This is a genomic window from Ferdinandcohnia sp. SAFN-114 (genome assembly GCF_059415045.1).
The window spans coordinates 1-115,343 of record NZ_JBPFDQ010000001.1 but is presented as its reverse complement, the minus strand read 5'-3'; the positions used below and the strand labels follow the sequence as shown (position 1 = coordinate 115,343).

Below are 115,343 nucleotides of genomic sequence, written 5' to 3'. Positions count from 1 at the left end.
TTGTAGAGGGTGTGAAAACAGGACGTTTTGATGCTGCAGTTGCAAGTCATACGATTACAGATGAACGTGCAGAGCATGTTAATTTTTCAACACCATATTACTATTCAGGACCTCAGATATTCGTAAGACCTGACAGTGAAGTAGCAAGCCTAGATGATCTGAAAGGGTTGGAAATTGCTGTTTCAAAAGGTTCTACTTATGCAAAAACAGCTCAAGAAGTAACTGACAATGTCGTTCAATACGACAGTGATGTTACGGCATTGGAAGCTTTAGCAATCGGCAAGCATGATGCTGTTATTACTGACTTCTTAACGGGAAAAGAAGCTATCGGGAACGGTATAGAAATTGAGGGGAAAGATATTCTTGGTTTAAGCGAGCAGGCCGTAGCAGTGGCGAAGGACAATGAAGAACTATTGAAGAAAATAAATGAAGCACTAGATACATTAAGGGAAGACGGGACCCTAAAGAAAATTAGTGAAAAATACTTTAAAGAAGATATCACAACGAATCCAGAAGAATAGGTATCATCATAGAAACGAATGTGATTTTTTTCGCATTCGTTTCTTTTTCTAATAAGTACTTTGGAAAAAGGAGTTGAAGGTAATTGCCTGAATTTAGTCATATCATAGAACAGTTGATTGATTCGTATCCAGTATTTTTAAAAGGGATGCTACTTACATTACAAGTAACAATTGTTGCTATTTTCATCGCGGTTTTTATTGGTTTGTTTTTTGCATTCTTAAAAATCTCCGGGAAAACCATCCTCGTCAAGATTGCTGATTTGTATATTTATTTGGTAAGAGGAACCCCGTTGATCGTTCAAATCTTTGTCTTTTATTTTGGCTTATCAGCTTTAGATATATCAATGTTTTGGTCCGTAACACTAGGATTGGCATTCCATAATGGTGCATATATTGCTGAAATTTTTAGGGGTGCCATTCAATCCATTGATAATGGCCAAATGGAAGCGGGACAATCATTAGGAATGAGCAGGATTTTAACGATGCGAAGAATTATCCTACCTCAAGCGTTTCGTAGAGCAATACCACCCCTAGGAAATCAATTTATTATTGGATTAAAGGACTCATCACTAGCCGCATTTATTGGTTTAAACGAGCTCTTTAATGTATCAACAACATTGGGCTCAAACAATTTTGATTATATGACATATTTACTTATCGTTGCGATTTATTATTTAATTCTTGTCTTGATTTTTACTATTTTAGTTGGAATGCTCGAGAAAAAATTGGCGGCAAGCGATAAATAGGGGAAGGTGAAGTGAGTTGCAAAAGAAGGATATGATAAAAGTTGTCGATTTAAATAAATCATTCGGGGATTTACACGTGTTAAAAGATATTAACATGATTGTGAAAGAAAGTGAGGTTGTTTGTTTAATCGGAGCAAGTGGGTCTGGCAAAAGCACCTTGTTACGTTGTTTGAATTTCTTAGAATTAAAAGATAGTGGAGAAATCATAATTAATGATGAAAATATCGAGTCTAATAGCCATAACCTAAATGAAATACGGCAACGAGTTGGTATGGTGTTTCAACATTTTAATCTATTTCCCCATATGACGGTTCTTCAGAATGTGATTGAAGCGCCCACTCAGGTTAAAAGAATTCCGAAACAAGAGGCCATTGAGCAGGCAAAGGAGCTTCTTGCAAAAGTGGGATTGGCAGATAAAATGAATGTGTATCCGTCAAAATTGTCAGGTGGACAAAAGCAACGTGTTGCTATTGCTCGGGCATTAGCAATGAAACCCGAAATTATGTTATTCGATGAACCAACATCAGCCCTTGACCCAGAATTAGTCGGTGAGGTTCTAAATACAATGAAACAATTAGCAAATGAAGGAATGACCATGATTGTAGTTACGCATGAAATGGGATTTGCTAGAGAGGTTGCAGATCGAGTTATCTATATGCATGATGGGAAAATTGTGGAGGTCGGAAAGCCTAGGGACATATTTGAAAATCCGAAAGAACAGCGAACGAAGGACTTTTTGAACTCTATTCTTTAACAGAAAGATACGTATCTCAAAGACAAACTTTGAGATGCTATTTTTTTTTTATAAAAATAACCCACGGGACAAGTTCTTCGTGGGCAAATTGCATTTTGGTATAATTTACTTTTTCTTAATGAATAATAAATAAAAGCCGATTCCAATCACAAGGACGGGCCAATAGTTCAAAATAAATGAAAACCCACCTTCAAAAAAGCTTAACCATCCCATAAATCGGCTGTAGTTGAGAAACAATAATGAAATAAATAATAGAACAATACTAGGGAATAGCCCATTTTTTGTTTTAAAATATGTAAATAGCATTCCAAGACCAACAATAAGAAGCAAGGTACCCGGCTGTTTTGGCCAAAAGCTGAGTTGGTTGAGACTGTGAAAATGAAATCCAAATCCAACCAGAATTACTCCAGGTAAAACACTGCCTGGATTGTTTTCAAGATAAGCTTGAACGAGAAAGGCAATCCCGACAATGATGATGAGTGTTTGCCAAGAATAGAAGTTAGTAAATACTGGTATACCCAGTTGTTGTAGTAAGAGATAGCAACCAATCCCTAAAAGGATGATGCCAGAAAAGATATTATTTTTTTTCATATGATCCCCCGTGCTATTAACTTGATTTGACCCTATTTTTTTGTTAATGTAACGATTGAAGTCAAGATGATTAAATCATTTATATAACTGCCTTTATCATTATTATCTATTATAAATTTATCTTAGCATAGGTTGTCAAAAACTGTTCACACATTTTTCGACAATCCCTAACGTATTACATGGTATAATAGTAGTAGTTTTTTGGACGAATGATCCATTATGATTATTTAAAAGGTTGGGGTGAGAGATATTATGCATACACTAATGGTCGGACTTAATTATAGAACAGCCCCTGTTGAAATACGTGAAAAATTAACTTTTGATCCGGATAGCATTGCACAAGCTATGAAGGAATTGAAAGGGAAAAAAAGTATTCTTGAAAATATTATCGTTTCAACTTGTAATCGGACAGAAATATATGCTGTAGTCGACCAATTGCATACAGGACGCTACTATATTAAAGATTTTCTTTCACAATGGTTTGGTATTGAGAAAGAGGAATTTACTCCATATTTAAGTATCTTTGAAGATGAGGGAGCAGTTGAACACTTATTTCATGTTACTTGTGGATTAAATTCTATGGTTGTTGGTGAAACACAAATTCTTGGACAAGTACGTTCAAGCTTTTTATCAGCACAGGAAAAAGGAACATCAGGAACTGTTTTCAATCATTTATTTAAACAGTCTATTACATTAGCTAAACGTGCACATTCAGAAACTGAAATCGGCTCAAACGCTGTTTCAGTAAGTTATGCTGCTGTTGAGCTTGCTAAAAAAATCTTTGGGGACCTTACAAATAAAAATGTTCTCATCTTAGGTGCCGGAAAAATGGGTGAGTTAGCTGTTCAAAACCTACACGGTTCAGGCGTAGGTAAAGTAACGGTAATGAATCGAACTTTTGAAAAAGCACAAAACCTAGCTGAGAAATTCCAGGGTGAAGCCAAGACTATAGAGGAACTTCAATGTGCCCTAGTTGAAGCTGATATCATGATTAGTTCAACTGGAGCTAAGGGATATGTGGTTACAAAAGAGATTATGCAGGATGTCGAACGCATGAGAAAGGGTCGTCCTTTATTTATGGTCGATATTGCTGTACCAAGGGACTTAGATCCAGGACTTGCAGATTTAGAAAGTGTCTTTTTATATGATATTGACGATTTAGAAGGAATCGTGGAAGCCAATCTTCAGGAACGTAAGGTAGCGGCTGAAGAAATAGAGCTTATGATTGAATCAGAGATCGTTGAATTTAAGAACTGGTTGAATACCTTAGGCGTAGTTCCAGTGATATCAGCTCTTCGCAAAAAGGCATTAACCATTCAAGCTGAAACAATGGAAAGTATTGAACGAAAGATGCCTAATCTTTCCGAACGTGAGAGAAAAGTATTAAATAAGCACACGAAAAGTATCATAAATCAGCTATTAAAAGACCCTATTTTACAAGCAAAGGAACTTGCTGCACAACCAAATGCAGAGGAATCACTTTCATTATTTATGAAAATCTTCGATATTGAGGAAGCAGTTGTTTCTGAGCAGGGGATGCAAACGGCTAAGAGTAATTTGAACAAGGTAGCAAATAGACAGCAGCCTTCTCTACAGTCATAATGAGGAGAAAATCGATATGGTAGAGATGAATGTAATGAGATTACATGAGTTCACAGTAATTCTCTATGCCTTAAGTGCCCTACTTTATTTTATAGACTTTCTTCATAATAACCGGAGGGTGAATAAGTTTGCCTTCTGGTTACTTGCATTTGTATGGGTAATTCAATCGATTTTTCTATTAACGAGACTGCTAAGTACAGGTAGATTACCGATTTTATCTATGGTGGAGGGGCTTTATTTTTATGCCTGGGTGCTGATAACCCTCTCTTTAATTTTAAACAAATATTTGAGAGTAGATTTCATTGTATTTTTTACAAATTTATTAGGTTTTTTCATAATGGCATTGCACACATTTGCTCCAGGTCAGCACGGTTCAAGTGCAGTGGAAAGTCAGTTAATCTCAGAATTACTTATGATTCATATCTCGATGGCGATTCTTTCATATGGCGCATTTTCGTTATCTTTTGTTTTTTCGATTCTGTATTTGATTCAATATAACTTATTGAAACAGAAAAAATGGGGAAAACGACTCCTTCGTTTAGATGATTTATCAAAACTAGACCATATGTCATATGTATTGAATCTCATTGGAGTGCCCATGCTTTTACTATCACTTATTTTAGGTTTGTTATGGGCCTTTATTAAGGTTGATAATTTTAATTTTTACGATGCAAAGGTGGTAGGATCGTTTTTTGTTCTAGTTATCTATGCATGGTATTTATATAAAAGGGTGGTCCAAAAGCTTCAGGGAAAGGCCATCGCTAATTGGAATATTGGAGCATTTTTACTTTTGCTTGTTAATTTCTTTTTATTTGGAAGCTTATCAAGTTTTCATTTTTGGTATACATAGACAGGAGGTACATTCATGAGAAAAATAATTGTTGGGTCTAGAAGAAGTAAATTAGCTATTACACAAACAAACTGGGTTATTCAACAGCTTAAGGATCTTGGTGTTCCATATGAGTTCGAGGTAAAGGAAATCGTCACTAAAGGGGATAAAATCCTTGATGTAACTTTATCTAAGGTCGGAGGTAAAGGCCTTTTTGTTAAGGAAATTGAACAAGCTTTATTCGATAAGGAAATTGACATGGCGGTTCATAGTATGAAAGATATGCCCGCAGTGCTACCTGAAGGCCTAATTATTGGTTGTGTGCCAAAACGTGAAGATCATCGTGATGTAATCATTTCCAAGGGGAATGTTTCCTTTGAAAAGCTTCAAAGTGGGGCTATCGTGGGTACAAGTAGCTTAAGAAGAAGTGCACAGCTTCTAGCAAAAAGAAACGATATCGAAATTAAATGGATTCGTGGAAATATTGATACGAGACTTGCAAAGCTTGAGAACGAAGATTACGATGCAATCGTATTAGCAGCAGCCGGCTTAAAGCGTATGGGGTGGTCTGACGATGTAGTATCCGAATTCGTAGACCCTGAGGTTTGCTTGCCAGCAGTAGGTCAAGGTGCGTTAGCAATAGAATGTCGTGAAGATGATGCAGAACTTTTAGTAGCATTGTCAAAATTTAATGATGAATATACGGAAAAAACGGTTGCAGCTGAACGTGCATTCCTTGATAAAATGGAAGGCGGCTGTCAAATTCCAATCGCAGCATATGCAACTATGTCCGATGATAATGAGATTGCTTTGACAGCTTTAGTGGGCTCTCCTGATGGAAATACGATTTACAAGGAACAGGTCTACGGTCATAATCCAATCGAGGTTGGTCATGAAGCAGCAAATAAATTGACAAATCTGGGTGCAAAAGAACTCATCGACAAAGTGAAAGAGGAGCTAAATCAGTAATGGAAGGCGAACAACCTCTTTTAGGGAAAAGAATCTTAAATACGAGAGGTAAAAAGCAAGCTGCTGAATTTTCAATGAAAATTACAGCGGCTGGCGGAACGCCAATTGAAATTCCGTTATTAACATTTGAAAAACCGAAAAATACAACGATTATTAAGAATACAATAAGCAATTTAAAGTCATATGATTGGTTGATTTTTACGAGTAAGAATGGTGTAGATTCCTTTTTCGATTTTTATAATCAGGTAGTGGAAGAAGCGGGAATGAACCTTCCACTGCCCAAAATTGCTGTAGTTGGCACAAAGACAGAAAAGGCTCTATTAACAAAGGGATATAAACCGGAGTTGGTTCCGGAAGAGTTTATCGCGGAAGGCTTGTTTAAGAGTTTAACACCTTTTGTGAAAAAAGGTGCTCGCTTTTTACTTGCTCGTGGAAATCTAGCACGTTCTTATTTAGTTGATGAATTGATTAGGCATGGGGCAGAAGCTACCGATTTAGTTGTCTATGAGACGGTTGGAGATTCTCGTGAAAAAGAGCGCTTAGTAACGCTTTTAAAAGACAAACAAATTGATATTATAACCTTTACAAGTCCTTCAACTGTGAAGCAATTTTATAAAATGGTTGAACAATTAGAGTGGCAACTTTGGACAAAAAATGTGATATTTGCTTGTATTGGACCGGAAACAGAAAAGTGTGCAAAGCAATTACATATACCAATTCACATATGTCCAGCTAATTACACCATTGATCATTTATTAACGGAAATTGTCGATTATTTAAAAGCGCAAGAAGGAGAAAAATAAATGGAAAAATTACAATTTGCAAGACATAGAAGACTACGTCAAACGGCAAATATTCGAGCATTAGTACGTGAAACTCATCTTCATACAGATGACCTAATTTACCCATTGTTTATCGCTGAGGGCGAAAATAAGAAAGTAGAAGTTCCTTCTATGCCTGGTGTATATAATATTTCATTGGATTTACTTGAGCAAGAGCTTGATGAAATCGTAGAATTAGGAATTAGATCTGTTATATTATTTGGTGTACCAAATGAAAATGAAAAAGATGAAACGGGTACTGGTGCATTTCATGACCACGGAATTGTCCAAAAGGCAACTCAATTAACAAAAGAAAAGCATCCAGACTTGGTGGTAATCGCTGATACATGTCTTTGTGAATATACATCACATGGGCATTGTGGTGTAATAGAAAATGGACAAGTTTTAAATGATCCTTCCCTTGAACTATTAGCAAAAACGGCTGTAAGCCAGGCAAAAGCTGGTGCGGATATAATTGCCCCATCTAATATGATGGATGGCTTTGTGACAGCGATTAGACACGGCTTAGATGAAGCTGGATTTGAAAATGTTCCAATTATGTCTTACGCGGTTAAATATTCATCAGCATTCTATGGTCCATTCCGTGATGCTGCAGGGAGTGCTCCTTCCTTCGGTGATCGTAAAACGTATCAAATGGACTATGCGAATCGTCTAGAGGCATTAAGAGAAGCTGAATCAGATATTGAAGAGGGTGCTGATTTCTTAATTGTAAAACCAGCATTGTCTTACTTAGATATCGTGCGTGATGTTAAAAATAATTTTAATGCACCAGTGGTAGCTTATAATGTGAGTGGCGAATACTCCATGATTAAAGCGGCTGCTCAAAACGGATGGATAAATGAAAAAGAAATTGTTATGGAAATGCTAACAGGAATGAAACGTGCAGGTGCAGATTTAATCATTACGTATCATTCAAAAGATGTTGCTCGCTGGTTACAAGATAAATAATAGCCTTATTAAGGGGCCTGCCCCCCACCGTGTTAACGCATTAACGCATCGGGGGTCAGGCCCCCAAAAAAGAAAGGGGTTACGAAGATGAGAAGTTATGAAAAGTCAAAAGCGGCATTTGCAGAAGCAGTACACCTCATGCCAGGTGGTGTAAACAGCCCAGTTCGTGCTTTTAAATCGGTAGCTATGGATCCAATCTTCATGGAACGTGGGAAAGGTTCTAAAATATATGATATCGATGGAAATGAATACATAGATTACGTTTTATCATGGGGCCCTCTTATTCATGGTCATGCGAATGATCAAGTTGTGGAAGCACTTAAAAGAGCAACCGAAATGGGAACTAGCTTTGGTGCCCCAACTTTAGCAGAAAACGAACTTGCAAAGCTTATCATTGAAAGAGTCCCATCAATTGAAATCGTTCGGATGGTTAACTCCGGTACAGAGGCAACGATGAGTGCGTTACGATTAGCTAGAGGATATACAGGTCGCAGTAAAATCTTAAAATTTGAAGGTTGTTACCATGGACACGGCGATTCTTTATTGATTAAAGCTGGTTCAGGTGTAGCTACACTCGGTTTACCGGACAGCCCGGGAGTACCCGAAGGAATTGCAAAAAATACGATTACCGTTCCTTATAATGATTTAGAGGCTGTGAAATACGCGTTTGAACAATTTGGAGAAGACATAGCAGGTGTTATTGTCGAGCCAGTGGCAGGAAATATGGGGGTTGTTCCTCCACAGCCAGGATTCCTTGAAGCACTTCGTGAGATTACAACACAAAATGGAACATTGCTCATTTTTGATGAGGTAATGACTGGATTCCGGGTCGACTATAATTGTGCACAAGGATATTTTGGTGTCACTCCTGACCTTACATGTCTTGGTAAAGTAATAGGTGGTGGACTCCCTGTAGGCGCATATGGTGGCCGGGCAGAAATTATGGAGAATATTGCACCAGCTGGACCAATCTATCAAGCAGGAACCCTTTCTGGTAATCCATTAGCAATGGCTGCAGGTTATGAGACTTTATCACAGCTGAAACCAGAAGACTATACTGAATTTAAAAAGAAAGCTGATCGACTAGAAGAAGGGCTTACACAAGCAGCTGAAAAATACGAGATCCCACACTGCATCAATCGTGCGGGTTCAATGATTGGATTCTTCTTCACCAATGAAAAAGTGATAAACTATGAAGTTGCAAAAACATCTAACTTAGAGTACTTTGCATCCTATTATCGTGAAATGGCAAATGAAGGAGTATTCCTTCCACCATCACAATTTGAAGGACTGTTTTTATCAACAGCACACACTGATGAAGATATTGAAAAAACAATTCAAGCAGCTGAAAAAGCATTTTCTAAACTAAAAGGATAACGAGAATAGTAGGACAGACTCAGTAAACGACTGAGTCTGTCTTTTTATTTACGGAAATTATCATAAATGCTTATGATTTATCATAAAAATTGTAATGTCATAGTAAATCTGTATAGAAGAGGACTGAAAGGAGGAGTAGCTATGTCTGAAAACTTACGATTTTCAGTAGAGGAATCAGTCTGGTTTCAAAAGGGACAGGAAGTCTCAGAGCTCATCTCAATATCTCTTGACCCAGATATTGTGATTCAAGAGCATGACCAATATGTGTCCATACGCGGTGCATTACAACTAACAGGTGAATATCGTATAGATGAAAACCATTCCGAGGAGGAGGAACGCGATTTTACGTCGGTTCGCCTTGTGAATGAAGTGATCACAAGAGAAGATGGGGTTAGTGAACTAAACCATCGATTCCCAGTCGATATTACAATTCCACAAGATCGTGTACAAAGCCTCGATGATGTATATGTTTCAATTGAGACGTTTGACTATGAAATTCCGAAGCGTGGATGTTTACAAATTATTGCCGATTTAGCAATTAGCGGTATCCAGGGTGTTACTCAGGCGCCTAAGGAGGATGCTGTGCAGGAGACAATAAAACAAGAGGTGCAAGCTCCTGTTGTAGCAGAACAAGAAGCAGAAGAGGAACTGGAGCTTGTAAGAAGCATTCCTCCTGAAGAAGAAACCGAAGTGGAAGTTCAAGCGGTTTCAGAACAGGTGGAAGAGGAAAAAACACAGGAGCAAGTAGAGGTAGTGCTACAAGAAAAAGACGAAGTGGTGCTACATAGAGAGGCACAAGAAAAAGTTCAGGTAGAGGCTCAAGATGATATTAAGTCAGAGGCTAAAGATGATGTTCAGGTAGAGGCTCGAGAAGAAGCTCAGGTGGAGAAACAACCAGAGGTTATTGCTGTAAATGAACAGCAGAATGAGGAAGAAGATACTGATCTATTTGTTCCATTTGAAGTGGAGGCTAGAAAAGAGGCATACCAAGAACACGAGGTACATGAGGAAGAAGAGGTTGTTGATGTTGTCGAAGCGATTGAAGAAGAAGAGGTTCATGCAGTGTTAACCCCTTCAATTGAAGTGAAAGCAAGACATGATAATCAATTATCCTTTGGGTCTGATAATCCAAATAAGAAAAACTCGACTGCCGTCCAGGAAAAAGATGCAGTGAAAGAACAAAGAGAAGAAAAGATTGATGAGCCTTCAAAACGTAGCGAAAATGATTTATTATTAACTAAAATTTTTGGTAGAGATGAAGTAGATGACCATACAACCATGAAAATTTGTATCGTTCAACACGGAGATACGTTAGAAAAGATTTCAGAGCGTTATGATATCTCAGTACAACAATTAGTACGTGTAAATTCACTAAACACAGATTCCGTCTCTGAAGGACAGCTTTTATATATCCCTGTTCAAGCAAATAGTTAGAAACATAGATAGGGTGAGGAAAACCTCACCCTGTTTTCTTTATGAAACGAATTACCAAAACTGTTAGGAAAGAGAGTGATTGGCCCAATGGATAATAACGATGCTAGAGAATTAGGGCCCATCTTAAAAAAATATAATCTAAAGCCCTTATCATTTGAACAACTCGGTAAAGTTACCAAGGTTGTGACAAACAAAGGAATTTTTGCATTAAAATCTGTTTCAAATAAAATAAATCCTTCCTTCCCTACTTTCCTTCAACAATTATTGCAACAGGGCTATACAAGGGCAGTTCCCATTTACTCAACCATCGAGGGGAAATACCTTGTCTATCATAACCATAAATTCCACTACCTAATGCCTTGGTTAAAAACTGCGACCATCGAACATCGTGGAGAACATTATCATTCCTTTTTTAAAGAAATTGCTAGAATTCACTTAACAACTGCAAGAAAAATACAAATGAACGATGAAACTGAGATTACAAGGCATTATGAATCAATCGTTAAGAAATGGGATGAGCGGAATCAATTACTAGAAGGTTTTGTAGAAAGTGCCGAACAAAAATGGTATATGTCTCCATTTGAACTTCAATTCTGTACGTATTTTTATGAAGTAAGTCTAGCAGCCTCATTTGCAAGATCACAACTCGATAAATGGCATGAGTTAATGAAAGGAGAAAAAGCATACCGTACCGCATTAACACTTAATCATTTTTCAGATACACATTTTTTATATGATGACAGTGGAAGGGGCTATCTATCAAATTTTGAAAGGGCAGGGTATGCCAGCCCTACCAATGATTTAGTAAGCCTCTATTTTCGAATATTAAAGACTTATCCGACTTTGTGTACAGATTGTCTTGAATGGTTTGAAACCTATCAAAGCCGTTTTCCATTACGTGAAGAAGAGTTCTATCTCTTTCTAAGCCATTTGACTTTCCCTGAGCCAATCTATAAATGTCTTCGAAATTACATGGATAATAAACGGAAGAAATCAGAGCTAGAACATGTCCAAGTTTTACAACGAGCCTATTGGTTGACTAAAAATATTGAATTTGTTTCAGTGAAACTGTTGGAAGCTGAACAAAAAAGAAAAGAACAAGAGGAAGAAGAATCCCATACGGAATAAAGTATGGGATTTTTTAGATCATGTCGAGGTAAAATGCAACTGCGAGTAAAATTAATATGGCCAAAAAGAGCACATCAAATGAGGTGGGTATAAATATAGTTCGAACCGCTTGAACAATGGTGATGGGGATGATAAATTGGTGACAAACATCTCTACATTGTCGTAGCCAATGAGGATAAGAGTATTTTCTAAATCGTCGTCTTCTCATGCTTTATCTCTCCCTTCAAAGAAATCCTATAACTAAACTATGCTTGGAAAAGCAGAAAAGTTCCTGTCAATTCAGATTGAAAATTTTGTAACAAATTAACTTAAAGAGAATAAAGTATAAAAAACTTGGCTACCCTTATTGACAATACCTATTGAAATTCAACAAAATAAGTAGTAAAATTCTTTAAAGAACTTAACTTACATCCCCATAATGAGTACATACGATGACAGGGAAGAGTACATTGTGAACACCTTCAGAGAGAGAAATCATTAGCTGTGAGATTTCTTAGGAACGTAACGATGGAAGGTCACCCTTAAGTAGCTTTTATGAAATGAAGTAGTAAAAGCCGGTGAAAAGCCGTTATCTTTTTTTGAGAGCATAGATACGTTTTTTATCTATGAAAAAAGGTGGTACCGCGAATAGACTCCATTCGTCCTTTTATTAGGATGAATGGAGTTTTTTTATTTATTCAGCCGAAGCTGAAAAATAAGCCTCCGGCGGATGTCACAGATTTTCAAAAGAAACTTTTCGAGCAAGCTCGAAAAAATCTGGACGGCAAATACGCCAAGGCGCATTTGATTTTGTTTATTAGTTTAAGGAGGAACTCAAATGGAAGGTAATGAAAAGACTTTATCAACTAAGTATGATCCGCAAGCCATTGAAGCGGGGCGCTATCAATATTGGTTAGAGGGTAAATTTTTTGAAGCAAAAGATGATGCTGAGAAAAAACCTTATACGATTGTCATTCCACCACCAAACGTAACTGGTAAGTTACATCTAGGTCATGCGTGGGATACAACCTTACAGGATATACTTACTCGTATTAAAAGAATGCAAGGCTATGATGTGTTATGGTTACCGGGAATGGACCATGCTGGTATTGCAACCCAAGCAAAGGTCGAGGCTAAGCTACGTGAAGAAGGAAAATCTCGCTATGACCTAGGGCGAGAAAAGTTTGTAGAAGAGACATGGAAGTGGAAGGAAGAGTATGCGAGCCATATTCGTGAACAATGGTCTAAACTAGGTCTTGGACTTGATTATTCCAGAGAACGTTTCACTCTTGATGAAGGACTTTCTAAGGCGGTACGTGAAGTATTCGTTACCTTATATAAAAAAGGTCTAATTTACCGCGGTGAATATATCATCAACTGGGACCCAGCTACAAAAACAGCTCTATCTGACATTGAAGTAATTTATAAGGATGTTCAGGGTGCATTTTATCATCTGCGTTATCCGTTAGCAGATGGAAGCGGATCTATTGAGATTGCTACGACTCGACCAGAAACAATGCTAGGTGACACAGCAATTGCTGTTCATCCAGAAGATGAGCGTTTCAAGCATTTAATCGGTAAAACGGTTATTCTCCCAATCGTTGGTAGAGAAATTCCGATTGTGGCAGATGATTATGTTGATATGGAATTTGGATCAGGTGCAGTTAAGATTACACCGGCACATGACCCGAATGACTTTGAAGTAGGAAATCGTCACAATCTTGAGCGTGTTTTAGTTATGAATGAAGATGGAACCATGAATGTAAACGCTGGTAAATACCAAGGAATGGATCGCTTTGAATGCCGAAAACAAATTGTTAAAGATCTTCAAGAAGAAGGCGTGCTATTTAATATTGAAGAGCATCTCCATTCAGTAGGTCACAGTGAGCGAAGCGGTGCTGTAGTTGAGCCATACCTATCCACACAATGGTTTGTAAAAATGCAACCATTAGCAGATGAGGCAATTAAGCTTCAATCACAAGAGGAGAAAGTAAATTTTGTTCCGGAACGATTTGAAAAAACATACTTGCGCTGGATGGAAAACATCCGTGACTGGTGTATTTCACGACAATTATGGTGGGGGCATCGAATTCCAGCATGGTACCATAAAGAAACAGGTGAGGTTTATGTTGACCATGAGCCACCAAGTGATATCGAAAACTGGGAGCAGGACAATGATGTTTTAGATACTTGGTTCAGTTCTGCCTTATGGCCATTCTCCACAATGGGCTGGCCAGATAAGGAAGCAGCCGATTTTAAACGCTATTACCCTACAGATGCTCTTGTAACTGGCTATGATATCATCTTCTTCTGGGTTTCAAGAATGATTTTCCAAGGACTAGAATTTACAGGAAAACGGCCATTTAAAGATGTTCTGATTCACGGTCTGGTACGTGATGCGGAAGGCCGTAAAATGAGTAAGTCACTCGGAAATGGTGTGGACCCAATGGATGTTATCGCCCAATATGGCGCCGATTCATTACGTTACTTCTTATCTACTGGAAGTTCACCTGGTCAAGATTTACGCTTTAGTATGGAAAAAGTTGAAGCAACTTGGAACTTTGCCAATAAGATCTGGAATGCGTCACGTTTCGCATTAATGAATATGGGTGACATGAAGTTCGAAGATATTGACTTTAGTGGTGAAAAATCTGTTGCAGACAAATGGATTTTAACTCGCCTAAATGAAACAATTGAATCAGTAACAAAGCTTGCAGATAAATATGAATTCGGTGAAGTGGGTCGAGTTTTATATAACTTCATTTGGGATGAATTCTGTGATTGGTATATAGAAATGGCGAAGCTTCCTTTATACGGTGAAGATGAGCAAGCAAAGAAAACAACCAGATCGATTCTTGCATATGTCTTAGACAACACGATGAGATTACTACACCCATTCATGCCGTTTATTACCGAGGAAATATGGCAAAACTTGCCACATAATGGCGAATCCATTACTGTTGCAAAATGGCCAGAGGTGAATCGTGAATTATCTGATGATCAAGCAGCCGGTGAAATGCGACTATTAGTCGATATTATTCGCTCTGTTCGAAATATCAGGGCAGAAGTAAATACACCAATGAGCAAACAAATCAAGCTTCATATCAAAGCAAAAGATGAAGCCGTTCTTTCACAATTGGAGAAGAATCGTTCTTATTTAGAAAGATTCTGTAATCCTAGTGAACTTGTACTTGCAACTGAAATTACTTCTCCTGAAAAGGCTATGACTTCAGTAGTAACAGGAGCAGAATTATTCCTTCCACTTGAAGGATTGATCAACATTGATGAAGAAATTAAACGTTTAGAAAAAGAACTAGATAAACTAGATAAAGAAGTTGAACGCGTTCAGAAGAAACTTAGCAATGAAGGTTTTGTGAAGAAAGCACCTCAAAAGGTAATTGAAGAAGAACAGGCAAAAGAAAAAGATTATCTTGAAAAACGCGAAACAGTTCGTGAACGCATTTCAGAATTAAGAGGCTAAAGGAATGAGAGGCGGATCTACTATAGATTCGTCTTTCCTTCATTTTTTAAGTTGAATGATTATATATGGAGGAACCCATATGATACATACGTACGAAGACGCTTTGTCTTGGATTCATGGAAGATTAAGACTTGGTATGAAACCAGGACTTGCGCGAATGGAATGGATGATGGAACGGCTCGGTCAACCGCAAAAAAAAATTAAAGCAATCCATGTAGCAGGAACAAATGGGAAAGGCTCAACTGTTAGCTACATTCGCAATATGTTACAAGAAGCTGGATACAGAGTTGGAACATTTACTTCTCCCTATATTGAGACCTTTAATGAACGAATTAGTGTAAATGGAAAACCTATATCAAACGACGAAATAGTCACCCTTTTAAAGGTGATCAAACCATTAGCAGATGAACTAGAAGGAACCGAACTCGGGGGTCCAACTGAATTTGAAGTAATCACAGCAATGGCTCTCTATTATTTCGGGGAAAATCCCAATATCGACTTTGTGATAATGGAGGTTGGATTAGGGGGTAAGTTAGACTCTACAAATGTGATAACTCCTCTTGTATCCATAATTACGAGCATTGGATTTGATCATATGAACATACTAGGGGACACCATTGAAAAAATTACCGGAGAAAAAGCGGGTATCATTAAGCAGAATGTCCCGGTCGTGTCAGCTGTTGAACAACAGGAAGCTATTGAAGTTATTAATGCCAAGGCAAAAGAAACAAATAGCCCAATTTATCAGTTGGGACAGGATTTTTTTATTTCAGATCACCAACACAAAAATGGAGAATCATTTACTCTAAAAGCACATCAAAAAACATTTCATAATCTAACCATTGCCATGAAGGGTACACATCAGGTAAGAAACGCGAGTCTTGCAGTAATGACGATAAATATTTTGAAAAATAGCGGGATTGTACAAATAGGAGATCAAGAGCTTGCAGCTGGATTGGAAAAAACAAAATGGATCGGTCGCTTTGAAGAAATTTCGAAAAAGCCTCTCGTCATTCTAGACGGAGCTCATAATCCAGAAGGAATTAAAAGCCTTGTTGATACAATCCAGGCTCACTTAAAAGGTAAGGAAATCCACATTATTTTTAGCGCATTACATGATAAAAAACTTGATACAATGATTGGCCAACTAGAAGCAGTCGCTCATAACCTAACATTTACAACCTTTGACTTTCCAAGAGCAGCAAGCTCCAAGGAACTATATGAAAATTCCTCTAAAGGTGAAACGATTGCAACGATTGATAACTGGATGGAAGCTGTGAAATCGGAATTAGACAAGGTGACAGCGGAACAAAATTCAGTCCTAGTAATAACTGGTTCACTTTATTTTATATCAGAGGTTAGGGGATATTTATTATCAAAATAACTGAATAGAGGCAAGATAGAAGTGAAATAGATAAGAAAAGAATTTTTCTTGTCTATTTTTTTACATGAAAATACAAATTCTGACACGACTTTATGTTTTTTTCTTTCCAATATTATTTAATAACAATATAATGGTGCTAAAGAACTATTTATGAAGGGGGAATGGAGGTTGAAGTTAAAGAATCAAAATGGAATCACCTTACTTGAAATACTCGCCTCCATCGTCATTCTGTCAATTATCATTGTTTCAATCACACCAATGTTCATACAATCATCTAGGGCTAATCATCTATCAAAAAATATAACAGAGTCAACTTATCTTGCAGAATCCGAGATGGAAGAAATCATAAATTTAAATACAAATTCTACTACACGTTCATTAACTGATCTATCAAATAAGTTACAAAATAAAGGATACAGAAATGATCCTTCATGCACGAATTGTTATGGAAATTCTAAAGAAGGACGGTATGTATTTGTACAGATCAAAGATCATTCAACTGACCTAGGAAAAGTTGTTCTAAAAGTCTATAGAGATACATCTAAAAAAGAGCTTGAATCCCAAATGGAGATGATTATATCTTGGAAAAAATAGTGGGTGTTAATAAATGATAAAGTCCGAAAGAGGTGTTAGCTTAATTGAACTTTTGGCCGCCATTGCACTTCTTTCAGTCGTTCTACTCCTAGCTAGTTCTGTTCATTTATTTGGACAAAAACAAATGAATTCCCAATCAGATGAGGTACAAATACAATCACAAGAAAGACTAGCGGCAAATATAATCACAAAGGAAATTAGAAAAGCAAAAACTGTCGAGGTGAAAAACCCTAATCAGTTAACCCTTAATGATACAGATACTTACAAACTTGAAGGAACGACAATTAAGAAAAACAATGAAGAGTTCATGACAAAAATAAATGGTTTTTCTGTTTCAAAGAATGAAAATAAAGTTAGTTTAAAAATTGGGAACCTGCCAGAAACCACTATTTATATACGAGAATAGGCGTGATATTTTGAAAAAACGGACTTCATTCTTAAATAATGAAAAAGGCGTTGCCTTAGTTATGGTGCTGTTAATCTTAACGGTCGTTACTATTTTAGGCCTAGCTCTAATGGGACTTACATTGAATAATATGAAAATGAGCTCCAGTGATAGAACCTATCAATCTACTTATTATATTGCTGAATCAGGCGTAACATATACGTTGGATAAAATGAATAAGAACATAGTAAATATTTATAACGACTCTACAAATAAAACTACGTTTTTCTCAAAAATTGATAGTATGTTCACGGATATTAACAATGAACTACCCTATACAAATTTTGAAGAAGCTTTTGGACATAAACCAGAAGCAAAAATTTTGATCGAAAAGATTGGAAATCAAAATAAGAATTCAAGTCATCAAGATTATAAAATCACATCAATCGGAACAATCGATAATCGGTCACGAACGGTGGAGAAACAAATCCGCATCAAATGGGTAGCTAAAAATAATGTGGAAATCCCTGATACAGCTGTTTTTGTTAAAGAAGTTATTGATTTATCAGGTGGGGCCGATATTTTTGGTAATGTAGGGACAAACTCATCTGCCCCTAAATCGGTCAGACTTAGCGGTGGTGCTGATATTTCAGGTACGGTATATGTAGGCCCCAGTGCTGGAAATGATGTTATTGAGAAACCTCAAAATATGGCCGTTGACTTTGAAATAGTTAAATTACCGTATATAAAAGTATTTAACTTACCGCAGTTTCCTGCATTTCCTACCAATCCAATACCAAAGAACGAAAGTATTTATAACAATAACAATAGTCATGATGTCATTTATAACGGATCATTACGTATTAATGATTGGGTAGCTAACAATTACACATTATATATGACAGAGGATTTGCAATTCGATGAGATTTATATTACTTCGAATAATACATTAAATATAGATATAGGTAGTGCTGATCGAAACATCGTACTAAATCATTTAAATGTTCCAAACGGAAAAATAAATATCATTGGAACAGGAAAACTTACCCTTTATGTTAATAACAATATAACAATGGGTGCAGGCAGTGTTATTAATGCCACTGATGAGATTGAAAATATTAAAAAGAATAATGAAGCAACAAGTTCGGAGCTAATCAGAGAACAAATTAAAATGCTTGATATTTTTTATAATGGCCTTAGCCTGGATATGTCAGGAAGTCAAAAAATATATGGTTCGTTATATGCACGAAATGCAAACATTTCTCTGACTGGGGGATCGGGTTTTCAAGGTCATATTATTACTGGTGGTGGAAAGATAGACATTAGTGGAGGAGCTAATGCTATAACTCAAATTTTTTATGCACCAAATTCAAATGTAAATATATCAGGTGGAGGCACCATTGTAGGTAATATTATTTCTAAGAACTTAACCATTTCTGGGGGAGGATCAATAACATATAATAATGCCCTTGATGATGATTTACCCCCAATCTTTGGTGGGGCAACGGGTGCCGTATCATCAAAAGATATTCTCTCATTAGAACCAACTAGAGAAAAATAACGATAGTAAATGGGGCGAACGGCCCTATTTTTTTATGCTTTAGAATCGAGTTTGAAAAAATGACAAAATGTATGAATTTATTACAAATATCGTCTAAATCTTCTTTAGTATTTTCCTATTTTCATATAAAATGATAGGTAATGAATAGGTATTTTTTACTATAAAAACATGCGTTTGAATCTGGGGACACTACGAACTAAAGTTACAATTTAGTTTCGTCTAATAAAAGCTACCGCTATAAGCAGTTGAAGGGGGGGACAACTTTGCAAAAAATAGTTTCAGTTAAAATATTTAGTCTGCTAATTATTTGTGTTTTACTGCTATCACTTTTTTCGACTGTTGGAGCAAGAACGTATCATGCATTCTTTGCCGAAGAAATCTTCAAGGAAAGGACTATGATTGGACCCGTGGATGTTTCGGGCTTAACTAAGGAAGATGCAAAAGGCATTTTATTATCAGAGATTGAAAACTGGTATGGGACAGGTGAACTTTCAGTTGTATCTGGTGATGAAAAAATGAAATTGAGCAAACGTGAAGTATATAGCTTTCATATTCTTGAGAGTATTAATTCAGCAGCTAATGGCATCCAAAACCCCCTTCTTACAGATTTAAAGGATGATCAATTTGAAACAGTACTTACTGAATTAACTTTGATGGAAATAGAGGATTTTGAATCTAAAGAACTTAAATCTGGGATATTATCACCAGCCTCAAATTTACTTCCTGGTGAAATAGAAATTAACCTTGTACAATTTGTTATTGTAGATGATTCCAATGTACTATCACAGTCGGTTGTTAGTAATATAGACGATGAGAGTGAAATAGAAAAATGGGTTAACGAATATGGAGTTGTACATGTACCTGCAAATAAGCCATTTTCACTACTTACCTTATTATCTGAAAGTGGCACAACAAATCACTATTCAGACAAAGCATTAAGTGTAATCGCTACAGGAATATATTCTACTGTACTACCGTCTAATTTTGAAATCATTGAACGACATATTAGTGATGTGCTGCCTTCTTATGCTGATTTTGGATATGAGGCAAAAATTGAAAACAAGAAAAAGGATTTAATTATCTACAATGAAAATCCTTACGATTATAAACTAGTCTTTTCATTAACTGGCAAAAGGTTAGAAGTCCAACTTGTAGGTGCGGAGCTTCCACAAACAATCAAAGTCTCCATAGAGGATGAAGAAAACTTTAAGCCAAAGATAATTAAGCAATATGATAGTACCCTTCCCAAGGGAAAAATGGTTGTCAAACAACAAGGTAGTCCTGGTCAAGTTGCAAAAGTATATCGAATAATGAGTGAGAGTGGCCAAGTAGATCAAAGGGTGAAGATAGCTGAGGATTATTATCCACCAATCCATACGATTGAAGCCCATAGTATTATCGTACCGGAACGATCGCCAAACTTAAATGATTCTGATCCTGAAGACAATGAAGCTAATTTCGAATCAACCACTCCTGGCAATAATAATGGAACAGAAGGAAAAAAAAATAACAAAGAATCGGGAAATGAATCTAAGGAAGAGAACGAACAAGAAAATATAGATTTATGGGAAGATCCTGACCCAATGCATTTAATAAAATCTTAGGAAGGGGAAATTCATGCGAAAACTTCGTAAGCGATTAGGGGACTTACTACTTGAGTCAGGTCTGATAACAGAGAATCAATTAAAACAAGCGCTTGAGGACAAAACAGAGTCTCAAAAACTTGGGGATATTCTTCTTCAAAAAGGGTTTATAACCGAACAACAATTAATTGAAGTACTAGAATTTCAATTGGGGATACCACATGTTAGTTTATTCCGTTATCCAGTTGATACTACATTAACAAACCTGATTCCTAAAGAAATGGCGAGACGTCATTCTTTAATTGCCCTTCGAAAAGAAGGGGACAAGCTTTTTGTGGCAATGGCGGACCCAATGGACTTTTATGCAATTGATGATCTACGTCTATTGACCGGATTTCATATTGAACCTGTCATTGCTTCAAAGGATGAAATCTTACGTGCAATTAATAAGTTCTATGATCTGGATGAAGGAGTAAAGGAACTTTTTAATGAAACACCAACTGAAATCCAAGAAGAGAAAATTACAAATGAGGATTCACCGGTTGTTAAGTTAGTCAATCAGATATTGCAAAATGCAGTCCAACAGCGTGCAAGTGATATTCATGTGGATCCACATGAAACGAAGGTTATGCTTCGTTACCGAGTGGATGGAGTGCTCCGTACAGAACGTGCTTTACCGAAAAGCATGCAAGGAGTCTTAACTGCAAGAATCAAAATTATGGCAAATCTTGACATTACAGAAAGTAGAATCCCACAGGATGGCCGCATAAAAGTTAATCTTGAAGCACACCATATTGATTTACGTGTTTCAACATTGCCAACCGTTTATGGCGAAAAAATCGTAATGAGGGTCTTAGATTTAGGAAGCTCCCTTAATAATCTTTCACAATTAGGATTTAATCAAATTAACTTTAATAAATTTAAGAACTTAATTAAAAAACCTACGGGTATTGTATTGATCACAGGCCCAACGGGATCTGGTAAGTCTTCAACCCTTTATGCTGCTTTAAACCATCTTAATTCAGAGCATGTAAATATAATTACAATTGAAGACCCTGTTGAATATCAACTCGAAGGTATTAATCAAATTCAAGTAAATGCTAATGTAGGGATGACGTTTGCGAAAGGCCTAAGAGCGATATTAAGACAAGACCCTAATATCATCATGGTAGGGGAAATACGTGATCGAGAAACAGCAGATGTAGCAGTAAGAGCTTCCTTAACGGGTCACTTAGTATTAAGTACTCTACATACAAATGATTCTCTGGGAACAATAACTCGTCTGATTGATATGGGTGTTGAACCTTTTCTTGTTGCTTCTTCACTATCTGGTGTAGTGGCCCAACGATTAGTTCGCCGGGTATGCCGGGATTGTGGTCAACTGCAGGAACCTACCGTTCGTGAGCTCGAAATCTTCGTAAAACGTGGTATTTCAGTTGATAAGGTGAACAGAGGAAAAGGCTGCGGGACGTGTAATATGACGGGTTATAAAGGCAGAGTTGCTATTCATGAATTATTGGTAATTAATGATGATTTGAAAAGGGCAATTATGAATCGAGAATCCTACACGACACTTCGTGAGTTGGCCATTAAAAATGAAACCATCTTTCTAATTGATGATGGACTATTAAAGGTTCAGCAAGGATTAACAACGACTGAAGAAATATTAAGAGTAACAATTGCTGAATAGGTGGGAACTAAATGAGAGAAGAAATAAATCGAATTTTATATTCAGCAAATGAACATAAGGCTTCGGATATTCATATTACCGCTGGTGTACCACCAATATTCCGTATCAATGGAGAATTAAAAAGATACGGAAAAGAAATCTTAAAGCAGCCTGTAATTGAGGAAATATCCAAAGCGATTGTCCCAGAAGAAATGTGGGACCAATTCAAAGCAAAAGGAGAACTTGATTTTTCCTATGGAATCGCTGGCGTATCACGTTTCCGCGTTAACATTTATATGCAAAGAAGCTGTCCTGCAATTGCATTTCGAGTAATTCCTACGTCTATTCCAACAATCGAAGATCTTGCATTGCCCCAGGTGCTTAAAAAGATTTGTCAAAAACCTCAGGGCTTGATACTAGTAACAGGCCCGACAGGTAGTGGGAAGTCAACCACACTAGCTGCAATGATTCAATATATTAACCAAACAATGAGTAAACATGTTGTGACGTTAGAAGACCCGATAGAATACTTGCATAAACATGGTATGAGTATTATTGAGCAACGCGAGGTTGGAAGTGACACTCATAATTTTGCAAATGGTCTTCGCGCAGCACTAAGGCAAGATCCTGATGTTATTCTTGTAGGTGAAATGCGGGATTTAGAAACAACACAAACGGCTATTACAGCTGCGGAAACTGGCCACCTTGTGCTGGGCACCTTACATACAGTAAGTGCTCCTTCAACAATAGACCGAATCATTGACATGTTTCCCTATGCCCAGCAGCCTCAAATCAAGATTCAACTAGCAAACGTTCTAGTAAGTGTTATCTCACAGAGATTATTTCCAACCATTGATAGAAAAGGTAGGAAAGCTGCAACAGAAATCTTGCTTAATAATTCAGCAGTTGCAAATTTAATTCGAAACGATAAAAATCATCAAATTAAAAATGTGATGCAAACAAGCCGTGCCGAAGGAATGCATACGCTGGAAAGCAATATTCGGGACTTAATCCGTGCCGGGGTTATTTCTAGGGAAATTGCAGAACCATTTATACAGGAGTTAAATTCAAATGGCTAGATATAAATATGAGGGAAGAGATAAATTTGGAAAAAAGTCCGGCACAATTTCAGGCACTTCTAAAACTGATGCGGTCGCAACTCTGCGTGATAAAGGAATTAGGGTAATTAGCATTAATGAAGTACCTGAGACCTTTTTAACGAAGGATTTAGCCATTGGCAATCCTGTTAAACTAAGGGACTTTGTCATCTTTTTAAGACAGTTTTCAACCCTGATTAAAGCTGGGGTAACCATTGTCGATTCAATGAATATTTTGGCGCACCAAACAGATAGTAAACCACTTAAAAATGCTCTGTTAGAAGTAGAGCTGGACCTTAGAGAAGGTATTGCCTTATCAACTGCTACTGCAAAGCATAAACGAATTTTTACTAACTTATTTACGAATATGGTACGTGTAGGTGAGGTTGGCGGAAGTTTGGATGAAACGCTTGAAAACCTTGCAGTGTATTATGAGAAACAAAATAAAACAAGACAAAAGGTAAAATCAGCGATGGCATATCCAATCGTAATTGGAATCGTTGCAATTGCTGTTGTCATCTTTTTATTAGTTTCTGTTGTCCCAACCTTTGTTGATATGTTTGCTGACTTTGGCGCAGAACTACCTGCTATCACAAAATTTGTGTTAAACGCAAGTGTGTTTATGCAAAAGTTTTGGTGGCTTGTAATACTTTTCGGCATTGTAATTTATATAATGTTTGTTCTTCTTAAACAAAGACAAGAAACAAGATTTTACTTAGATTATGCCAAAATAAAAATGCCCATTTTTGGGAAGCTAATTCAAAAGGCTGTTCTTGCCCGACTAACGAGAACACTAAGTTCCATGTTGAATAGTTCAGTACCTATTTTACAAGCGTTAGTTGTTGTTGAAACAATTGTTGAAAATGAAGTAATAGCGGACGTACTAAAGCAGTCAAGAAAAGCGCTAGAACAAGGAAAATCGATGACAGATCCGATGAAAAAGCACTGGGCGTTTCCACCGCTGATCATCCATATGATTGCGATCGGTGAAAGTACAGGTTCGTTAGATGAAATGCTAGGGAAAGTAGCAGATTTCTATGAGGATGAAGTGGAAAATGCAACCGACCAATTAAAATCATTAATTGAACCATTAATGATTGTATTTTTGAGCAGCATAGTCGGGACTATAGTCACGGCGATTCTAGTCCCGATGTTCGACATTTTTAATCAAATACAATGATAGAATTATGAAAAAAGACACACCTTTGTAAAAAATATGTTTAAATTCATGTTATTTCGAACAAATTTCTAGTGTTTTCAACAGCATTTGCTATTATAATATATAGTATAAATGGACTAGTTCCTAAAAAGGAGAGGGAAACATGTTTAAAAAGCATTTGAAAAATCAAAAGGGGTTAACTTTAATTGAATTACTAGCAGTTATAGTAATTTTAGGTATTATTGCGGCGATTGCGATTCCGGCGATTGGGAATGTGATTAGTAATACAAAATTAGATTCAGTAAAAGCTGACGCTATGCAAGTATTAGAGGCTTCATCTTTAGCGATTGCAAGTGAAGGGCCCCCAAGTGATAGCCAATTTGATTATTCTTCGGCTGCAAATGGAGCAAATGATTTAGAAGAATATATTGATGAAACACAGCTTACATCTTATGTTGTTTATGTAGTTGATGGAGTCCCTAAAACAATGGACTTCGTAGTAACTGTTAATGATAAAAAATATACAGCTAGTGGAGTAACAAAATCTGATCTTCAACTAAAAGATTTTTTCGAATCAACTAATACTGCAAGGACAGGAACAGTAACTGTTTCTGATGTTGAGTAAAAATAATGATAGTGTAGTCTTATCAATAGACTACACTATTTGATAGGGAATGTACAAAATGTATTATCTTTTATATATCTATATTTCATTAGTTAGTCTTAGTTTAGGCTCTTTCTTCAACGTCGTAGGCCTCCGCATTCCAGCAGGCAAGTCTATTGTTCGCCCGCGTTCTGCATGCCCAACTTGTAAGCATCAGCTTACAACGATAGAATTAATCCCGGTTTTTTCATACATAATACAAAGGGGCAAGTGCCGAAATTGTAAAACCCACATCTCACCTATATATGCTTCAATCGAACTTGCTACAGCAATTCTTTTCACGATTTCACCATTGCTGGTGGGATGGTCAAAAGAATTGATCATTGCTTGGACTTTAATATCATTATTGGTCATAATTTTCGTTTCAGACATCACATATATGATCATCCCAGATAAGGTTCTATTCTTTTTTACTCCACTCTTCATTATAGAGCGTATTTATGTGCCACTTGAACCATGGTGGGATATGATCACAGGTAGTTTAGTTGGCTTTCTGTTACTCTATCTTATCGCTGTCGTTAGCAAAGGTGGGATGGGTGGAGGCGATATTAAACTTTATGCAGTCATCGGTCTTGCATTGGGTTGGAAACTTGTCCTTCTGTCCTTTTTCCTCGCTACTCTTATTGGTACGTTTCTCGGATTAATCGGGATTGCAATTGGTAAAGTTAAAAAAGGAAAACCCATGCCGTTTGGTCCAGCCATTGTCATCGGTACACTTATAGCATATTTCTGGGGACACAACCTAATCGCGATGTATATTGACCTAATAGGATTTTGATAGTAAGGGGATACATAATGGCTTTTACACTTTTTTCACCAAGTAAACTTGCAAATATCATTTTAAAAGATCATGTAATTCGTTATGTGGGTGTGAAACGCTCTAACCCTATCACAGTACATAAGTTTCGAGAAAAATATTTACCTCCGGGCATTATTCAAGAAGGCAGAATCATTGAACGTGACACACTCCATTTAATTCTAGAAGAATGTATGACAGATTGGGGTATCAAAAATAATCAAGTCCAATTTATTATTCCGGACTCATTTGTAGTCATTCGAAAGATATCGATTCCAAATGAAGTGAAAGATGATGAGATTCTAGGATATATTTACCTGGAGCTCGGAGCAACCATTCATCTTCCTTTCGAAGACCCTGTTTTGGATTATAAAATTCTTTCAGAAGTTGAAAAGAAAAAAGAGGTTCTCATTTTTGCAGCACCTGAGGATGTTGCTATCGAATACTCGTCCCTATTAGAGGATATTTCGTTAAAGCCTATTGCGGCAGACATTTCACCACTTTGTATGTATCGACTGTTTCATTTTTGTAAGAAAACAAGTGCAGAAGAACATTCACTGTTGCTTCAATTTGATCTACAATCTGCAAATATAAGTATTTTCCATCACGACATCCCTTTGTTTATGAGGCATATTACCTTAGAAACATCAATTGATGATTGGGATATCCAACAAAACTCTTCCAAAACCTTAGCAGACATAAGATGGAACAGTCATCGCAGTAAGTTAGAAGTCCTGATAGATGAAATAACTAAAGAGATTGAACATGTGATGAATTTTTATAGTTTTAACATGTCACAGGGGAAAGAAAGAATTACAAATATTCTCGTTAGCGGGGATCATCCAAATCTTCCAGACATTACATCAACTCTTGTTGAACGATATGAAATTCCAGTTTGTACAATTGATACATTTGAGAAAATGCCTAGTCAATTTTTTCTACCATTAGGATTGGCGCTAAAAGAGGTGTAATTATGCTTGTGGATATTAATTTACTACCAAGAAAAGAGTTTAAAAATCGAGCGAAATTACTACTCCTTCTAATTATTCTTTGTGTTGCAATCATTGGATTTTTGTTGATCTTTATACAATATAAACAAGCAACTTTACTTAAAGAAAATCTTGCAAACCAAATTGAGACACTACAAGAAAAACGAGCAGCAGAGGAACAAAAATATGCATCCGCAAATAATTCGAATAATCTAATCAATTTAGAAAGAACTGTGGAGTGGGCTGATGGCTATTTTGTAGAGTCGGTACCGATTATAAATCATTTAACTAAGTTATTGCCTGAACGGGGTTTTGTTCAAAAATTTTCATACTCAGAGGATGGAATTGTTTCTTTAGAAGTTCAGTTTGATACCAATACAGAAAATGCTCATTATCTGGCTTTACTTACTGAATCTCCGTTTATTCGTTCAGCACGCCTATTAACTGTCTCTACTACCCCAATTTTAGAAGAGAATGGGGATAAGGCCGATAATAAAGAACAATCGAACAATAATAGTAATGAGGCTGAGGATGCTCCAACTGGTAATGCGGTTGAAACAGACATAAATAATGACATTCTGCCTAGGTATTTTGCTCAATATGAGATTGTTTTTGAGAAGAGTGCCATCCGTTCATTACAGGAGGGAAATTAGGTATGACTCTCCAATTTTCACGAAAACAAATTATCTATTTGGTTATGTCTATCGTCTTTTTATCTGGTGTTTTTTATTTAACCTATTTTCTCTTAGTAAAACCAGTGAAGTTGAAAATATCTCAATTAGAGAATACTGTGAAAACAGAAGAAAGACTGTTAGAGTTAATATCGAATAAACGTACGAACGAAACGCCAAATATTAGTTCTACTGAAATTCAAAAAAGAATTCCAGTAGTTCCTCTAGTTGAGCAAATCGTTTTGGATCTTGAACGTGCAGAGACTTTATCTGAGAGTCGAGTTATTAGTATGTCTTATAGCGAAAGTGAATTCACATTATTCGATGAAACTCAACCTGTTGAGGAACAGGAAGCAACGAATCCCGAAAATGAAGGAAATGATCAGGCTTTGACGGAAAATGGGTCAGATGATGCCAATCAGACTGTGGAAGAAGTGAAGGATATTGATCCTGAACTTATCGATGGACTAAACCAGATAACTGTAACATTACAAATCCAATCACCCACCTATCCCGATTTGGAGAAGTTCTTATCTGTTATCGAACACCAGACTAGAATCACAAGGGTGGATTCAATAAGCTTTTCAGGTACTCCGGAGTTGACATCTGTGGATCAAATGGCACAACCACTCGTGTATGATGTGACCATTTCAACTTTTTATATGCCTAAATACCCTGAACTTGCTGAAGAGGCACCAAAACTTACGGTTCCCCCACCAAGCAACAAGGATAATCCTTTGGCAACAGGTTTAGAAAAGAAAAGTGAAGAAAATGAGTAGCTGATAACCTAGTAAAGGACGAGGCAAAGCAAAAATGTCTCGTTTTTAGCTGTTATCGCAGTATCATAAAAGTTTTTGTAAAATCTAAACATTAGTATAAAATAACAAAATGTAAAAAAATGGCTTCGATGAAAAAAACACTTTCCTAAAACATTTATTGCAACTGTTAAAAGGAACTTGATGATCTTTATAGAAAGATGTGAGAGCAACTTGGAATCTCTTGTAATTGCAATTATTTCTCTTTTAATAATATTACCCATTATTTATTTTTTGCCTATTGGTTTTACTCACAAGGGAAAGTTACTAATTCTTTTTTGTGCATTTATCGTATTCAGTATTGGTATCGCATTGAAGACAGTAATGAGTGTATGGCAAACTGGCTTAGTGTTAATACTGCTAGCAATAGGAGCTTCATATTTAATTGGAAAAAAATATGGAAATCAATTATTTATTCATGACGAAAATAGTGAAGAATACGAAGATCAAGTCATTAAATTTGAAATTGAAGATGATATTGAAGAAGAAATACGAAAGCAGGCAAGCCCTCAAAAAGACAAGGCACTTCAAGTTGAGCGAGATATCGTTTCTCCTCAAACACAAGCAGTTGATGAGGAATTTGTTGAAGAACTTGAACCAATTGTCAGTCAAAAAAATGATGAATACATCATTGAAAATATACATGTTGAAAATGAAGAACTTCCAGATGTCACGCACAAAAACAATCAGGACGGAAATCACGAATTTGAGGAATTGCTCAAAGAAATTGAACTGGAATTAAATCCTCCTAATGAATTGCAAAAAACGGATGGGATTCTTGAAGCATCTGAAGAAACGATAGAACTTGAACCAAACGATCTAGACGAAGAGGAAGATGAAATTCAAATGACTGCACCTTCAACCCTTGAAGAAATTCAAATTGATAGTTTACCAGTCAATAAAGTCGAACATCCGAGTAAAGAAAGTGGTATAGAGGGTATCCCACTCATTGAACCTAGCGAAAAAAAGGTTGAAGAAATTGAGGATGATTCAACTGAAGAAGATGTTATTCTGTCCATTCCTGTTGAAAACGAGAATACAATTCAGGAAGTACAACTGGAGGCATCACAGAATCAGATTGGTGAAGCTCCGGAAATAAAAGAACTAGAAGAAACCGGAATAATAACATTAGAAAATGAGCAATTCGATGAATCAAAGGAAGATTATCCTAGTACTGAAATGATGGAAGTTGTTGAAGTAGAGGACGATACTCAAGGAAATCAAGACAATAATAACGTGCTAAGACAACAGCTCTTTGCTACGATGATTTCTCAAATAAAACTTTCACGTAATAAAGTCTCAAATTCTCGCTATGAAAAGATAATTCTGGACCATCTCAATCCTCAACTTTCTGATCATGATTATTATACTTTTGTTAGTTTATTAATAGAACATTATATAAATACAGGACAAATTGAAGAACTATCATCTTTACTATCACAAAATAGAGTTAGGTTTGAAAAATATCCTGTAATTTTACAAGAAATTAATTTTATTAAAGATGAATATTGCAAAATATGACGAAAAATAGCGAAGAACATGGTAAAATGAATGAAAAAAGACGCATGAAAAAATAACTAGGTGTGGTGAATAGAATGAAGAAGAGTGTTGAAATAGTTGGTCTGCCAATCATTAGTATTATAGATGGAATCGAAATTGGAAAGGTTAAATCCTTAGTGATAAATCCTGAAAAAGGCTCAGTGGACTTTCTTACTATAGAACATGAAGATTGGCAAGTTAGTGTGAAGGCTATTCCGTTCAAAAGGGTAGTTGGTATTGGTGAGTACGCCGTCACTATTGAAAGTGAAGGCTCTGTTATAGATTTGAATGAGATACCAATTGCAAATTCACTTGTAAATAAGAAAATCAAAATTACGAATACAAAAGTCATGACAAGAAAAGGACAATTATTAGGGGAAGTCCTTGAATATTATGTGGATGATGAAACAGGAAATCTATTAGGTACATTATTAAATGTCTCTGGAAGTGAAGTGGCTCTCGCATCTGATTCTGTTCTTACATATGGAAAAGACATTATTATTGTAGAGGAAGACGCGTCATCTAAGTTCCTTGACTCTGTAGAGTATTTCGAAAATCCAATACTAGAAACACAAAATGAACCAAATGAAGAAATCATTGAAAAAGTTTTACCCGCATCATCAACAGAAGAACAAAGTCCATTTGATGAAATTAATGCATCAATAGACAAGCATGAAGAAGCAGAAGCAAAAGCACTTCGCCTCAAACAAGTAGATCTTCTATATGGCAAAGTAGTCACTAAAGACATTTTGGACAATGAAGGAAATGTTTTAATACCAGCTGGCACTCATTTATCAGTAGATGATATTATAAAGGCTCAAGACTTAGGTCCTAATGTTTTTGTAGAATTATCAATGAATGTTGAACAATAAACCCACGAATTAGTGGGTTTTTTTACTTTATATGTACTCATGGAAACCCACCAATTGTTATCATTTGTAACAATTTGACGAAAACCTCTAGTAACAAGACGACAAATGTCTTGTTCTTTTTTTTTATAGGTATGGTAGCATTGAAAAAAAAGTAGGCGTTCCTTAAATGGGTGGTGAAAAAATGGACAAGCAGAATCGGATTTCTATTAAAATTAATGGCAAGGAGCCGAAGGTTAAGAAGGAAAAGAAAGAGAAAACAGAATTTGTCGAAAAGGAAAAACCTCTTATTATTGTTGAAAATGAAGAGGTTGCGGCAGCACAAGAGGAAGAAGAGGATGATTTTAGCTGGGTTCTACCAGATGAAGATTTGAGAAATCAAAAAACAAAAGAAAAAGAGATTCCTGTGATTCCAATTGAAGATTTACGTCATACCAATGGTCCTAGCAAAATTCCATATTTACCGAAAAAGAGTAAAGGAATACAAGTATTTTCATTAAAACAATTGGTTATTTCTATTGCTTTAGCCATCGTTCTTGGCACAGGTTTTGGGTTCATGATTTTAAAAGTCGTAGAAGATGTGAATGCTGGACCAGCAGATAATGAAAACCCAACACAAGTTACAAACGGCAATCCTGCTCCAACTGGGAAACAGGAAGACCCACCTGCAAGTGATCAGGTTGCGATAGATTTAGAGACTCTATCAACTGGGATCGTACAAGGTGGTAAATTTTCAACTGCTGAATCTGCTAATACAACTGTGAGTGATATCAAAGGTAAAGGGTTTGCTGCAACGACTGTTGAAATGGATGGTGCGTTTTACGTTCTTGCTGGTATCGGTTCTGAACAAGGCTCAGTTGGGGATATTAAGGCCAAATACAAAGAAGCATTCCCTGAGTTTTTTACGAAAACATTCGAGATGCCGGGTGGGTCTTATTCGAAAGTAGGAAAAATGGACTCAGAAGCAATTAAGGTAAGTCTACCAGTATTTAAGGAATTATTAACTCTATCTTCTCAAGCATTTGGTACGGGTACGATTGATAACGGACAATTAGAGAATCTATCAAAACAATTATCGGCAGTAAAGGAAATCAAAAAAGACAACCTGCATGAACAGCTTAAAGAATTCAATGCGAATATTGAGTCTTCCTTTACTCAGCTACAATCCTTTAAAAATGGTGGCGACGAGAAGGCATTGTGGCAATCACAACAATCACTATTAAATGCGTACCAAGCCTATACCGTTTGGATTTCTGAGCTAAGTTAGTCAAAATTAAATTTTACAATCGACTGGGAAAGGAGAAATGAACTCCTTTCCTTCTTTATGGATTGAATTTCTTTGGGTTTACATAAATAGATAAATTTTTACAAACGATAAATTATCGACAAAATTCAATTTTTCGTAATTGTAGAGTCATGTATTGTTTGATACGATAAACAGGTATCTTCCATTCTGAAATATAAAGATAAAGGGTGAATAAATCATGCAACACCTCGTTTTAGCCTCTGGTTCCCCACGACGAAAGGAACTTCTTAGAAATGTGAAACTTTCCTTCGATGTTTCCGTCAGTAATATTGATGAATCCATTGACGAAACACTCACTCCTGAAGAAAAAGCAATGACCATAGCCTTAAAAAAAGCAAAGGCGATCCTGGAGCAATTCCCTGATTCCTATATTCTTGCAGCAGATACAGCTGTTGTGTTTCAAAACCAATTTTTAGGTAAACCTAAAAACGAACAGGAATCTATAGATGTTTTAAAAACACTTTCAAATCAAACACATGAAGTCGTAACAGGAGTTGCGATCCTTTTTAAGGATACCCAAAAAACGTTTTTTGAAAGAACAGAAGTAACGTTTTGGGACCTTAAGGATGAGGAAATTCAAACATATGTTGCTTCAGGCGAACCAAAGGATAAAGCAGGTTCATATGGAATTCAAGGACTTGGATCTGCACTCGTAAAACATATTAAAGGGGACTATTTTTCTGTAGTAGGATTGCCTGTATCAAGAACCCTTCGTGAATTAAGAAATCTAGGTTTTCACTGCTAAAAAATTTGTACAGTTTGAGAAAAGAAAACTCTATACGTTGCATTTCTAGGTACGATAATTTCACGAAGTAGTCTGCAGTTTAATAAATGAGAGTGGGGTCCGAGTATCTATTTGTGAAGGTAGGAGGAACCTATTTGAAAACGTCTGAACTTATGATTCGGGATTACCCTCAAGCGGAAAGGCCTCGGGAACGTTTGGTTTCCGATGGACCCGACAGCCTTTCGAACCATGAGCTTTTAGCCATTCTATTACGCACGGGTTCGAAGGAAGAATCCGTTATCCAACTGTCAAACCGCTTATTACATCATTTCGAAGGACTACGATTATTGCAGGAAGCATCTGTTGAAGAAATCACCTCGATTAAGGGGATTGGGCAAGCAAAAGCCGTACAAATTATGGCAGCTATTGAGCTTGGTCGAAGAATAGGCAAACTTCAATATGAAGATCGCTATGTCATTAGGTCCCCAGAAGATGGGGCAAAATATGTGATGGAGGACATGCGCTTTTTAACTCAGGAACATTTTGTTTGTCTATACTTAAATACGAAAAATCAGGTGATACATCGCCAAACAATTTTTATCGGAAGTTTAAATGCCTCGATTGTTCATCCTCGTGAAGTGTATAAGGAGGCCTTTCGCAGGTCAGCTGCTTCGATAATTTGCATTCATAATCATCCTTCTGGTGACCCTGCTCCAAGCCGAGAGGATATTGAGGTAACGAAAAGACTTGTTGAATGTGGTAGGATAATTGGCATAGAGCTATTGGATCATTTGATCATTGGAGAACATAAATATGTCAGTCTTAAAGAAAAAGGTTATGTGTGACTATTAATTTTTAATTTTGTACGATATAATATTTGTTATGAGTTTTTCGCGTGAGTAACAATTATTACAACTCTTTATTCGCGTATCAGAAAGGAAGATACATATATGTTTGGAATAGGTACAAGAGACCTTGGTATAGATTTAGGAACGGCTAATACGCTTGTTTTCATTAAAGGTAAAGGAATTGCAGTGAGAGAGCCATCGGTCGTTGCCATGCAAACAGATACAAAGCAGATTGTGGCAGTCGGAAATGATGCTAAAAACATGATTGGGCGTACACCTGGGAATGTTGTTGCGCTTCGTCCTATGAAGGATGGAGTCATCGCTGACTACGAAACAACTGCCACAATGATGAAGTATTACATAAATCAAGCGGTTAAAACAAAGAACTTTTTTTCAAGAAAACCATATATTATGGTTTGTGTACCATCTGGTATTACAGCAGTTGAACAACGCGCGGTAATCGACGCGACTCGTCAGGCTGGTGCGAGAGATGCGTATCCTATCGAGGAGCCATTCGCAGCGGCAATTGGGGCTAACCTTCCTGTATGGGAACCAACTGGCAGTATGATCGTTGATATTGGTGGAGGTACAACAGAAGTAGCAATCATTTCTTTAGGTGGAATCGTTACAAGTCAGTCCATCCGTATTGCTGGTGATGAAATGGATGATGCAATTATTCAATACATTCGAAAGACCTACAACCTTATGATTGGAGATCGGACAGCGGAAGCAATCAAGGTTGAGATTGGATCAGCGGGTGCTCCAGAAGGTGTAGAAAACATGGAAATCCGCGGAAGAGACTTACTAACTGGTTTACCAAAAACAATTGAAATTACAGCAGAGGAAATTTCGGGAGCCCTTCATGATACAGTGTATGCGATAGTCGATGCTGTTAAAAATACGCTTGAAAAGACGCCACCTGAATTAGCAGCAGATATTATGGACCGTGGAATTGTATTAGCAGGTGGGGGAGCTCTTTTACGTAATTTGGATAAGGTTATTAGTGAAGAGACTAGTATGCCTGTCCTTATCGCAGAAAACCCATTAGATTGTGTCGCAATCGGTACCGGTAAGGCACTCGACCATATCCATTTATTTAAAGGGAAATCAAAGGATTTACGATAAGATACTTTAATAGTGGGGAATTTAACTTCCCCACTATATGTGTTGAAATTTAAAGTTTAGTTAGAGGGTGTAACACATGCCACAATTTTTTCTCAATAAGCGACTAATCATCTTACTTGTTTGTATCATCGTTCTAGTGGCATTGATTGGATTTTCCTTACAAGAGCGTAACAAATTATCATGGCCGGAGCAATTTATAAAAGACTCAGTTGGTTGGGTTCAAAGTGTTTTTCATCAGCCCTCACAAGCCATTGCGGGATTTTTTGATAATATCAATCATATTCAAAATACATATGAAGAGAATAAACTCTTAAAGGAAAAGCTTGATTCATATGGTCAATTAGAAGCAAAAGTACAGGAGTTAGAGAAAGAAAACGGAAAATTACGTGATGTCTTGGAAAAAACGGAATCACTTGATCATTTTAATAAAATTCAGGCCACTGTAATAGGACGTAACCCTGATCAATGGCATGAAATTATTACAGTTAATCGTGGAACTCGGCATGGTGTGAAAGTTGACATGGCGGTTGTCACCTCAAAAGGATTAATTGGTAAGGTAAAGCATGCTAACACATTTACTTCCACCATCCAGCTTTTGAGTTCCCCTAATCGCATTAATCGAATCTCTGCCTACATTCAAGGAGAATCAAAGATTATGGGGTTAATTGAGGGGTATGACGAGGAAAAAGAAGCTCTACTATTTAAAATCAATACGCCAGATTCTAAGATTGAAAAAGATCAAAAGGTACTTACTTCCGGACTAGGTGGAATTTTCCCAAGTGAACTATATATTGGTGAGGTTATGGATATTGTACCTGACGATTATGGATTAACAAAAACAGCCTACATCAGACCAGCTGCTGATTTTTATGAAATTGATCATGTTATCATTGTCGAGAGAACGATGATTGTACCGGAAGAGGAGGAGGAAGAATCGTGAAGCGTTTCGTTCTTCCCCTTATTTTGTCCTTTGTTTTTTTACTAGAGAGCAGCTTTGTTGATTTAGTGCCAGTAGATATATTTCACAAAGAAAATGTCTTTGTACCCCGTTTTTTATTTTTATTGATTGCTTTTACTACAGTCTATTTTAATAAACCAATGGGACTTCTATATGGGGCTATCTTTGGTTTACTATATGATATTGTTTATACGGAAGTTTTAGGAGTTTACTTATTTTTATACACACTTGTGGTTTATCTTATTTCCTGGGCAAGTCGAATTTTACAAACAAATATCTTTGTCATCTCTTTTCTAAGTCTCATTGGAATCTTTGTGTTGGAATTTTGTGTGTATGGTGTAAATTTGGTAATCGGATCTACTACTATTTCAATAGAACGATTCCTTCAAATCCGAATTTTACCGACGTTACTAATAAATAGTATATTTATACTAGTGTTTGCATTTCCCTTTAAGAAATTACTAGGAAAGCTGCATATTGAAGAATAAGTAGAATTTGATAGAATCTCTTAAAAAAATTTGATAATTAACAGGAAAAATGGAGTCTCTTGTTGAAGTATATTATCGTTGAGGTGAACGTCGTGAAAGGACAAAAACAACAGTATGTTACAATAAAAGGGACAAAAGACGGACTAACGTTGCATCTCGATGATTCTTGTTCATTTAAAGAGCTAATCGAAGACTTAGAGATTAAGCTTTCCTTGAATCAGAAGCGGAATGAGGATGTTCCGTTTGTTCCTGTTAAAGTAAAGATTGGTAATCGTTTTTTATCACATGATCAAGAAGAAGAAATCAGATCGATTATTCGAAATAAAAAACATTTAGTCGTAGATTTAATTGATAGTAATGTCATTACAAAACAAGAAGCAGAAGAGATGAGAAAGAAACATGAAATTGTTTCAGTTGCTAAGGTGATTCGTTCCGGACAAGTTCTAGAGGTCGAAGGAGATCTTATGTTAGTTGGTGACGTGAACCCTGGAGCTACGGTAATTGCGGGAGGAAATATTTTTATTTTAGGCACTTTACGTGGAATTGCACATGCTGGTTTCAATGGGAGACGAGATGCAATCATTACTGCATCAGTTATGAAACCTACACAGCTTCGAATTGGTGACATCATGAATAGAGCACCAGATGCTGTTCAAACAGACAACAATCTTATGGAATGTGCCTATGTGGACGATAATGAGACAATTGTAGTAGATAGATTGCAACAGTTAACTCATTTAAGACCTAATTTAACAAGGTTAGAAGGGGGAATCTAGCTGTGGGAGAGGCTATAGTTATAACATCAGGAAAAGGTGGAGTCGGAAAGACGACCACGTCTGCTAACGTAGGCACTTCCTTGGCTGTGCTAGGGAAACGAGTATGTTTAATAGATACAGATATTGGCCTGCGTAATCTAGATGTTGTTATGGGTCTTGAAAATCGAATCATTTATGATTTAGTTGACGTTGTACAGGGGCGTTGTAAGCTTAAACAAGCCTTAGTTAAAGATAAAAGATTCGATGACCATCTTTATTTACTGCCAGCTGCCCAAACAAGTGATAAAACTGCAGTAGAACCTAGCCAAATGAAGAATTTGGTAGAGGAGTTAAAACAGGATTTTGATTATATAATCATTGACTGTCCTGCCGGTATTGAACAAGGCTTTCAAAATGCTATCGCTGGAGCTGACAAAGCTATTGTTGTAACAACACCAGAAACTTCTGCCGTTCGAGACGCAGACCGCATAATTGGATTACTTGAAAAAGAGGATATAGAGCCTCCACGTCTAATTGTAAACCGGATTCGGAATCATATGATGAAATCAGGTGAGATGCTTGATATTGATGAAATTGTGACACATCTCTCAATCGACTTAATCGGAATTGTCTCAGATGATGATGAAGTCATTAAAGCATCAAACAATGGTGAGCCGATTGCGTTAAATTCAAGCAGCAAAACAGCAATTGCATATCGAAATATAGCTCGGAGAATTCTTGGGGAGTCGATTCCACTTCAATCTCTTGATAACGATCCAAAGGGGATGTTCTCAAAAATCAAGAAATTCTTTGGCGTACGTTAAACCACCTTCAAAATAAGGTGGTTTTTTGTTGCTGTAAAAAGATTCCTCTATGTTGTACATATAGAAATTAAACGACAACTATGAGAGTTTAGTCCTTTCCCATCAAATTTATCAATGTAACTTAGGAGACTATACCTATCGTAATACTGAAATTAGGAGGGATTATTTACCAAATTCTTATTTACCTAAATAATTCCAGAAAAATCAGAAGGAGAATATAATCATTTTTGTGAAAATATTTACAAAGACATTACAAATAAGTCAATCTACCTAACAAATAAATTACCAATCTTTTGTTAAGTAAGGTAAAGCAAAATCCCCATTTTCTTGGAAAACCCCCAAAAAAACAATAATATAACGAAAATATATTTATTCGTACTAAACTCCTTATTTATCTTTTTCCATATAATACAAATTAACCAAATTCTGAATCTTCAAACAAATAAGTCGTTTTTCGACACTTTTTTCATATTTTTTTAGCTAAGGTTAATTCATACCTGTACTTCTACATAATGTTATTTCCGGTTGGAAATACGCGGTATTTATCAATGAGAAATACCGAACAGACCCCAATGCATTGGAGTATAGGATTCTTACGAAAGGAGGACATATCAGATCATAAAAAAATAGAGGGAGGAAACTTGATGAGGAAAAAAGGGAAACGTAGGTTAACAAAGGTTGCAAGTATTGTAATGTGTGCGTTATTACTAGCACCAAGTGTAATGGCACCGCAAACATTTGCTCAGGAAAAGGAAACTTCAACATCTTATCTAGGAAATAAAAAGGAAGTTGCTTCAAGTAAAATTTCTAAAAGCTTAAAAGACCAATTTGCCGATGAGAAGATGGTTACCTTTCTGGTTAAGTTCAAGGAACAAGTTGATTCTAAAAAAGTAGCAAATGAAGCTGCTAAAAAAGCTAGTATTCAAAAATCTACTGTAGCTAAAACAAAATCGATTAAACGAAATGCAATCGTTTCAGAACTTCGTACAACAGCGATTGAAACACAAGGTGATGTTAAGACATATCTACAAAAAGAAGAGGTTTCCGGTAATGCAAAAGATATCAAATCCTTTTTCATTGTAAACGGAATGGCGGTTACCGCTACGAAAGATGTTATGGAGAAAATTGCATCGTTCCCTGAAGTTGAAAAAGTGTTACCTAATGAAACACGAACATTGCATGTTCCAGTAACGGAAAAGTCTTCAGTAGCAGTTGAATCCAAAGCGACCCCTCAAAACATTGAGTGGAATATTGATCGTGTTGGAGCTCCACAGGTTTGGGAGATGGGAATCGATGGTTCTGGTACGGTTGTCGCGAGCATTGATACGGGTGTTCAATGGAATCATCCAGCATTAATGGAGCAGTACCGTGGCTATGACCCAGCTAATCCAAGCAATCCGAACCACCAATATAGCTGGTTTGATGCAACTGCTGGTCAATCTACTCCGTATGACGATATTGGTCATGGTACACATGTTACAGGTACAATGGTTGGTGCAGAGCCAAATGGTGCTAATCAGATTGGTGTTGCCCCAGGTGCAAAGTGGATCGCAGTTAAAGCATTTACAGATGCCGGAGGGTCAGATATTGACTTATTAGAAGCTGGGCAATGGATTATCGCTCCTGGCGGTAACCCAGATATGGCTCCTGATGTTGTTAACAATTCATGGGGTGGAGGACCTGGTTTAGATGAATGGTATCGCCCGATGGTCCAAAACTGGAGAGCAGCCGATATTTTCCCAGAGTTTTCTGCAGGTAATACAACTTTATTTAATCCAGGTGGCCCAGGGTCAATTGCTACACCAGCAAACTATCCTGAATCGTTTGCAACTGGAGCAACGGATATTAATGATCGTTTGGCAAACTTCTCGTTACAAGGTCCTTCACCATATGAAGGGGATATTAAACCGGATATTTCAGCTCCAGGTGTGAATATTCGTTCATCCGTTCCAGGCAGTGGGTATGAAGGTGGATGGAATGGAACATCAATGGCAGGTCCGCATATCTCTGCTATTGTAGCGTTATTAAAGCAAGCAAACGCGTCATTAACGATTGAGCAAATTGAAGAGATCATTATATCAACTGCAACGCCTTTAACTGACGGTACCTTCCCAGAATCACCTAACTTTGGTTATGGTTATGGTTTGGCTAATGCCTATCTAGCTGTTTCCTCAGTTGCATCTGGACTAGGTAAAATTAAAGGTCAAGTTGCAAAGGATGGTGTGGATGAAGAGGCTCCAACGTTTGAACATGCAGCTCCTTCTGAAACCTATGCAGGTATGGATTTACCACTTTCTATTTCAGTACAAGACAACATAAGCATTACATCTGTTGTACTTCAATATGAAAATCAAGATGGTGAGTGGGTGAATGTATCAGCTACTCAAACATCAGGTACGTACAATGAAGGAACATATGAAGCAGTGATTCCAGGTGAAGAAATTGCAGAGCCTTCAGTTTCATATCGTTGGCAGGTTGTTGATTTTGGTCAAAATGATTTAACGACTGAAGTATACGAAGTTACTGTTCAGCCAGGAATCTCAGTCGGTTATTTCCAAGATTTTGAATCTACTCCTGTGGGTTGGTTCTCCTATGGTGCGGGTGATTCTTGGCAATGGGGTGTTCCTACAAGTGGACCTAATGGTGCACATTCCGGAGAAAAAGTATATGCTACGAATCTAGCTGGACAATATAGTAGCGGAGCGAATATGACTCTTGTTATGCCGCCAGTTGACCTGCCTGAAGGTCCGTCATATCTACAATATATGAACTGGTTTAATCTTGAACGTAACTGGGATTATGGTCATGTATTTGTTTCTACAGATATGGAAAACTGGACACAATTACTACGGATCACAGATACATCTTCTGGATGGCAATCCGCAGAAGTTGATTTATCAGATTATGCGGGACAACGTGTATATATTGGCTTCAATGTAACAACTGATGGAAGTGTTACACGTGATGGTTGGTACATTGATGATGTACGTTTATCAAACGAGCAACTAACTGGTCAAAGTAAAGCGCAATTAGGAGTACAACCTACGAAGGGTGACAGCGCGGATAGAGGTGACAGTTCAGTTTCTCTAAAAGAAGGAGAAAAAGTTGACCCAGCAAAAATTCAGCCAGAAGGTTATAACATCGAGTTCAAGGAAGTAGATGTTAAAGAAAATAGCCCACAAGCTTTACCTTTAAATGCTCAAGTAAGTGTATTAGAATCGGGCAGATCTGTTACAACTAATCCAGCCACTGGGGCTTATGAATTAATTCATGGCACAGGTGATTTTACAGTAGTTGCTGAAAGCTATGGATATCATCCAGCGCAACAAACTGTAACAGTCGAGGCAGATGGTGAAGCAGTAGCAAACTTTGTTTTAGAGGAGAAAGCACAAGGAACAGTAACAGGTACGATTACAAATGCGGCAACAGGTGAACCAGTTTCAGGTGCGACTCTATTACTCGTCGAAGATGCAAATGTTGCACCAGTTGTGACAGATGAAGATGGTCACTATTCACTTACTGCATATGAAGGTACGTATACAGTTCGAGTAATGGCACCTTCCTATTATAGTGAATCATTTGAAGTTGTTCTCGAAGGAAATGGTGAGGTTTCGCAAAACGTAGAATTAAGACCATTCATCGGATATCCTGGTGAAATTGGTTATGACGATGGAACTGCAGAAAATGCACGTGCTTTCTATGATGCTGGCAATGGATGGGCAGTGAAAATGTCATTAAATGAAGGTCAAAATGCTGCTCTTGTTACAGGAGGACAATTCCGTTTCTGGGATACAACATGGCCAACACCAGGAGGAACGGATTTCAAAGTAGAAGTATGGGATGCAACTGGAGCAGATGGAACACCAGGTAAAAAACTTGCTGGGCCGATTGATGCAACTGCTCTACGAACTGGTGAATGGACAAATGTGGATCTTGCAGCTGAAGGTATCATCGTAGAAGGAGACTTCTATATGGTATACATTCAAGCAGATCCAAATCCAAATGCACCGGGACTTGGAACCGATGAAGATGGGGAGTATTCAGGTCGTAGCTGGCAGTTGGTTGGAGGAGCATGGTCATTAGCTCCAGAAGCTGAAGGTAATTACATGATTCGTGCAACAGTTAATTATGAGGTAACGGCTCCGACCATTACTTCTCCAATAACAGGTGCTTACACGAATGAATCAACTGTTACTGTTGAAGGAAAGGCAGCACCGACTACTACTGTTCATGTCTTTAACAATGGGGAAGAAATAGCGACAACTGAAACAACAGATGCTGGTACTTTTTCAGTTGATATTGAACTGCAGGATGGTGAGAATTCACTAACAGCTAAAGCTTCAACTGATACAGGAATTACTGATGCATCAGAACCTGTTGTAGTTGTTCTTGACCAAACATCTCCGGAACTCGCAATTACAAGCCCTGAAGATGGTTCAAAGACAAATAAAGAAACGGTAACAGTGACAGGTACTGTTCAAGATGAAAATATTGAATCTGTGACAGTAAATGGTGAAAATGCAACTATCACAGACGGAAGTTTCTCAAAACGCATTTTACTTGAAAATGGTGAAAATAATATCGAGGTCGTTGCTACAGATAAAGCAGGTAATACAACTACTAATCAGGTTACTGTGACGGCTAAATTTGGTGAAATAACAATAGCTGATCTTAAACCTACAGAGGATGTACATTTACAATCTGGTGAAAGTGTGAAAATTGAATTCACAACTGAACCTGGATTAGATGCAACTTTTGCGATTCGGATGCCTTTAACGAACGCAAAAGCTGATCTTAGCAATGCTACAGAACTTCCAGTACAAGAGGTATCTCCTGGTGACTACGTTGGTTATTGGACGGCTGTTTCAAGCGTAGTTGCAGAAGGTGCTGAAATTGAGGTTATTGTAAGGGATGAATATGGCAATGAGGCTCGAAAAGTTGCAACTGGTAAGCTGTTTATCAATGTTCAAGAAGATGATGGAAAGCCAGGGAAAGGGAAGCCAGGAAAGCCTGATAAACCAGGAAAACCTGACAAACCAGGAAAAAATAAATAAGTAGAAGAAGGAGGATGGGAGAAATCTCATCCTTCTTTTTTCGAGTGCTTCAATATTGTCATATCTTAGTTCCTTTAATCATAAACTTGTACAAATAATATGGACAAGGGATGATGTGAATATATGAGTAATCGAGCGAATGAAATTAGAAGGCGGATTGCGAAGAGAAAGCGTTCCAGATACCCGAGCCCCACTAATCACCATAAGACTGTTTCCCCCTTTTTAGCAAATGATGAAGAGCGATTTGGAGGCAGTACATACGCATCTTTCGATGGGGGTGGACCTGGAGATGGAGGCCATCCACTCTTCCGAAAAGAAGTTTTTTTATTTAAGGTACTTCTTTCAGCCATTCTTGTGTTGTCAATTGGAATTATATTTAAAAATCAGTCGCCTAATTTTGAAAAGGTCCGGCATTTTGTATCTAGTACAATGGAAACTGAATTTCAATTTGCAGCTGTAACTGAATGGTATAAAGATACTTTTGGTAGTCCACTAGCTTTAATTCCTATTAATCAAAACAAAGACAAAGTTGATACACCTGAACCCGGTAAATATGCCCTTCCTGCAGCTGGAACAGTGACCGAGACTTTTGAAGCAAATGGTCAAGGTATTATAGTTGAAACCGACAGCAAGGTAGTAGAGGCAATGAATGCAGGAAATGTGACAGAAGTTGCAGTTAAAGGGGATCTAGGCAAAACTGTGGTGATTCAACATAGCGATGGCACTGAAACTTGGTATGGAAATTTAGGATCAGTAAATGTAAAACTATATGATTATGTAGAGACAGGACAAGAGGTTGGAAAGGTTCAAGACCCTGAAGGCGAGAACAAAGGATCGTATTATTTTGCAATAAAGCAAGGTGAAACATTTATTGACCCGATACAGGTGATAAAATTTGAATAATTACGTAAAACTTCTAAGAAAAATAGAAATACATCCTCTACTTTGGCTTATCGTCGCAATTGCGGTTGTTACTGCACATTTTAGAGAACTATTGATGCTGTTTTTAATCATATTGGTCCACGAGATGGGACATGCTGCATGTGCCCATTTTTTTTCATGGAGAATTAAGAAGATTCAGCTCCTACCATTTGGTGGAGTGGCAGAGATGGATGAACATGGGAATCGTCCTTTAAAGGAAGAACTCCTCGTGATTTTAGCAGGTCCACTGCAACATATTTGGTTAGTGGGTGTTGCGTATTGCCTGTTTTTGGGTTCAGTCATATCTCCAAAAACGTTTGATTTGTTTCTGTACCATAACGTGGTCATTCTAGTCTTTAATCTTCTTCCAATTTGGCCATTAGATGGAGGGAAATTACTATATTTGTTTTTTTCTTATAAGCATTCTTTTTTTGAGGCACATAAACGGATGCTTATCGTATCCTGCATGGTAGCAGGGCTAATCTTAATTGGAATGTTATTCTATAGCCCGAAAAATCTAAATCTCTGGGTGATTTTATCCTTCCTATTCTTTTCGATTATCATGGAATGGAAGAAACGGCATTATGTCTTCATGAGATTCTTACTGGAACGCTATTACGGTAAGCAGGACACCTTTACGAAATTGAAGCCACTCGTTGTGGACGAAACTGAAATGGTGTATTCCGTACTCTCGATGTTTCAACGAGGTTGTAAGCACCCCATTGTCATTAGAAAGGACGGAGAAAACCAACAGCCTCTTGATGAAAATGAGCTGCTATATGCCTATTTTAATGATAAAAAAATTACGCAACCTGTCGGTGAGCTTCTCTACTTGTATTGACATTTCCAAATGAGGTACATTATAAGGTAGAGTGAAATGTTAAAGCGAGGATCAAGAGTTTGAAGACAATTATAATAAATGTTAAGACAAGTGAAAAGCGCGTAGCGGTAGTAGAGGATCATAAAGTTCTAGAGTTGAATATCCAGCAACCTACACATAAAGAAATCGTTGGAAATGTATATAAGGGTCGAGTGATAGACGTTCTTCCAGGTATGCAGGCAGCTTTTGTAGATATTGGTATAGGCAGAAACGGCTATATCGGACGAGAGCAGCTTGCTTCCTACCATCTTTCACCCCAAAGTGAAAAAGATAAAAGTATCGCTCATTTTATTAGACAAGGTGAGGAAATTATTGTTCAAGTTACGAAAGAAGGGACAGAGCGAAAGGGCCCCAAACTAACTGGACTTATAGAGTTTCCTGGAACTTCCCTTGTCTATTCGCCGTTTGGGAATTATGTAGCTGTTTCGAGGAAAATGAAAGAGGAAGAAGAAAGGGAAAGATGGCGTAAATTTGGAAAAACACATCTTGAAAACTCTGAAGGTCTCATTCTCCGGACTGCTTGTGAAAATCAGGATGAATCAATCATTCTAAATGAGCTTGAATTTCAAAGAAGCCGTTTCAATTCATTAATTGAAAAGCAAAAACAACTTAAGCCTCCAAGTCTTTTGTTTGATGCCAATAATCTTGTTGCTAAAATTTTACTTGAGCATCAGTTTGAACATATTAAGGAAATTGTAATTGATGAGGCGCAAGAATATAAACAGATCAAAGCTCTAATAGGTGAAAAAGTCTCTTTTTTTCGTGGAAAAGAAAACATTTTTTCTTCTTACGGAATAGAACGGGAAATTGCAAAAGCACTTAAGCATATTGTATGGCTAGATAATGGGGCGTACTTATTAATTGAGCAGACAGAGGCTTTAACAATAATTGATGTAAATACTGGAAAGTTTCAAGGAAAAGAAAATTTGCGAGATACGGTGTTTAAAACAAATATCGCAGCAGCAAAAGAAATTGCTTCTCAACTCAGGCTTCGAGATATTAGTGGTATTGTCTTGGTTGATTTTATTGATATGAAGCATAATGATGATCGCCAAAAAGTCATCCAAGCCTTACGTTCTGTAGCGAAGGAAGATCGAAATCGGATCACTATTCATGGCTTTACTTCTCTAGGTATTCTCGAGCTAACCCGTAAGAAAACCAGGCAAGATCTTTCAGGAATATTGCAGACGAGTTGTCCAACTTGTTCAGGTACAGGACGGGTAGACTCTGCCGAGACGATTGCTTTCAAACTAGAGCGTGAATTATGGGAACATCAAGGCATGGACCACGATGCGATTTGGGTTGAAACAACTGCAGATGTAAAACAAGTACTGCTCGGAGAAAACATGAATCATAAGAAACGTTTGGAAGAAGCCCTGTCTTTTCGTATTTATGTAACTGAAATAGCTTCTCCCCGACATGACTATTTAATTAGACATACAGGATCCATTGATGAAGTGGAAGGAAGGCTAAATAATCAATCCTAATTTAAGAAATGATTGACTCCAACTTGTCTTTGTGATAATATTTTCATGTTATTGTTTGTAGCACCCACTGCTACAACCGCTCATTCCAGGTAGTTAAGTTTCCATCAATGGAGCGCCTGTGTATTGGCGAGTCTTAGTCATACTATTAGGAGGTGCAAATATGTACGCAATTATTGAAACTGGCGGTAAGCAAATCAAAGTTCAAGAAGGCCAAGAAATCTATGTTGAAAAGCTTGACGTAGAACAAGGTGGAACAGTTACTTTTGACAAAGTTTTATTCGTAGGTGGCGAAAACGTAAAAGTTGGCAGCCCAACTGTTGAAGGTGCAACTGTTACAGCTAAAGTTGAAAAGCAAGGTCGCGCTAAGAAGATCATTGTTTTCAAATACAAGGCTAAAAAGAACTACCGTAAAAAACAAGGTCATCGTCAACCTTACACTAAAGTTACAATCGAAAAAATCAACGCATAAGGCTTTCTATCATGATAAAAGTAACTATTAACCGTAATAGTTCTGGTAGAATCGACTCGTTTACAATGAGTGGACATGCCGAATATGATGTTCCTGGAAAGGATATCGTTTGTGCAGGTGCCTCAGCAGTTGCTTTTGGTGCCATTAATTCCATATATGCTCTCTGTAAAGTAGAGCCGATATTGGAACAAGAAAAAAATGGATTCCTCCGCTGTCAAATTCCTCAACTCGAGGATGAGGCAACGAGGGAAAAGGTGCAGCTTCTTCTAGAGGGAATGCTTGTATCCTTACAAACGATTGAACTTGATTATGGACAATATATGAAAATTCAATCCTAAAAAACTTCATTAATAGGAGGTGGACAATAATGTTCGTAAGATTAGACCTTCAATTCTTCGCTTCTAAAAAAGGGGTAGGTAGTACTAAAAACGGTCGTGATTCAATCGCGAAACGTCTTGGTGCAAAACGTGCTGACGGTCAATTCGTAACTGGTGGATCAATTTTATACCGTCAACGTGGTACTAAAATTTACCCAGGAGTAAACGTTGGCCGTGGTGGTGACGACACTCTATTCGCAAAAGTTGACGGAGTTGTTAAATTTGAGCGTGTAGGCCGTGACCGCAAACAAGTAAGTGTATACCCAGCTGCGCAAGAAGCGTAATCGTGTAAAACTCTAACCTTAAGGTTAGAGTTTTATTTTTTGGAGGATGAAAATGACACTTCGAACTTCTGCGGTCATTGCTCCAGCGAACATCGAGAACAACTAGTTTATGCGCTTGCGTCTACTAGTTTATTCAAGAAGTTAATTCCTCAGCGCAGGGCTGCAAGGATGTTAACTCAAGCAGTTACCTTGCTCCGGTCCTCAAAGCTGCGCCGCCTTGAACTTTCGACGCACAGGATGTGCTAGTGTCGACAAGACATGAAGCCGTGGCGTTTTTGTCGAAGCGGTCCTTTTTAACCTCTTTTTTGTATTATTGATATAATCCTGATTGTAGATTGTAGTGTTATTTTCCAAGGTTTGATATAATTTTTAGACAAGATTCGAAATCTAAATGTTGTCTATTGACACATTGAATTTTAGGGGAAATGACATGAATAAAAATTGGAGTACGATTGAAGTTTTAAAACATACACGTCACGATTGGTTAAATAAAATACAGCTAATCAAAGGGAACATCGCACTAAATAAAATTGATCGGGTTAATACGATAATTGAAGAAATTGTTATAGATGCTCAAAATGAAACACATCTTACAAATTTACAAATTCCAACTTTTGCTGCACTTATCATGACCTTAAATTGGGAGCCTCATAAATATCAATTTGACTATGATGTTGTCGGTGATATTCGAAATTTATCAAACTACGATTCAAAACTAACAGAATGGTGTTCGCAATTTTTTGCGATACTGGAAGAAGCGGTAGATGAAATGGGAGAAAATCATTTATCCCTTACTATAGACTGTTCGTTAGAGGAAACTCGATTCTTTTTCGATTTTAGTGGAATACTAAAAGATAGGGAATACCTTACAAATTGGTTAACTAGAATAAGCCAATCAGAACAATTCCCGCAAATAACTGAGTATAAAGTACATAATAAAGAAGTAAGTATAACAATACATATTGCATGAAAATTTAGGTGCATAAATAACCGGAGGTAAGAGATGTTTGTTGATCAAGTCAAAGTGTATGTAAAAGGTGGAGACGGTGGTAACGGGATGGTTGCTTATCGTCGTGAGAAATATGTTCCAATGGGTGGTCCTGCAGGTGGAGATGGTGGAAAAGGCGCGGACGTCATTTTTGAAGTTGAAGAAGGTTTAAGAACCTTAATGGACTTCCGATACCAACGCCACTTTAAAGCAAAACGTGGGGAACATGGAATGTCTAAGAATCAGCACGGAAAGAACGCTGAGCCGATGGTTGTTAAGGTTCCCCCTGGCACAGTCGTAACAGATGATGATACAGGTGTGGTTATTGCAGATTTAACACAGCATGGCCAAAGAGCAGTTATCGCTAAAGGTGGTCGTGGTGGAAGAGGAAACTCTCGATTTGCAACACCAGCAAATCCTGCACCAGAAATTGCTGAAAATGGTGAGCCAGGACAGGAACGTTATGTAAAACTTGAACTTAAGGTTTTAGCTGATGTAGGTCTAGTTGGTTTTCCAAGTGTAGGAAAGTCTACTCTATTATCCGTTGTTTCTGCTGCAAAACCAAAAATTGCAGAGTACCATTTTACAACGATTGTACCAAATCTTGGTGTTGTTGAAACAGAAGATGGACGCAGCTTTGTGATGGCTGACCTTCCTGGTTTAATTGAGGGAGCACACCAAGGCGTCGGACTGGGACATCAATTTTTGAGACATATTGAACGAACAAGAGTCATTGTTCATGTAATTGATATGTCAGCAATGGAAGGGCGCGATCCTTATGAGGATTATCTCACTATTAATCAAGAATTAAAGGAATATAATCTTCGTTTAACTGAACGTCCACAAGTGGTGGTCGCAAATAAAATGGATATACCTGAAGCTGAAGAAAATTTAAAAGCATTCAAAGAGAAGCTCCAGGATGATGTGAAAATTTTTCCAATTTCGGCAATAACGAGACAAGGTCTTCGCGACTTGTTATTCACGATTGCAGATTTACTTGAAACGACTCCAGAATTTCCGCTAGAGGTCGAGGAAGATACGAGCAATCACCGTGTGATGTATCGTCACGAAAAAGAAGAAGTCGATTTTGTTATTTCGCGTGAAAGTGACGGCTCTTTTGTAATTTCTGGAGAACGAGTCGAAAAACTCTTTAAGATGACTGATTTTACAAGAGATGAGTCAGTAAAACGATTCGCCCGCCAATTGCGTGGTATGGGAATCGACGACGCATTACGTGAAAAAGGTGCAAAACACGGGGATATCGTAAAATTGCTTGAATATGAATTTGAATTTATAGAATAAATAACATGTTTAAAAGAAGGTAAGTAGGGGGGAGTAGCTTACATGGATGGCAAATTCTATCTTGTTCGTGAGGATGTACTTCCAGAAGCAGTTCGTAAAACATTGGATGCAAAGGAACTATTAGACAGTGGAGAAGCACAATCTATTGCAGAAGCAACACAGAAAGTGGACTTAAGTAGAAGTGCATATTACAAATATAAAGACACTGTATTCCCTTTTCATACGACTGTTAAGGAAAAAATCATTTCATTGTTTTTTCATCTCGAGGACCGGTCTGGTACCCTTTCTCAATTATTAAGAACTGTAGCAGATACTGGTTGTAATGTATTAACAATCCACCAAACAATTCCGCTTAGGGGAAAAGCGAATGTAACACTCTCATTAAACACATCTGGTATGCATGGTGAAGTAACTGACCTCCTAGCTAGACTTCGTAAACTTGAATTTGTAGATAAAGTTGAAATTCTTGGAACAGGAGCATAGGGGGAAAATCGATGAACATTACTAATGTCGGGTTTTTAGGACCGAATGCAACATTCACAGCACAAGCGGTTGCGGCCTTGTTTCCCGGTAAGGAAAACAAACCATATCGAACAATCCCTGCATGTATTGATGCAGTAGAAAATGGGGAAGTGGATGTGGCTGTCGTTCCAATTGAAAATACGATTGAAGGAACGGTTAATTTAACAATTGATTATCTAATTCATGTAAAACAACTTAAAATTATTGGTGAAGTGATAATTCCAATCAAACAGCATTTAATGGTGCATCCCAACAATACAAACAATTGGGAAGAAGTACAAGGCATCTATTCACACCCACATGCAATCGCGCAATGCCATAAATTTTTATATAACCATTTTCCAAATATACAGCCCATTGAAACAAGTTCAACGGGTGCAGCCGCTAAATTTGTAAGTGAGCATCCAGATCAGAATCATGCAGCTATTGCAAACTCATTTGCGGCAAAGGAATATGGTTTATCGATTGTAAAACATGACATTCATGATTTTGATAATAACCATACACGATTTGTTGTTTTACATAAAGAAATGTTAGATTTAGATTTAACTAAGAAAAATACAGGAGATAAAACAACCTTGATGGTTACATTGCCTTCCGATCAAGCCGGGGCGTTACATCAGGTATTGTCCGTTTTTGCCTGGAGAAAGTTAAATTTGTCTAAAATCGAATCAAGACCTATGAAAACTGGTCTTGGTAATTATTTATTTTTAATTGATATTGAACAAAGAATGGATGAAATTTTAATCCCAAGTGCAATTGCTGAATTAGAAGCTCTAGGGAGCGGAGTAACTGTATTAGGAAGTTATCCATATTATCGTATTTAGACTCGGCAATTCGTCGAGTCTTTAACTTTATTTAGTTGTAGTTAATTCTCCAGCGGATGATATGATCTATTTTTTGAAAGAATTTTTCAAGGAAGCTCGAAAGAAATCGGACGACAAATACTCCAAGGTGTATTTGATTTTTACAGACATTTTATGCTTGACCAGCCCTCATGCTGTACATAATTTGTGAAGCCTATGCATAAGTTGTGATGAGAAATAGTGGCAATTTGCCTATTTTGACATAGTATGTATTGACTTATGTATAGGAGGGGAAAATCGCGTGAAGATCCATATCGTTCAAAAAGGCGACACCTTATGGGAAATTGCAAAAAAATATGGGGTCGACTTCCAAGAACTAAAAGCTGTCAATACTCAGTTAAGTAATCCCGATATGATTATGCCTGGTATGAAAATTAAGGTGCCAACCGGAACTGTTCATGTAAAAAAAGAAGCTCAAATTGGTGGTGCTAAAAAAGAGGCTCAGATTAATGTAGCACCGAAAGAGGAACAGATTCAGCATCCATTTGCTGAAATTGCACCACAACCTTTTCCTGTAATGGATTTTGAAGAGGAGGTACCAGAGGTTGAAGAGGAAGTAAAGGGCGTTGAGACTGGACCATATATTCCTCAAATGCCACAAATGCCTCAGATTTTTGTGATGCCGCAGATGCCAATTGCTCAACCACAGATGCCAGTTGCACCGCCACCACAAATGCCGCAATATCAGCCACTAGAAATCGATATAAATAATTTTAATCTAATGGAAATGGGGATGCCACAAATTCCAACACCACCAACCAATATTCTACCTGGAATGATGGCGCCGGAAGAAGATTTTGGACCAGAAGAGGATTTTGAAGCAGAAATGCCGCAAATGCCACAAATGCAGCAAATGCCACAAATGCCATTACAACAGCCAGCTATGTTTAATAATTGTGTACCAATTACGCCAGTTATGCCTGGGTATGGCTTTAATTATGTACCAGGGTTTCAGGGAGGATTCCCACCACAACAAGGGCCATTTAATCCGATGGGAGGATTCCCTCGAACAGAAGGGGTAAAAGAGGAAGTAAAAGAAGAAATGCTACCTGTTCAAATGGCGCCAGTACAAATGCCACCTGTTCAAATGCAACCGCAACATCCATTTGAAATCGATATTAACAATTTTAATATTATGCAAGCACAAATGCCTCAAATGGTCGCAGGTGTAGAAGATGAATTTGAAGATGTACCTGTAATGCCACAAATGGCACCAATGCAGGCACCGCCGTTTCCAATGGGGCCATGTGTACCAGTTACTCCAGTAATGCCGGGTTACGGATTTAATGGAGGTTTCCCTGGACCTGCTGGCTTCGGACCAAATATGCCAATGCAAGTTGCACCACAAGCCGTAAGTCCAGTGATGGCTAACAATCCAGGACCAGGTTTTGCTGGACCAATGAATCCACAAATGATGCCATCACAATTTTATAATAAAAAAGATTGTGGCTGTGGTGGACCGAAACCACCATTTGCAGGACATTTCCCGCAACAAGGCTACCCAATGATGGGGCAACCAGGATTTCAAGGACAATTCCAACCACCATTTCAACCTCAGTTCCAAGGTGGTGGATTCCCGGGATATCAGGGTGCACCGTTTGGAATGAATCCAAATCAGCAAATGCCATTTAACCCTATGTTTAACATGCCAGATGTTGATGATGACTTAGACGACTAATCATAAACATATAAAGAAGGACGAATAAATCATACATTTTCGTCCTTGTATTTTTTTTAGTATTTATATAAAAGATAAATTCTAATAATGTAAAAAGAAAAACAGACTTGTCTGTCCAAGATTTAAACAACCTGCAAAAAACTAACAGAAATAATCCCCCTTTGGATAAGCCAACCTAAAGGTGAACATGTAGATATGTTCAAAAGGTCAAAGGGGGTTATTGTATTGAGGAAGATACTCTATACAGTTTCGACTGCAGCATTATTACTTGGTGGTCTAACGGCGTGTAATACAGATAATCAAGGGGCGGGTCCAAACAAGGATTATAATGATAATGCTAGACCAATCGGTTATTACTCGAATGAAAATAATCGAAATAATGAAGATGGAAATGGAAACCGTCTTCGTGACAATGATGGTCCATTAACAGAAATTATGGATCGCACAGGGAATAACAGGAATGACCGTACCGGTATTATGAACAATCGTAATGACAGAAATAATCGCACTGGCATCATGAACAACAGGAATAACGATGACAGAACCGGTATGGTAAATAACAATGATAAAACAAGAAAAAATCGTCCTGGGATCATGAATTATCGCGACGAACAACGTCGAAATGGTATCATGAATAACCGTAATGGTCGAACAGTTAACCCTTTTAATGATGGTAACCCAAATACAATTAGAGATAATGGACATGGACATTCCGATACTAACTATCACAGCCATCTCAATGACAATAACCATAGAGTACAAACATATGGATATTACAATGACAACGGAAATTTAGTTCGAAAAATTTCCGAACGTGCTTCAAAGGTAAAAAATGTTGATGATGCTCGTGTCATCGTAACAGACGATAATGTTTTAGTTGCTGTTGATACGAACGATAATTCAAATCGTAATAATGTCCAAGACGCTGTAGAAAAAGTTGTACAGCCATTAGTTGGAAAACGTAATGTCAATGTTGTGACAGATGAAGGTACTTTTACACGAGTACGTGATATCGATAATGATATACGTAACGGGAATAGACGTGAGACAATTGATGCTGACATAAAAGACCTTTTTGACAACATTGGCGATGCTATTCGTGAGCCATTCACAAATCATAATAGGGGTTAACGTAACCTGCATATTGCATATTTAATTGGGTGTCCTTTGGGACATCCTTTTTTTATGGAATATTTTTTCAAAAAACATTGGATATTCTTGTTAATAATGGTCAAACTAATTTGTGTGGGACGGTCATATACAAGTGTAAATAAGAGTTGGCAACTAATTGTAAGAGGTGATGCCAAAATGAGAATGATTGTAAAAGTAATCGTTTGTCTAACGATTGTTTTTATATTGCCTAGCTTTTCTGGAATTAATGCCGAGTTAAAAGAAGAACATAATAATTCTGTTCAAGAGGTAACCGGTCCATTAGAGGTCACTGTTATTCTTGAACGTGTTTATGTAGACGGCGAGGTAAGTGAAGAAATAATAAAAGAAACAATCCTATCAATGGAAGATTTTTGGGCACAGTATGAGGACTGGAACCTAGTCCATCAAGATGATACTCAAGTTGTTTTTCAACAACGAATAGACGATATTTCACCTTTGCTTAAAACAAATGGCTATTTTGGTATAACGGAAGATGGAATTTTATCTATCTTTAATGGAAAACCAGATGAATCAGAAAAGGTTATCCAATCATTCTTTCAGATCGACGTTGAGAAGCTTGAAAGTTATCAACATGATTTACTAAAAAAGGGAATCAAAATAGGGACTAAAGATGAGTATATTAATGTCATTGAAACCTACAAAACTTATACATCCTCCCCTTGATATAAAACATTTTTGAGAGACTAGACCCCTTCTAGTCTCTCTTTTATTTTTAGTCTTTTTTTGACGAATATGATAAAATGGGGTACAGCAAAGTAGGGGAGAGAATAAGTTTGATTGAATTTATTAAAGGGACGGTTGACTACATAAATCCGGAATATATCGTTATCGAAAATAATGGAGTGGGCTACCAAATTCTTACACCAAATCCGTTTATTTTTAAAAAAAATAATAAGGAAATTGTTTATACATATCAGCATGTAAGAGAAGATATATTAGCACTTTATGGCTTTAAGACACGTGAAGAGCGTGCTTTATTTTTGAAACTCTTAAATGTTACAGGGATTGGTCCAAAGGGAGGACTCGCGATTTTGGCTTCGGGGGAACCAGAACAAGTCATTCGTGCGATTGAAAACGAGGATGAGAAATTCCTTGTCAAGTTTCCAGGTGTAGGGAAAAAGACAGCTCGACAAATTATATTAGATCTTAAAGGAAAGCTCCATGACCTTATGCCAACGCTCCATCCCGATTTGTTTAGTGAAGATCATGAATTTGTGGATAATACGAGTCACACAGAAATTGATGAAGCAGTTGAAGCGCTTAAGGTGTTAGGTTATGCGGAGAGAGAAATCAATAAAGTGTTGCCAGAGCTAAGAAAAGAAAAGCTCTCAACGGATCAATATATTAAAAAGGCTTTACAAAAGCTATTAAAATAAGGAGGATGCTTGGATGGAGGACAGAATCGTTTCAGGTAGTGCCAATTACGAAGAGTCAGCAATCGAGCAAAGCCTCAGACCACAAACCTTAGCTCAATATATTGGTCAAGAAAAGGTAAAATCAAATTTATCGATATTTATTGAAGCAGCTAAAATGAGACAAGAAACCCTGGACCATGTATTATTATATGGACCTCCAGGACTTGGAAAAACAACGCTAGCTACGATTATCGCAAATGAAATGGGTGTAAATATACGGACAACCTCAGGGCCAGCTATAGAAAGGCCTGGGGATTTAGCGGCTATTTTGACAGCACTTGAACCTGGTGATGTCCTTTTTATTGACGAAATTCATCGCCTTCAAAGGTCCATCGAGGAGGTTTTATATCCTGCGATGGAGGATTTCTGTTTGGATATCGTGATTGGTAAGGGAGCGGGGGCACGTTCTGTTCGACTTGACTTACCCCCCTTTACTTTAGTTGGAGCAACAACACGTGCTGGCTCATTATCTGCACCTCTTAGGGATCGATTTGGGGTGCTGAGTCGACTTGAATATTACACTGAAAATCAATTAGCTGGTATTGTAACAAGAACAGCTGAATTGTTGGAAGTAGAAATTGATGGACAAGCAGCCAAAGAAATTGCGAGACGATCAAGAGGGACTCCAAGGATTGCGAACCGTTTACTAAGACGAGTAAGAGACTTCGCACAGGTACGTGGCAATGGTACCATTACAACACAAATGGCAGATATTGCTCTAGAATTGCTACAGGTTGACCGTTTAGGTCTTGATCATATTGACCATAAATTACTTAGAGGAATCATTGAGAAATTTCGAGGTGGTCCGGTTGGTCTCGAGACGATTGCTGCAACGATCGGCGAGGAGGCGCATACGATTGAAGATGTATATGAGCCTTACCTTCTGCAAATTGGTTTCTTGCAACGAACCCCGCGTGGTCGAATTGTAACTGAACAAGTATATCGACATTTTCAAATTGAGGTTCCAAAGGAGTAATACCTAATCATATACGCCTTGGCGTATATGCGCCCGATTTTTTTCGAGCTCGCTCGAAAAATTACCTTTGAAAAATTGTGGCATCCGCCGGAGGCTTTTTAACTTTATTCAATTAAGTTTTTATCCTACACGAAAATTGATTTTACAAATAGATGCCTTCGTTCCAATACCTTATAAGGAGTGAATAAAGTTAAAATGGGTAAAATGCTAATGATAATGGGGATTCTACTATTAGTAGTCGGTTTTATTATGCATTTTATAGGAAAACTGCCTGGGGATATTGTAGTGAAAAAAGGAAATACCACATTTTATTTTCCAATCGTTACATCTATTGTAATTAGTATTGTATTATCATTAATTTTTTACGTATTTGGTAAGTTTCGTTAGAAAGTCAGTAGAAATTAGGTGGAAATATGAAAGTAGAATTATTTGATTTTGATTTACCGGAGGAATTAATTGCACAAACACCGCTGGAAAATCGAGAAGCTTCGCGCTTAATGGTAGTGGACAAAGAGACAGGGGCAATTACTCATACTCATTTTCGTTCAATCCTATCTTATCTAAATAAAGGAGATTGCCTAGTCTTAAACGATACACGTGTGTTGCCAGCAAGACTTTATGGGGTAAAAGAGGACACGGGTGCAAAAGTAGAAGTACTCCTTTTAAAACAAAAAGACGGTGATAATTGGGAGACTCTTGTAAAGCCTGCAAAACGTGTGAAAGAAGGTACTGTGTTAACCTTTGGTGATGGGCGATTAAAAGCAACGTGTACGTCAATCGGTGATCACGGTGGAAGAATGTTGAACTTTCATTATGAAGGTATATTTTATGAAGTTTTGGAAGCCTTAGGCGAGATGCCATTGCCCCCTTATATTCATGAGCAATTGGATGACAAAGAACGATATCAAACAGTGTATGCAAAACATCGTGGTTCAGCAGCAGCGCCTACAGCTGGGCTGCATTTTACAGAAGAACTTTTACAGCAAATCCGTGATCAGGGAGTACATACAGCTTTTATTACCTTGCATGTTGGGTTAGGAACATTTCGTCCCGTCAGCGCAGACACAATTGAAGATCATGATATGCATTCTGAATTTTATCAAATGACAGAGGAAACTGCTAATTTACTAAATGAGGTAAAAAGAAATGGCGGTAAAATCATTTCTGTGGGAACTACCTCAACTAGAACCCTTGAAACGATTGTGAAAAACAATGGCAAATTCGTTGAATCAAGCGGTTGGACGAATATATTTATATACCCAGGATATCAGTATGAGGCAATTGATGGTCTTATAACAAACTTCCATCTTCCAAAGTCAACACTGATTATGCTTGTAAGTGCACTGGCCGGACGCGAGAATATACTTCATGCGTATAACGAAGCAGTAAAAGAACGGTATCGATTCTTTAGCTTCGGAGATGCAATGCTAATTAAGTAAGACACAGTCCAAATTTGATATTTCGGGTGGTGAGTTATCACACCCACGATAAAGGAGACATATAAGTGACAGCAATAAGATACGAACATATTAAGACTTGTAAGCAAACAGGTGCGAGACTAGGAATTGTACATACCCCGCACGGTTCTTTTGAAACACCTGCTTTCATGCCAGTGGGAACACTTGCAACGGTAAAGACAATGTCACCAGAAGACCTTAAGGAGATGGGTGCTGGTATTATTCTAAGTAATACCTACCATCTATGGTTAAGACCAGGCCATGAAATCATCAAAGAAGCGGGTGGCTTGCATAAATTCATGAACTGGGATCGAGCAATTCTCACTGATTCGGGAGGATTTCAGGTATTTAGTTTAAGTGAATTTAGAGAAATTAAAGAAGAAGGCGTTCATTTCCGTAATCATTTAAATGGAGATAAGTTATTTTTGTCACCAGAAAAAGCAATGGAGATACAAAATGCACTTGGCTCAGATATTATGATGGCATTTGATGAGTGTCCACCATATCCAGCTAGCTTTGAATATATGAAGAAATCTGTTGAACGTACCAGTCGTTGGGCTGAAAGATGCATACAGGCACATAGTCGCCCACATGACCAGGGACTATTTGGTATTGTTCAGGGAGGGGAATATGAGGAACTTCGTAAACTAAGTGCAAGGGATTTAGTATCCCTAGACTTCCCAGGCTATGCTGTAGGTGGCTTATCTGTTGGTGAGCCTAAAGACGTTATGAACAGGGTACTCGAGTTTACAACACCACTTTTACCAACGAATAAGCCTAGATATTTAATGGGTGTTGGTTCGCCGGATTCCTTGATCGATGGAGCAATTCGTGGCATTGATATGTTTGACTGTGTACTACCAACTAGAATTGCTAGGAATGGAACGCTTATGACTAGCGAAGGAAGATTAGTTGTTAAAAACGCGGAGTATGCACGTGATTTTGGACCGTTGGACGAAAATTGCGATTGTTATACATGCAAAAATTATAGCCGTGCTTATATTAGACACTTAATAAAAACAAGTGAAACATTCGGAATAAGACTTACTACTTATCATAATCTTCATTTTCTGTTAAAATTAATGGAGCAAGTCCGTCAAGCGATTCGCGAAGATCGTCTTGGAGACTTCCGTGAAGAATTTTTTGAGCGATATGGTTTTAATAAGCCGAACGCGAAAAACTTCTAACTAAAGAAAAAATGAAAAAAAAAGATAGAGTCGGGAGGTGAAATAAATGGAAGGTATTTTAGGAACAGTTGGTCCTTTGATTCTAATGTTTGCGATTTTCTATTTCTTGTTAATTCGTCCACAACAAAAGCGTCAAAAAGCTACTCTTAATATGCAATCTAACCTGCAAAAAGGGGATAAGGTTGTAACTGTAGGCGGTTTACACGGAACAGTTGATGCAATTGACGAAAACAAGATTATTATTAAATCTGGAAATGCAAATCTTACATATGACAGACAAGCAGTACGTGATGTCATCAAGGACTAATTTTTCATAAAAAAAAGAGCGACTCGGGCGCTCTTTTTTGTTTTTCTATTAAGCATCTCTTCTTGAAGGAGTGGTCATATTTACACCGAAAATTCCACCAATTACAGCTGCCGCTAAAAAACCAACATGATACATTGTTTGTTCCGCAGTGAATGTAGCATCATACCCTAAGAATTGAACAATGAATACAATGATAGAATATAAAATACCTGTGCCTCCACCAATGAGCCAACCTTTTTCCTTTCCTTTTCCACCTGAAACAAAACCACCGATGAAAAGAGCAAGGAAGGAAGCCCCTAAAATCACCCAGGACATTGAAGATTCCTGAAGTGAAGTAAATCGAAGTAATAGTGAGATTAGTAAACTAGATACAATAACAATTAAAAAAATTGCTACCACACCATAAACCATTGCAACTCCCATTTTCCTCATATCGATTCTCTCCCCCTCAAATGTATACAGATAACCCTTAGTACGAGCATATTCACTATCACAATGAATTAGAATAAAAAGTACAAACTTTTCTTGTCCATTTAACATATCAGGAAAAATTCGAATAATGTTTTAAGAGAATTTGAGCACACTAAGTTGCAGTATGTGTTTTATATATTAGGGATCCATTTGAGAGGGGGGACTTTCATTGGAAGAATACCTCATCATTGTAGGGAGGACTATTTTACTTTATGTTATCTTGTTAACAATTTTTCGGTTAATGGGTAAACGGGAAATTGGGGAACTCAGTCTTATCGATTTAGTCGTTTTTATGATGATTGCAGAGATGGCTGTTATCGGTATCGAGAGTACTAGAGACCCAATACTCCATTCACTAATACCAATGATTTTACTAATGGGGATACAATACTTACTAGCCCTGCTGTCGTTAAAAAGTAAAAAACTTAGAGAACTCATCGATGGACGTCCTACAGTTATTGTGAATAGGGGTAAAATTGATGAACATGCTATGAGACAGCAACGATATAATCATGATGATCTTATGATGCAACTACGTGAAAAAAACATAAAAAATTTAGCTGATGTGGAATTTGCTATACTTGAGTCATCAGGAGAATTGTCCGTGTTGGAAAAAAGTAATAATGAACCTTCTGATTTCTCAGACTATACAATTGATTTACCAGTCGTTCTTGATGGAGAAATACAAGTGGAACATTTAACACAAATTAATAAGACAGAATTTTGGCTCCGATCTGAGTTGAAGAAATTAGGTTATAGTGATATTAAGAAAATTTCTATTTGTAATTATCATCATGGAAAACTGCATGTAGATATAAAAGATGAAAAAAGGTAACCACGGTCGGGTTACCTTCTGGCTTAGTAATTACAAAAGTGCTGCAAGCTTTGGTCCAATAAACGGAATTCTCTTAACTTCCTCTTTTGTTAAAAGCTTAAATACAAATAATAAAACAATATAAATGAATGATGTAACACCAATTGCTGACAGTGTTCTCATAGCAAGGGAACCATCCGTTAAACAGAATTGATAAAAGTAATGACCACCTATTCCTGCTAGAACCATGGTTATACCACTCTTTATATAGTCCTTAACATAAAAACTATAGGAAATCACTTTTACAATTGTTGAAAAGTGCAGCAAGGTTACAAGCATCATTCCAATGACAATAGCAAGAGCTGCCCCCATAATCCCAAGGGAAGGTCTTGTTGCTAGAATAAAAATTGCGCCAGTTTTTATAAAATTACCGATAAAACTATTAATCATTGCAGCTTTGGCTAAATCAAGAGCCTGCAAGGTTGCTTGAAGTGGACCTTGGAAGTAATAAAAGATAAAAAACGGAGCCATTACTTTTATATAAATGGCTGAATTACTATTCCCATACATTAGCTCCATTACTGGTGAAGCAAACACATATAAAACAACAATTGCTAAGCCACCTGAAACAAGAGATAATCGTAACGCCTGTTTGAGACGATATTCAATTAATAATGTTTGCTTTTTTGCTGCTGCTTCACTTATAGAAGGCACAAGTGCCGTAGAAAGTGAAGTCGTAATAAATGAAGGAAGCATAAGTAGTGGTAATGCAAAACCGGTTAACTCCCCGTATTGTCTGGTCGCGATATGTGTTACGACGCCTGCAATGGCTAAGCTTTGGGCAACGACAATCGGTTCAAAAAACCAAGAAATCGATCCAATCATTCTACTGCCTAATGTTGGAACCGCAATTCGTGTCAAATCATTGAAAGTTTCCTTTCCGTGCTTAGCTGATTTAAAAAAGTTATGCCGGATTCGGATTCGTTTTTTCAGTTTGAACATAAAGAATAAATAAATGAGTGACATTAATTCTCCCACAACGGCAGAAAGCATTGCACCTGCTGCAGCGTATTCAATCCCCATTGGTAAAAACGCATTCGTAAATACATACACTAAGGTAATTCTGACGACTTGTTCAATTACCTGTGAATAGGCAGGTGGCTTCATATTTTGACGACCTTGAAAATAACCACGGAGAACAGAAGATATCGCTACGATTGGGACAATCGGTGATATTGCTAACAAAGGATAATATGTCCTTTCATCGGTTAGAAGCGTCTCAGATAATAATGGTGCAAGAAAAATCATCATAGGTGTAAAAATAATACTTAATGTCCCAGTAATGGATAGGGAAACAACCAAGATTTTTTTAATTTTTCTTCTATCACCCTGTGCCTCTGCTTCAGCTACTAATTTCGATATGGCCACTGGAAGTCCCATCTGGGTTAATGTAATGGTGAGGACAAATGTAGGGATTGCCATCATATACAGCCCCACACCTTCTTCACCAATAAGACGGGCGACAACAATTCTATTAATAAACCCCAATATTCTAGTAATGAGACCTGCAATAATTAATATTAACGTACCTTTAAGGAATGTTTGCTTTGACAATTCATTTTCCCTACCTTCTCAAAAAAGGTGATATCATTTACAATTAACTATATGCTAAGTAGGTGGCCAAGCATGACAAGTATTGTTAACTATATTCAGTAGAGGTCAAAACTTATACTGAATATAGTTAAAGCCTCCGGCGGATGCCACAGATTTTGAAAGGAATCTTTTCGAGCAAGCTCGAAAAAATCTAGGCACAAATACGCCAAGGCGCATTTGATTAGTTAGTTGAAAAATGGGAGAGATGATGAGTGAGTCAATCAGAGAATCACATGTATGACAAGTATCGTGAAACAGTTCGTCCATTTTTAAAGAGCAAGCTGGAAGAATTCGTACTTTATGGATACGACAGCGTTAAAGAGGAAGAACTGTGGGAGTTCATGAAAAGTAAAACATGGAGAAAAGAAAGAGAAGAAAAGCAATTGCACCAAATTGTCAGTGATATTCTCGGAGTAAAAGTTGGAGATTATATGAACTATGCAACTGTAGAGGCTTTTAAAGCACCGAATTGGTTTGAAGGTGAAGGAAAAGCCGCTTTAGAAAAATTACTATAATTCATAGAACCTTAAATTATTTAGATGTAGTATTAATATTCACAAAAGCTGTAATTGACATCAAAATCGCATTGTTTCATAATTGTGATGGAGGGCTTAAAGGACAGGCTAGGTTTTTTACTAGAATAGAATTGTCAAGCTCTTGGCTCCATCGGCCAGTGGACATAAGCCAATCGCTTTTGAAGGCAAGTGCGCCTTCTGCAAGCGCTCGTCTTATGCTTGTAACCGATAGGCAGGGCACCTTTCGCTTTTCTTATATAAAGGAGGATATACATACTTATGGTTAAAAAAGGCCGCATTGTGGTGTTTTTTGTATTGGTGCTTCTCTTTGGAGCATTAATCGGAGTAACCGGTACAGATACCGCAAAAAATATTAAATTAGGACTCGATCTTCAAGGTGGTTTTGAAATCCTTTATGAGGTACAACCTGCTAAGAAAGGCGATGTAATTGATAGGGAAGCCTTAGTAAGTACGGTGAATGCCTTAAATAACCGTGTAAACGTACTAGGGGTAAATGAACCAAATATTCAAATTGAAGGTAAGGATCGCATTCGTGTGCAATTAGCGGGTGTTGAAGACCAACAAAAGGTTCGTGACATCCTATCTACACAAGCTAAACTAACATTCAGAGATGTAAACGATAACGTTTTACTTGACGGCTCACAACTAGCGCAAAATGGTGCTAGTCAGGCGTTCGACCAAATGGGAAAACCAGCCGTTTCTCTAACCGTTAAAAATTCAGATGACCTAAAAAATGCTACACAAAAAGTTCTTGACCAAGCTCCAAACAATTTAATGGTGATATGGTTGGATTTTGAAGAAGGTGTGGATTCCTTTGAGGCTGAAAGTAAGAAGCCAAATCCAAAGTACCTTTCTGCAGCATCTGTTAATGAAGTATTCAATAGAAAGACGGTCTCAATAGAAGGAGGCAGCTTTACAGTTGAATCGGCAAAAGAACTCGCTTCATTGTTAAATGCTGGGGCACTACCTGTTGATTTAGAAGAAATCTATTCCACATCTGTTGGAGCAAAATTTGGTGAGCAAGCTCTAGATAAAACTGTTTTCGCAGGGGCAATTGGTATATTCTTAGTGCTATTATTTATGCTTATTTTTTACCGATTCCCTGGACTGATTGCTGCTATTACATTAAGTATCTTTGTTTATTTAAACTTATTAGTATTTGATTGGATGAATGCAGTTCTTACACTACCAGGCATTGCGGCCTTAATCCTTGGAGTAGGTATGGCCGTCGATGCAAATATTATTACCTATGAAAGAATAAAGGAAGAAATTAAGTCCGGAAAGTCTATCTTATCTGCGTATCGGTCAGGAAGTAAAAACTCATTCCTAACAATCTTTGATGCAAACATTACAACTCTTTTAGCAGGTGTAGTACTATTTATTTTTGGGACAAGTGCTGTAAAAGGCTTTGCTACTATGTTAATCGTTAGTATTTTGCTAAGCTTTATAACTGCTGTATATGGTAGCAGATTATTACTTGGACTATGGGTAAATAGTAAATTTCTAAATAAGAAACCAAGCTGGTTTGGCGTTAAACAAAGTGACATTCGAAACCTAGCCGATGCCGATGAGGAAGGAAATTATCCAACTCGATTTGATCGTTTTGATTTTGCGAAACAAAAAAATAAATTCTTTATAGCATCTGGTATAATGGTTATCTTGGGCATAGCAGTATTGGTAATCTTTAGGCTTAATCTCGGAATTGATTTTGTTGCTGGTACCCGTATGGAAGTGCTCGCTGACCACCCAATCTCTCAAGAAGAGTTCACAGATGAACTTAGTAAGCTTGATCTAGAGGCTAAGGAAATCTTGATTTCAGGAGATAATAGTGATATTGGTGTGGCTCGTTTTGCAGATGAGCTATCTAAAGATAAAGTAAACGAACTAAAAGCTCATTTCCATGACCTGTATGGGGCAGACCCTAACGTTAGCACAGTCTCTCCAACAGTTGGAAAAGAATTAGCTAGAAATGCCTTTATCGCAAGCTTAATTGCGATGGCGGGTATTATTATCTATGTTGCATTCCGATTTGAGTGGTTAATGGGGCTTGCAGCAATTGTTGCACTATTCCACGATGCTCTCTTTATGATTGTTATCTTTAGTGTTACACGACTTGAAGTAGATGTAACATTTATCGCTGCTATTTTAACCATTATTGGTTACTCAATTAATGATACAATTGTTACGTTCGATAGAATTCGTGAACTTTATAAGAAGAAAAAGCGTGTTAAAACATATGAAGATCTTGCAAGTATTGTAAATAATGGATTAAGACAAACATTAGGACGTTCCGTTAATACTGCTATAACTGTTATCTTCACAAGTGTTGCTTTATTATTATTAGGTGGACAGGCAATTACCAATTTTTCTTTCGCCTTAACAATTGGTTTAGTAGCTGGTATGTATTCATCTATTTTCATTGCAGCACAATTATGGTTAGTATGGAAGACAAAGCAAATTACTAAAAAACGTCCAGCACAGTCTGAATCAAAACAACAGGTATAACATATTAGTAAAAGTCGTGATTTTTCACGACTTTTTATTTTCTCTTTGAATATGGATACACTAAAAAGCATGGCGTATGCGCAGATGAAAAAAGCGCATTTTTGTTCTCAAACTTACATGGGAAGGATGAGGATTTTTTGAAAGAGAACGATCGTTTTAAACAAGCAGAAAAAGCCATAATTATCGGTGTAGTGGGGAATATCATTCTAGCGATTATAAAATGGGTGATTGGGGTACAATCCAATAGTCGTGCGCTGATTGCAGACGCGGTCCATTCTGCATCTGATGTGGCAGGGTCTGTTGCAGTTTTCGTTGGGGTCCGTGCTGCTAAAAGGCCACCAGATGAAGATCATCCATATGGTCATGGTAAAGCAGAGTCTGTTTCGGCCATCATTGTTGCTGTACTACTGGCACTAGTCGGATTTGAAATCGGAAAAGCATCAATTGAGGCTTTTTTTAAGCCTATCGATGTTCCAAAGACGATGGCTATTTATGCTGTCCTATTCTCCATCATCATTAAAGAAATCATGTTTCGCTATAAATATAATCTCGGAAAAAAAATTAAGAGCGATGCACTAATAATTAATGCATATGATGACCGATCTGACGTCTTTGCTTCCATTGCTACGCTTGTGGGCATTGTGGGAGCTATTCTTGGTGGCTATTTAGGAATTGACTGGCTTGTTTATGCTGACCCGGTTGCGGGGTTAGTTGTTGCTGTTTTAATTGTAAAAATGGCCTGGGAATTTGGAACGGAAGCAATACACAATACATTAGATCATGTGTTACATGATGAAGATACAACTGAATATAGAGAATTGGTTCTGTCCGTTCCAGAAGTAAAAAAAATTACGGAACTCCATGCTCGCGAGCATGGACATTATGTTATTGTTGATTTGAAAATTTCTGTCGATCCTTACATGACTGTTGAAGATGGACATAAGGTTGGGAAAAAGGTAAAAGCAAAACTGATGGAATATGCAGAGGTCCAGAACGTTTTTATTCATATCAATCCATACTCTGATGATGACTGAAAATGGAAACCTACTATATAAAAAATGTCAATCGTTGTAACACGCCCAAAGCTTCGATATAATAGTATGGTTAAGGGGTGAAACTTTTGTTACAATCTAAAACTCGTTGGAAAGTAAATGATTACAACCAGGCTAACGCAAATCTACTAGTTAATGAACTGCAAGTTACACCTCTAGTAGCATCCCTACTAGTGAATAGAGGAATTACAACCGTTCAGGAAGCACGTGAATTTTTAGAACCAGATTTACTTGAGTTCCACGATCCATTTTTATTGGACCAAATGGATACGGCTATTGACAGAATTACTAAGGCCATTAAAAATGGGGAACAGATTTTAGTGTTTGGTGATTATGATGCGGACGGTGTGAGCAGTACGACCGTCATGGTTACTGCTTTAAAAGAAAAAGGTGCCAATGTTGAATTTTATATTCCTAATCGATTCACGGAAGGTTATGGCCCAAATGAAACAGCTTTTCGTTGGGCAAAATCGGAAGGAATCTCACTTATTATTACTGTAGATACAGGTATTTCTGCGCTTCATGAAGCAGAGGTTGCAAAAGAATTAGGTATTGACTTAATCATTACGGATCACCACGAGGTTGGTCCCGTGTTACCCGTAGCAACAGCGATTATCCATCCGAAAAAGCCGAATAGCCAGTATCCGTTTAAGGAATTGGCAGGAGTTGGGGTAGCATTTAAAGTAGCTCATGCTTTACGAGGAGAGGTCCCTACAGATTTATTAGATGTAGCAGTTATTGGAACAATTGCTGATTTAGTTCCATTAACTGGGGAGAATCGACTCCTTGCAAAAAAGGGAATAAGGGCGTTACAAAATACAAAGCGGCCAGGTTTAAGAGCATTATTAAAAAAAGCCAAGATCGAATCTAGTGACATTTCTGAAGAAACAGTTGGATTTGCAATCGGTCCACGCATAAACGCGGTAGGTCGATTGCAATCTGCAGATCCTGCAGTTGATTTATTATTAACAAATGATTTAGAAGAAGCAGCATATATAGCCGATGAAATCGATGAACTGAACAAAGAAAGGCAGCAATTAGTCAATCAAATGACTCAAGAGGCCATTCAAGAAGTAGAGGAAAACTTTCCACCTTCTTCACATTCAGTATTAGTCATTGCAAGGGAAGGCTGGAATCCTGGGGTGATCGGAATTGTTGCTTCTAGATTAGTTGACCGTTTCTACCGGCCAACAATTGTCTTAAGTATTGATTCTGAAAAAGGTCTGGCAAAAGGCTCAGCAAGAAGTATTGAAGGTTTTAATCTATACGAGAATCTATCAACATGTCGTGATATTTTACCGCATTTTGGTGGGCATCCAATGGCAGCTGGAATGACACTGCAAGTAGAAGATGTGGCCGACTTAAGAAATCGTCTTAATACAATTGCAGATAAGGTCCTAACACCAGAAGACTTTCAACCTATCACAGCTGTAGATGCTGTTTGCCATATACAAGATGTTTCGATTGAAACTATACTAGAGTTGAACAAATTAGCACCATTTGGAATGGGAAACCCAAAACCCACTGTGCAAATCAATGATGTTGAAATCAATTCGCTTCGAAGAATTGGGTCTGATCAAAGTCATTTAAAAATTGTGCTTCAGGAAGACCAAATAGCTTTAGATGGAGTTGGATTTGGATTAGGACATGCTGTTGACGGAATCTCACCGCTATCGAAGGTTTCCGTTATAGGAGAATTATCTATTAATGAATGGAATAATAATAGAAAGCCTCAAATTATGTTACAGGATATAGCTGTTCATGAGTGGCAATTATTTGATATTCGTGGGATGCGTGATTTTTTATCCTATTTAGAAAAAATCAAAGATGATAAACTCCGATTAGTTTCATTTGCTCAGGAAACTATTCAAAAACTTGGTCTGTCTAATTACGACGTAACGGTAATTTCCTCCTTTGAAGAGGCGACAGAGCTGCAACTAGATTCAAAGCATGTTGTACTTCTTGACTTGCCAGAAGATGATGAATTGATAAAAGTACTGTTTGATACTAGTTTTCCAAATCGGATTTATACATTATTTTTCCATGAGCAGGATCATTTTTTCAGTACAATCCCGACTCGGGAACATTTTAAATGGTTTTATGCATTTCTGGCAAAAAAAGGTCCGTTTGATATGAATCGCTATGCGCACGAGTTAGCAAAATATAGAGGATGGTCAACGGAAACAATTGATTTTATGTCACAGGTGTTTTTTGAATTAGATTTTGTTAAAATAGACAATGGATTTATTTCATTATCAAATCAAGCTAAGAAAAGGGATTTGACTGAATCGAGAACATACCAATTAAAAGCAAAACGAATTGAATTGGAAAAGCAATTATTGTATTCATCATATCAACAATTAAAGCAATGGTTTGATGCAATAAATAAAGGTTCGCATTCGCTTGAGGAGGCAATTAATTAATGGATTTAAAAAAGTATATTGAAATTGTTGACGATTATCCAAAGCCAGGAATTAAATTTAAGGATATTACTCCTTTAATGAATGACGGTGAAGCGTATAAATATGCTACAGACCTAATTGTGAAATATGCTAGGGAAAAAGAAATTGACCTTGTTGTTGGACCAGAGGCTCGTGGTTTCATTATTGGGTGTCCAGTCGCTTATTCACATGGTGTAGGATTTGCTCCTGTTAGAAAAGAAGGAAAACTACCTAGAGATGTAATTAAAGTGGATTATGGCCTTGAGTACGGTAAAGATGTTTTAACAATCCATAAAGATGCTATTAAACCGGGTCAACGTGTATTAATCACAGATGACTTATTAGCTACTGGTGGAACAATCGAAGCAACAATTAAACTTGTAGAACAGCTTGGTGGTATTGTTGCAGGAATCGCATTCCTTATCGAACTTACTTACCTAGATGGTCGTGACAAGCTCGATGGTTATGATGTATTAACCCTTATGCAGTATTAAGATGTAAATTGAAAAGCGCTCAGATTGAGTGCTTTTTTTAATAGAATCCTTTCTACAACCCGTAGGTAAAGAATTTTTAGACTTTATAGTTTATATTTATGTTATTTCCCTTTACATCTATCAAGATTTTCAAGATAATAGAAACAATAATCTTTTTAATTCTATATTTTAAAAATGATTCAAAGAGACTATATTTGAATCTTCAATTTATAAAAAGGTGATAAAATCCATGGCAAACGAACAGGTCTTAACTCCTGAGCAAGTGATAGAAAAGGCAAGAAAATATTTGAATAATAAGGATCTGGAATTTATTGAACGAGCTTATAAATTTGCTGAAGAAGCTCATCGCGAGCAGTTTCGCAAATCTGGTGAACCGTACATCATTCACCCCGTTCAAGTGGCAGGCATTTTAGTTGATCTTGAGATGGATCCTTCAACAATTGCGGGTGGTTTTCTACACGATGTAGTGGAAGACACGAATGTAACGCTTCAAGAAATTAGTGATGCATTTACTCCGGAAGTAGCGATGCTTGTCGATGGAGTCACAAAGTTAGGAAAAATTAAATACAAATCTCAGGAAGAACAACAGGCTGAAAATCATCGTAAAATGTTTGTTGCAATGGCTCAGGACATTCGTGTTATTTTAATCAAGCTAGCTGACCGATTGCACAACATGCGTACTTTAAAGCATCTCCCACCAGAAAAACAGCGCAGGATTTCCAATGAGACGCTTGAAATTTTTGCTCCATTAGCACATCGACTTGGGATATCTAAAATTAAATGGGAGCTTGAAGATACAGCTTTAAGATATTTAAATCCACAGCAATACTATCGGATTGTTAACCTGATGAAAAAGAAACGTGCGGAACGCGAGGAGTATCTCGAGGAAGTCATTAAAGATGTTAAAGAACATGTTGATGAGGTTTCGATCAAAGCTGATATTTCAGGCCGACCTAAACATATCTATAGCATTTATCGGAAAATGGTTCTCCAAAATAAACAATTTAATGAGATTTATGATCTACTTGCAGTAAGAATCGTTGTAAATAGCATTAAAGATTGTTATGCAGTCTTAGGAATCATCCATACTTGCTGGAAGCCGATGCCAGGAAGATTCAAAGATTATATTGCGATGCCTAAGCCAAATATGTATCAATCCTTACACACTACAGTAATTGGTCCGAAGGGTGACCCACTGGAAGTTCAAATTCGAACTGTTGAGATGCACCAAATTGCCGAATACGGGATTGCAGCGCATTGGGCATATAAAGAAGGGAAACAGGTCAACACACAATCGTCATTTGAGGAAAAATTAACATGGTTCCGTGAAATATTAGAATGGCAAAATGATGCGTCAAATGCCGAAGAATTTATGGAGTCCTTAAAAATTGATTTGTTTTCTGACATGGTTTTCGTCTTTACACCTAAAGGTGATGTCATAGAATTACCATCTGGTTCTGTTCCGATTGACTTTGCATACCGCATTCACTCGGAAATTGGTAATAAAACAATTGGTGCAAAAATAAATGGAAAAATGGTGACCTTAGATTATCAGTTGAAAACAGGGGATATCATTGAGATACTAACTTCGAAGCATTCCTATGGCCCAAGCCAGGACTGGATTAAACTCGCCCAAACATCCCAAGCTAAAAATAAGATTCGTCAGTTCTTCAAAAAGCAACGTCGTGAAGAGAATATTGAAAAAGGGAAAGAGCTTGTTGAAAAAGAAATTCGCAACTTGGAATTTGAAGTAAAGGATATTTTAACACCTGATAATATAAAAAGGGTTGCTGAGAAATTTAATTTTTCAAATGAAGAGGATATGTATGCAGCGATTGGATATAACGGCATTACTGCAGCTCAAATTGCAAATCGATTGACTGATAAATTGAGAAAACAGCGTGACTTAGAACAAGTTATTGAAACCGTATCTGAGGTTAAACAAGTTTCATCTCGTTCGAAAAGACGTGATTCGGGCGTACAGGTTCAAGGGATTGATAACTTACTAATCCGCCTCTCAAAATGTTGTAATCCGGTACCTGGAGATGAAATTGTTGGATTCATTACTAAAGGTAGAGGTGTATCCGTACATCGTGCAGATTGTCAAAATGTTCATACTGAGGATGCTCAGCAGCGACTCATTGAGGTTGAATGGGAAAGTAATATAAATGATCGTAAAGAATTTAATGTTGAAATTGAGTTAAACGGATTTGATCGTCGTGGATTATTAAATGAGGTTCTTCAGGCTGTTAATGAAACAAAGACGAATATTTCAGCTGTTTCCGGAAGATCCGACCGTAATAAAGTAGCTACAATCAACATGTCGATTTCCATACAAAATGTAAGTCATCTTCATAAAGTTGTAGAACGGATTAAGCAAATTCGTGATATTTATTCAGTTCGACGTGTCATGAGTTAGGAGATAAGTTGTCATGAAAGTTGTTGTACAACGTGCAAAAAACGCGAGTGTAGTGGTTCAAAATGAAGTAGTCGGAGCCATTAAAAATGGTTTAATGCTTTTAGTTGGAATTACACATACCGATACATTGGAAGATATTAAATATGTAGCAGACAAGATTGTGAACCTTCGTATTTTTGAAGATGATGAAGGGAAAATGAATCAATCACTGCTTGATGTTAAAGGAGATATTCTTTCAGTATCTCAATTCACGTTATACGGGGATTGCCGAAAGGGAAGGCGTCCAAACTTTATGGACGCTGCTAAACCTGAATTTGCAGAAAAAATGTATGACCTTTTTAATGCAGAAATTCGTGAAAAAGGTGTACATGTTGAAACAGGTTCATTTGGAGCAATGATGGATGTTCAATTCACAAATGTTGGACCAGTTACTTTAATCATTGAGAGTAAATAAAAAATGCCTCAAAAGCGATTTGCTTTTGGGGCATTTTTGTTGAAAAATTATTTTCCCTTAAAATATTGAGCTAGTCCATAATAGACTCCATTCGAAACATTTTCTTGGAACGTATTTGTGTTAACTGTATATTCTTCAGTCGGATTACTGAGAAATCCTAATTCTAATAAAACAGATGGATTAAGGTTCTCACGTAACACTTGATAATTACCTAGACGGTGTTCTCTGTTTTTAAATCCTGTATTCTTGACTAACTCTTTTTGAATGTTAGAAGCGAGTCCAACATCGCTGTTTTTATAATAATAGGATGTAACGCCACGAACATTTCGATCATAAATGCTATCATAATGGATACTTACAAAAGCATCTGCACTTCGATAATGTGAAATACTCACTCTTGAGCGAAGACTGACATAATTATCGCTATTTCGTGTCAGAACTACATTTGCACCTGATGCACTTAATTTATCAAATACCATTCTTGCTGTACGTAGATTTAGTGTTTTCTCATAAGTACCACTTACTCCAATGGCTCCACTATCATTTCCGCCATGACCAGGATCAATCACGATAGTTTTTCCCTTTAAATATTGATTAACACCAGGTCTTTCTACAATTTGGTTTGATCCACTAAAGGAAACGAGCCAACCTGCAACATATCCAATTTTATTGCCGGGAAGGTTGATTTTATACCAGTCACCCTCCTTTGCTACCATTGCAAAGGAATCCCCTTCATTCGCACGAGCAACCACTGAAGTTGAAGTAGATGAACCTGAACGAATATTTGTTCCATTGTAAAGAATCTTTACAGTAGATTCAGAGTTGTTTGGGGTTTCACGTTGTGAATCCAACTGAACGTCAAGATACCAACTAGCGACCCATCCTTTATTCCCATTTGGCAACGTAATATGGCTCCAATTATTTACTTCTTCATGAATAGTGACTTTATTCCCCTGCTTCAAACTGCCAATGATTCTCCCTGAAAGGGAGCCACTATCTCGCACATTTAAGCTGGATGCTGTCACTTTTCCAATTTTTCCTTGATTTGTTGGACTTTGTGGAGGTGCAGCAGGCTGAGATGGTTTTTCTCCTGAAGAAGAAATGCCTGCAACAAAATCCCTATGTATCCAAGCAGAGCCACTGCTAAATTTAATTTCTAACCATTTTTCTCTTTCATTAGTAATCGTAACAGTAGCATTTTGCTTTAACTTTCCTACAATTCTTCCTTGCGAATTAGGTTGATCGCGTACATTTAAGATTGAAGCTGTAACAGTTCCTGTTTTCTTTGATGTACCAGAATTTGAATTTGGTTTTGAATTCGTAGAACCAGATGTTTGCTTTGTTGTTAAGAATTGTGAGGAAACCCAGCCAATATGTCCTTTATAAGAGATTTTTGACCAATTATCATTTGCTTCAATAAAACCAGCTTCATTTCCCTTGTTTAACGATCCGATCACTTGGAATCCTGTTCCTGGACCGCTACGAAATCTAAGTCCATCTACAGTTGAAACAACGGTGGACGAAGTACCGGATTGGGTAGAATTAGTTTGAGTTTCTTTAATAAGCCAAGAAGCTACCCAGCCTGTTTTTCCAGTAGAAAGTTGTAACTTTACCCAATCATTTTTTCTTTCGATGATGGTAAATTTCTCTCCTTGTTTGACCTGTGCAGTTCTTGAGTAGGAGAGTCCGGGGCCGTCCCTCACGTTTAGTATGGTGGTGTCAATAATTGCGATTTGTTCAGCTTTTGTAAGATTTCCCGGGTTGGTTGTAACTGAAAAAATAATCGCGAGTAGGAACGCTAGTCCTATTTTAAAAATCTTGTGTAACACGTAAAAGCCTCCTTGAGTAAAAAGCATAGCTTTATAAAGATTCGCTAAAAATAAAAAAATTCCTGTTTAAAAGAAATAATTTCTTAAAAAAGGGAAAGATACGTAATATCTTACCATGAAAAAGGGGCGAAAAGGATGAGATTTAGCGAAAAAAGCAACAATGTACAAAATACAGGAGGAAATCTATTCGGGGTTGATTTCCACGACTTTATTCAGAAGGAACAATCATCAACCTATGTGGAATTAGCTAGTGAATTTGGTGTTTCAGTTAAAGATGTACGAAACTTAAAAAAACAATTACATCGTTCCTAAAATAACCTTTTTGTTCTAAAAAAAATAAAAAATTGAATCATAAACTTGACATGTATCGAGTTCATACGTATGATAATATAAAATTCTACAAAAAAATATGATATTATGAACCAGTGATGGGGAAAAGTAAATAGGACTACACATGAATAGAGAGGGAATGTCATAGGCTGCAAGCATTCCTACATGATGACTTATTGAACGAACACCTCTTAGGTTTCTCTCTGAAAAAGCAATTTGCTCTACTAGGAGTTGAACGTTTCAGGCGTTAACTGATCGAGTGAAAATCTAAAGTCTCTAAAAGACCAAGAAGGTCGAGGTAGCAAGATTTCGGTAGACGGAGTGCACGTTTTTTGGTGTATGAGTATGTAGAAAACACTGCTAACGAAGAGATTCGCCGATTATTTGGCGTTAGGTTTTAACTAGGGTGGCACCACGGGAACTATAAGCTCTCGTCCCTACAAGAAATTGTAGGGATGGGAGCTTTTTTGTTTTGTTTGTTATCCCAGATGTGTAAATACATATCTTTTCTTTGAGTAAGGAGGAGTAAATAAATGGTTAATATTCCTAGAGGAACGCAAGACATCCTTCCAGGTAATGTGGAAAAATGGCAATATATCGAGGAGATGGCCCGAGATATATGCAAAAGATTTAATTATAAGGAAATACGGACGCCAATATTTGAACATACAGAACTTTTCTTACGAAGTGTAGGGGAGACCACCGACATCGTAACAAAAGAAATGTACACCTTTGAAGATCGTGGGGAACGAAGCCTAACCCTTCGACCTGAAGGTACAGCAGCTGTAGTTCGCTCATATGTAGAAAACAAAATGTTTGGTAACCCATCACAACCAACCAAGCTTTACTACTGCGGCCCTATGTTCCGTTATGAACGACCGCAAGCAGGTCGGTTCCGTCAGTTTGTCCAATTTGGAGTTGAGGCATTAGGAAGCAACGATGCTAGTATCGATGCAGAAGTTATCGCACTCGCGATGGAAATCTACAAATCACTTGGATTGAAAAAGTTGAAACTTGTCATTAACAGCCTTGGTGATAAATCTAGTAGAAGTGCACACCGCGATGCGCTAATCGCACATTTTTCACCTAGAATTGATGAGTTTTGCTCAGACTGTAATTCTAGACTTGAGAAAAATCCAATGCGTATCCTCGATTGTAAAAAGGACAGGGACCATGAATTAATGCACACGGCACCTTCGATTTTGGAATATTTAAATGCCGAATCAAGTGAATATTTCAATAAGGTAAAGTCTTACTTAACTGATTTAGAAATTGACTTCGAAGTTGATTCTGGACTTGTAAGAGGTTTAGATTACTATAACCATACTGCATTTGAGATTATGAGTGATGCAGAGGGCTTTGGAGCCATTACAACACTTTGTGGTGGTGGACGCTACAATGGTTTAGTTGAAAGTCTTGGTGGACCTGAAACTCCAGGTATCGGTTTTGCGTTAAGTATTGAAAGACTCTTAGCCGCTCTGAATGCAGAAGGTATTGAACTACCAGTTGAAGAAAGAGTGGATTGCTATGTAGCTGCTATCGGAGAGGCTGCATCAGCTAAATCTGTATTCCTCGTGAATGAACTTAGAAAAGCAGGATTGGTTGCAGAAAAGGACTATCTAAATAAAAAAGTAAAAGGCCAATTCAAAGCAGCTGACAGATTACAAGCCAAATTTGTTGCGATCTTGGGCGATGAAGAATTGGAAAGAAAAGTTATTAACGTGAAGAACATGGATTCAGGTCATCAAGAAGAAGTCCAACTTGAGCAATTGATATCATATATAGTTGAAAAAAGTCATTAGGAGTGGGAAACATGTCTGGTAGAACGTATTATTGTGGTGAAATAACCGAACAAGCAATTGGTGAAAAAGTAACACTAAAGGGATGGGTTCAAAGACGCAGAGACCTAGGTGGACTTATTTTTATTGATCTAAGAGACAGAAGTGGAATTGTTCAAATCGTATTTAATCCTGAAGAATCTAAGGAAGCATTAGAAATTGCTGAAACGGTAAGAAATGAGTATGTACTAGGTGTAGAAGGTATTGTTGTAGCTCGTGATGAAGCAACAATAAACAACAATATCCCGACTGGAAAAATCGAAATCAAGGTTTCTGATATAAATATCATAAATGAAGCAAAAACACCTCCATTTATGATTGAAGATCGTACAGAGGTTTCAGAAGATTTACGTTTGAAATATCGTTATTTAGATCTTCGTAGACCGGCTATGTTTGAAACATTCCAAATGCGTCACAATGTTACAAAATCCATTCGCGAGTATCTAGATGGCGAAGGCTTCTTAGACATTGAAACACCGATTTTAACAAAGAGTACACCAGAGGGCGCACGTGATTATCTTGTACCAAGCCGTGTCCACCCAGGTGAGTTTTACGCACTTCCACAATCACCACAAATATTTAAACAATTATTGATGGTGGGTGGATTTGATCGTTATTACCAGATTGCACGTTGTTTTAGAGATGAAGACTTACGTGCAGACAGACAGCCTGAATTTACACAAATCGATATTGAAACGTCCTTCATGAGTCAAGAGGACATCATTGCTATGACAGAACAAATGATGAAGAAATTAATGAAGGACGTAAAAGGTATGGATATCGAACTTCCATTGCCTCGATTAACGTATGCAGATGCAATGAACCGTTACGGCTCAGATAAACCTGATACGCGCTTTGAAATGGAATTAATTAATCTTTCTGAAGTTGTAAAAGATAGCGGATTTAAAGTGTTCAGCAATGCAGTAGCGACTGGTGGGCAGGTAAAAGCAATCAATGCAAAAGGTGCTGCAGATAAATATACTCGTAAAGACATTGACGGCCTTACTGAATATGTAAATCGTTACGGTGCAAAAGGACTTGCATGGTTAAAAGTTGAAGAAGATGAGTTAAAAGGGCCAATCGCAAAGTTTTTTGATGCAGATGAGCAAAAAGCATTAAGAACTGTTTTAGAAGCTACAGCGGGAGACTTACTATTCTTTGTAGCAGATAAACCAAATGTAGTTGCAGATGCACTTGGAGCACTACGTTTAAAACTTGGAAAAGACCTTGATTTAATCGATGCATCTAAGTTTAATTTCCTTTGGGTAACGGACTGGCCACTTTTAGAATTTGATGAAGAAGATGGTCGTTATTATGCAGCTCACCATCCGTTTACAATGCCAGCGAGAGAGGATATTGAGCTACTTGAAAGCAAGCCATGGGAAGTCAAAGCACAGGCGTATGACCTTGTATTAAATGGGTATGAATTAGGTGGAGGTTCACTCCGTATTTTCGAACGCGATATCCAAGAAAAAATGTTCAACGTTTTAGGATTTACAGATGAGGAAGCAAGAGAACAGTTCGGATTCCTATTAGAAGCATTTGAATATGGTACTCCACCACATGGTGGTATTGCACTAGGTTTAGACCGACTAGTCATGCTTCTAGCAGGTAGAACTAACTTACGTGATACGATTGCTTTCCCTAAAACTGCAAGTGCAAGTGATCTTTTAACAGACGCTCCTGGTGAAGTTAGCAAAGCGCAATTAAATGACTTGTATTTGTCGTTAAATGTACGAAAATAGCGAACAAAACCCTTTTAGGTCAACTTGTAAAGACGAATTTCGTGTGTTAATATGTTGACAAGAAATAAAGTTCAAAAAGGTGGATGAAGAGGACCGAGAATTTCAAGGGACGCAGCTTTGAGTACCGGAGAAGCAAGGCAACGTGGAAATTCGATGTGTCATATTCACCGCACTTTTTGAACATCCTTTAAAGTTAGAAGTCCTGATGTGTTTGTCGTATAACCTATTGTTTTGACCGAACAATAGATTATACGGGAGCCCGGAGTTTTCGCACTTGCGTAAATGCCTCATCTATACTTAAAAAGAGGACTTACAAAAGTCGAAACAGGGTGCCCACCTGCGGTGAGCGGGTTCAAAACTAAGGCATCGACTGCACGATTGGGACTTCTAAGGATACTTTATACAAGAACAAACCCTTGTTTACATTGTGTGAACAGGGGTTTTTTATGTTTTTATATTTAAAACACATAAATTCACATAGAAATACTTGAAATGTGTCGAAAGTATGTTATATTCTAGTTCTGGTAAAAATAAAAATCACATTGAATTTGATACCCAATGGAGTTGAAGATATGTTACACCAATTTTCACGAAATGAACTAGCAGTAGGTAAGCGCGGGGTAGATATCCTTAAAAACAGTACAGTAGCTGTTCTTGGAGTGGGTGGCGTTGGTTCTTTCTCAGTAGAGGCGCTCGCACGCTCTGGTGTTGGACGATTAATCCTCGTAGATAAGGACAATGTGGATATCACAAATATTAACCGTCAGTTACCTGCTTTACTTTCTACTATTGGTCAATCAAAAGTAGACGTAATGAAGGAGCGTATCGCAGATATTAATCCTGACTGTGAAGTAATCGCTCTTAAAATGTTTTATACAGAAGAAACTTACGAAGAATTTTTTAGCTATGATCTAGACTTTGTTGTTGATGCATCAGATACGATTATGTATAAAATTCATCTTATGAAGGAATGTTTACAACGAAATATTCCAATCATCTCAAGTATGGGTGCTGCAAATAAGATGGATCCAACCCGTTTTATGATTGCAGATATTTCAAAAACTCATACGGATCCAATTGCAAAGGTAATCCGTACCAAATTAAGAAAAGAAGGAATCCGTAAAGGTATTCCGGTTGTGTTCTCAGATGAAAGCCCAATCGTTATTCGGGAAGATGTTCGTAAGGAAATCACTGATGAGAATGCTAAAATTCGTAAAGCAAAAATGCCACCATCCTCTAATGCGTTTGTTCCATCCGCTTGTGGACTAATAATGGCTAGCTATGTTGTTCGGGAATTGCTGAAGGACATCAAAATAACTAGAGTTAAGGACTCATAAAAAAACGTGGCCATGATAGCCACGTTTTTCCTATTTTGCTAATTGCTCAAGATTCCCGTTTTTATCCATTCGGAATGTCGGGGAGTTACGATCCTCTGTATCTTCAAACATTACTAAGCGTCTTGCACGGTCCATAATTTGTACAAGTGCTTGGTAGTCTTCTTGAATGATAGTCTGTTGGTCAGATAACTTTTCAAGTCTCTTCTCAAGCTCTTTAGTTTGTTGCTTTAATGATTCGTTTTCACGATGCAAACGATTATTTTCCATTTCTAACTGATTCGAAAGAAAATCATTATGACGTAATGAAGACAAGAATGAAATACAATCTTCAAGCGTAATTGAATTATTGATTGGATTACTGAATGGTTTAGATGAAGGGATTAGTTCCGCAGAAACCTCCTCGATATAAACAGGTGCAGGTGTTTCTTCTACAAATGCCTCCTGACTGACTGTTTTTTCTTGAGATGTTCCTTTATCCTTGTTCATTCTTTCTAATGCTCGTTTTCTTTCTTTACGCTGCTTTTTTGCAATAGCAATTGCTTGCTCATAATTATTTCGGACTTCCGCATTCCATCTAAACCCACATGCCGCTGATGTACGGTTTAATTTATCGCCTACTTCGTCAAAAGCAGCTAATTGAGTTCCACCTTCACGTATGTAGCGTAAAACAGTTTCAGCTAATAATAAATCATCTTCATGTGACCATGCGTCTTGTCTTACTTTCATATAACCAACTCCCTTTAGATGATGTTCAAAAAGTCGGCAGAAAATGCCGCGATACAAGAGGATCTTCGACTAAATACCGACACGTCCTGTGTCGAACGTCGAAGTCACCACATCCTGTGGAAGTCGTTGGCTAGCTTTTTCGTTCCTCACGTATTAACTGCATACGTTCCGGTACTCAAAGCTGCGCCGCCTTGAACTACTCGGTCCTTTTCAACCTCTTTTTTGAACACTTTAATTGATTTAAAATAATAGATTTTTTCTTTATATCTAGCATGACCACGTTCTATTTGTTTTATACATTAGTAGTTTTATCAAAAAGAAAATACTACATAAGGAGTACAGGGACTGCATTTGCAATGTAAAAGTATTGTTAATTTCTCTCATAACCTAAAAAAATGGGAACTTTTTCATCTATAATACGTAAGTAGTATTGTCGCATAATCCGGTAAACGGCGAACGAGATTCTACACAAATGAATCTCACAAACTGATAGGGGGAAAAAATGTGCAACCAGTTTTACAATTAAAAAATGTAAAAAAGACAATTGGTAAAAAAGAAATCATTAAGGGAATTTCCTTTGATGTATATCCAGGTGAAGTTTTCGGCTTTTTAGGGCCAAACGGCGCTGGTAAAACGACTACGATTCGAATGCTTGTAGGGCTAATGTCCATCACTGATGGTGAAGTCATGATAAAAGGAACAAATGTTGCCAAGAATTTTGAACAAGCTGTAAGACATATTGGCGGCATTGTTGAAAACCCGGAAATGTATAAGTTTTTAACGGGATATCAAAATCTTGTTCACTATGCAAGGATGGTAAACGGTGTATCAAAAGATAGAATCCTTGAGGTAACAAAGCTTGTTGGTCTTGAAAAGAGAATCAATGAGAAGGTTAAAACCTATTCATTGGGGATGCGACAGCGCTTAGGTATTGCTCAAGCATTATTACACAGTCCTTCGATTTTGATTCTAGACGAACCAACAAATGGATTAGATCCTGCTGGAATTCGTGAAGTTCGCGATTATATTCGAAAGCTTGCTAGGGAAGAAGGCTTAGCTGTAATTGTTTCCAGTCACTTGCTCTCTGAAATGGAAATGATGTGTGATCGGATTGGAATTATACAAGATGGTAGATTAGTGGGTGTACAAAAAGTCACTGATTTTATGAATGAAGAAACAAGCATTAGAGTCCATTTCCAAGTGGGTAATGTAGAAAAAACTCTATCAATACTATCAGCTGAATACCCTGCACTTGAAGTAAAACAAACCGAAAAAGGAATTGAACTTAACATTGAACATGGGATGATCCCGCAAATAAATGCTAGTCTTGTAAAAAATGAGATTCAGGTGTTTGGAATCACACAGCTTTCCAAATCACTAGAAGACCGATTCTTAGAAGTAACAGGAGGTAGCAGAATTGGCTAATATCGTGAAACTGATACAAAATGAAAATATGAAAATTTACCGTCGAATTTCCACTTGGATTATGCTTGTAATATTGATAGCAGTAGCTGTAGTTGTAGGAATTGTTATGAATATCACTGCTTCAGACTCTGTTGATGAACAATGGAAACAAAACTTACAACAACAGAATGAAATGTATAAGACAGATTTAGCGAGCGAAGACTTACCTGACATGGTAAAGGATATATCAAAAAAAGAATTAGCGATTAATGAATATCGAATCGAGCATGATATTGCTCCGGTGGAATCTAGATCTACCTGGAATTTTATGACGATTGCTGCAGAAATTGTTTCATTGATTACATTGTTTACAATAGTTGTTGGTGCGAGTAGTGTTGCCTCTGAATTTACTTGGGGAACCATTAAATTATTATTAATACGACCAGTATCAAGAGCGAAGATTCTTCTGTCAAAATATTTAGCTACCATTTTGTTTGCGTTATTTTCTTTAGTTTTACTATTTGTAGTTTCATTTTTAGTAGGTAGTATATTCTTTGGTATCGAAGGCTCTACACCTCACCTTGTTTATAGAGATGGCGCCGTACATGAGGTTCATATGGTTTCACATATTCTCGGGGTCTTCGGATTAAAATCAATTAATTTAATCATGATGTCAACATTTGCATTTATGATTTCTACTATTTTTAGAAATAGTGGTCTAGCAATTGGTTTAGCAATCTTCTTAATGTTTGTAGGAGTGAATGTTACAGCCCTTTTGGCCACAAAGTTTGAGTGGGCAAAATATATTCTATTTGCGAATACAGATTTATCTCAATATTTAACTGGATATGTTCTAGTTGAAGGAATGACGATGACATTTTCAGTTATTATGTTAATTATTTATTTTGTCATTTTTAATACATTAACGTGGTTTGTCTTTACGAAACGTGATGTTGCTGCTTAATAAATAAGGGGGAAGAAATAGTTTAGTCTATTTCTCCCCCTCTTTTTGTAATTGTTCAAGTCGATCATATACTTTTGCAAAATATTTTTCTTGTCCATTTTGTTTGGGTTTAAAGTATTTTCTGTTCTTTAGTAGTTCTGGTAAGTATTGCTGCTTAACCCATCCATTTGGATAGTCATGTGGATATTTATAGCCAATTCCATGACCTAATTCTTTTGCACCGCTGTAATGGGCATCTCGCAGGTGATCTGGAATTTCCCCGATATTTCCCTTTCGAATATCTTCAATTGCCTTATCCAGTGATTTATAAGCACTATTTGTTTTGGGTGATAGACACTGTTCAATCACAACATTTGCTAGTGGAATGCGTGCCTCTGGCAGCCCTAATCGTTCTACAGCCTGGCAAGCAGCAATTGTATGAGCCCCAACCTCAGGTGCAGCGATTGAAATATCTTCATAGGCAATTACCGTTAGACGTCTGCAAATTGAAACTAAATCTCCACCTTCAATTAGTCTAGCTAAATAATGTAACGCCGCATTTACATCACTACCACGGATACTTTTTTGAAGACAGGAGAGAAGTGAATAATGAAGATCCCCATCTTTGTCATGGGAAAAGCCCTTATTTTCAACACATTCCTTAACTAGCTCTATGTCAACTTCAACGACTTCACTGTCTCTCACTTTTGAGGCCATAACAACATCCTCTAACACATTCATAGCAGAACGTGCATCTCCTTTTGTGGACGATGAAATGAGATCTATTGCTTCTTCTGAAATTGAAATTTGTAAATCGCCAAGTCCACGTTCTGAATCCGCTAATGCACGCAATATTAATTCTTTTATATTTTCTTTTGTTAATGGACGAAGCTCTTTAATCTGTCCACATCTGCTCCGAATCGCAGGGTTTACATCATGGAACGGGTTTTCCGTTGTTGCCCCGATTAATGATATCAAACCTCTTTCAACATGTGGAAGCAAATAATCTTGTTGCGCTTTGTTAAAACGATGGACTTCATCAATGAAAAATATTAACTTCCCTTCCGCTTTTGCGGTTGAAACAGCATCCTCTATATCCTTTTTCCCAGCAGTTGTTGCATTAATTGAGATAAAGGGCATATCAACCGTACCAGCAATCGCTGTTGCAATGGAAGTTTTTCCAATTCCAGGTTCACCGTAAAGTAAGATGGAAGGAACATGTCCATTCATAATCATTTTATATAAAGCTGTATCCTTACCAATAATATGCTTTTGTCCAAGAATTTCTTCAATATGCTTGGGGCGCATTCGGTACGATAAAGGTGCTTCGATAAGTGATTCAAAAAGCAAAACATTCATCCCCTTAGCCAACAAAATCCTAATAATTTTAATGTATGTACATCAACTTTATCATACGTTTCGACCCGATAAAATACAAATACAATGCAATTTATGATATAATGTCGTGAGTTTAGACGAAATCGAAATAGCAAATAGAGAAAAGTTATACAACAGTGGGAGACATAAGAGATGGAGTGAGGAAATTGCGAGCACAGATTAGCTTTAGCCGCCACATTTTGAAGTGGTCTACTTTTTTTATCGGGATGTTAATCATGTCATTGGGGGTAGTCATGATAATCAAAGCAGAGCTTGGGGCATCACCCTGGGATGTTTTGCATATCGGACTATTTAAACAAATTGGTCTTACTATTGGCTCATGGTCGATCATTGTCGGCTTTTTTGTTTTGTTCCTATCCTCATTATTATTAAAGCGACTGCCTCAAATTGGTGCTTTTTTAAATATGATATCAGTAGGTATTTTCATTGATATGTTCATGATGGCTCCTTTCCTTGTAACACCAGAAAGTTTTATCGGGAAATTAATCATGCTGTTGATGGGATTACTTATTAACGGATATGGGATGGGAATCTATATATCAGCGAGTGTTGGTGCAGGTCCAAGAGACAGTCTGATGTTAGCACTAACCCAACTCACTAATTGGAAAGTGCAATATATACGTACAGGAATGGAAATTATTGTACTAACGATTGGTTGGTTGTTAGGAGGACCTGTTTTTATCGGAACTTTAATATATTGTGTAGGTATTGGCTATATCGCAGGTTTTGCATTGCCACAAACTCAACGAATGCATGATGTATTAAAACAGAAATTGGCGAAGACACGAGTAGTTGAAGTGAATCATTTTAGTAATTAGAGGTGAAAGTGAATGAAAATATCAACAAAAGGTAGATATGGTCTCACAATCATGATTGAACTTGCAAAAAATCATGGAAAAGGACCGCTCTCCCTAAAATCAATTGCAGCAAAACACGAACTTTCTGAACATTATCTTGAACAATTAATATCACCTTTACGTAATGCAGGATTGGTGAAAAGTATTCGTGGTGCCTATGGAGGCTATGTATTAGGGGATGAACCTACAAAAATTACAGCAGGAGATGTTATTCTCGTTCTTGAGGGACCAATTAGCCCTGTAGAAGTTCTAGAGGATGAAGAGCCAGCAAAACGGGAATTATGGATACGAATACGAGATGCTGTAAAAGAAGTACTAGACAGTACTACACTCGAAGACCTCGCAAGCCATAGCGATGGAAACGATGCATATATGTTTTACATTTAAGAAAAACATGTCATAATAACGTTACTTTTTTAAAAAAGGAGGGCTGATCAGATGCAGCATATTTATTTAGATCATGCAGCCACATCGCCCATGCACCCTGATGTTGTAAAGAGTATGCTTCCCTTTATGACAGAGGCATTTGGCAATCCGTCAAGCATTCATTTTTTCGGACGAAAAAGTCGTCATGCAGTTGATGAAGCAAGACAAACCATTGCCGATTCAATCAATGCAAAACCAAACGAGATTATCTTTACAAGCGGTGGTACTGAGGCAGATAATTTAGCCATTATTGGAACTGCTATGAAGATGCAAGGAAAAGGTAAACACATCATTACGTCTGCCATCGAACATCATGCCGTACTTCATACTTGTGAAAATCTGGAGAAACAAGGATTTACAGTTACGTATTTACCAGTTAATGAGGCTGGACTCGTTTCTGTCAAAGACGTTGAAGCGGCACTAACTCCGGAAACTATCCTTGTGACAATCATGTTTGGCAATAATGAGGTTGGAGCCATACAACCGATTAAGGAAATTGGAGAACTTCTTCAGGATCATCAGGCAGTTTTTCACACAGATGCCGTCCAAGCATATGGACTGGTTGATATAGATGTCAATCATTATAAAATTGACTTGTTGTCCGTTTCAGCTCATAAAATAAATGGCCCTAAGGGAACCGGTTTTTTATTTATGAGAGATGGAGTAAAGTTAGCTCCTCTTCTATTTGGAGGAGAACAAGAAAAGAAACGTCGTGCAGGGACAGAAAACGTAGCAGGAATAATTGGATTACAAACTGCTGCACAGTTGGCGAAGAAAACAATGAACGAAAAAAACGCTCTATACCAAGATTTCAAAGAGGCTTTTGTTTCAGTATTAAAAGAACAAGATATCTCATTTGAAGTGAATGGTGACTTAGCGAAGTCTTTACCACATGTGTTAAATATCTATTTTCCTGGTACAAATGTCGAGTCTATGCTTGTTAACTTAGATTTAGAAGGAATTGCAGCTTCGAGTGGGTCAGCGTGTACAGCTGGATCGATTGATCCTTCTCATGTCCTGGTTGCGATGTTTGGAAAAGATTCGGACCGAATCGCTTCATCTATACGTTTTAGCTTTGGTATTGGAAATACAATTGAAGATATAAAAACTGCAGCATTAGAAACAGCAAAAATCGTTTCACGATTAACGAAATAGGAGGTGGAAATATGAAAGATCCTAAAGATACTCGAGTAGTAGTCGGGATGTCTGGTGGAGTAGACTCATCAGTTGCAGCCCTTTTACTAAAAGAGCAAGGCTATGATGTAATCGGGATATTTATGAAAAACTGGGATGATACCGATGAGAATGGGGTATGTACTGCCACTGAAGATTATGAAGACGTAATCCGAGTTTGTAACCAGATCGGCATTCCTTACTACGCGGTCAATTTCGAAAAGCAATATTGGGACAAAGTCTTTACCTACTTTTTGGATGAGTATAAAGCAGGTAGAACACCAAATCCAGATGTGATGTGTAATAAAGAAATTAAATTTAAAGCCTTTTTAGAGCATGCTTTAACACTGGGTGCTGATTATCTTGCGACTGGCCACTACGCTCGTGTTGAGTTCAGAGACGGAGAATACAAGATGCTTCGTGGGGTAGATGAGAATAAGGACCAAACTTATTTCTTAAATCAACTTACACAGGAACAACTTTCAAAGGTCATGTTTCCAATCGGGAATATAGAAAAGTCAAAGGTGCGGGAGCTTGCAAAAGAAGCAAACCTTGCGACTGCTACAAAAAAAGATAGTACCGGGATTTGCTTTATTGGAGAACGTAATTTTAAAGAATTCTTAAGCAATTATTTACCTGCTCAACCAGGCGACATGGTCACTTTTTCAGGTGAAGTAAAAGGTAAACATGATGGCTTAATGTATTATACGATTGGTCAACGTCATGGCCTTGGAATTGGTGGAAGCGGAGAACCGTGGTTTGCAATTGGAAAAGACCTTAAGAAAAATATTCTTTATGTTGACCAAGGTTTCCACAATGAGTTTCTATATTCAGATTCCATTTTAGCTACTAATGTTAGCTGGGTTTCGGATATGAAACCTGAAGAGGAAGTAAAATGTACAGCAAAATTCCGTTATCGTCAACCGGATAATGCAGTAACGGTTAAAAAGGTGGATGACAATACAGTTAAAGTCATTTTTGATGAGCCCATTCGTGCGGTAACACCAGGTCAAGCAGTCGTTTTCTATAATGGGGACGAATGCCTCGGTGGTGCAACAATTGATAAAGTCTTTAAAAATGAAGAACGTCTAACATATGTTGGATGAAGAAACCTCAACTCTATATTTAGGGTTGGGGTTTTCCTGTGTTATAATATGAGTGCAAAAAAAGTCGATTCTGGAGTTGAATATCATTGGATTTAAATAAACAAGGCATTGAATATATGCAAGAAGGTAAGTACGAAGAAGCAGCTAAATGCTTTACTCAGGCTATTGAAGAAAACCCGAAAGAGCCGGTTTACTATATTAACTTTGGCAATCTTTTAGCGGCTGTGGGTGACCCTGAAAGAGCGATTGCTTTTTTTAGAAAAGCACTTGAGCTTGACGAAGGAGCGGGAACGGCTTATTACGGAATTGGTAATCTTCTCTACAACCAAGAAGATTTCTTAAAAGCAAAGAATATGTTTGAAAAAGCTCTAAAAGCAGGCTTGGAAAATAGTGATACATATTTTATGTTAGGGATGACATTGATTCAGCTTGGCCAGCCAAAATTAGCACTGCCATATATGAAACGTGCAGTTGAATTAAACGAAAATGATGTGGATGCATTATTTCAGTATGGCCTCTGCCTAGCAGGTGAATCAGTAATTGACGAAGCAATCAAATCGTTTCATTCTGTAATTGAATTAGAACCTAATCACTCAGATGCCTATTACAATCTAGGTGTTGCCTATGCAGGTTTTAAGAATGATTATGAAAAAGCACTCGACATGTTTGAAAAAGCATTAGAAATTCAACCTGACCATATGCTTGCAGCAAACGGGAAAAAGATTGTAAATGAAGCATTAAGTGAATAAATGAGGGGAGGGGATACTTAATGGAACAACAGGAATCTTTAGATTTATTTGATGAACAACGAAAATTTATGAAGGGTACTCATTTAGTAACAATCTTTCATAATGAGCAAAATTTGTATTCTGTCGTTCGGATTAGGCTTCAAGAAACAAATGAAGACTATAATGAAAAAGAAGCAGTTGTAACAGGGTATTTCCCTCGAATTCATGAAAATGAAACATACATCTTTTTTGGTCGCTTAAAGGAGCATCCGCGGTTTGGCATCCAATTCCATGTTGAACAATTCCAAAAAGAAATTCCACATACTAAACAAGGAATCGTCCAATACCTCTCAAGTGATCTTTTTAAAGGAATTGGGAAGAAGACAGCAGAAAAAATTGTAGAGACACTTGGTGAAGGAGCCATTTCAAAGATCATCGCAAACCCAGACGTCTTGCAGGAGGTTGATAAACTTTCAGCAGACAAGGCCAAAGAGATTTATGACACACTACAAGAACACCAAGGTCTTGAACAGATTATGATTGGTCTCTCTCAATATGGATTTGGTCCTCAGCTTTCCATGAGGATTTATCAAGTCTATAAAGAGCAAACACTTGAAATTCTTCAACATAGCCCGTATAAGTTAGTCGAAGATATTGAAGGTATTGGTTTCGGTAGAGCAGACGAATTGGGACGCCAACTTGGGATTTCTGGAAATCACCCAGACCGAATCAAGGCTGGATGCTTATACATACTTGAACAAGATTCATTACAAGATGGACACGTCTACCTTTCTGCAGAGGATTTAATCATTCGTGTTCAGCAATTATTAGAACAAAGTAGCCGTGAAGAAATCGTTGCAACCGATATTTCTAAGGAAATAATAAGTTTAACAGAAGAAAGTAAGCTTGTTATTGAAGAGGACAGGGTCTACTTACCTACCCTTTATTATTCTGAAAAAGGATTAATTACAAATATAAAACGGGTAATGGAACAAACTGAATACGAAAATCTTTTTCCAGAGTCTGAATTTTTGCTAGCACTTGGTGCACTTGAGGAAAGGATCAAAGTCCAATATGCGCCTTCGCAAAAAGATGCAATCCAAAAAGCACTTATGTCTCCAATGCTCCTCTTAACAGGTGGTCCAGGTACGGGGAAAACAACCGTTATTAAGGGGATCGTTGAATTATACGGAGAACTGCACGGTTGCTCCTTAGACCCAAAAGATTATAATTCCGAAAATCCTTTCCCAGTTTTATTAGTGGCTCCAACAGGTCGTGCGGCAAAACGGATGAGCGAATCAACAGGTCTTCCTGCCGTTACCATCCATCGACTCCTTGGATGGAATGGAGTCGAGGGTTTTAGTCATGATGAAGATAATCCGATAAATGGCAAGCTGCTGATAGTGGATGAAGTTTCGATGGTCGATATTTGGATTGCACATCAGTTGTTTAAATCACTACCGGAGCATGTCCAAGTTGTGCTAGTAGGGGATGAAGACCAGTTGCCTTCTGTCGGTCCTGGTCAGGTATTAAAGGATTTATTGGCATCTGAAGTAGTACCAACCGTTCGTCTAACTGATATTTATCGACAATCAGAAGGTTCGTCAATTATTGAATTGGCTCATGATATAAAAAAAGGCGCCCTACCACCTGATATTTCCTCACCTAAAAAGGACCGCTCTTTCTTAAAGTGCTACCAGAACCAGGTACTTGAAGTGGTTAAGCAAGTTTCGGATAATGCAAAAAAGAAGGGCTTTTCCGTTAAGGATATTCAAGTTTTGGCACCAATGTATCGCGGTCCTGCAGGGATTGACAGTTTAAATGTTATGCTGCAGGAGCTTTTTAATCCGCCTGTACACGGTAAGCGGGAATTAAAATATGGAGATATCGTTTATCGGCGTGGTGACAAGGTGCTTCAACTCGTCAATCAGCCTGAAAATAATGTGTTTAATGGCGATATTGGTGAAATCGAGTCGATCTTTTATGCAAAAGAAAACACAGAAAAACAGGATATGGTTGTTATAAATTTTGAAGGCAATGAAGTCACATATACAAAACAGGACTTAAACCAAATCACACACGCATATTGTTGTTCCATTCATAAATCACAGGGTAGTGAATTCCCGATTGTCATTTTACCGATTGTTAAAGGTTATTATCGCATGCTACGACGTAATTTAATTTACACAGCCATAACGAGAGCCAAAAACTTCCTCATCCTATGTGGCGAAGAAGACGCATTAAGACAAGGGGTTCAACGTGCAAACGATACAAACCGTCAAACAACCTTGTGCGAAAAGTTAAAAACTACCTTTGGTGCAATGGAGGAAGCTCCTATTCCTGTTGAAATACCTGAAGAGGCAAAGTCATATCAAGAGGTTATTTTCCAAACCGACCCAAATATTGGCATGGAAGGAATTACTCCATACGATTATATGGAAGTCGAATAAAAGCTGGGGATACCAGCTTTTTTCTTTTGGAAACTCTTGTACAGTATGACACCTTATCTGAAAGTGAATGATAAGTAATGTTCGGAGAGGTGGCGATTATCTTTGCGGACGTTCTCACTACTCAAGGATTTACCGGTCTATGATGAAAAGTCTGCCGAAGAGCTCGGCCGAGTTTCAGATCTTTGTATCACATCGGATGGCAAGGTGAATGCCCTGATCTTGAAAGGGAAAGGACTTTTTGAACGAGATCGAGTAGTCCCTATGGAAAGTATCTCCTCCATTGGAGATGATGGTGTCATGGTTTCGGACAGGTCGCTTTTGGAGCTACTTGACAATGAAGCCGATACACCCACATATTTTTTACACACCCATCATGGATTATTCCGAAAGCCGCTTTTGTCCTCTGAAGGTCAAAAATTAGGCTTACTTGAAGATGTATATTTTACAGAAGAAGTGGGCACTATTATAGGGTATGAAGTAACGGATGGCTTTTTTGCTGATATAACAGAAGGAAAAAAGGTAATCAAAACCAACGAGCCTTTAAAAATCGGTGAAGATGTCATCGTCGTATCTATAAATTAGGAATTCCATGATGTGAGGTGTACCCTGTGAAGTGCCCAAACTGTAAAAGTAAAGATATCGGTAAAATTGGTGTCAACCAATATTACTGCTGGGGATGTTTTATCGAACTATCTGTTAACAAAGGACAAATATTCACACATCAGGTAGAGGAAGATGGCACACTCAGTTCGTTGGATGATCTGTTTGCTGAGGACGACAGAAGGATCAGTATGTAATCCTAAACAAGGAGTGAAGAGGATATGAACAAAACAATGACTTCTCTAATCACTATAGGTCTAGGTGCTGCGGCATACGGAATTATGCAAAGAACAGATGTAATGTCTGCCCGCAACATGAAAAAAATGCGCAAACGCATTACGAAAATGTTTTAAATGAAAACCCCACGGATGTGGGGTTTTTTGGTATTGGTTTGGAAATCTAGAGAAAGAGGCTCGCAACTGGAAAAAAAATTAGGAGTTGGCGAACCAGCAAAGTGTAGAAAGAGGCCCGCAACTGGATAAAATCAGGAGTTGGCGAACCAGCAAAGTGTAGAAAGAGGCTCTCAATTGGATAAAATTAGGAGTTAGCAAACCAGCAAAGTGTAGAAAGAGGCTCTCAATTGGATAAAATTAGGAGTTAGCAAACCAGCAAAGTGTAGAAAGAGGTCCTCAATTGGATAAAATTAGGAATTGGCGAACCAGCAAAGTGTAGAAAGAGGCTCTCAATTGGATAAAATTAGGAATTGGCGAACCAGCAAAGTATAGAAAGAGTCCCGCAACTGGATAAAATTAGGAGTTAGCGAACCAGCAAAGTGTAGAAAGAGTCCCGCAACTGGATAAAATTAGGAGTTATCGAACCAGCAAAGAAGAGAAAGAGGCTCGCAACTGGATAAAACTAGGAGTTATAGAACCAGCAAAGTAGAGAAAGAGGTTCACCCCTGGATAAAACTATGATTCGCCATACCAGCTATAAGGTTTAATAAACCATCCCAATAAATCCCCCCCAAAAACTGTCTCGGACCACTTTTACTTCCTTTTATCTACATAATATGAGCCTCTGCCAAATGATATCAAATCGAAATTTTTGGATAGGATTCTTTGTATTGTTTTTTTTGATCTTATAACCTTACACCAATTATAAATAACATCCACAGTTATACGTTTTTTAGGAAAAAGGAACCTAAACTCCTCTATACTCCTTAGCACGGCTAATTCTTTGTCCTCTACAAAGCCACATTTTTTACAAAACAAAGTTTGCCCTTTTGTATCTTCATATCCCAAGCACCCACACTTACAAACAATCCCCTTTTCCAACTCCTCATATGTATAATCAGGCAGGCGCGAATAGGGATTTTTCGTTATATGCAAAGAAGCCAATTTATGTGCTAAGTCAATATGACCATCGGAAACCCGAGATGCCGCACCCGCATCTAGTTTTTTAATAAATCGACCAAGTTGCGCATGGAATACATAAGAGCCATTTACCGGTGCCTCATATAAAAAAAACTCTGGGTTGATGAATATGACATGAGATTCAACGGGGACATTAAACTTCAAATCTTGGAGGAGTTGCCGAAATAAGGATTCACTACGGGAGATTTGAATGAGTGGGTTTTTGATTTCTTTTCCATTAATAATGTGCAAGCGTCCATCTTTGATGTAATAGTCTCCTTCGTAGTTCTTTACTTCAAAGATGATTATTTTCTTTTGCGTGATAAGCAGGGAATCAATTTGGAAGAGGGTGTTGTTCACTTTCAGGAGAAGGTCGTTTAATATGAGGCATTCATTTGTGAGGCCTAAAAGCAATTGGTCAAACTGTTTTTCACCTGCCCAGCCTTTTTCGAGGGATACATAGTTGTTTTCGTCTTCTTCCTCTAATTTTTTGTGGACGCGTAAAGAGCGAAGTAACTCTAGTTCAATGTTTTCACCACGTGGTTTAATAACTATAACCAATTTACCACATCCTTTCAGCTATATTTTACAAAATAATCTTTCTTTTTACAATATTATAGGTTACGAGCACGACCCGTATAAAACCGCATAGACTCCAAAAACTACTAACAAGGGAGTGGATGGAAATGAGTGAAAATAGAATTAAATGGATCTTCAGAATATCACTATTATTACTAGCATTTTTGACTATCTATATTTTTTTGAAATTGGCACCAGTTTGGCTCCCGATTCTTTTACTCTTAAAAACATTTCTGGTTCCTTTCGTTTTTTCTATTTTTATCGCTTATTTACTACATCCTATCATCGAAAAAATCAGCAATCGTGGAGTACCGAGATCGCTTGCAATCCTACTGATATATTTGGTTTTTTTCGGTGGGGTTGGTTTTGGTATATACAAAGGAATTCCGGTGATTCTTGCACAGCTCAAGGATCTTGCTGAGAGCTTTCCGGAATTCAGTAAGACCTACAGGGTCTGGTTAAAAGAAATTGAATCAGGAAGTTCACAGCTTCCTGCTTTTGTTCACGCACAGCTTGATGATTTGCTTAATTCGCTAGAAAATTATGTGGATTTTCTGCTTTCAAGGACAATTGAATTTTTGAAAGCATTGTTTAATTCCATTTTCATCATTGCTATCATTCCATTCATTGTTTTTTATTTGTTGAAGGATCACGACCAAATGATGAAAGCACTTTGGTATATAACGCCTCGAAAACTTAGAAGAGCTGGTCAGCTTTTTTTTCGAGATGTTGATGAGTCGTTGGGGAATTATATTAGAGGGCAGTTGATTGTTTGTTTGCTTGTTGGATCAACTGCTTCAGTTGCATTTTGGATTTCCGGTATGAAATATCCCTTATTATTTGGAAGCATTGTTGGTATAACGAATATCATTCCATACTTCGGTCCGATCATTGGTGCAATTCCTGCCGCTATTATAGCTGCTACCATTTCAATCAAAATGCTTATCATCGTGGTTCTTGTTGTGTTTGGCCTTCAGTTTATCGAAGGAAACCTGCTTTCACCAATTATTGTCGGGAAAAGCTTACGATTACATCCGATTGTGATAATAGCGGCGTTATTAGTAGGAGGAGAAGTTGGTGGAGTGGTAGGCCTGATTGTGGCTGTTCCGGTTGTAGCCATATTAAAGGTGTTTATTGTTCACGCGAAACAGCATTTTACAGTTGCCAGAAAGGAACATTAACACAATGAACGCCGACGTTGACAAACATTTTTGACTTGAATATAATTGACAAGAACTAGGTAATACATAATGTAACAATTTAATCACAATCAGTGAAAACTATGAAGGAATCAGTATGTTACAGTACCATCAAACCAGAGAGAAATTTCCAAGGCTGAGAGGAATTTCGGATGAAGGGTAATAGAAAGCTACTCCTGAGTGTAGGTAAACCTACCGGTGAATACCGTTATCAATATACGAAGGTGATGGACACTATTTCTTTGTGTCCATAATCAGGGTGGTACCGCGAGCATACTCTCGTCCCTGTTTTTTAGGGGATTAGAGTATTTTTTTATGTCTAAAATGTAATTGGAGGTAATGAAATGAAACAGTTAACATCAGCTCAAGTTCGCCAAATGTTTTTGGATTTTTTCCAATCAAAGGGGCATGCAATAGAACCAAGTGCTTCCTTAGTTCCACATGAAGATCCGTCCTTACTATGGATTAATAGTGGTGTTGCGACTTTAAAAAAATATTTTGATGGACGTGTAATCCCTCAAAATCCAAGAATTTGTAATGCACAAAAATCGATTCGTACAAATGACATTGAAAATGTTGGAAAAACAGCACGCCACCATACTTTCTTTGAAATGCTAGGGAATTTTTCCATTGGTGATTATTTCAAAGAGGAAGCAATTGAATGGGCGTGGGAATTTTTAACAAGCAAAGACTGGATTGGCTTTGACCCAGAGAAGCTTTCTGTTACGATTCATCCTGAGGATGATGAAGCGTTTGAGCTTTGGAATAAAAAGATAGGAATTCCTGAGGAGCGAATCATTCGTCTTGAAGGAAACTTTTGGGATATCGGTGAAGGTCCAAGTGGTCCAAATACAGAAATCTTCTTTGACAGAGGTGAAGAATTTGGAAATGACCCGAATGATCCAGAATTATATCCAGGTGGAGAAAATGAGCGATATTTAGAAATTTGGAACCTTGTGTTCTCACAATTTAATCATAATCCAGATGGTTCTTATACACCACTACCAAAAAAGAATATTGATACAGGAATGGGTCTTGAAAGAATGTGCTCTGTTATTCAAAACGTGCCTACGAACTTTGACACAGATCTATTTATGCCGATTATAGAGGCAACAGAATCCATTTCAGGTGAAAAATATCGTCAATCAAAAGAAAAGGATGAAGCATTTAAAGTTATTGCTGACCACATCCGTACAGTTACATTTGCAGTAGGTGATGGGGCGCTTCCTTCCAATGAAGGTCGAGGTTATGTAATCAGACGCTTATTAAGACGCGCTGTACGTTATGCAAAACAAATATCCATCAACCGTCCGTTCATGTATGAACTCGTTCCAGTTGTTGGGGAGATTATGGTTGATTTTTATCCGGAAGTTAAAGAGAAGACTGAATTTATTCAGAAAGTCGTGAAAACAGAAGAGGAACGCTTTCACGAAACTTTACATGATGGATTAGCAATACTATCAACTGTTATTCAAAAGGAAAAAGCAAAAGGCAGTAACATTATTTCAGGTGCAGATGTCTTCCGTTTATATGATACGTATGGTTTCCCTGTTGAATTAACTGAGGAATACGCAGAAGAAGAAGGTATGAAAGTCGACCACGATGGCTTTGAGCGTGAAATGGAAAGTCAACGTGAACGAGCAAGATCTGCTCGTCAAGATGTTGATTCCATGCAGGTCCAAAGCGGGGTTCTTGGTGAAATTAAAGTTGAAAGTACATTTGTTGGGTATGATGAACTTGAAGCTGAATCAACCGTTCTTGTCATCGTAAAAGACGGAGAAATGGTGGAGAAGGCAAATGAAGGTGACGAAATTCAACTTATTTTAGACCAAACGCCTTTTTACGCTGAGAGTGGTGGACAAATCGCGGATGAAGGTACAGTTGAAAACGAAAATACAAAACTAGTTGTAAAAGACGTTCAAAAAGCGCCTAATGGACAAAACCTTCATCGGGTAGTTGTTGAAAAAGGAAGTTTAACAAAAGGTGACAAGCTTCATTCGAAGGTTGACCAAGAGAATCGTTCTGGTGTTATTAAAAACCACACGGCAACTCACTTGTTACATCAAGCATTAAAAGATGTGCTCGGTGCGCACGTAAACCAAGCGGGTTCACTTGTGACATCGAATCGTTTACGTTTTGACTTCTCTCATTTTGGTCAAATTAAGCAAGACGAGATTGAGCAAATTGAAGCGATTGTGAATGAAAAAGTGTGGAGCAGCATTCCAGTTAATATTGACTATAAATCTCTAGCTGAGGCAAAAGCAATGGGAGCAATGGCCCTATTCGGTGAAAAGTATGGCAACATCGTTCGTGTTGTTCAGGTTGGTGACTATAGTTTAGAGCTTTGTGGTGGTTGTCATGTACCAAATACATCAACTATCGGGTTATTCAAAATCGTTTCTGAGTCCGGAATAGGCGCAGGTACACGCCGTATTGAAGCTGTAACTGGTGAAGCGGCATATCATGTAATCAATGACCAAGTAAAAATGCTACAGGAAGTTGCTAGCCTATTAAAAACAAAGCCTGCAGAAGTTCCAAGTCGTATTGAAGCATTACAACTTGAAATTCGCAATTTGCATCGTGAAAATGAATCACTTTCAGCAAAACTTGGCAATATAGAAGCTGGAAGCCTGGTTGAAAAAGCGAAAGAAATTAATGGCGCAACTGTTTTATATAGTAAGGTAAATGCCCAAGATATGAATAATCTTCGTGCAATGGTAGATGACTTAAAGCAAAAGCTTGGGTCAGCAGTAATTGTCTTAGGTTCTGTAAACGAAGACAAGGTAAACTTAACGGCTGGTGTAACAAAAGACTTAATTGAAAAAGGTTTCCATGCCGGAAAATTAATTAAGGAAGTAGCAACTCGTTGTGGTGGGGGCGGTGGTGGCCGACCTGATATGGCGCAAGCGGGTGGTAAAAATCCAGAACAACTTGAATCCGCACTACAATTTGTAGAAGAATGGGTAAAAAGTATCTAAAATAAGTGAATTTGTATCATACTGTCACAAAAGTATGATACAAAATGTCACTTCTTGTTTCTATTTAGTTGTGATTAGTGTACAATGAGTGGTAAGATTTACATGTACGGATGCGGACACCAGAATCTAAAGAGTGAGGTGCAAAACTTGAGCTCATTTGATAAAACGATGAAATTCAACTTTCCAGAGGAACCAGTTGAAACAAATGTAAATGAAGTATTATTCAATGTTTATGATGCTCTTCAAGAAAAAGGATATAATCCAATTAATCAAATTGTAGGATACTTGTTATCCGGAGATCCTGCATACATTCCACGTCATAATGATGCAAGGAATATTATCCGAAAGCTTGAACGAGATGAAATAATCGAGGAGTTAGTTAAGTCGTATTTAAAGATCCATCGTGAGGGGTAAAACGAATGAGGATTCTCGGTTTGGACGTCGGCTCTAAAACAGTCGGTGTCGCCGTTAGTGATGAAATGGGCTGGACTGCTCAAGGCATTGAAACAATCAAGATAAATGAAGAACGACAGCAGTTTGGCTTAGAAAGACTTGGTGAAATTATCAAGGAATATAAAGTAGAATCTGTTGTGATTGGTTTACCTAAGAATATGAATGGAACTATTGGACCACGTGGTGAAGCCAGTCAATACTATGCGGATATGGTACAAGAGAAATTCGGTTTGCCTGTTGTATTGTGGGACGAGCGTCTCTCAACAGTAGCAGCTGAACGTGTCCTATTATCAGCGGATGTAAGTCGAAAAAAGAGAAAGCAGGTCATTGATAAAATGGCTGCAGTCATGATCCTCCAGGGGTATCTAGATAGTAAAAATTAATGAGGTGGATTAAAATGGAACATGGTGAAAAGCAAATAACAGTAATTGACGAGCAAGGAAACGAAATTCTTTGTGAGGTTTTATTTACATTCGAATCGGAAGAATTTGGAAAATCATACGTCCTTTACTATCCTGTAAGTGATGAAAATGAAGATGATGAAGACATCGAAATTCATGCATCAAGCTTTAGCCCTTCTGAAGACGGAGAAGATGGTGAACTAAAACCAATCGAAACGGAAGAAGAATGGGACCTTGTCGAAGAAATGTTAAATACATTCCTTGATGAAGAAGGAGAAGAATAAAAACAGCCTCGGGCTGTTTTTTTCATTTGGCTCCTTTCTAATTGATTGTTGTTTTTATAAGATATGCAAACAAAGTTGATTGAAGCGGAAGGCGGCGACTCCTCGAAAATGTATTCACATTTTCTTCGTGCGTGGGTTATTTCAAAGAAGCAAATTCAATGTCCAGCGTGAAAAGCGTGAAACTTGAGACCCCGCAGGAGCGTATGCGACAAGGAGGCTCAAGCCACGCCCGCGGAAAGCGGCCGCCTGCAGTGAAGATCAACGGCGTCAAAGACAAAAAAATCCTGCAAAGGCAGTCTATGTTTTTCTCCAACTTATGGCTTAAAAAATTTCAATTGATACCTAAAAATGCACGAAATTTTTAGAAAAAACTGCAAAAATATAGTGAATTCTCCCTAAAATTGACGAATTAGATAAAAAAATGTAGTATAATAATTCGAGTGAGGGGAGGATTTTCGATATATGTCTGATAACGAATCGAAAAAGGATTTATATAAAAAGAATTTGCAAGAACGGCATAGAGAAGCCAAAACAATCCGTAAAATTGTGTTTATCGTATTTATCGTTATATTAGTAGTTTTATCTGGAATAATTGGCGGAGGCTATTTATATATAAAATCAGCACTTGAGCCTGTTGACCCTACGAATAAGGAACCAATCGAAGTAACTATACCAATTGGTTCGTCGCCAACAGCGATTGCAAGAATCCTTGAAGAAAATAATATTGTGAAACACGCAAAAGTTTTTCGTTATTACACAAAATTTAAAAATGTATCAGGTTTTCAGGCTGGCGAATATACATTTAATCAATCTATGAATTTTGACCAAATCATTGAAAGTCTGAAATCAGGAATCCTTATGGGAGAAGCAGCTTTTAAACTAGTGATACCAGAAGGAAAACAACTTGAAGAAATTGCAACAATTATTGCGGAGCAAACCGGTTATACTCAGGAAGAGATCATGGAAAAGGTCGATGACCCTGCCTATGTTAAAGACTTGATTAGCAGGTTTCCAAATACACTATCGGATGAAATTTTAAACAAGGATATTAAACATCCACTAGAAGGTTATTTATTCCCAGCAACGTATTCATTTTATGAGAAAAAGCCTTCAATTGAATCCATAGTCGAAACCATGCTAGAACAAACGGATAAAATCCTAGTGAAATACGTAGGGCTAATGGAAGGGAACAACTACATTGATTCTACTCATAAACTATTAACCATGGCGTCATTAATAGAAGAAGAGGCAACGGCACAAACAGACCGTGAGCAAATTTCCAGCGTATTTTATAATCGTCTAGATGATGGAATGCCACTTCAGACCGACCCTACTGTTCTTTATGCATTAGGAGAACATAAAAAACGTGTCCTATATGATCATCTTGAAGTGAACTCGCCATACAACACATATAAAAACCAAGGTTTAACACCTGGACCAATTGCAAATGCCGGTGAATCATCCTTATCAGCTGCCTTAAATCCTGCAGAGACTGATTATTTATATTTCTTAGCCGCTCCAACAGGAGATGTGTATTACTCCAAGACATTAGAAGAGCATAACGCTAAAAAAGCACAGTATATAACCAATCAAGAATAACTTACTAGGGAACCCAATATGGCGTTCCCTTTTTCTTTATGGTAAAATAAGTTGGAACTTTATTCAGTAGATATCACTCTCATTTATAGTGGGATTAAGTATTAGTTAAAAAACTTCTTGGGGTTCAAACACGGACTGAATAAAATTAGCCTCCGGCGGATGCAAAGATTTTTCAAAGGAAGTTTTTCGAGCATGCTCGAAAAACTCTGGCGCAAATACGCCAATGCGTATTTGATTAGGTATACAAAAACAAATGACTGCACTTTTTAACCAATACCACCATACTGAAATGGAGGTTTTTTTCTTGTTATCAAGCAAAATAACCAATTATCTAGAAGATCTATTTCCAAAAAGAGACGAAATCATTGAAGAAATTGAACAATATGCAAAAGAAAACAATATACCAATTATGGAACTAGTAGGCATTGAAACAATGCTTCAAATATTGCGTATATCTGAGCCAAAGCAAATTTTAGAAATTGGAACAGCAATCGGCTATTCTGCGATTCGAATGGCTCAGGCACTTCCAAAGACAAAAATTGTCACTATTGAAAGGGATCTAGAAAGATACGAAAAAGCCCTTGAAAATATTGAACGAACAGGGACAGGCTCACAAATTGAAGTGATTTTCGGGGATGCTCTTGAAGCTGCCGAAGAAGTAAAGAAACATGGGGAATTTGATTGCATTTTTATCGATGCTGCTAAAGGGCAATATCGACATTTTTTTGACATCTATGAAAAATGCCTTTCAAAGGATGGTTTAATTGTAACGGATAATGTACTATTTAAAGGGCTTGTTGCAGAGGAACAAATTGAGAGTAAAAGAATAAGAAATCTTGTTACAAAAATTAAATCCTATAATGAATGGCTCCTCGCACACCCAGATTATCTGACTACTATCTTACCTGTTGGGGATGGGGTTGCATTAAGTAAAAGAAGAGGTGTAACGGAATGAAGAAACCAGAGTTGCTGGTGACTCCTACATGTGTAGAAGATATTGAACCACTGATAAATGCTGGTGCTACAGCATTTATTATTGGTGAACAACGATACGGCTTACGTCTTGCGGGTGAATTTAACCGGGAGGAAATAGTAAAAGCAGTTGAGGTTGCTCATGCACATGACGCTAAAATATATGTTGCAATGAATGCTCTTTTCCACAATGAAAAGGTCCCTGAGTTAGGAGACTATGTTGCGTTTCTACGTGATAGCAATGTTGATGCGATTGTTTTTGGTGACCCTGCCGTACTGATGACTGTTAAAGAGGTTGCACCAGAAATGAAACTTCACTGGAATACTGAAACAACAGCGACAAATTGGTATACATGCAATTACTGGGGCAGAAAAGGCTCAAAGCGTGCAGTTCTAGCACGTGAGTTAAATATGGATGCAATTGTTGAAATTAAGGAAAATGCAGAAGTTGAAATTGAAGTTCAAGTACATGGAATGATGTGCATGTTCCAATCGAAGCGTTCCTTAGTCGGAAACTATTTCGAATATCAAGGCAATGTAATGGAAATTGAAAATCGCAAAAAAGAAAAAGATATGTTTCTATTTGATGAAGAGCGCGGTAATAAATATCCTATTTTTGAAGACGAAAATGGCACTCATATCATGAGCCCAAATGATGTGTGTATTGTCGATGAACTGGAAGAAATGATTGATGCTGGTGTAGATAGCTTTAAAATTGAGGGGATTTTAAAATCAACAGAGTATCTGATTGAGGTTACAAAAATCTATCGAAAAGCAATAGACTTATGTGTCGAAAATCGTGATGAGTATGAAGATATCAAGGATGAATTATTAACGAAACTTGAGAAACTTCAACCAACTAATCGACCACTAGATACAGGTTTCTATTTTAAAGAAACAGTTTACTAACTTTATTCATTAGAAGACTGAATAAAGCTAGAGCCTCCGGCGGAGACATGCGATTTTTAAAGGAAGTTTTTCTAGCAGTAAGATCAAAGACTAAGAACGCCACTTCCTGTGGCAACGTCTTTATGACCCACTTCCTGTGGGCCTAAAATCTGGGCGCAATATGCCAAGGCGCATTTGATATAAAGTGATAAAGGAGGATATTGTATGACAGCAGTTGTGAAAGAACCTATTTCAAAAATAGTAGACGGCAAACGTGTAATTGTTAAAAAACCTGAATTGCTTGCTCCAGCAGGTAACCTTGAAAAACTAAAAATTGCTGTTCATTATGGGGCGGATGCTGTTTTTATTGGTGGTCAAGAATATGGATTGCGTTCAAATGCTGATAATTTTACATTAGAAGAAATCGCAGAAGGTGTCGAATTTGCGAAAAAATATGGTGCGAAAATCTATGTTACAACAAATATATTTGCTCATAATGAAAATATAGATGGATTAGATGAATACTTGGTCGGACTGGAAAATGCTGGAGTATCTGGAATTATTGTAGCAGATCCACTTATTATTGAAACGTGCAAGCGAGTGGCTCCAAAGATGGAAGTACACTTAAGTACACAGCAATCACTTTCTAACTGGAAGGCTGTTCAATTTTGGAAAGAAGAGGGATTAGAACGTGTTGTTTTAGCGCGTGAAACAAGTGCCGAAGAAATAAAAGAAATGAAGGAAAAGGTCGATATTGAAATCGAAACTTTTGTTCATGGTGCGATGTGTATTGCCTATTCTGGACGTTGTACATTAAGTAATCATATGACAGCCCGCGATTCGAATCGTGGTGGTTGTTGCCAATCATGTCGTTGGGATTACGATTTATTTAAGTTGGATGAAAATGAAAATGAAGTAGCCCTTTTTGATGATAGTGATGCTCCATTTGCAATGAGTCCAAAAGATTTAAAGCTAATCGAATCGATTCCACGCATGATTGAATTAGGAATTGATAGCTTGAAAATTGAAGGACGAATGAAGTCAATTCATTATATTGCAACAGTAGTAAGTGTTTATCGTAAAGTTATCGATGCGTATAGTGCTGATCCAGATAATTTCGTCATAGATGAAGAGTGGCTTAAAGAGCTTGATAAATGTGCAAATCGTGAGACGGCTCCTGCCTTCTTTGAAGGGGTTCCTGGTGTATCAGAGCAAATGTATGGTATGCATAGTAAAAAAACAACTTATGATTTTGCAGGTCTCGTGTTAGACTATGAGAAGGAATCAGGAATTGTAACGTTACAACAGCGCAATTACTTTAAAAAGGGCGACCAGGTTGAATTTTTCGGCCCTGAAATTGACAACTTTACACAAACAGTTGATACGATTTGGGATGAGGACGGAAACGAAATAGAAGCTGCGAAACATCCATTGCAAATTGTTTCATTTAAAGTGGACAAGCTTGTTTATCCAAACAACATGATGCGAAAGGGGAAGTAAGATGAGCAGAAAGCCAATTGTCATTGGCATTGCTGGGGGCTCAGGATCTGGTAAAACCAGTGTTTCTAAAGCCATTTATGAGCATTTTAGAGGCCATTCAATCATGATGATTGAGCAGGATTCCTATTACAAAGATCAAAGTGATATACCTTTTGAAGATAGATTAAGTACAAATTATGATCATCCATTGGCTTTTGACAATGATTTACTCATTGAGCATATTAAAAATCTTCTTGAATATAAAGGTATAAGAAAACCAGTTTATGACTATAAATTTCATACAAGGTCTTCTGAAGTGATTGATGTTGAACCTAAAGATGTCATTATTTTAGAAGGAATTCTTGTTCTTGAGGATGAAAGATTACGCGATTTGATGGATATTAAGCTATATGTTGACACGGACGCCGATATCCGCATCATCCGAAGAATGCTACGTGACATAAAAGACCGTGGCCGTACGTTAGATTCTGTTATCGAACAGTATGAAACAGTGGTTCGTCCGATGCATAATCAATTCATTGAACCAACGAAGAGATATGCAGACATTATCATCCCCGAAGGTGGACAAAATCACGTTGCAATAGACCTAATGGTAACAAAAATTCAAACAATTCTTGAACAAAAAGTGATTTTGTAATAACATAACAGAGAAAAAGGTGTTATGATAGTACAATCAATAAGGAAAGGAATGGTGGTAATTTTCTACCATTCCTTTCCCTACATACAATAAAGAAACAAATCGTACTACATATTTTAACTTAAAAGCAATCACAGGGGGATTGTAACGACTACAAGGAGTGAAGGGATTATGGTAGAGAAAGTATTTCCTATGACATTAGAAGGAAAGCAAAAATTAGAGCAGGAATTAGAGCATTTAAAGACAGTTAAGCGCAAAGAAGTAGTTGAGCGCATTAAAATTGCAAGAAGCTTTGGGGATCTTTCAGAGAACTCAGAGTATGACTCTGCGAAAGATGAACAAGCATTTGTTGAAGGACGTATTACAACAATTGAAAATATGATCCGTAATGCAAAGATTATTGAAGAAGACGCTGACAGTGCTGGCCGTGTTTCACTAGGAAAATCTGTGACGTTTATTGAACTTCCAGATGGTGAAGAAGAAACATATACAATTGTAGGAAGTGCAGAAGCAGACCCATTTGAAGGAAAAATCTCAAATGACTCTCCAATTGCCAAAAGCCTTTTAGGTAAACATGTTGGTGATAAGGTAACTGTTCAAACTCCAGGTGGAGAAATGCTTGTCGAAATCACTAAGATTGACTAGTATTGACATGCACTAGGACTTTTTATAACATTTTAATATGTATAAATAGTGTGACACCTCGTCGAAACTGTAGACGAGGTGTTTTTTCTATGGCTATTAAAAGACGAGCAGTACTAATTCTGATATTCATTCTGTTAGGCTTAGCTGGATTAATGGGCAGGCTCATACAATTACAGCTAGTAAGTACAGAATCATTTACGGATCGAGATGTGAATTTAATTGAGGCAAGTGTATCGCAACGAACTCAAGAACTTGTTATTGATCAAGGCCGTGGTAGATTTATTGACCGAAATAAAAAGGCGTTAACTCATGAATATTATCCTACACTCGTGTTGTTTCCTTTTTTAAAAAACGTTGAATGGCCAGTTGAAGAAGTGGCGGATATTGTAAATATTCCTGCTTCAAAACTAAAAAATGAAATCCATGAAGCGAAAAAACCGGTTATTGTAGGTGGAGAAAGACCCATAGAATTAACGGAAACGCAAATGAATAAAATCAATAACCTCCAAATTCCTGGTGTATTTGCTGTCCATCGTCAATATGAACTCGATAGTGAAATCGCCGAACACTTAATCGGTTTAATCCGGGAAAACAGAGAGTTGTTTGAAAAACGTTATCCAGAGAAAAACTATTTACCGAAAAATACAAAGCTAGGTATCACTGGTTTACAATCTACGTTTGATGAATTTTTATTACCAGAAGGAGAGGCGAAGCTTTTATATCACGTAGCAGGCGATGGAGGACCTTTATTCGGTATTGATGTAAAGTACACGGCACCTGCAAATCCTTATTATCCAGTTGCTATTCAGACAACACTTGATCGAGACCTCCAGATGTTAACAGAAGAGATACTTGATAAGCATGATTTGAAAAAGGGTGGAATTGTTCTTCTTGATATTGAATCTAACGATTTACTTGCTATGGTGAGCAAACCAGATATAAATTCATCAAACCCATTTAGGGATGGTTCTGCTGAAAATCAAATGATTATGCCACAATTCCCTGGTTCAGTGTTTAAGACAGTCATAGCCGCAGCTACAATTGAAAATCAACAAATCTCAAACGATCGAATGTTTAATTGTGACCAAGATTTGTACGGAGAAGGGCGAGCCGAATACCCACATGGTATGCTGAACTTTCAGGATAGCTTTGCAAAAAGCTGTAATTTCACCTTTGCTAAGCTAGCGCAAGAATTAATACAAAAAGACCAAAACGTGATTGAACAGTATTCAGAAATGCTTGGTTTACTTGGACCAGTTGGTTGGAATGGGGATGTATTCCGATTTCAAGATTTTAAGCAGCTACCAAATGAATACAATGGTCGAATTTGGACGGATGAACGTGACAAAAAAGTAGCAAAAGCAGTTGCGCAAACAGCAATTGGCCAAAAGGATGTTAGAGTAACTCCATTGGGAATTGCAAATATGATGGCAACTATTGCTCGTGGCGGATCCAAAAAGGAAGTTCGTACAGTTAGTGATGTATTATATAAAAACGGAACAACTCTATTCTCATTTTCGAAACAGGATATGGACGGACCAAAAATCGCTCCTTATACGGCAAGTAAACTTCAAGAATTATTAAGGGGAGTGGTTTTATCCGGAACGGGACAAAGGTTCGCACAACTTCCCTATACTGTAGCCGGAAAATCTGGTACTGCTGAGACAGGAAAAAAACAAGGTGATGCAGTCCTTGTAAATAAATGGTTTGCAGGTTATTTTCCATTTGAAAAACCAAAGTACGCGCTTGTCGTCGTCGATATAGAACAGCCAGGATCAAAATCTGTAACCAATACTGTTTTTTATGAAATTGTACAAGGGATATATCAATTGGAACAGGAAAAAGGTACCAATCAAAGCGACTGATAAAGAAATGTCTTCAACCTTTCTTTCACACATGCTAGAATAAGAAGATAGTTTACTGATTAATAGTCGTTTTTAGGAGGTACTATTATATGGGGTATGAGATAAACAAACTGAATGAAGGGCCTCGATCTGAAAGAAGAGCGAAAAGAAAAAAGGTAAATCGAATTTTAAATATTTTAATTGTCCTTGTGGTTGTTATGATTGTCTTTTTTGGAGGAAAGTTAATTTTTGGTGATAAAAATGTTGATGATTCAGTAGCTTCCAAACAGACAAACCAACCGGCAAATGATAATGGAAAAGCTGCTTCAGATCCTTCAGACAATAAAGAGAATGAAGCAGAGAAAACTTCTGGCGAAACAAATGAACAAACGAAAGAAGACACCAAAGAAGAAACGCCTGAAGAAAATGAAGAGCAAAAAACAACAGAATCGGAAGAATCTGAAGTGATTACAGAAGGTGATCCTGAATCAAATATTGTGAAAACAATCGTTAATTCTGCATGGAAGCCTGTCGGTACTGAACAAGCAGAACCACATACAACGAACTTCACTCCTGATTCAGTTGACCGCAACGAAATGGAAATGGCTACAAGCTATGCCACTGGCTTTGACCGCTCAGATATGGTTGTGTGGTGGCTTGGCAGAAACGGTGGAAATTCGATTACTGCTACGGTTTCATCAAAAACTACAAAACAAGTACTTAAAGTATATTTAGATTGGGTTCCTAACGAAGGCTGGAAACCAACTAAAATTGAAGAATTAAAAGAAAATGACAGTGAAACCTATAAAAACTATAAAACTTCAGAACCTGATGAAGACGAACATGAACCAGATGAAGATTAAGTATACGCAGGATATTCCTGCGTTTTTTTGTGCCGTTTTCTCAACTAATAATTGATAATAGCAGTATAATATGTTAAATTTAGAACAATTCATTGTTTAATTCATACTATACTTATAGGAATAATAACTAATTGCGGAGAGTGAGAAAAATGGGACGAGAATTTTTAGATGTTTTTGAAGGTTGGGCGGAATCTTATGATTCAACTGTAACCGGTCATGATGTGGAATATAAAGAAGTGTTTTCACGATATGATGACATTTTAAATGATGTTGTACAAAAATCTGGCCATGCCGTTTTGGAGTTTGGTGTTGGCACAGGAAATCTCACTCAAAAATTACTTAACAATAATAAAAAAGTGTATGGAGTGGAACCATCAAAGCCGATGCGGGAAATTGCATTAGAAAAGCTTCATAACTTTGCTTTTGAAATAGAAGATGGGGACTTTATTGTTTTCAATAGGCCAACTGCTCAGATTGATACTATTGTAAGTACGTATGCATTTCACCACTTAACAGATACCGAGAAAAAACAAGCTATTTCACAATATAGCAACTTGCTTGAAAAAGGTGGTAAAATAGTGTTTGCGGATACAATGTTTGAGAATAAACAAGAATATACAATGACGATTCATTCCGCAAAACAAAATGGCTTTCATAACCTTGCAAAAGATCTAGAGACGGAATATTACACAACCATTCCTGTATTACGTGAAATTGCAGAGCAAAATGGCTTTACTGTTGTTTTTACACGGTTTAATCATTTTGTTTGGGTCATGGAGGCAACGAAACAGTAAATACGAAAGGTGATACGTACGAATGAAGATAGCAATTATCGGAGCAATGGATGAAGAAGTAGCAATTTTAAGAGAGAAAATTGAGAATAGACAGGAAACCACAGTTGCTGAAAGTGTTTTTTATACCGGGACGCTGAATGGGTATGATGTTATTTTATTAAAATCAGGTATTGGGAAAGTTAATGCTGCTATATCTACAACTATTTTATTACAACAATTTAAACCAGATTATGTTGTAAATACAGGCTCTGCAGGTGGTCATTTAAAAACGCTTAATGTAGGAGATATCGTCATTTCTTCAGAGGTAAGACATCATGATGTGGATGTAACTGCTTTTAACTATGAATATGGGCAAGTTCCTGGATTGCCTGCTGCATTTAAAGCAGATGAAAAGCTAATCGAATTAGCCGAAAAAAGTGCCGAAGGAATCACAGATATACAGGTTGTGACAGGATTGATTGCAACAGGTGACTCCTTCATGAATGATCCGGAGCGAGTTTCATTTGTAAGTCAAAAGTTTGGTGATCTATATGCTGTAGAGATGGAAGCAGCGGCAGTAGCTCAAGTTTGCCACCAATTTAAAGTACCATTTGTAGTAATCCGTGCTTTATCGGATATCGCAGGTAAAGAGTCTGATGTATCGTTTGAACAATTCCTCGAAACGGCAGCAGCACATTCATCAAACGTGGTTGAAAAAATAGTAGAACAGATTAATAAGTCTTTATAACTTTATTCAGGATAACTTAGATTTTTGACCAAAATGATTTTTACAATATTGAATAGAGTAAGCAACAGGCTGAATAAAGTTATGCCTCCGGCGGATGCCACAGATTTTCAATGGAAGATTTTCGAGCAGTAAGATCAAAGACTAAGAACGCCACTTCCTGTGGCAACGTCTTTATGACCCACTTCTGTTGACCTAAAATCTGGGCGCGAATTCGTCAAGGCGAATTTGATTAAAACGGAGTGAATTAACATGCAAGTGTATCAAAATGTTCACGGGCTTATCGGAAATACCCCGATTGTTGAGATTACGAAATTTCCATTAGCTAATGGTGTTCGTCTTTTTGCAAAGCTCGAATTCTTTAATCCGGGCGGGAGTATAAAAGATCGTTTAGGAGTTGAACTTCTTCAAGAAGCTTTTGCTACAGGTCAGTTAACTGAAGGAGGAACGATTATTGAGCCTACTGCCGGCAATACTGGGATTGGACTTGCACTTGCTGCAATCAATCGTAATGTAAATGTGATTCTTTGTGTTCCTGAAAAGTTCTCAGTTGAAAAACAAGAGTTGATGAAGGCATTAGGTGCCACTATCGTCAATACTCCAACAGAGGCAGGTATGACTGGTGCGATTGAAAAGGCAAAAGAGCTTCTTAATGAAATTCCAAATTCCTATTGTCCACAGCAATTCGCAAACCCAGCGAACCCTGAAACCTACTACAAAACAATTGGACCCGAGATTTGGCAACAGCTTGAAGGACAATTAGATATTTTCGTAGCGGGAGCAGGTACTGGTGGTACTTTTATGGGGACTGCGAAGTATTTAAAGGAAAAGAAACAGTCCATAAAGACCGTGATCGTTGAACCAGAGGGCTCAATCTTAAATGGTGGTGAATCAGGTCCACATAAAACAGAAGGTATTGGCATGGAATTTCTTCCAGGCTATATGGATACATCCTATTTTGACTCGATTCATACTGTATCTGATGAAGATGCGTTCCGACGAGTGAAAGAAATAGCACGTTCGGAGGGGCTTCTTGTCGGCAGTTCTTCAGGTGCAGCCCTTCATGCTGCTCTTGTAGAGTCAGAAAAGGCACAGCCAGGATCACATATTCTAGTCATTTTTCCTGATAGTAGTGAACGCTATTTAAGTAAAAAAATATATCAAGGTGGGATTTAACGATGAAACGTAAAACGATGCTTATTCATGGAGGAGTTGGCGAGGATCCACAGACAGGTGCGGTTAATACGCCTATCTACCAGGTTAGCACATATAAACAAGAAGGAATTGGAGGCCATAAAGGCTTTGAATATTCAAGAACTGGAAATCCAACCAGACATGCACTAGAAGAATTAATTAAGGATATTGAAGGTGGAGAAAGAGGGTTTGCATTTGGCTCTGGTATGGCTGCGATTACAGCCGTAATGATGTTATTTAACAGCGGGGACCATGTCATTTTAACAGACGATGTATACGGTGGAACATATCGCATAATGACAAAGGTTCTTAACCGACTAGGTATTGATTCAACCTTTGTTGATACGAGTAATCTGGACAATATTGAAGGTGAAATTCGTGAAAATACTAAAGCGATTTATATCGAATCTCCAACAAATCCTTTATTAAAAATTACCGATATTAAAGGGGCTTCAGAAATTGCAAAGAAACATAACCTCTTAACTATCGTTGATAACACGTTTAGCACACCGTATTGGCAAACACCAATTGCACTTGGTGCTGATATTGTTTTACACAGTGCTACCAAATATATTGGTGGTCATAGCGATGTAGTAGCTGGTCTTGCGGTTGTTAACTCTGCTAAGCTGGGTGAAGAATTACATTTCGTTCAAAATTCAACTGGAGGGGTTCTTGGTCCTCAGGATTCCTGGTTATTAATTCGTGGAATTCGTACACTTGGAGTAAGGATGGAAGAGCATGAGGAAAATACGAAGAAAATAGTCGAGTTTCTTCAAAACCATCCAGCGGTTAATAAAGTATACTATCCAGGGATTGAATCCCATCCAAATCACGCCATTGCTAAAGAACAAGCAAAAGGATTTGGTGGAATGGTTTCCTTTGATGTTGGCAGTGAAGAAAATGCAGATAAGCTATTAAGTAAAGTTAAATACTTTACCTTAGCGGAAAGTTTAGGTGCAGTCGAAAGCTTGATTTCTGTGCCAGCTAAAATGACCCATGCCTCCATCCCAGCAGATCGCCGTGCGGAACTAGGCATTGGAGATGGGCTAGTACGTATTTCTGTTGGTTTAGAAGATGTTGAAGACTTAATCGAAGACCTCGAACAAGGCTTGCGATAAAAATATAAACCTCTGGCCCTTTTATGGGTTAGAGGTTTTTTTCAGTGATTCAAACTGCTAATATTTACATCCGTAACAACCTATCAAGCTATGATATTATAGGGTAGAAGTTTAATAAATTGGTAGGTGGATACATGATGGAACAAAGTAAACAAATGAAGAACCTGCGTACTAAAGTCAAAGACTACACAAACTTCGGTTACATCCTTCTTGTATTAAGTGTATTTTTATATATCGGCGTTATCATTCCAGAGGGACGTTCTCCGTTTCAACTATATACAATGATGGGTTCTACACTCATTCTCTTAAGCTTGTCATTTACATTTTTTAATTTAGTGATTAAATATAAAAAACGACTCGAAGAATAATAGTCCTTCACCTAAATTTTTGGTGAAGGAATTTTTTTGCAAAAAAAGTGTTTACATGTGCACCTTAATTGGTTATAATTACCACAGTAGGAAAAAATTAATGACAAAAGGAGGTCGAGTAAAATGATGAAAGTAAAAGTGACGATGACAAATATTACAACTTCATATGAAACAATCTATTCGACCAAACCGGTGATTAATTTTTAATTTTATTGATACGTTAATCATGCCACAGGTGGAATAGTACGCCTGTGGCTTTATTATGCCCTTAACGCCACAGGACTCGTATACCTGTGGCCTTTTTGTGTCAATTTTTCCTACACAAGTTTTTAAATGTAAAGCTAACGAACAAAGGAGGTGAGCAAATAATGACCATCAATCTATTTTTCTTAACAATCTCAATTTCAAAACGTGAAAAGTCTATCGAGGAATATGTACATGAAGAAAAAGTCAATAAACATATGGAAGAAATGAAGGAACGCCAATATTCAATGATACGCTTATTTTAATCAACCAAAAATAAGAAAAGGAAAGGGGAATGTAAAATGTTAATGAGAAATTTTCCGATTATAGCTTGGTTATCTGTGGAGAAGGATTCCACCTAACGTACTAAAATCATAGGAGGAGTTTCGAATGCTTTCGGTACATGTGCTGATTTTTACCATTTTATTTTCAAAGAAAGATAAACAATAAATTGAAAGGAGCGCCATACGAGGCGCTCCTTTTTGCCGACTTAATTTTGTCAAATTTCTTTAACACAATGTTCAAAAGTGGATAACGTTTACACAGTTCCTAAGTGATAAAGTAAAAGTAAGAAGTACATCCTTTATGGAGGTTGATAAATATGTTTATGATCGTTATGGGAGTTGTTATTACAGCTGTTATTGCCATTGTTATTGGAACAGAGGTAAGTGTAGAATTATAAAAAATCAGAAAAAAAGTGGACTGCATAGCCTGCAGTCCACTTATACTTTATGTCCTTCTTTTTTCTTTTTCTGCGCGATAAAATTCATGGAACATTTTCATTAATGCACGCTTTTCAATCCGCGATACATAGCTTCTTGAGATACCAAGTTCTTTAGCAATTTCACGCTGGGTTTTTTCCTTCTTTAAATCAAGTCCGAACCTGCCCACAATTACTTCCTTTTCCCGGTCATCAAGGACATCAATGTATTCTTTAATCTTCTCAAGCTCCATATTTAATTGGATGGTTTCAATCACATCTTCCGTTTCAGATTTTAACACATCAATTAGACTAATTTCATTTCCTTCTTTATCCTGGCCGATTGGATCATGAAGAGAAACATCCTTTTTTGTCTTTTTTAGGGCTCGCAAGTGCATTAAAATCTCATTTTCTATACAACGCGCGGCATACGTTGCAAGTTTCGTTCCTTTTCCTTGTGAATAGCTTTCGATTGCCTTAATCAAACCGATAGTCCCAATTGATATGAGATCCTCTGTGTCCTCACCTGTGTTTTCGAATTTTTTTACTATATGAGCGACTAACCGTAGATTATGTTCAATTAACACATTCCGAGCATGTTCATTTCCCTCGGCCAACAATTGTAAGTATTTCTTCTCATCAGAAGAAGATAACGGTTGAGGAAAAGCATTGTTTTTAACATAGGATACTAAAAATAATAATTCTTTTACAAAATAACCTAATGCTGCTAAAAGTCCAGACATTCGCTCACCTCCACATATATCGTAGTGTATGTATCCATATCCATTACACTACTACCCTAGGCGTTTGCCCATTTACTTAATGTTATGTAGAAAGATGCTTCCTTGTGTCTGTCCAATGTAAAAAAGCTGAGGATAGTACAAAAGAAGAACTTTTATACTCCATCAGCCTTAAAAATTTCGAGTTACTTTATAATAGTAAAAAATGGTGCGATTGCAATGATCAAAGCAAATCCAAAAACAACGATGGAACCAGGTTTATTTTTATCTTTCCAAAGAGAAATGGAAAACCCGACTGCATAGAGAGTGGTAATAGTCATCATCAAATAAATAAATGCATTCATACCTTAATCTCTTATCCTTTCATAACTAGGTAATTCCGACTGACGCCCAAATTCAGAAAAGGTGATATCGACTTTAACGCTAATATCTGCTTCAGGATAGGATTTCATCCAATCATAATCCTCCCATTCTGGGATAGTTAAAAAATGTTTTCTAGCTTCTAGGGAAAAACCAAAGAGGTCAGCTTTGAATTCCTCCTGCGTACGTTTAAGAAGATTATTAATTCTTTGTTCAAAACCTTTTTTGATGTGATCCTTTAATTCGCTCCTTTTTTGCTCATTATCTGAATAGCTCACCATACTATGGTCTGTTAAAATTTTTGCTTGGAGAGGTAGATTCACCATGATTTTTGGTGCTTGCTTTGATACATCCATAGTTATTTGAGGGGAGTTTATTTGAATAAAGCGTGATGTAATAAAATAATTTTTCTTAAAAGGGTCTGGGAAAGAAACCAAAAAGCTAGGGTTAGTTGCTTCTTTGTTAAGCAATTGAGTTAACCTTGTCTCCTCCACTGATAATTTTCCAATCCTTTGTCCCTCTTTAAAGACTGCAGAACCAAGAAATTGGGCTGGGTTAGTATCACCAGTTACATTTAAGTTTCCAGCTATGAAGTTTGCATCGATGTTTTTTTTGGCAGTCACTTTGTCTTGCTCAGTCGTAGCATAGGCAGAAATAAATAAATCTGCATCTGCTTCTGTTATTCTAAAAAAATTGTGTATCTGAGAATTTGGAATAAATCCAATTTCGGTTGCATGGTCGAACATTGTCTCAAAATATTCATGTCTTCTTGTTTCAAGCTTTGGTTTGTTTTGATCAATAAAAGTCTTTGCCTCTTCCTTCGTAACTATGATTTTTGAATCACGTCTAATTTCACGGTCCTTGGTTGCATCATACATCCAGCGAACAAAATCTTTATCTTTTGCAAGCTCCTCTGAAACAATAAAGAAGTCTAAAATGTCGTATGTAATAGCTTTCGCTATAACAGCGTTAGCGATATTTTGTGATTGAATAAAATCTGAAGCATTGAATGTAATTGTTTCATGTGTTGGTTCACTTGAGCCTCCACCTTCTTGCGTTGAACCAGCTTCTGGATTAGATATTAGATAAGTGATTTTTATAAATCCTTTTACATCTGTTTTATCAAGACCAATTCCAAGGACATAAGCTCTTTGATCAATCTCCTCCATATCCCAGCAGCCGACTAACATCAATAAAGTAAATAGTATTAAGAATGGCCTAATTTTTTTGGCTTGTTTTTTCATGTTTCAAATCCCCTCTAAGTTTTGCAACTATCCACATGACACAAGGAAGCAAAAGAAACATAGGGCTCAGAATGTTAATCAGATTTTCTCTTATCTTAAAGATTGTGAAGGTAGGCGCCTCTGGTGCAATCCCGAAAATAACAACGATTGTTGCTATAATGGGTGTTAGATATTCAAAATTTTTAATATTACATATACCACCGATAAATATGGCAATTAAATATAAATAGACTGTAAAACGAATAAATGAGGCAATTATCCAAAATGGAAAGAAAAAAGTTTCAATATTTGTTAAAAATCCTACCCTAATTAAGCGTATTAATTCTTGATAAGGATAATCAATCATTTTTAATCCCTCATAATCGAAAACAAGTAAATAGATGATAAATGAAATAGTAATCTCAATAATCACAATAGAAAATGCAATCCAGGTTCCTTTTTTATAGGCTTTTGCTGATACAAGGTAGGGAGCAATTAATCCTAAATAAAAGAATTCTACAAAAATAGATACATGGGTGGACTAACCTAAAATAGTGAGACAATATAAAACACCTCCAAAATGGCAATACTTGAGATAAGTATTGTGAC

109 protein-coding genes, 1 other RNA gene and 4 other annotated features (1 of these 114 running past the window's edge) are annotated in these 115,343 nt (G+C 37.4%); of the genes, 98 read left to right on the top strand and 12 right to left on the bottom strand.

Annotated elements, in window-relative coordinates:
- From ACR65M_RS00550 to ACR65M_RS00540, 3 genes are all read left to right on the top strand, one after another.
- A protein-coding gene (locus ACR65M_RS00550) for a transporter substrate-binding domain-containing protein (RefSeq protein ID WP_440272292.1) crosses the window boundary here: on the top strand, positions 1-521 show its 3' portion. It extends 229 nt beyond the left edge of the window; the window shows 521 of its 750 coding nt (coding positions 230-750); the start codon falls outside the window, past its left edge; the stop codon is at positions 519-521.
- Positions 522-604: 83 nt separating this feature from the next.
- Positions 605-1,267, top strand: coding sequence for an amino acid ABC transporter permease (locus ACR65M_RS00545; protein WP_341330714.1), 663 nt, complete (start codon positions 605-607; stop codon positions 1,265-1,267).
- Positions 1,268-1,298: 31 nt separating this feature from the next.
- Complete coding sequence (locus tag ACR65M_RS00540; RefSeq protein ID WP_440272269.1) at positions 1,299-2,021, top strand: amino acid ABC transporter ATP-binding protein; 723 nt, start codon at positions 1,299-1,301, stop codon at positions 2,019-2,021.
- A gap of 105 nt (positions 2,022-2,126) precedes the next feature.
- On the opposite strand, the gene ACR65M_RS00535 is transcribed toward ACR65M_RS00540, so the two are convergent.
- Positions 2,127-2,612 (bottom strand): LiaI-LiaF-like domain-containing protein, encoded by a 486-nt coding sequence (locus ACR65M_RS00535; protein WP_341330715.1) that lies wholly within the window; start codon positions 2,610-2,612, stop codon positions 2,127-2,129.
- A 252-nt stretch (positions 2,613-2,864) separates the two neighbouring features.
- Between ACR65M_RS00535 and hemA the strand changes: the two genes are divergently transcribed.
- From hemA to ysxE, 8 genes are all read left to right on the top strand, one after another.
- On the top strand, positions 2,865-4,214 hold the full coding sequence (gene hemA, locus ACR65M_RS00530) for a glutamyl-tRNA reductase (protein WP_341330716.1): 1,350 nt from the start codon (positions 2,865-2,867) through the stop codon (positions 4,212-4,214).
- A 16-nt stretch (positions 4,215-4,230) separates the two neighbouring features.
- Complete coding sequence (locus tag ACR65M_RS00525; RefSeq protein ID WP_440272268.1) at positions 4,231-5,064, top strand: cytochrome C assembly family protein; 834 nt, start codon at positions 4,231-4,233, stop codon at positions 5,062-5,064.
- Positions 5,065-5,079: 15 nt separating this feature from the next.
- Entirely contained in the window at positions 5,080-6,012 is a 933-nt protein-coding gene (hemC, locus tag ACR65M_RS00520; protein ID WP_341330718.1) for a hydroxymethylbilane synthase, read from the top strand.
- The gene (locus ACR65M_RS00515; protein ID WP_440272267.1) at positions 6,012-6,815 is read left to right on the top strand and encodes a uroporphyrinogen-III synthase; all 804 of its coding nucleotides are present in this window, start codon (positions 6,012-6,014) and stop codon (positions 6,813-6,815) included. Before hemC ends, ACR65M_RS00515 begins: the two co-directional genes overlap by 1 nt.
- A complete protein-coding gene (hemB, locus tag ACR65M_RS00510; protein WP_440272266.1) occupies positions 6,816-7,802 on the top strand; it encodes a porphobilinogen synthase in 987 nt (328 codons plus the stop codon).
- Positions 7,803-7,889: 87 nt separating this feature from the next.
- The gene (gene hemL, locus ACR65M_RS00505; RefSeq protein WP_440272265.1) at positions 7,890-9,179 is read left to right on the top strand and encodes a glutamate-1-semialdehyde 2,1-aminomutase; all 1,290 of its coding nucleotides are present in this window, start codon (positions 7,890-7,892) and stop codon (positions 9,177-9,179) included.
- A gap of 141 nt (positions 9,180-9,320) precedes the next feature.
- A complete protein-coding gene (gene spoVID / locus ACR65M_RS00500; protein ID WP_440272264.1) occupies positions 9,321-10,613 on the top strand; it encodes a stage VI sporulation protein D in 1,293 nt (430 codons plus the stop codon).
- Positions 10,614-10,700: 87 nt separating this feature from the next.
- The gene (ysxE, locus tag ACR65M_RS00495) at positions 10,701-11,741 is read left to right on the top strand and encodes a spore coat protein YsxE (RefSeq protein ID WP_440272263.1); all 1,041 of its coding nucleotides are present in this window, start codon (positions 10,701-10,703) and stop codon (positions 11,739-11,741) included.
- Between the two features lie 13 nt (positions 11,742-11,754).
- Here ysxE and ACR65M_RS00490 read toward each other — a convergent pair whose 3' ends face one another.
- Complete coding sequence (locus ACR65M_RS00490) at positions 11,755-11,949, bottom strand: YszA family small membrane protein (protein ID WP_121447694.1); 195 nt, start codon at positions 11,947-11,949, stop codon at positions 11,755-11,757.
- Positions 11,950-12,163: 214 nt separating this feature from the next.
- Positions 12,164-12,390 (top strand) — a binding site (T-box leader).
- Between the two features lie 168 nt (positions 12,391-12,558).
- Here ACR65M_RS00490 and ACR65M_RS00485 point away from each other — a divergent pair.
- The 44 genes from ACR65M_RS00485 to yajC all read left to right on the top strand — a co-directional run bounded on the left by ACR65M_RS00485 (position 12,559) and on the right by yajC (position 59,347).
- On the top strand, positions 12,559-15,201 hold the full coding sequence (locus tag ACR65M_RS00485; protein ID WP_440272262.1) for a valine--tRNA ligase: 2,643 nt from the start codon (positions 12,559-12,561) through the stop codon (positions 15,199-15,201).
- A gap of 79 nt (positions 15,202-15,280) precedes the next feature.
- Positions 15,281-16,585, top strand: a complete 1,305-nt coding sequence (locus ACR65M_RS00480) for a bifunctional folylpolyglutamate synthase/dihydrofolate synthase (RefSeq protein ID WP_440272261.1) — start codon at positions 15,281-15,283, stop codon at positions 16,583-16,585.
- A gap of 168 nt (positions 16,586-16,753) precedes the next feature.
- Complete coding sequence (locus ACR65M_RS00475) at positions 16,754-17,179, top strand: prepilin-type N-terminal cleavage/methylation domain-containing protein (RefSeq protein ID WP_440272260.1); 426 nt, start codon at positions 16,754-16,756, stop codon at positions 17,177-17,179.
- 13 nt (positions 17,180-17,192) lie between these two features.
- Entirely contained in the window at positions 17,193-17,585 is a 393-nt protein-coding gene (locus tag ACR65M_RS00470; RefSeq protein WP_341330727.1) for a prepilin-type N-terminal cleavage/methylation domain-containing protein, read from the top strand.
- A 10-nt stretch (positions 17,586-17,595) separates the two neighbouring features.
- Complete coding sequence (locus ACR65M_RS00465; protein ID WP_440272259.1) at positions 17,596-19,125, top strand: PilX N-terminal domain-containing pilus assembly protein; 1,530 nt, start codon at positions 17,596-17,598, stop codon at positions 19,123-19,125.
- Between the two features lie 263 nt (positions 19,126-19,388).
- Positions 19,389-20,729 carry a G5 domain-containing protein gene (locus tag ACR65M_RS00460; RefSeq protein ID WP_440272258.1) on the top strand — a complete coding sequence of 447 codons (1,341 nt, stop codon included), beginning with the start codon at positions 19,389-19,391 and terminating at the stop codon, positions 20,727-20,729.
- A gap of 13 nt (positions 20,730-20,742) precedes the next feature.
- The gene (locus ACR65M_RS00455) at positions 20,743-22,398 is read left to right on the top strand and encodes a GspE/PulE family protein (protein WP_440272257.1); all 1,656 of its coding nucleotides are present in this window, start codon (positions 20,743-20,745) and stop codon (positions 22,396-22,398) included.
- An 11-nt stretch (positions 22,399-22,409) separates the two neighbouring features.
- Positions 22,410-23,456, top strand: coding sequence for a type IV pilus twitching motility protein PilT (locus tag ACR65M_RS00450; protein WP_341330731.1), 1,047 nt, complete (start codon positions 22,410-22,412; stop codon positions 23,454-23,456).
- Entirely contained in the window at positions 23,449-24,654 is a 1,206-nt protein-coding gene (locus ACR65M_RS00445) for a type II secretion system F family protein (RefSeq protein ID WP_440272256.1), read from the top strand. Before ACR65M_RS00450 ends, ACR65M_RS00445 begins: the two co-directional genes overlap by 8 nt.
- Before the next feature lie 142 nt (positions 24,655-24,796).
- Positions 24,797-25,258 (top strand): prepilin-type N-terminal cleavage/methylation domain-containing protein, encoded by a 462-nt coding sequence (locus ACR65M_RS00440; RefSeq protein ID WP_440272255.1) that lies wholly within the window; start codon positions 24,797-24,799, stop codon positions 25,256-25,258.
- A gap of 58 nt (positions 25,259-25,316) precedes the next feature.
- A complete protein-coding gene (locus tag ACR65M_RS00435; RefSeq protein ID WP_440272254.1) occupies positions 25,317-26,075 on the top strand; it encodes a prepilin peptidase in 759 nt (252 codons plus the stop codon).
- Positions 26,076-26,092: 17 nt separating this feature from the next.
- On the top strand, positions 26,093-27,064 hold the full coding sequence (gene pilM / locus ACR65M_RS00430; protein WP_440272253.1) for a type IV pilus biogenesis protein PilM: 972 nt from the start codon (positions 26,093-26,095) through the stop codon (positions 27,062-27,064).
- A 2-nt stretch (positions 27,065-27,066) separates the two neighbouring features.
- Positions 27,067-27,735, top strand: a complete 669-nt coding sequence (locus tag ACR65M_RS00425; RefSeq protein WP_440272252.1) for a PilN family protein — start codon at positions 27,067-27,069, stop codon at positions 27,733-27,735.
- A gap of 2 nt (positions 27,736-27,737) precedes the next feature.
- On the top strand, positions 27,738-28,532 hold the full coding sequence (locus tag ACR65M_RS00420; RefSeq protein ID WP_440272251.1) for a hypothetical protein: 795 nt from the start codon (positions 27,738-27,740) through the stop codon (positions 28,530-28,532).
- 180 nt (positions 28,533-28,712) lie between these two features.
- The gene (locus ACR65M_RS00415) at positions 28,713-30,089 is read left to right on the top strand and encodes a hypothetical protein (RefSeq protein ID WP_440272250.1); all 1,377 of its coding nucleotides are present in this window, start codon (positions 28,713-28,715) and stop codon (positions 30,087-30,089) included.
- A 74-nt stretch (positions 30,090-30,163) separates the two neighbouring features.
- Positions 30,164-30,979, top strand: coding sequence for a PRC-barrel domain-containing protein (locus tag ACR65M_RS00410; protein WP_440272249.1), 816 nt, complete (start codon positions 30,164-30,166; stop codon positions 30,977-30,979).
- 181 nt (positions 30,980-31,160) lie between these two features.
- Positions 31,161-32,243, top strand: coding sequence for a hypothetical protein (locus ACR65M_RS00405; protein ID WP_440272248.1), 1,083 nt, complete (start codon positions 31,161-31,163; stop codon positions 32,241-32,243).
- A 217-nt stretch (positions 32,244-32,460) separates the two neighbouring features.
- Entirely contained in the window at positions 32,461-33,027 is a 567-nt protein-coding gene (locus ACR65M_RS00400) for a Maf family protein (protein ID WP_440272247.1), read from the top strand.
- Between the two features lie 152 nt (positions 33,028-33,179).
- A complete protein-coding gene (radC, locus tag ACR65M_RS00395; protein WP_440272291.1) occupies positions 33,180-33,851 on the top strand; it encodes a RadC family protein in 672 nt (223 codons plus the stop codon).
- Positions 33,852-33,956: 105 nt separating this feature from the next.
- Positions 33,957-34,979, top strand: coding sequence for a rod shape-determining protein (locus ACR65M_RS00390; protein ID WP_099352118.1), 1,023 nt, complete (start codon positions 33,957-33,959; stop codon positions 34,977-34,979).
- A gap of 76 nt (positions 34,980-35,055) precedes the next feature.
- The gene (gene mreC / locus ACR65M_RS00385) at positions 35,056-35,919 is read left to right on the top strand and encodes a rod shape-determining protein MreC (protein WP_121447714.1); all 864 of its coding nucleotides are present in this window, start codon (positions 35,056-35,058) and stop codon (positions 35,917-35,919) included.
- The gene (gene mreD, locus ACR65M_RS00380) at positions 35,916-36,425 is read left to right on the top strand and encodes a rod shape-determining protein MreD (protein WP_165918213.1); all 510 of its coding nucleotides are present in this window, start codon (positions 35,916-35,918) and stop codon (positions 36,423-36,425) included. Before mreC ends, mreD begins: the two co-directional genes overlap by 4 nt.
- Before the next feature lie 83 nt (positions 36,426-36,508).
- Positions 36,509-37,201 carry a septum site-determining protein MinC gene (gene minC / locus ACR65M_RS00375; RefSeq protein ID WP_440272290.1) on the top strand — a complete coding sequence of 231 codons (693 nt, stop codon included), beginning with the start codon at positions 36,509-36,511 and terminating at the stop codon, positions 37,199-37,201.
- Positions 37,202-37,203: 2 nt separating this feature from the next.
- Complete coding sequence (minD, locus tag ACR65M_RS00370) at positions 37,204-38,004, top strand: septum site-determining protein MinD (protein ID WP_341330743.1); 801 nt, start codon at positions 37,204-37,206, stop codon at positions 38,002-38,004.
- 644 nt (positions 38,005-38,648) lie between these two features.
- A complete protein-coding gene (locus ACR65M_RS00365) occupies positions 38,649-43,058 on the top strand; it encodes a S8 family serine peptidase (protein WP_440272246.1) in 4,410 nt (1,469 codons plus the stop codon).
- 123 nt (positions 43,059-43,181) lie between these two features.
- Positions 43,182-43,961 (top strand): peptidoglycan DD-metalloendopeptidase family protein, encoded by a 780-nt coding sequence (locus ACR65M_RS00360; RefSeq protein WP_440272245.1) that lies wholly within the window; start codon positions 43,182-43,184, stop codon positions 43,959-43,961.
- Positions 43,954-44,820, top strand: coding sequence for a M50 family metallopeptidase (locus ACR65M_RS00355; protein WP_440272244.1), 867 nt, complete (start codon positions 43,954-43,956; stop codon positions 44,818-44,820). The genes ACR65M_RS00360 and ACR65M_RS00355 overlap by 8 nt, the downstream gene beginning before the upstream one ends.
- Before the next feature lie 59 nt (positions 44,821-44,879).
- Positions 44,880-46,346, top strand: a complete 1,467-nt coding sequence (locus ACR65M_RS00350; protein ID WP_440272243.1) for an Rne/Rng family ribonuclease — start codon at positions 44,880-44,882, stop codon at positions 46,344-46,346.
- Between the two features lie 64 nt (positions 46,347-46,410).
- Positions 46,411-46,490 (top strand) — a sequence feature (ribosomal protein L21 leader region).
- Between the two features lie 16 nt (positions 46,491-46,506).
- Complete coding sequence (gene rplU / locus ACR65M_RS00345; RefSeq protein ID WP_010678279.1) at positions 46,507-46,815, top strand: 50S ribosomal protein L21; 309 nt, start codon at positions 46,507-46,509, stop codon at positions 46,813-46,815.
- Positions 46,816-46,826: 11 nt separating this feature from the next.
- Entirely contained in the window at positions 46,827-47,153 is a 327-nt protein-coding gene (locus ACR65M_RS00340; RefSeq protein WP_341330749.1) for a ribosomal-processing cysteine protease Prp, read from the top strand.
- A gap of 29 nt (positions 47,154-47,182) precedes the next feature.
- A complete protein-coding gene (rpmA, locus tag ACR65M_RS00335; protein ID WP_309099782.1) occupies positions 47,183-47,476 on the top strand; it encodes a 50S ribosomal protein L27 in 294 nt (97 codons plus the stop codon).
- Positions 47,477-47,906: 430 nt separating this feature from the next.
- On the top strand, positions 47,907-48,446 hold the full coding sequence (locus ACR65M_RS00330) for a Spo0B C-terminal domain-containing protein (RefSeq protein WP_440272242.1): 540 nt from the start codon (positions 47,907-47,909) through the stop codon (positions 48,444-48,446).
- A gap of 33 nt (positions 48,447-48,479) precedes the next feature.
- Complete coding sequence (gene obgE, locus ACR65M_RS00325) at positions 48,480-49,766, top strand: GTPase ObgE (RefSeq protein WP_121447723.1); 1,287 nt, start codon at positions 48,480-48,482, stop codon at positions 49,764-49,766.
- A 42-nt stretch (positions 49,767-49,808) separates the two neighbouring features.
- Complete coding sequence (thrR, locus tag ACR65M_RS00320; protein WP_099362046.1) at positions 49,809-50,249, top strand: transcriptional regulator ThrR; 441 nt, start codon at positions 49,809-49,811, stop codon at positions 50,247-50,249.
- Positions 50,250-50,260: 11 nt separating this feature from the next.
- A complete protein-coding gene (gene pheA / locus ACR65M_RS00315; RefSeq protein ID WP_440272241.1) occupies positions 50,261-51,115 on the top strand; it encodes a prephenate dehydratase in 855 nt (284 codons plus the stop codon).
- Between the two features lie 280 nt (positions 51,116-51,395).
- Positions 51,396-52,832, top strand: coding sequence for a SafA/ExsA family spore coat assembly protein (gene safA, locus ACR65M_RS00310; protein ID WP_440272240.1), 1,437 nt, complete (start codon positions 51,396-51,398; stop codon positions 52,830-52,832).
- A 225-nt stretch (positions 52,833-53,057) separates the two neighbouring features.
- A complete protein-coding gene (locus ACR65M_RS00305; protein WP_440272239.1) occupies positions 53,058-53,963 on the top strand; it encodes a YhcN/YlaJ family sporulation lipoprotein in 906 nt (301 codons plus the stop codon).
- 177 nt (positions 53,964-54,140) lie between these two features.
- Positions 54,141-54,668, top strand: coding sequence for a BofC C-terminal domain-containing protein (locus ACR65M_RS00300; protein WP_341330755.1), 528 nt, complete (start codon positions 54,141-54,143; stop codon positions 54,666-54,668).
- A gap of 110 nt (positions 54,669-54,778) precedes the next feature.
- Positions 54,779-55,381 carry a Holliday junction branch migration protein RuvA gene (gene ruvA / locus ACR65M_RS00295; protein ID WP_121447727.1) on the top strand — a complete coding sequence of 201 codons (603 nt, stop codon included), beginning with the start codon at positions 54,779-54,781 and terminating at the stop codon, positions 55,379-55,381.
- A gap of 13 nt (positions 55,382-55,394) precedes the next feature.
- Entirely contained in the window at positions 55,395-56,396 is a 1,002-nt protein-coding gene (gene ruvB / locus ACR65M_RS00290; protein WP_341330756.1) for a Holliday junction branch migration DNA helicase RuvB, read from the top strand.
- Between the two features lie 195 nt (positions 56,397-56,591).
- A complete protein-coding gene (locus ACR65M_RS00285; RefSeq protein WP_099352136.1) occupies positions 56,592-56,783 on the top strand; it encodes a DUF2905 domain-containing protein in 192 nt (63 codons plus the stop codon).
- Between the two features lie 26 nt (positions 56,784-56,809).
- Positions 56,810-57,835 carry a tRNA preQ1(34) S-adenosylmethionine ribosyltransferase-isomerase QueA gene (gene queA, locus ACR65M_RS00280; RefSeq protein ID WP_440272238.1) on the top strand — a complete coding sequence of 342 codons (1,026 nt, stop codon included), beginning with the start codon at positions 56,810-56,812 and terminating at the stop codon, positions 57,833-57,835.
- A 65-nt stretch (positions 57,836-57,900) separates the two neighbouring features.
- A complete protein-coding gene (gene tgt, locus ACR65M_RS00275; RefSeq protein WP_121447730.1) occupies positions 57,901-59,040 on the top strand; it encodes a tRNA guanosine(34) transglycosylase Tgt in 1,140 nt (379 codons plus the stop codon).
- 46 nt (positions 59,041-59,086) lie between these two features.
- A complete protein-coding gene (gene yajC, locus ACR65M_RS00270) occupies positions 59,087-59,347 on the top strand; it encodes a preprotein translocase subunit YajC (protein WP_099352139.1) in 261 nt (86 codons plus the stop codon).
- A 48-nt stretch (positions 59,348-59,395) separates the two neighbouring features.
- On the opposite strand, the gene ACR65M_RS00265 is transcribed toward yajC, so the two are convergent.
- Positions 59,396-59,779, bottom strand: a complete 384-nt coding sequence (locus ACR65M_RS00265; RefSeq protein ID WP_121447731.1) for a TIGR04086 family membrane protein — start codon at positions 59,777-59,779, stop codon at positions 59,396-59,398.
- A 208-nt stretch (positions 59,780-59,987) separates the two neighbouring features.
- On the opposite strand from ACR65M_RS00265, the gene ACR65M_RS00260 reads away from it, so the two are divergent.
- Entirely contained in the window at positions 59,988-60,653 is a 666-nt protein-coding gene (locus tag ACR65M_RS00260; protein ID WP_440272237.1) for a DUF421 domain-containing protein, read from the top strand.
- A 30-nt stretch (positions 60,654-60,683) separates the two neighbouring features.
- Here ACR65M_RS00260 and spoVB read toward each other — a convergent pair whose 3' ends face one another.
- Entirely contained in the window at positions 60,684-62,246 is a 1,563-nt protein-coding gene (gene spoVB / locus ACR65M_RS00255; protein ID WP_440272236.1) for a stage V sporulation protein B, read from the bottom strand.
- Between the two features lie 272 nt (positions 62,247-62,518).
- Here spoVB and ACR65M_RS00250 point away from each other — a divergent pair, with 272 nt between their 5' ends.
- The 7 genes from ACR65M_RS00250 (at position 62,519) to dtd (ending at position 72,186) form a co-directional block, all read left to right on the top strand.
- The gene (locus tag ACR65M_RS00250; protein ID WP_341333516.1) at positions 62,519-62,800 is read left to right on the top strand and encodes a post-transcriptional regulator; all 282 of its coding nucleotides are present in this window, start codon (positions 62,519-62,521) and stop codon (positions 62,798-62,800) included.
- A 279-nt stretch (positions 62,801-63,079) separates the two neighbouring features.
- Positions 63,080-65,326 carry a protein translocase subunit SecDF gene (gene secDF, locus ACR65M_RS00245; protein ID WP_440272235.1) on the top strand — a complete coding sequence of 749 codons (2,247 nt, stop codon included), beginning with the start codon at positions 63,080-63,082 and terminating at the stop codon, positions 65,324-65,326.
- A 137-nt stretch (positions 65,327-65,463) separates the two neighbouring features.
- Entirely contained in the window at positions 65,464-66,360 is an 897-nt protein-coding gene (locus ACR65M_RS00240) for a cation diffusion facilitator family transporter (RefSeq protein ID WP_341330760.1), read from the top strand.
- Positions 66,361-66,446: 86 nt separating this feature from the next.
- Complete coding sequence (gene recJ / locus ACR65M_RS00235) at positions 66,447-68,801, top strand: single-stranded-DNA-specific exonuclease RecJ (RefSeq protein WP_440272234.1); 2,355 nt, start codon at positions 66,447-66,449, stop codon at positions 68,799-68,801.
- Entirely contained in the window at positions 68,801-69,313 is a 513-nt protein-coding gene (locus ACR65M_RS00230) for an adenine phosphoribosyltransferase (protein ID WP_121447738.1), read from the top strand. The genes recJ and ACR65M_RS00230 overlap by 1 nt, the downstream gene beginning before the upstream one ends.
- 229 nt (positions 69,314-69,542) lie before the next feature.
- Positions 69,543-71,732 (top strand): RelA/SpoT family protein, encoded by a 2,190-nt coding sequence (locus ACR65M_RS00225; RefSeq protein WP_440272233.1) that lies wholly within the window; start codon positions 69,543-69,545, stop codon positions 71,730-71,732.
- 13 nt (positions 71,733-71,745) lie between these two features.
- Positions 71,746-72,186 (top strand): D-aminoacyl-tRNA deacylase, encoded by a 441-nt coding sequence (gene dtd / locus ACR65M_RS00220; RefSeq protein WP_440272232.1) that lies wholly within the window; start codon positions 71,746-71,748, stop codon positions 72,184-72,186.
- A gap of 47 nt (positions 72,187-72,233) precedes the next feature.
- Here the strand turns inward: dtd and ACR65M_RS00215 are convergent, their stop codons facing one another.
- The gene (locus tag ACR65M_RS00215) at positions 72,234-74,015 is read right to left on the bottom strand and encodes an N-acetylmuramoyl-L-alanine amidase family protein (protein ID WP_440272231.1); all 1,782 of its coding nucleotides are present in this window, start codon (positions 74,013-74,015) and stop codon (positions 72,234-72,236) included.
- A 135-nt stretch (positions 74,016-74,150) separates the two neighbouring features.
- Here ACR65M_RS00215 and ACR65M_RS00210 point away from each other — a divergent pair, with 135 nt between their 5' ends.
- From ACR65M_RS00210 to ACR65M_RS00190, 5 genes are all read left to right on the top strand, one after another.
- On the top strand, positions 74,151-74,327 hold the full coding sequence (locus ACR65M_RS00210; RefSeq protein ID WP_010678249.1) for a hypothetical protein: 177 nt from the start codon (positions 74,151-74,153) through the stop codon (positions 74,325-74,327).
- A gap of 104 nt (positions 74,328-74,431) precedes the next feature.
- Positions 74,432-74,787 (top strand) — a binding site (T-box leader).
- Positions 74,788-74,878: 91 nt separating this feature from the next.
- Positions 74,879-76,147 (top strand): histidine--tRNA ligase, encoded by a 1,269-nt coding sequence (gene hisS, locus ACR65M_RS00205; protein WP_440272230.1) that lies wholly within the window; start codon positions 74,879-74,881, stop codon positions 76,145-76,147.
- Between the two features lie 11 nt (positions 76,148-76,158).
- Positions 76,159-77,928 (top strand): aspartate--tRNA ligase, encoded by a 1,770-nt coding sequence (aspS, locus tag ACR65M_RS00200; protein WP_440272229.1) that lies wholly within the window; start codon positions 76,159-76,161, stop codon positions 77,926-77,928.
- Positions 77,929-78,124: 196 nt separating this feature from the next.
- Positions 78,125-78,317: non-coding RNA, 6S RNA (ssrS, locus tag ACR65M_RS00195), on the top strand.
- Positions 78,318-78,500: 183 nt separating this feature from the next.
- Positions 78,501-79,265, top strand: a complete 765-nt coding sequence (locus tag ACR65M_RS00190) for a tRNA threonylcarbamoyladenosine dehydratase (RefSeq protein WP_341330767.1) — start codon at positions 78,501-78,503, stop codon at positions 79,263-79,265.
- Positions 79,266-79,295: 30 nt separating this feature from the next.
- Here ACR65M_RS00190 and ACR65M_RS00185 read toward each other — a convergent pair whose 3' ends face one another.
- Positions 79,296-79,991 (bottom strand): RsfA family transcriptional regulator, encoded by a 696-nt coding sequence (locus ACR65M_RS00185; protein ID WP_440272228.1) that lies wholly within the window; start codon positions 79,989-79,991, stop codon positions 79,296-79,298.
- A gap of 504 nt (positions 79,992-80,495) precedes the next feature.
- Between ACR65M_RS00185 and ACR65M_RS00180 the strand changes: the two genes are divergently transcribed.
- Both ACR65M_RS00180 and ACR65M_RS00175 read left to right on the top strand, forming a co-directional pair.
- The gene (locus ACR65M_RS00180) at positions 80,496-81,416 is read left to right on the top strand and encodes an ABC transporter ATP-binding protein (RefSeq protein ID WP_440272227.1); all 921 of its coding nucleotides are present in this window, start codon (positions 80,496-80,498) and stop codon (positions 81,414-81,416) included.
- Complete coding sequence (locus ACR65M_RS00175; protein ID WP_341330770.1) at positions 81,409-82,359, top strand: ABC transporter permease; 951 nt, start codon at positions 81,409-81,411, stop codon at positions 82,357-82,359. Before ACR65M_RS00180 ends, ACR65M_RS00175 begins: the two co-directional genes overlap by 8 nt.
- 27 nt (positions 82,360-82,386) lie before the next feature.
- Here the strand turns inward: ACR65M_RS00175 and ACR65M_RS00170 are convergent, their stop codons facing one another.
- On the bottom strand, positions 82,387-83,688 hold the full coding sequence (locus ACR65M_RS00170) for a replication-associated recombination protein A (RefSeq protein WP_440272226.1): 1,302 nt from the start codon (positions 83,686-83,688) through the stop codon (positions 82,387-82,389).
- A gap of 194 nt (positions 83,689-83,882) precedes the next feature.
- Here ACR65M_RS00170 and ACR65M_RS00165 point away from each other — a divergent pair, with 194 nt between their 5' ends.
- The 9 genes from ACR65M_RS00165 to ACR65M_RS00125 all read left to right on the top strand — a co-directional run bounded on the left by ACR65M_RS00165 (position 83,883) and on the right by ACR65M_RS00125 (position 91,429).
- Positions 83,883-84,554 (top strand): DUF6198 family protein, encoded by a 672-nt coding sequence (locus tag ACR65M_RS00165; RefSeq protein ID WP_494776416.1) that lies wholly within the window; start codon positions 83,883-83,885, stop codon positions 84,552-84,554.
- Positions 84,555-84,566: 12 nt separating this feature from the next.
- Positions 84,567-84,980, top strand: a complete 414-nt coding sequence (gene cymR, locus ACR65M_RS00160) for a cysteine metabolism transcriptional regulator CymR (RefSeq protein WP_099352159.1) — start codon at positions 84,567-84,569, stop codon at positions 84,978-84,980.
- Positions 84,981-85,031: 51 nt separating this feature from the next.
- Positions 85,032-86,174, top strand: a complete 1,143-nt coding sequence (locus tag ACR65M_RS00155) for a cysteine desulfurase family protein (protein WP_440272225.1) — start codon at positions 85,032-85,034, stop codon at positions 86,172-86,174.
- Between the two features lie 11 nt (positions 86,175-86,185).
- A complete protein-coding gene (gene mnmA, locus ACR65M_RS00150; protein WP_121447304.1) occupies positions 86,186-87,298 on the top strand; it encodes a tRNA 2-thiouridine(34) synthase MnmA in 1,113 nt (370 codons plus the stop codon).
- A gap of 86 nt (positions 87,299-87,384) precedes the next feature.
- Complete coding sequence (locus tag ACR65M_RS00145) at positions 87,385-88,047, top strand: tetratricopeptide repeat protein (RefSeq protein WP_440272224.1); 663 nt, start codon at positions 87,385-87,387, stop codon at positions 88,045-88,047.
- Between the two features lie 20 nt (positions 88,048-88,067).
- A complete protein-coding gene (recD2, locus tag ACR65M_RS00140) occupies positions 88,068-90,476 on the top strand; it encodes an SF1B family DNA helicase RecD2 (RefSeq protein ID WP_440272223.1) in 2,409 nt (802 codons plus the stop codon).
- 102 nt (positions 90,477-90,578) lie between these two features.
- Entirely contained in the window at positions 90,579-91,058 is a 480-nt protein-coding gene (locus ACR65M_RS00135; protein WP_440272222.1) for a PRC-barrel domain-containing protein, read from the top strand.
- 26 nt (positions 91,059-91,084) lie between these two features.
- Positions 91,085-91,273 (top strand): YrzR-like zinc ribbon domain, encoded by a 189-nt coding sequence (locus ACR65M_RS00130; RefSeq protein ID WP_010678234.1) that lies wholly within the window; start codon positions 91,085-91,087, stop codon positions 91,271-91,273.
- Positions 91,274-91,297: 24 nt separating this feature from the next.
- The gene (locus ACR65M_RS00125) at positions 91,298-91,429 is read left to right on the top strand and encodes a DUF3918 family protein (protein ID WP_121447300.1); all 132 of its coding nucleotides are present in this window, start codon (positions 91,298-91,300) and stop codon (positions 91,427-91,429) included.
- 633 nt (positions 91,430-92,062) lie between these two features.
- Here ACR65M_RS00125 and ACR65M_RS00120 read toward each other — a convergent pair.
- Positions 92,063-92,989, bottom strand: coding sequence for a nuclease-related domain-containing protein (locus ACR65M_RS00120; RefSeq protein ID WP_440272221.1), 927 nt, complete (start codon positions 92,987-92,989; stop codon positions 92,063-92,065).
- Between the two features lie 125 nt (positions 92,990-93,114).
- Between ACR65M_RS00120 and ACR65M_RS00115 the strand changes: the two genes are divergently transcribed.
- From ACR65M_RS00115 to ACR65M_RS00025, 19 genes are all read left to right on the top strand, one after another.
- Positions 93,115-94,188 (top strand): AI-2E family transporter, encoded by a 1,074-nt coding sequence (locus tag ACR65M_RS00115; RefSeq protein ID WP_440272220.1) that lies wholly within the window; start codon positions 93,115-93,117, stop codon positions 94,186-94,188.
- A 92-nt stretch (positions 94,189-94,280) separates the two neighbouring features.
- Positions 94,281-94,496: a binding site (T-box leader), on the top strand.
- Positions 94,497-94,550: 54 nt separating this feature from the next.
- Positions 94,551-97,184 (top strand): alanine--tRNA ligase, encoded by a 2,634-nt coding sequence (alaS, locus tag ACR65M_RS00110; RefSeq protein WP_440272219.1) that lies wholly within the window; start codon positions 94,551-94,553, stop codon positions 97,182-97,184.
- A 147-nt stretch (positions 97,185-97,331) separates the two neighbouring features.
- A complete protein-coding gene (locus ACR65M_RS00105; protein ID WP_010678229.1) occupies positions 97,332-97,598 on the top strand; it encodes an IreB family regulatory phosphoprotein in 267 nt (88 codons plus the stop codon).
- A 5-nt stretch (positions 97,599-97,603) separates the two neighbouring features.
- Positions 97,604-98,020 carry a Holliday junction resolvase RuvX gene (gene ruvX, locus ACR65M_RS00100; protein ID WP_121447297.1) on the top strand — a complete coding sequence of 139 codons (417 nt, stop codon included), beginning with the start codon at positions 97,604-97,606 and terminating at the stop codon, positions 98,018-98,020.
- Between the two features lie 14 nt (positions 98,021-98,034).
- Complete coding sequence (locus tag ACR65M_RS00095; RefSeq protein ID WP_341330779.1) at positions 98,035-98,322, top strand: DUF1292 domain-containing protein; 288 nt, start codon at positions 98,035-98,037, stop codon at positions 98,320-98,322.
- A 462-nt stretch (positions 98,323-98,784) separates the two neighbouring features.
- A complete protein-coding gene (gene mltG, locus ACR65M_RS00090) occupies positions 98,785-99,921 on the top strand; it encodes an endolytic transglycosylase MltG (protein WP_440272218.1) in 1,137 nt (378 codons plus the stop codon).
- A 304-nt stretch (positions 99,922-100,225) separates the two neighbouring features.
- Positions 100,226-100,876, top strand: coding sequence for an O-methyltransferase (locus tag ACR65M_RS00085; RefSeq protein WP_440272217.1), 651 nt, complete (start codon positions 100,226-100,228; stop codon positions 100,874-100,876).
- Positions 100,873-101,802 carry a peptidase U32 family protein gene (locus tag ACR65M_RS00080; RefSeq protein ID WP_341330782.1) on the top strand — a complete coding sequence of 310 codons (930 nt, stop codon included), beginning with the start codon at positions 100,873-100,875 and terminating at the stop codon, positions 101,800-101,802. The genes ACR65M_RS00085 and ACR65M_RS00080 overlap by 4 nt, the downstream gene beginning before the upstream one ends.
- A gap of 204 nt (positions 101,803-102,006) precedes the next feature.
- Positions 102,007-103,281 (top strand): peptidase U32 family protein, encoded by a 1,275-nt coding sequence (locus ACR65M_RS00075; RefSeq protein ID WP_440272216.1) that lies wholly within the window; start codon positions 102,007-102,009, stop codon positions 103,279-103,281.
- 1 nt (position 103,282) lies between these two features.
- On the top strand, positions 103,283-103,918 hold the full coding sequence (gene udk / locus ACR65M_RS00070; protein WP_121447291.1) for a uridine kinase: 636 nt from the start codon (positions 103,283-103,285) through the stop codon (positions 103,916-103,918).
- Positions 103,919-104,086: 168 nt separating this feature from the next.
- Complete coding sequence (greA, locus tag ACR65M_RS00065; RefSeq protein ID WP_099352177.1) at positions 104,087-104,563, top strand: transcription elongation factor GreA; 477 nt, start codon at positions 104,087-104,089, stop codon at positions 104,561-104,563.
- Between the two features lie 89 nt (positions 104,564-104,652).
- A complete protein-coding gene (locus ACR65M_RS00060; RefSeq protein WP_440272215.1) occupies positions 104,653-106,428 on the top strand; it encodes a peptidoglycan D,D-transpeptidase FtsI family protein in 1,776 nt (591 codons plus the stop codon).
- 89 nt (positions 106,429-106,517) lie between these two features.
- A complete protein-coding gene (locus ACR65M_RS00055; protein WP_440272214.1) occupies positions 106,518-107,270 on the top strand; it encodes a YrrS family protein in 753 nt (250 codons plus the stop codon).
- A gap of 149 nt (positions 107,271-107,419) precedes the next feature.
- Positions 107,420-108,064 (top strand): class I SAM-dependent methyltransferase, encoded by a 645-nt coding sequence (locus ACR65M_RS00050; protein ID WP_341330786.1) that lies wholly within the window; start codon positions 107,420-107,422, stop codon positions 108,062-108,064.
- Between the two features lie 22 nt (positions 108,065-108,086).
- Complete coding sequence (mtnN, locus tag ACR65M_RS00045) at positions 108,087-108,791, top strand: 5'-methylthioadenosine/S-adenosylhomocysteine nucleosidase (RefSeq protein WP_440272213.1); 705 nt, start codon at positions 108,087-108,089, stop codon at positions 108,789-108,791.
- A gap of 249 nt (positions 108,792-109,040) precedes the next feature.
- A complete protein-coding gene (locus ACR65M_RS00040) occupies positions 109,041-109,964 on the top strand; it encodes a PLP-dependent cysteine synthase family protein (RefSeq protein WP_341330788.1) in 924 nt (307 codons plus the stop codon).
- Positions 109,965-109,966: 2 nt separating this feature from the next.
- A complete protein-coding gene (locus tag ACR65M_RS00035) occupies positions 109,967-111,100 on the top strand; it encodes a bifunctional cystathionine gamma-lyase/homocysteine desulfhydrase (protein WP_440272212.1) in 1,134 nt (377 codons plus the stop codon).
- 137 nt (positions 111,101-111,237) lie between these two features.
- On the top strand, positions 111,238-111,468 hold the full coding sequence (locus tag ACR65M_RS00030) for a YrhC family protein (RefSeq protein ID WP_440272211.1): 231 nt from the start codon (positions 111,238-111,240) through the stop codon (positions 111,466-111,468).
- A gap of 368 nt (positions 111,469-111,836) precedes the next feature.
- Complete coding sequence (locus tag ACR65M_RS00025; RefSeq protein ID WP_121447284.1) at positions 111,837-111,977, top strand: YrzI family small protein; 141 nt, start codon at positions 111,837-111,839, stop codon at positions 111,975-111,977.
- A 463-nt stretch (positions 111,978-112,440) separates the two neighbouring features.
- Here the strand turns inward: ACR65M_RS00025 and sigK are convergent, their stop codons facing one another.
- The 4 genes from sigK to ACR65M_RS00005 form a co-directional block, all read right to left on the bottom strand.
- A complete protein-coding gene (sigK, locus tag ACR65M_RS00020) occupies positions 112,441-113,154 on the bottom strand; it encodes an RNA polymerase sporulation sigma factor SigK (RefSeq protein ID WP_099352185.1) in 714 nt (237 codons plus the stop codon).
- Positions 113,155-113,336: 182 nt separating this feature from the next.
- Positions 113,337-113,495, bottom strand: coding sequence for a hypothetical protein (locus ACR65M_RS00015; protein ID WP_341330792.1), 159 nt, complete (start codon positions 113,493-113,495; stop codon positions 113,337-113,339).
- A 3-nt stretch (positions 113,496-113,498) separates the two neighbouring features.
- Positions 113,499-114,755, bottom strand: a complete 1,257-nt coding sequence (locus ACR65M_RS00010) for a Ger(x)C family spore germination protein (RefSeq protein WP_440272210.1) — start codon at positions 114,753-114,755, stop codon at positions 113,499-113,501.
- Positions 114,730-115,260: a GerAB/ArcD/ProY family transporter gene (locus tag ACR65M_RS00005; protein ID WP_440272288.1), complete on the bottom strand. Its 531-nt coding sequence runs from the start codon at positions 115,258-115,260 to the stop codon at positions 114,730-114,732. The genes ACR65M_RS00010 and ACR65M_RS00005 overlap by 26 nt, the downstream gene beginning before the upstream one ends.
- Between the last annotated feature and the right edge of the window lie 83 nt (positions 115,261-115,343).

Bases quoted from the DNA above. Each gene is read 5' to 3' on its own strand.
- ACR65M_RS00540 (WP_440272269.1), top strand. From the start codon at position 1,299: ATGATAAAAGTTGTCGATTTAAATAAATCATTCGGGGATTTACACGTG.
- ACR65M_RS00535 (WP_341330715.1), bottom strand. From the start codon at position 2,612: ATGAAAAAAAATAATATCTTTTCTGGCATCATCCTTTTAGGGATTGGT.
- hemA (WP_341330716.1), top strand. From the start codon at position 2,865: ATGCATACACTAATGGTCGGACTTAATTATAGAACAGCCCCTGTTGAA.
- ACR65M_RS00525 (WP_440272268.1), top strand. From the start codon at position 4,231: ATGGTAGAGATGAATGTAATGAGATTACATGAGTTCACAGTAATTCTC.
- hemC (WP_341330718.1), top strand. From the start codon at position 5,080: ATGAGAAAAATAATTGTTGGGTCTAGAAGAAGTAAATTAGCTATTACA.
- ACR65M_RS00515 (WP_440272267.1), top strand. From the start codon at position 6,012: ATGGAAGGCGAACAACCTCTTTTAGGGAAAAGAATCTTAAATACGAGA.
- hemB (WP_440272266.1), top strand. From the start codon at position 6,816: ATGGAAAAATTACAATTTGCAAGACATAGAAGACTACGTCAAACGGCA.
- hemL (WP_440272265.1), top strand. From the start codon at position 7,890: ATGAGAAGTTATGAAAAGTCAAAAGCGGCATTTGCAGAAGCAGTACAC.
- spoVID (WP_440272264.1), top strand. From the start codon at position 9,321: ATGTCTGAAAACTTACGATTTTCAGTAGAGGAATCAGTCTGGTTTCAA.
- ysxE (WP_440272263.1), top strand. From the start codon at position 10,701: ATGGATAATAACGATGCTAGAGAATTAGGGCCCATCTTAAAAAAATAT.
- ACR65M_RS00490 (WP_121447694.1), bottom strand. From the start codon at position 11,949: ATGAGAAGACGACGATTTAGAAAATACTCTTATCCTCATTGGCTACGA.
- ACR65M_RS00485 (WP_440272262.1), top strand. From the start codon at position 12,559: ATGGAAGGTAATGAAAAGACTTTATCAACTAAGTATGATCCGCAAGCC.
- ACR65M_RS00480 (WP_440272261.1), top strand. From the start codon at position 15,281: ATGATACATACGTACGAAGACGCTTTGTCTTGGATTCATGGAAGATTA.
- ACR65M_RS00470 (WP_341330727.1), top strand. From the start codon at position 17,193: ATGATAAAGTCCGAAAGAGGTGTTAGCTTAATTGAACTTTTGGCCGCC.
- ACR65M_RS00455 (WP_440272257.1), top strand. From the start codon at position 20,743: ATGCGAAAACTTCGTAAGCGATTAGGGGACTTACTACTTGAGTCAGGT.
- ACR65M_RS00450 (WP_341330731.1), top strand. From the start codon at position 22,410: ATGAGAGAAGAAATAAATCGAATTTTATATTCAGCAAATGAACATAAG.
- ACR65M_RS00445 (WP_440272256.1), top strand. From the start codon at position 23,449: ATGGCTAGATATAAATATGAGGGAAGAGATAAATTTGGAAAAAAGTCC.
- ACR65M_RS00440 (WP_440272255.1), top strand. From the start codon at position 24,797: ATGTTTAAAAAGCATTTGAAAAATCAAAAGGGGTTAACTTTAATTGAA.
- ACR65M_RS00435 (WP_440272254.1), top strand. From the start codon at position 25,317: ATGTATTATCTTTTATATATCTATATTTCATTAGTTAGTCTTAGTTTA.
- pilM (WP_440272253.1), top strand. From the start codon at position 26,093: ATGGCTTTTACACTTTTTTCACCAAGTAAACTTGCAAATATCATTTTA.
- ACR65M_RS00425 (WP_440272252.1), top strand. From the start codon at position 27,067: ATGCTTGTGGATATTAATTTACTACCAAGAAAAGAGTTTAAAAATCGA.
- ACR65M_RS00420 (WP_440272251.1), top strand. From the start codon at position 27,738: ATGACTCTCCAATTTTCACGAAAACAAATTATCTATTTGGTTATGTCT.
- ACR65M_RS00415 (WP_440272250.1), top strand. From the start codon at position 28,713: ATGATCTTTATAGAAAGATGTGAGAGCAACTTGGAATCTCTTGTAATT.
- ACR65M_RS00410 (WP_440272249.1), top strand. From the start codon at position 30,164: ATGAAGAAGAGTGTTGAAATAGTTGGTCTGCCAATCATTAGTATTATA.
- ACR65M_RS00405 (WP_440272248.1), top strand. From the start codon at position 31,161: ATGGACAAGCAGAATCGGATTTCTATTAAAATTAATGGCAAGGAGCCG.
- ACR65M_RS00400 (WP_440272247.1), top strand. From the start codon at position 32,461: ATGCAACACCTCGTTTTAGCCTCTGGTTCCCCACGACGAAAGGAACTT.
- radC (WP_440272291.1), top strand. From the start codon at position 33,180: ATGATTCGGGATTACCCTCAAGCGGAAAGGCCTCGGGAACGTTTGGTT.
- ACR65M_RS00390 (WP_099352118.1), top strand. From the start codon at position 33,957: ATGTTTGGAATAGGTACAAGAGACCTTGGTATAGATTTAGGAACGGCT.
- mreC (WP_121447714.1), top strand. From the start codon at position 35,056: ATGCCACAATTTTTTCTCAATAAGCGACTAATCATCTTACTTGTTTGT.
- ACR65M_RS00365 (WP_440272246.1), top strand. From the start codon at position 38,649: ATGAGGAAAAAAGGGAAACGTAGGTTAACAAAGGTTGCAAGTATTGTA.
- ACR65M_RS00360 (WP_440272245.1), top strand. From the start codon at position 43,182: ATGAGTAATCGAGCGAATGAAATTAGAAGGCGGATTGCGAAGAGAAAG.
- rplU (WP_010678279.1), top strand. From the start codon at position 46,507: ATGTACGCAATTATTGAAACTGGCGGTAAGCAAATCAAAGTTCAAGAA.
- ACR65M_RS00340 (WP_341330749.1), top strand. From the start codon at position 46,827: ATGATAAAAGTAACTATTAACCGTAATAGTTCTGGTAGAATCGACTCG.
- rpmA (WP_309099782.1), top strand. From the start codon at position 47,183: ATGTTCGTAAGATTAGACCTTCAATTCTTCGCTTCTAAAAAAGGGGTA.
- ACR65M_RS00330 (WP_440272242.1), top strand. From the start codon at position 47,907: ATGAATAAAAATTGGAGTACGATTGAAGTTTTAAAACATACACGTCAC.
- obgE (WP_121447723.1), top strand. From the start codon at position 48,480: ATGTTTGTTGATCAAGTCAAAGTGTATGTAAAAGGTGGAGACGGTGGT.
- thrR (WP_099362046.1), top strand. From the start codon at position 49,809: ATGGATGGCAAATTCTATCTTGTTCGTGAGGATGTACTTCCAGAAGCA.
- pheA (WP_440272241.1), top strand. From the start codon at position 50,261: ATGAACATTACTAATGTCGGGTTTTTAGGACCGAATGCAACATTCACA.
- ACR65M_RS00300 (WP_341330755.1), top strand. From the start codon at position 54,141: ATGAGAATGATTGTAAAAGTAATCGTTTGTCTAACGATTGTTTTTATA.
- ruvB (WP_341330756.1), top strand. From the start codon at position 55,395: ATGGAGGACAGAATCGTTTCAGGTAGTGCCAATTACGAAGAGTCAGCA.
- ACR65M_RS00285 (WP_099352136.1), top strand. From the start codon at position 56,592: ATGGGTAAAATGCTAATGATAATGGGGATTCTACTATTAGTAGTCGGT.
- queA (WP_440272238.1), top strand. From the start codon at position 56,810: ATGAAAGTAGAATTATTTGATTTTGATTTACCGGAGGAATTAATTGCA.
- yajC (WP_099352139.1), top strand. From the start codon at position 59,087: ATGGAAGGTATTTTAGGAACAGTTGGTCCTTTGATTCTAATGTTTGCG.
- ACR65M_RS00265 (WP_121447731.1), bottom strand. From the start codon at position 59,779: ATGAGGAAAATGGGAGTTGCAATGGTTTATGGTGTGGTAGCAATTTTT.
- ACR65M_RS00250 (WP_341333516.1), top strand. From the start codon at position 62,519: ATGTATGACAAGTATCGTGAAACAGTTCGTCCATTTTTAAAGAGCAAG.
- secDF (WP_440272235.1), top strand. From the start codon at position 63,080: ATGGTTAAAAAAGGCCGCATTGTGGTGTTTTTTGTATTGGTGCTTCTC.
- ACR65M_RS00230 (WP_121447738.1), top strand. From the start codon at position 68,801: ATGGATTTAAAAAAGTATATTGAAATTGTTGACGATTATCCAAAGCCA.
- ACR65M_RS00225 (WP_440272233.1), top strand. From the start codon at position 69,543: ATGGCAAACGAACAGGTCTTAACTCCTGAGCAAGTGATAGAAAAGGCA.
- dtd (WP_440272232.1), top strand. From the start codon at position 71,746: ATGAAAGTTGTTGTACAACGTGCAAAAAACGCGAGTGTAGTGGTTCAA.
- ACR65M_RS00210 (WP_010678249.1), top strand. From the start codon at position 74,151: ATGAGATTTAGCGAAAAAAGCAACAATGTACAAAATACAGGAGGAAAT.
- hisS (WP_440272230.1), top strand. From the start codon at position 74,879: ATGGTTAATATTCCTAGAGGAACGCAAGACATCCTTCCAGGTAATGTG.
- aspS (WP_440272229.1), top strand. From the start codon at position 76,159: ATGTCTGGTAGAACGTATTATTGTGGTGAAATAACCGAACAAGCAATT.
- ACR65M_RS00190 (WP_341330767.1), top strand. From the start codon at position 78,501: ATGTTACACCAATTTTCACGAAATGAACTAGCAGTAGGTAAGCGCGGG.
- ACR65M_RS00185 (WP_440272228.1), bottom strand. From the start codon at position 79,991: ATGAAAGTAAGACAAGACGCATGGTCACATGAAGATGATTTATTATTA.
- cymR (WP_099352159.1), top strand. From the start codon at position 84,567: ATGAAAATATCAACAAAAGGTAGATATGGTCTCACAATCATGATTGAA.
- ACR65M_RS00155 (WP_440272225.1), top strand. From the start codon at position 85,032: ATGCAGCATATTTATTTAGATCATGCAGCCACATCGCCCATGCACCCT.
- mnmA (WP_121447304.1), top strand. From the start codon at position 86,186: ATGAAAGATCCTAAAGATACTCGAGTAGTAGTCGGGATGTCTGGTGGA.
- recD2 (WP_440272223.1), top strand. From the start codon at position 88,068: ATGGAACAACAGGAATCTTTAGATTTATTTGATGAACAACGAAAATTT.
- ACR65M_RS00125 (WP_121447300.1), top strand. From the start codon at position 91,298: ATGAACAAAACAATGACTTCTCTAATCACTATAGGTCTAGGTGCTGCG.
- ACR65M_RS00115 (WP_440272220.1), top strand. From the start codon at position 93,115: ATGAGTGAAAATAGAATTAAATGGATCTTCAGAATATCACTATTATTA.
- alaS (WP_440272219.1), top strand. From the start codon at position 94,551: ATGAAACAGTTAACATCAGCTCAAGTTCGCCAAATGTTTTTGGATTTT.
- ruvX (WP_121447297.1), top strand. From the start codon at position 97,604: ATGAGGATTCTCGGTTTGGACGTCGGCTCTAAAACAGTCGGTGTCGCC.
- ACR65M_RS00095 (WP_341330779.1), top strand. From the start codon at position 98,035: ATGGAACATGGTGAAAAGCAAATAACAGTAATTGACGAGCAAGGAAAC.
- mltG (WP_440272218.1), top strand. From the start codon at position 98,785: ATGTCTGATAACGAATCGAAAAAGGATTTATATAAAAAGAATTTGCAA.
- ACR65M_RS00080 (WP_341330782.1), top strand. From the start codon at position 100,873: ATGAAGAAACCAGAGTTGCTGGTGACTCCTACATGTGTAGAAGATATT.
- ACR65M_RS00075 (WP_440272216.1), top strand. From the start codon at position 102,007: ATGACAGCAGTTGTGAAAGAACCTATTTCAAAAATAGTAGACGGCAAA.
- udk (WP_121447291.1), top strand. From the start codon at position 103,283: ATGAGCAGAAAGCCAATTGTCATTGGCATTGCTGGGGGCTCAGGATCT.
- ACR65M_RS00060 (WP_440272215.1), top strand. From the start codon at position 104,653: ATGGCTATTAAAAGACGAGCAGTACTAATTCTGATATTCATTCTGTTA.
- ACR65M_RS00055 (WP_440272214.1), top strand. From the start codon at position 106,518: ATGGGGTATGAGATAAACAAACTGAATGAAGGGCCTCGATCTGAAAGA.
- ACR65M_RS00050 (WP_341330786.1), top strand. From the start codon at position 107,420: ATGGGACGAGAATTTTTAGATGTTTTTGAAGGTTGGGCGGAATCTTAT.
- mtnN (WP_440272213.1), top strand. From the start codon at position 108,087: ATGAAGATAGCAATTATCGGAGCAATGGATGAAGAAGTAGCAATTTTA.
- ACR65M_RS00040 (WP_341330788.1), top strand. From the start codon at position 109,041: ATGCAAGTGTATCAAAATGTTCACGGGCTTATCGGAAATACCCCGATT.
- ACR65M_RS00035 (WP_440272212.1), top strand. From the start codon at position 109,967: ATGAAACGTAAAACGATGCTTATTCATGGAGGAGTTGGCGAGGATCCA.
- ACR65M_RS00030 (WP_440272211.1), top strand. From the start codon at position 111,238: ATGGAACAAAGTAAACAAATGAAGAACCTGCGTACTAAAGTCAAAGAC.
- ACR65M_RS00025 (WP_121447284.1), top strand. From the start codon at position 111,837: ATGACCATCAATCTATTTTTCTTAACAATCTCAATTTCAAAACGTGAA.
- sigK (WP_099352185.1), bottom strand. From the start codon at position 113,154: ATGTCTGGACTTTTAGCAGCATTAGGTTATTTTGTAAAAGAATTATTA.
- ACR65M_RS00015 (WP_341330792.1), bottom strand. From the start codon at position 113,495: ATGAATGCATTTATTTATTTGATGATGACTATTACCACTCTCTATGCA.
- ACR65M_RS00010 (WP_440272210.1), bottom strand. From the start codon at position 114,755: ATGAAAAAACAAGCCAAAAAAATTAGGCCATTCTTAATACTATTTACT.